Origin of the sequence: Dielma fastidiosa, assembly GCF_003475485.1 — a bacterium.
Lineage (GTDB): Bacteria > Bacillota_I > Bacilli_A > Erysipelotrichales > Erysipelotrichaceae > Dielma > Dielma fastidiosa.
Genome location: NZ_QRQL01000006.1, coordinates 1 through 115343 on the forward strand (window position 1 = coordinate 1; position 115343 = coordinate 115343).

At 40.2% G+C, this 115343-nt stretch carries 103 protein-coding genes, 1 tRNA gene, 1 pseudogene and 1 riboswitch (1 of these 106 running past the window's edge); of the genes and pseudogenes, 77 read left to right on the forward strand and 28 right to left on the reverse strand.

Going from position 1 to position 115343, the window contains the following annotated elements; all coding sequences use genetic code 11:
- Window positions 1–2121, forward strand: a pseudogene (locus tag DWZ33_RS12240) (hypothetical protein); the annotation flags it as partial.
- A 730-nt stretch (window positions 2122–2851) separates the two neighbouring features.
- A complete protein-coding gene (locus DWZ33_RS12245; RefSeq protein ID WP_118455011.1) occupies window positions 2852–5245 on the forward strand; it encodes an N-acetylmuramoyl-L-alanine amidase family protein in 2394 nt (797 codons plus the stop codon).
- 153 nt (window positions 5246–5398) lie between these two features.
- Here the strand turns inward: DWZ33_RS12245 and DWZ33_RS12250 are convergent, their stop codons facing one another.
- Window positions 5399–5884, reverse strand: a complete 486-nt coding sequence (locus DWZ33_RS12250) for a hypothetical protein (protein WP_022936474.1) — start codon at window positions 5882–5884, stop codon at window positions 5399–5401.
- A 198-nt stretch (window positions 5885–6082) separates the two neighbouring features.
- Here DWZ33_RS12250 and DWZ33_RS12255 point away from each other — a divergent pair, with 198 nt between their 5' ends.
- From DWZ33_RS12255 to DWZ33_RS12280, 6 genes are all read left to right on the forward strand, one after another.
- Window positions 6083–6364, forward strand: a complete 282-nt coding sequence (locus DWZ33_RS12255; RefSeq protein ID WP_022936475.1) for a co-chaperone GroES — start codon at window positions 6083–6085, stop codon at window positions 6362–6364.
- Window positions 6365–6385: 21 nt separating this feature from the next.
- Window positions 6386–7996 carry a chaperonin GroEL gene (groL, locus tag DWZ33_RS12260; RefSeq protein ID WP_118455012.1) on the forward strand — a complete coding sequence of 537 codons (1611 nt, stop codon included), beginning with the start codon at window positions 6386–6388 and terminating at the stop codon, window positions 7994–7996.
- 145 nt (window positions 7997–8141) lie between these two features.
- Window positions 8142–8239: riboswitch (purine riboswitch) on the forward strand.
- Window positions 8240–8301: 62 nt separating this feature from the next.
- Window positions 8302–9657 (forward strand): NCS2 family permease, encoded by a 1356-nt coding sequence (locus DWZ33_RS12265; RefSeq protein ID WP_118455013.1) that lies wholly within the window; start codon window positions 8302–8304, stop codon window positions 9655–9657.
- Window positions 9658–9936: 279 nt separating this feature from the next.
- Entirely contained in the window at window positions 9937–11409 is a 1473-nt protein-coding gene (locus DWZ33_RS12270) for an IS200/IS605 family accessory protein TnpB-related protein (protein ID WP_118455014.1), read from the forward strand.
- 345 nt (window positions 11410–11754) lie between these two features.
- A complete protein-coding gene (locus DWZ33_RS12275) occupies window positions 11755–12546 on the forward strand; it encodes a ZIP family metal transporter (RefSeq protein ID WP_022936480.1) in 792 nt (263 codons plus the stop codon).
- Between the two features lie 117 nt (window positions 12547–12663).
- The gene (locus DWZ33_RS12280) at window positions 12664–13485 is read left to right on the forward strand and encodes an alpha/beta fold hydrolase (protein WP_220452434.1); all 822 of its coding nucleotides are present in this window, start codon (window positions 12664–12666) and stop codon (window positions 13483–13485) included.
- A gap of 32 nt (window positions 13486–13517) precedes the next feature.
- On the opposite strand, the gene DWZ33_RS12285 is transcribed toward DWZ33_RS12280, so the two are convergent.
- A complete protein-coding gene (locus tag DWZ33_RS12285) occupies window positions 13518–13949 on the reverse strand; it encodes a hypothetical protein (protein ID WP_022936482.1) in 432 nt (143 codons plus the stop codon).
- Between the two features lie 292 nt (window positions 13950–14241).
- Between DWZ33_RS12285 and DWZ33_RS12290 the strand changes: the two genes are divergently transcribed.
- Window positions 14242–15570 carry a C1 family peptidase gene (locus DWZ33_RS12290; protein ID WP_220452435.1) on the forward strand — a complete coding sequence of 443 codons (1329 nt, stop codon included), beginning with the start codon at window positions 14242–14244 and terminating at the stop codon, window positions 15568–15570.
- Between the two features lie 69 nt (window positions 15571–15639).
- Here the strand turns inward: DWZ33_RS12290 and DWZ33_RS12295 are convergent, their stop codons facing one another.
- Window positions 15640–17523, reverse strand: coding sequence for a BglG family transcription antiterminator (locus tag DWZ33_RS12295; protein WP_118455015.1), 1884 nt, complete (start codon window positions 17521–17523; stop codon window positions 15640–15642).
- 143 nt (window positions 17524–17666) lie between these two features.
- Between DWZ33_RS12295 and DWZ33_RS12300 the strand changes: the two genes are divergently transcribed.
- From DWZ33_RS12300 to DWZ33_RS12315, 4 genes are read left to right on the forward strand one after another with little or no spacing between them, the layout of a single operon-like run.
- Window positions 17667–17987, forward strand: a complete 321-nt coding sequence (locus DWZ33_RS12300) for a PTS sugar transporter subunit IIB (RefSeq protein ID WP_022936485.1) — start codon at window positions 17667–17669, stop codon at window positions 17985–17987.
- On the forward strand, window positions 17984–19225 hold the full coding sequence (locus DWZ33_RS12305; protein WP_118455016.1) for a PTS sugar transporter subunit IIC: 1242 nt from the start codon (window positions 17984–17986) through the stop codon (window positions 19223–19225). The genes DWZ33_RS12300 and DWZ33_RS12305 overlap by 4 nt, the downstream gene beginning before the upstream one ends.
- A gap of 1 nt (window position 19226) precedes the next feature.
- Window positions 19227–19589: a PTS sugar transporter subunit IIA gene (locus tag DWZ33_RS12310; RefSeq protein ID WP_022936487.1), complete on the forward strand. Its 363-nt coding sequence runs from the start codon at window positions 19227–19229 to the stop codon at window positions 19587–19589.
- Complete coding sequence (locus DWZ33_RS12315; protein WP_220452436.1) at window positions 19573–21021, forward strand: glycoside hydrolase family 1 protein; 1449 nt, start codon at window positions 19573–19575, stop codon at window positions 21019–21021. Before DWZ33_RS12310 ends, DWZ33_RS12315 begins: the two co-directional genes overlap by 17 nt.
- Before the next feature lie 55 nt (window positions 21022–21076).
- Here the strand turns inward: DWZ33_RS12315 and DWZ33_RS12320 are convergent, their stop codons facing one another.
- Entirely contained in the window at window positions 21077–21865 is a 789-nt protein-coding gene (locus DWZ33_RS12320; RefSeq protein WP_022936489.1) for a PHP domain-containing protein, read from the reverse strand.
- A gap of 171 nt (window positions 21866–22036) precedes the next feature.
- Here DWZ33_RS12320 and serC point away from each other — a divergent pair, with 171 nt between their 5' ends.
- Both serC and DWZ33_RS12330 read left to right on the forward strand, forming a co-directional pair.
- A complete protein-coding gene (serC, locus tag DWZ33_RS12325; RefSeq protein WP_118455018.1) occupies window positions 22037–23122 on the forward strand; it encodes a 3-phosphoserine/phosphohydroxythreonine transaminase in 1086 nt (361 codons plus the stop codon).
- Window positions 23119–24273 carry a phosphoglycerate dehydrogenase gene (locus DWZ33_RS12330; RefSeq protein ID WP_118455019.1) on the forward strand — a complete coding sequence of 385 codons (1155 nt, stop codon included), beginning with the start codon at window positions 23119–23121 and terminating at the stop codon, window positions 24271–24273. Before serC ends, DWZ33_RS12330 begins: the two co-directional genes overlap by 4 nt.
- Window positions 24274–24317: 44 nt before the next feature.
- Here the strand turns inward: DWZ33_RS12330 and DWZ33_RS12335 are convergent, their stop codons facing one another.
- From DWZ33_RS12335 to DWZ33_RS12365, 7 genes are all read right to left on the reverse strand, one after another.
- Window positions 24318–24989, reverse strand: a complete 672-nt coding sequence (locus DWZ33_RS12335; RefSeq protein WP_182425696.1) for an HAD family hydrolase — start codon at window positions 24987–24989, stop codon at window positions 24318–24320.
- On the reverse strand, window positions 24986–25804 hold the full coding sequence (locus tag DWZ33_RS12340) for a BtpA family protein (RefSeq protein WP_118455021.1): 819 nt from the start codon (window positions 25802–25804) through the stop codon (window positions 24986–24988). The genes DWZ33_RS12335 and DWZ33_RS12340 overlap by 4 nt, the downstream gene beginning before the upstream one ends.
- A gap of 72 nt (window positions 25805–25876) precedes the next feature.
- Window positions 25877–26674 (reverse strand): BtpA family protein, encoded by a 798-nt coding sequence (locus DWZ33_RS12345; protein ID WP_118455022.1) that lies wholly within the window; start codon window positions 26672–26674, stop codon window positions 25877–25879.
- Window positions 26675–26695: 21 nt separating this feature from the next.
- A complete protein-coding gene (locus tag DWZ33_RS12350; RefSeq protein WP_022936495.1) occupies window positions 26696–27541 on the reverse strand; it encodes a PTS system mannose/fructose/sorbose family transporter subunit IID in 846 nt (281 codons plus the stop codon).
- A gap of 1 nt (window position 27542) precedes the next feature.
- Window positions 27543–28289 carry a PTS mannose/fructose/sorbose/N-acetylgalactosamine transporter subunit IIC gene (locus DWZ33_RS12355; RefSeq protein ID WP_117536550.1) on the reverse strand — a complete coding sequence of 249 codons (747 nt, stop codon included), beginning with the start codon at window positions 28287–28289 and terminating at the stop codon, window positions 27543–27545.
- Window positions 28290–28309: 20 nt separating this feature from the next.
- The gene (locus DWZ33_RS12360; protein WP_118455023.1) at window positions 28310–28774 is read right to left on the reverse strand and encodes a PTS sugar transporter subunit IIB; all 465 of its coding nucleotides are present in this window, start codon (window positions 28772–28774) and stop codon (window positions 28310–28312) included.
- A 28-nt stretch (window positions 28775–28802) separates the two neighbouring features.
- Entirely contained in the window at window positions 28803–29216 is a 414-nt protein-coding gene (locus DWZ33_RS12365; protein ID WP_029472726.1) for a PTS sugar transporter subunit IIA, read from the reverse strand.
- A 271-nt stretch (window positions 29217–29487) separates the two neighbouring features.
- On the opposite strand from DWZ33_RS12365, the gene DWZ33_RS12370 reads away from it, so the two are divergent.
- The 12 genes from DWZ33_RS12370 (at window position 29488) to DWZ33_RS12425 (ending at window position 44009) form a co-directional block, all read left to right on the forward strand.
- The gene (locus tag DWZ33_RS12370) at window positions 29488–31962 is read left to right on the forward strand and encodes a PRD domain-containing protein (RefSeq protein ID WP_118455024.1); all 2475 of its coding nucleotides are present in this window, start codon (window positions 29488–29490) and stop codon (window positions 31960–31962) included.
- Window positions 31963–32465: 503 nt separating this feature from the next.
- A complete protein-coding gene (locus DWZ33_RS12375) occupies window positions 32466–34511 on the forward strand; it encodes an N-acetylmuramoyl-L-alanine amidase family protein (RefSeq protein ID WP_118455025.1) in 2046 nt (681 codons plus the stop codon).
- A gap of 75 nt (window positions 34512–34586) precedes the next feature.
- Window positions 34587–34928 carry a hypothetical protein gene (locus tag DWZ33_RS12380; protein ID WP_118455026.1) on the forward strand — a complete coding sequence of 114 codons (342 nt, stop codon included), beginning with the start codon at window positions 34587–34589 and terminating at the stop codon, window positions 34926–34928.
- A gap of 12 nt (window positions 34929–34940) precedes the next feature.
- Window positions 34941–39374 (forward strand): Ig-like domain-containing protein, encoded by a 4434-nt coding sequence (locus DWZ33_RS12385; protein WP_118455027.1) that lies wholly within the window; start codon window positions 34941–34943, stop codon window positions 39372–39374.
- Between the two features lie 178 nt (window positions 39375–39552).
- Window positions 39553–39771, forward strand: a complete 219-nt coding sequence (locus DWZ33_RS12390; RefSeq protein WP_034456310.1) for a FeoA family protein — start codon at window positions 39553–39555, stop codon at window positions 39769–39771.
- 11 nt (window positions 39772–39782) lie between these two features.
- The gene (locus tag DWZ33_RS12395) at window positions 39783–40004 is read left to right on the forward strand and encodes a FeoA family protein (RefSeq protein ID WP_022936503.1); all 222 of its coding nucleotides are present in this window, start codon (window positions 39783–39785) and stop codon (window positions 40002–40004) included.
- Window positions 40005–40069: 65 nt separating this feature from the next.
- Complete coding sequence (gene feoB / locus DWZ33_RS12400) at window positions 40070–42088, forward strand: ferrous iron transport protein B (RefSeq protein WP_118455028.1); 2019 nt, start codon at window positions 40070–40072, stop codon at window positions 42086–42088.
- A gap of 25 nt (window positions 42089–42113) precedes the next feature.
- Window positions 42114–42305, forward strand: coding sequence for a FeoB-associated Cys-rich membrane protein (locus DWZ33_RS12405; protein WP_118455029.1), 192 nt, complete (start codon window positions 42114–42116; stop codon window positions 42303–42305).
- Window positions 42295–42504, forward strand: coding sequence for a helix-turn-helix transcriptional regulator (locus DWZ33_RS12410; RefSeq protein WP_118455030.1), 210 nt, complete (start codon window positions 42295–42297; stop codon window positions 42502–42504). The genes DWZ33_RS12405 and DWZ33_RS12410 overlap by 11 nt, the downstream gene beginning before the upstream one ends.
- Window positions 42505–42600: 96 nt before the next feature.
- On the forward strand, window positions 42601–43281 hold the full coding sequence (locus DWZ33_RS12415; protein ID WP_022936507.1) for a TIGR00266 family protein: 681 nt from the start codon (window positions 42601–42603) through the stop codon (window positions 43279–43281).
- Window positions 43281–43604: a hypothetical protein gene (locus DWZ33_RS12420; RefSeq protein WP_118455031.1), complete on the forward strand. Its 324-nt coding sequence runs from the start codon at window positions 43281–43283 to the stop codon at window positions 43602–43604. Before DWZ33_RS12415 ends, DWZ33_RS12420 begins: the two co-directional genes overlap by 1 nt.
- Window positions 43605–43700: 96 nt before the next feature.
- Complete coding sequence (locus DWZ33_RS12425; RefSeq protein WP_118455032.1) at window positions 43701–44009, forward strand: hypothetical protein; 309 nt, start codon at window positions 43701–43703, stop codon at window positions 44007–44009.
- 16 nt (window positions 44010–44025) lie between these two features.
- Here the strand turns inward: DWZ33_RS12425 and DWZ33_RS12430 are convergent, their stop codons facing one another.
- Window positions 44026–44589 (reverse strand): TetR-like C-terminal domain-containing protein, encoded by a 564-nt coding sequence (locus DWZ33_RS12430; RefSeq protein ID WP_022936510.1) that lies wholly within the window; start codon window positions 44587–44589, stop codon window positions 44026–44028.
- 157 nt (window positions 44590–44746) lie between these two features.
- Between DWZ33_RS12430 and DWZ33_RS12435 the strand changes: the two genes are divergently transcribed.
- The 3 genes from DWZ33_RS12435 to DWZ33_RS12445 all read left to right on the forward strand — a co-directional run bounded on the left by DWZ33_RS12435 (window position 44747) and on the right by DWZ33_RS12445 (window position 47160).
- Window positions 44747–45604 carry a DegV family protein gene (locus DWZ33_RS12435; RefSeq protein WP_022936511.1) on the forward strand — a complete coding sequence of 286 codons (858 nt, stop codon included), beginning with the start codon at window positions 44747–44749 and terminating at the stop codon, window positions 45602–45604.
- 116 nt (window positions 45605–45720) lie between these two features.
- The gene (locus DWZ33_RS12440) at window positions 45721–46413 is read left to right on the forward strand and encodes a hypothetical protein (protein WP_118455033.1); all 693 of its coding nucleotides are present in this window, start codon (window positions 45721–45723) and stop codon (window positions 46411–46413) included.
- A 57-nt stretch (window positions 46414–46470) separates the two neighbouring features.
- Window positions 46471–47160: an alpha/beta fold hydrolase gene (locus DWZ33_RS12445; protein ID WP_118455034.1), complete on the forward strand. Its 690-nt coding sequence runs from the start codon at window positions 46471–46473 to the stop codon at window positions 47158–47160.
- An 83-nt stretch (window positions 47161–47243) separates the two neighbouring features.
- Here the strand turns inward: DWZ33_RS12445 and DWZ33_RS12450 are convergent, their stop codons facing one another.
- The 4 genes from DWZ33_RS12450 to DWZ33_RS12465 are packed head-to-tail and all read right to left on the reverse strand — an operon-like array spanning window position 47244 to window position 50193.
- Window positions 47244–47957, reverse strand: coding sequence for a LytR/AlgR family response regulator transcription factor (locus tag DWZ33_RS12450; protein WP_118455035.1), 714 nt, complete (start codon window positions 47955–47957; stop codon window positions 47244–47246).
- A gap of 17 nt (window positions 47958–47974) precedes the next feature.
- Window positions 47975–48691 (reverse strand): SDR family oxidoreductase, encoded by a 717-nt coding sequence (locus DWZ33_RS12455; protein ID WP_118455036.1) that lies wholly within the window; start codon window positions 48689–48691, stop codon window positions 47975–47977.
- A gap of 5 nt (window positions 48692–48696) precedes the next feature.
- The gene (locus DWZ33_RS12460) at window positions 48697–49431 is read right to left on the reverse strand and encodes a DUF975 family protein (RefSeq protein WP_118455037.1); all 735 of its coding nucleotides are present in this window, start codon (window positions 49429–49431) and stop codon (window positions 48697–48699) included.
- Window positions 49432–49473: 42 nt separating this feature from the next.
- Entirely contained in the window at window positions 49474–50193 is a 720-nt protein-coding gene (locus DWZ33_RS12465) for a biosynthetic peptidoglycan transglycosylase (RefSeq protein WP_118455038.1), read from the reverse strand.
- Between the two features lie 132 nt (window positions 50194–50325).
- Between DWZ33_RS12465 and DWZ33_RS12470 the strand changes: the two genes are divergently transcribed.
- Window positions 50326–51408 (forward strand): DUF6933 domain-containing protein, encoded by a 1083-nt coding sequence (locus tag DWZ33_RS12470; protein ID WP_118455039.1) that lies wholly within the window; start codon window positions 50326–50328, stop codon window positions 51406–51408.
- Between the two features lie 51 nt (window positions 51409–51459).
- Here DWZ33_RS12470 and DWZ33_RS12475 read toward each other — a convergent pair.
- The 6 genes from DWZ33_RS12475 to DWZ33_RS12500 all read right to left on the reverse strand — a co-directional run bounded on the left by DWZ33_RS12475 (window position 51460) and on the right by DWZ33_RS12500 (window position 55992).
- A tRNA-Gln gene (locus DWZ33_RS12475) sits at window positions 51460–51533 on the reverse strand.
- Between the two features lie 226 nt (window positions 51534–51759).
- On the reverse strand, window positions 51760–52662 hold the full coding sequence (locus DWZ33_RS12480; RefSeq protein ID WP_118455040.1) for a sensor histidine kinase: 903 nt from the start codon (window positions 52660–52662) through the stop codon (window positions 51760–51762).
- Window positions 52663–52672: 10 nt separating this feature from the next.
- Window positions 52673–53443, reverse strand: coding sequence for an ABC transporter permease (locus DWZ33_RS12485; RefSeq protein WP_118455041.1), 771 nt, complete (start codon window positions 53441–53443; stop codon window positions 52673–52675).
- A complete protein-coding gene (locus DWZ33_RS12490; RefSeq protein ID WP_118455042.1) occupies window positions 53436–54359 on the reverse strand; it encodes an ABC transporter ATP-binding protein in 924 nt (307 codons plus the stop codon). Before DWZ33_RS12490 ends, DWZ33_RS12485 begins: the two co-directional genes overlap by 8 nt.
- 92 nt (window positions 54360–54451) lie before the next feature.
- Window positions 54452–55132, reverse strand: a complete 681-nt coding sequence (locus DWZ33_RS12495; protein WP_022936523.1) for a response regulator transcription factor — start codon at window positions 55130–55132, stop codon at window positions 54452–54454.
- A gap of 257 nt (window positions 55133–55389) precedes the next feature.
- Entirely contained in the window at window positions 55390–55992 is a 603-nt protein-coding gene (locus DWZ33_RS12500) for a DedA family protein (RefSeq protein WP_118455043.1), read from the reverse strand.
- Window positions 55993–56184: 192 nt separating this feature from the next.
- Between DWZ33_RS12500 and DWZ33_RS12505 the strand changes: the two genes are divergently transcribed.
- From DWZ33_RS12505 to DWZ33_RS12665, 33 genes are all read left to right on the forward strand, one after another.
- On the forward strand, window positions 56185–57021 hold the full coding sequence (locus tag DWZ33_RS12505) for a DUF368 domain-containing protein (RefSeq protein WP_022936525.1): 837 nt from the start codon (window positions 56185–56187) through the stop codon (window positions 57019–57021).
- Window positions 57022–57162: 141 nt separating this feature from the next.
- Window positions 57163–58098, forward strand: coding sequence for a Ppx/GppA phosphatase family protein (locus DWZ33_RS12510; protein WP_118455044.1), 936 nt, complete (start codon window positions 57163–57165; stop codon window positions 58096–58098).
- Window positions 58079–60232 (forward strand): polyphosphate kinase 1, encoded by a 2154-nt coding sequence (gene ppk1 / locus DWZ33_RS12515; protein ID WP_118455045.1) that lies wholly within the window; start codon window positions 58079–58081, stop codon window positions 60230–60232. Before DWZ33_RS12510 ends, ppk1 begins: the two co-directional genes overlap by 20 nt.
- A gap of 225 nt (window positions 60233–60457) precedes the next feature.
- Window positions 60458–63964, forward strand: a complete 3507-nt coding sequence (gene nifJ, locus DWZ33_RS12520; RefSeq protein ID WP_118455046.1) for a pyruvate:ferredoxin (flavodoxin) oxidoreductase — start codon at window positions 60458–60460, stop codon at window positions 63962–63964.
- Between the two features lie 314 nt (window positions 63965–64278).
- Window positions 64279–64755: a hypothetical protein gene (locus DWZ33_RS12525; RefSeq protein WP_118455047.1), complete on the forward strand. Its 477-nt coding sequence runs from the start codon at window positions 64279–64281 to the stop codon at window positions 64753–64755.
- 127 nt (window positions 64756–64882) lie between these two features.
- Window positions 64883–65407, forward strand: a complete 525-nt coding sequence (locus tag DWZ33_RS12530; protein ID WP_118455048.1) for a GNAT family N-acetyltransferase — start codon at window positions 64883–64885, stop codon at window positions 65405–65407.
- A 15-nt stretch (window positions 65408–65422) separates the two neighbouring features.
- Window positions 65423–66070, forward strand: coding sequence for an RpiB/LacA/LacB family sugar-phosphate isomerase (locus DWZ33_RS12535; RefSeq protein ID WP_118455049.1), 648 nt, complete (start codon window positions 65423–65425; stop codon window positions 66068–66070).
- Between the two features lie 72 nt (window positions 66071–66142).
- The gene (locus DWZ33_RS12540; RefSeq protein WP_118455050.1) at window positions 66143–66880 is read left to right on the forward strand and encodes a hypothetical protein; all 738 of its coding nucleotides are present in this window, start codon (window positions 66143–66145) and stop codon (window positions 66878–66880) included.
- Window positions 66877–68127, forward strand: a complete 1251-nt coding sequence (hflX, locus tag DWZ33_RS12545) for a GTPase HflX (RefSeq protein ID WP_118455051.1) — start codon at window positions 66877–66879, stop codon at window positions 68125–68127. The genes DWZ33_RS12540 and hflX overlap by 4 nt, the downstream gene beginning before the upstream one ends.
- Before the next feature lie 345 nt (window positions 68128–68472).
- Window positions 68473–68778: a PTS sugar transporter subunit IIB gene (locus tag DWZ33_RS12550; RefSeq protein ID WP_118455052.1), complete on the forward strand. Its 306-nt coding sequence runs from the start codon at window positions 68473–68475 to the stop codon at window positions 68776–68778.
- A gap of 22 nt (window positions 68779–68800) precedes the next feature.
- Window positions 68801–70105, forward strand: a complete 1305-nt coding sequence (locus tag DWZ33_RS12555; protein ID WP_022936537.1) for a PTS sugar transporter subunit IIC — start codon at window positions 68801–68803, stop codon at window positions 70103–70105.
- 53 nt (window positions 70106–70158) lie between these two features.
- Entirely contained in the window at window positions 70159–70467 is a 309-nt protein-coding gene (locus tag DWZ33_RS12560; protein WP_118455053.1) for a PTS sugar transporter subunit IIA, read from the forward strand.
- A 15-nt stretch (window positions 70468–70482) separates the two neighbouring features.
- Complete coding sequence (locus tag DWZ33_RS12565; protein ID WP_022936539.1) at window positions 70483–70704, forward strand: hypothetical protein; 222 nt, start codon at window positions 70483–70485, stop codon at window positions 70702–70704.
- A gap of 160 nt (window positions 70705–70864) precedes the next feature.
- A complete protein-coding gene (locus tag DWZ33_RS12570) occupies window positions 70865–71296 on the forward strand; it encodes a DUF3284 domain-containing protein (RefSeq protein ID WP_022936541.1) in 432 nt (143 codons plus the stop codon).
- A gap of 38 nt (window positions 71297–71334) precedes the next feature.
- The gene (locus tag DWZ33_RS12575) at window positions 71335–72429 is read left to right on the forward strand and encodes a DUF871 domain-containing protein (protein WP_118455054.1); all 1095 of its coding nucleotides are present in this window, start codon (window positions 71335–71337) and stop codon (window positions 72427–72429) included.
- A 62-nt stretch (window positions 72430–72491) separates the two neighbouring features.
- A complete protein-coding gene (locus DWZ33_RS12580; protein WP_022936543.1) occupies window positions 72492–73163 on the forward strand; it encodes a GntR family transcriptional regulator in 672 nt (223 codons plus the stop codon).
- Between the two features lie 207 nt (window positions 73164–73370).
- A complete protein-coding gene (mgtE, locus tag DWZ33_RS12585) occupies window positions 73371–74702 on the forward strand; it encodes a magnesium transporter (protein WP_022936544.1) in 1332 nt (443 codons plus the stop codon).
- Window positions 74703–75071: 369 nt separating this feature from the next.
- Window positions 75072–77711, forward strand: a complete 2640-nt coding sequence (gene adhE, locus DWZ33_RS12590; RefSeq protein ID WP_118455055.1) for a bifunctional acetaldehyde-CoA/alcohol dehydrogenase — start codon at window positions 75072–75074, stop codon at window positions 77709–77711.
- A gap of 124 nt (window positions 77712–77835) precedes the next feature.
- The gene (locus DWZ33_RS12595; RefSeq protein WP_118455056.1) at window positions 77836–78645 is read left to right on the forward strand and encodes a MerR family transcriptional regulator; all 810 of its coding nucleotides are present in this window, start codon (window positions 77836–77838) and stop codon (window positions 78643–78645) included.
- A gap of 79 nt (window positions 78646–78724) precedes the next feature.
- On the forward strand, window positions 78725–80851 hold the full coding sequence (locus DWZ33_RS12600; RefSeq protein ID WP_118455057.1) for an FMN-binding protein: 2127 nt from the start codon (window positions 78725–78727) through the stop codon (window positions 80849–80851).
- Between the two features lie 130 nt (window positions 80852–80981).
- Window positions 80982–81503, forward strand: a complete 522-nt coding sequence (locus DWZ33_RS12605; protein ID WP_118455058.1) for a dihydrofolate reductase family protein — start codon at window positions 80982–80984, stop codon at window positions 81501–81503.
- A gap of 309 nt (window positions 81504–81812) precedes the next feature.
- Window positions 81813–82643 (forward strand): transketolase, encoded by an 831-nt coding sequence (locus DWZ33_RS12610; RefSeq protein ID WP_220452437.1) that lies wholly within the window; start codon window positions 81813–81815, stop codon window positions 82641–82643.
- Window positions 82636–83565, forward strand: coding sequence for a transketolase family protein (locus DWZ33_RS12615; protein ID WP_022936550.1), 930 nt, complete (start codon window positions 82636–82638; stop codon window positions 83563–83565). The genes DWZ33_RS12610 and DWZ33_RS12615 overlap by 8 nt, the downstream gene beginning before the upstream one ends.
- Complete coding sequence (locus DWZ33_RS12620) at window positions 83562–84398, forward strand: triose-phosphate isomerase (RefSeq protein WP_118455059.1); 837 nt, start codon at window positions 83562–83564, stop codon at window positions 84396–84398. The genes DWZ33_RS12615 and DWZ33_RS12620 overlap by 4 nt, the downstream gene beginning before the upstream one ends.
- 21 nt (window positions 84399–84419) lie before the next feature.
- The gene (locus DWZ33_RS12625; protein WP_118455060.1) at window positions 84420–85871 is read left to right on the forward strand and encodes a lactate racemase domain-containing protein; all 1452 of its coding nucleotides are present in this window, start codon (window positions 84420–84422) and stop codon (window positions 85869–85871) included.
- A complete protein-coding gene (locus DWZ33_RS12630) occupies window positions 85868–86968 on the forward strand; it encodes a class I mannose-6-phosphate isomerase (RefSeq protein ID WP_118455061.1) in 1101 nt (366 codons plus the stop codon). The genes DWZ33_RS12625 and DWZ33_RS12630 overlap by 4 nt, the downstream gene beginning before the upstream one ends.
- Complete coding sequence (locus tag DWZ33_RS12635; RefSeq protein ID WP_022936554.1) at window positions 86965–87276, forward strand: PTS fructose transporter subunit IIB; 312 nt, start codon at window positions 86965–86967, stop codon at window positions 87274–87276. The genes DWZ33_RS12630 and DWZ33_RS12635 overlap by 4 nt, the downstream gene beginning before the upstream one ends.
- A 14-nt stretch (window positions 87277–87290) precedes the next feature.
- Window positions 87291–88388 (forward strand): PTS fructose transporter subunit IIC, encoded by a 1098-nt coding sequence (locus DWZ33_RS12640; RefSeq protein WP_022936555.1) that lies wholly within the window; start codon window positions 87291–87293, stop codon window positions 88386–88388.
- Window positions 88389–88409: 21 nt separating this feature from the next.
- Window positions 88410–89270, forward strand: a complete 861-nt coding sequence (locus DWZ33_RS12645; RefSeq protein ID WP_118455062.1) for a ketose-bisphosphate aldolase — start codon at window positions 88410–88412, stop codon at window positions 89268–89270.
- A gap of 47 nt (window positions 89271–89317) precedes the next feature.
- A complete protein-coding gene (locus tag DWZ33_RS12650; protein ID WP_118455063.1) occupies window positions 89318–91258 on the forward strand; it encodes a BglG family transcription antiterminator in 1941 nt (646 codons plus the stop codon).
- Between the two features lie 18 nt (window positions 91259–91276).
- The gene (locus DWZ33_RS12655) at window positions 91277–91738 is read left to right on the forward strand and encodes a PTS sugar transporter subunit IIA (RefSeq protein WP_022936558.1); all 462 of its coding nucleotides are present in this window, start codon (window positions 91277–91279) and stop codon (window positions 91736–91738) included.
- Window positions 91720–92565 carry an aldose epimerase family protein gene (locus tag DWZ33_RS12660; protein WP_147352892.1) on the forward strand — a complete coding sequence of 282 codons (846 nt, stop codon included), beginning with the start codon at window positions 91720–91722 and terminating at the stop codon, window positions 92563–92565. The genes DWZ33_RS12655 and DWZ33_RS12660 overlap by 19 nt, the downstream gene beginning before the upstream one ends.
- Window positions 92566–92630: 65 nt before the next feature.
- Entirely contained in the window at window positions 92631–93524 is an 894-nt protein-coding gene (locus tag DWZ33_RS12665; RefSeq protein ID WP_118455065.1) for a carbohydrate kinase family protein, read from the forward strand.
- 74 nt (window positions 93525–93598) lie between these two features.
- On the opposite strand, the gene DWZ33_RS12670 is transcribed toward DWZ33_RS12665, so the two are convergent.
- Entirely contained in the window at window positions 93599–93916 is a 318-nt protein-coding gene (locus DWZ33_RS12670; protein WP_118455066.1) for a TfoX/Sxy family protein, read from the reverse strand.
- Between the two features lie 83 nt (window positions 93917–93999).
- On the opposite strand from DWZ33_RS12670, the gene pap reads away from it, so the two are divergent.
- Window positions 94000–95463, forward strand: a complete 1464-nt coding sequence (gene pap / locus DWZ33_RS12675) for a polyphosphate:AMP phosphotransferase (protein ID WP_220452438.1) — start codon at window positions 94000–94002, stop codon at window positions 95461–95463.
- A 27-nt stretch (window positions 95464–95490) separates the two neighbouring features.
- Window positions 95491–95730, forward strand: a complete 240-nt coding sequence (locus DWZ33_RS12680) for a PF20097 family protein (RefSeq protein ID WP_220452439.1) — start codon at window positions 95491–95493, stop codon at window positions 95728–95730.
- 137 nt (window positions 95731–95867) lie between these two features.
- Here the strand turns inward: DWZ33_RS12680 and DWZ33_RS12685 are convergent, their stop codons facing one another.
- The gene (locus DWZ33_RS12685; RefSeq protein WP_118455068.1) at window positions 95868–96929 is read right to left on the reverse strand and encodes a helix-turn-helix domain-containing protein; all 1062 of its coding nucleotides are present in this window, start codon (window positions 96927–96929) and stop codon (window positions 95868–95870) included.
- Window positions 96930–97088: 159 nt separating this feature from the next.
- Here DWZ33_RS12685 and DWZ33_RS12690 point away from each other — a divergent pair, with 159 nt between their 5' ends.
- Complete coding sequence (locus DWZ33_RS12690) at window positions 97089–97886, forward strand: HAD family hydrolase (RefSeq protein WP_118455069.1); 798 nt, start codon at window positions 97089–97091, stop codon at window positions 97884–97886.
- 106 nt (window positions 97887–97992) lie between these two features.
- Here DWZ33_RS12690 and DWZ33_RS12695 read toward each other — a convergent pair whose 3' ends face one another.
- Window positions 97993–100080, reverse strand: coding sequence for a glutamine synthetase III family protein (locus DWZ33_RS12695; protein ID WP_118455070.1), 2088 nt, complete (start codon window positions 100078–100080; stop codon window positions 97993–97995).
- 576 nt (window positions 100081–100656) lie between these two features.
- Here DWZ33_RS12695 and DWZ33_RS12700 point away from each other — a divergent pair.
- The 8 genes from DWZ33_RS12700 (at window position 100657) to DWZ33_RS12735 (ending at window position 109830) form a co-directional block, all read left to right on the forward strand.
- Entirely contained in the window at window positions 100657–101022 is a 366-nt protein-coding gene (locus DWZ33_RS12700) for a type II toxin-antitoxin system RelE/ParE family toxin (protein WP_118455071.1), read from the forward strand.
- Window positions 101009–101296 (forward strand): helix-turn-helix domain-containing protein, encoded by a 288-nt coding sequence (locus tag DWZ33_RS12705; protein WP_118455072.1) that lies wholly within the window; start codon window positions 101009–101011, stop codon window positions 101294–101296. Before DWZ33_RS12700 ends, DWZ33_RS12705 begins: the two co-directional genes overlap by 14 nt.
- Window positions 101297–101417: 121 nt before the next feature.
- Window positions 101418–101885, forward strand: coding sequence for a low molecular weight protein-tyrosine-phosphatase (locus DWZ33_RS12710; protein ID WP_118455073.1), 468 nt, complete (start codon window positions 101418–101420; stop codon window positions 101883–101885).
- Window positions 101878–102240, forward strand: a complete 363-nt coding sequence (locus DWZ33_RS12715; RefSeq protein ID WP_118455074.1) for a hypothetical protein — start codon at window positions 101878–101880, stop codon at window positions 102238–102240. The genes DWZ33_RS12710 and DWZ33_RS12715 overlap by 8 nt, the downstream gene beginning before the upstream one ends.
- A 250-nt stretch (window positions 102241–102490) precedes the next feature.
- Window positions 102491–104293 (forward strand): glutamine--fructose-6-phosphate transaminase (isomerizing), encoded by a 1803-nt coding sequence (gene glmS, locus DWZ33_RS12720; protein WP_118455075.1) that lies wholly within the window; start codon window positions 102491–102493, stop codon window positions 104291–104293.
- A 227-nt stretch (window positions 104294–104520) separates the two neighbouring features.
- Complete coding sequence (asnB, locus tag DWZ33_RS12725; protein ID WP_118455076.1) at window positions 104521–106104, forward strand: asparagine synthase B; 1584 nt, start codon at window positions 104521–104523, stop codon at window positions 106102–106104.
- Between the two features lie 105 nt (window positions 106105–106209).
- A complete protein-coding gene (locus DWZ33_RS12730) occupies window positions 106210–108042 on the forward strand; it encodes an LCP family glycopolymer transferase (protein WP_022936578.1) in 1833 nt (610 codons plus the stop codon).
- 90 nt (window positions 108043–108132) lie between these two features.
- On the forward strand, window positions 108133–109830 hold the full coding sequence (locus DWZ33_RS12735) for an LCP family protein (protein ID WP_182425698.1): 1698 nt from the start codon (window positions 108133–108135) through the stop codon (window positions 109828–109830).
- A gap of 60 nt (window positions 109831–109890) precedes the next feature.
- Here DWZ33_RS12735 and DWZ33_RS12740 read toward each other — a convergent pair whose 3' ends face one another.
- The 3 genes from DWZ33_RS12740 to DWZ33_RS12750 all read right to left on the reverse strand — a co-directional run bounded on the left by DWZ33_RS12740 (window position 109891) and on the right by DWZ33_RS12750 (window position 113488).
- On the reverse strand, window positions 109891–111507 hold the full coding sequence (locus DWZ33_RS12740; protein WP_118455078.1) for an NAD(P)H-dependent oxidoreductase: 1617 nt from the start codon (window positions 111505–111507) through the stop codon (window positions 109891–109893).
- Window positions 111504–112055, reverse strand: coding sequence for a PadR family transcriptional regulator (locus DWZ33_RS12745; protein WP_118455079.1), 552 nt, complete (start codon window positions 112053–112055; stop codon window positions 111504–111506). The genes DWZ33_RS12740 and DWZ33_RS12745 overlap by 4 nt, the downstream gene beginning before the upstream one ends.
- 152 nt (window positions 112056–112207) lie before the next feature.
- On the reverse strand, window positions 112208–113488 hold the full coding sequence (locus DWZ33_RS12750) for an adenylosuccinate synthase (protein ID WP_118455080.1): 1281 nt from the start codon (window positions 113486–113488) through the stop codon (window positions 112208–112210).
- Between the two features lie 214 nt (window positions 113489–113702).
- Between DWZ33_RS12750 and DWZ33_RS12755 the strand changes: the two genes are divergently transcribed.
- Window positions 113703–114953 carry a glutamine synthetase family protein gene (locus tag DWZ33_RS12755; RefSeq protein ID WP_118455081.1) on the forward strand — a complete coding sequence of 417 codons (1251 nt, stop codon included), beginning with the start codon at window positions 113703–113705 and terminating at the stop codon, window positions 114951–114953.
- An 11-nt stretch (window positions 114954–114964) separates the two neighbouring features.
- On the forward strand, window positions 114965–115343 hold the 5' portion of the coding sequence (locus DWZ33_RS12760) for an ANTAR domain-containing response regulator (RefSeq protein ID WP_118455082.1). It continues 197 nt past the right edge of the window; the window shows 379 of its 576 coding nt (coding positions 1–379); its start codon is at window positions 114965–114967; its stop codon lies off the right edge, out of view.

Genomic DNA, 115343 nt, shown 5'->3' on the forward strand with positions numbered 1-115343 from the left:
AATAACTGCTGGTATGCTTTCGATGATAACGGAGCAATGCGTACCGGCTGGATCGCTTCGAATGAACATTGGTACTTCATGGGTGAATCCGGTGTCATGCAGGCAGATGCTTGGGTAGAGGATAACGGTGCCCGCTATTATATTAAAGGTACCGGTGTTATGGCGAAGGATTATGTCAAAGACGGTTATGAGTTGACTGAAGATGGCAAAGCCATTCCATTAGCTGAATCTAAATCGGTAGTATTAACAGATCCAGAAGCAATAGAAGGTGAAGTCATTGAAGGTAACCTTTATGTCGATGTGACAACAGCGAAAGCATTAGAGCTGAAAGGTGTAACTGTAAAAGGCAAATTAGTTGTTATTGGTGATAATCAAACAGCCGGGAAATTAACGATTACTGATTCAAAGATTGAAGCAATCAGTACACAGACAAGAAATACAGAAGTCGTATTAAGCGGCGAAACAGAAGTTAAGACAATTGTATTGGAAGAGACAGCAGCGGTAACACCTGATAAGAGCTTCAAGGGTGAAGTAGAGAAGATTGAAGTCCAGTCAACAACCAAAGGTGAAATCGTGATTGAAGTACCAGCACAGGAAGTAAGTACACGGACATATGCGAGTGTTGATATTCAAGCACCGGTAGAAAGTCTTGAAGTAAAGACTGATACACAAATCAAGGTAAATGCCGACGTTAAGAATGTGGTAGTAACAGAAAGTGCAAAAGATACGAAGGTAGAAGTATCAAAAGGCAGTACGGTAGGCACAATTACAGCAGATGCTCCGGTAAAAATTGAAGGAAGCGGAACAATTGAAAAAGTAGAAGCGAATGTTGACGGCGTAGAAGCTGGTAAGGATACAGTGATTAAAGATGTAGAAACAGGCAAGGATGTTGAGCAAGCACCAGAGGTAAATAAACCATCAACTGGTGGTTCTGGTGGTAGTACAGGACCTACTTATATTACTAAAACAGTAAATAATGAAAATGAATTACTTGCTGCATTAGATAATACTAGTGTTGATAAAATTATTGTTGCTGGTAATATTACCTTAACTAAAGATACAAGCTTAACGATTCCAGAAAATAGAAATGTGGAAATAACTATCAATGATGGCTTTACCTTGACGATTCAAGCTAAAGCCAGTGAAAAAGGCGCAAATTATAGTGGCTTAATTATAAATGGCACTTTGAAATTAACGGGTAACGGTACATTGAAAAACGACACATCTTATTGTACAGTTTTTGTCAATGAAGGCGGTAATTTTACAGTGGATGGAGCAACTATTCTTTCACATCATTCATATCATAATGAATCTATTAAAATACGCGGTAAAATGACATTAAACTCAGGTGTGATTGGTGATGCAACAGGTAATATAGAAAACAGTAGCATAGCTGTTAATGGCATTACTGTTGGTCAAGATGGTAAATTTGTAATGAATGGTGGTACAGTTAATGCTAGCTGGTTTGGTATCGCAACAAATGGTACTGAATCAGGACAAACTATCACAATTAACGGTGGTGAAATAAATACTGTGGGCAAAGAAACAAATATTTTCTATTTACCAAAAGCCAATACAGTAACCATAACTGGCGGTACTTTTAACGGAAATGATGGCGGTATGGAAATGCGTCAAGGAAATTTGGTTATTACTGGTGGTACATTTACTACAAAAAACTCTTCTGATAACTCAGCTGCAGATTGGGGTAGTGGTCAATCAGGTTCATTCTGGTCAACATTTGCCTTTGGCAAACCAAATAATGCTGCATATAGCGGTGATTTAACTGTTAATATCAGCGGTGCTACCATTAAATCAAATGCAGATGCAATTCTATTAGATACTAGATATTCTTCTCCAAATGCAAATAATATTCAAATAACTATATCTAAAAATACTATCTCTGGTAATGTAAAAATTGTTGTAGATGAGAGTATAGACACATGGACGGTTGACTCAGATGGAGCCTATAGCTACACATACCCATCACAAACTACTAATGAGATTGAAATCAATAATACCGATGATCAAAATCAATCAGATAACAATAATTCAGAAGATAATCAAATAGTTAATAATGATAATCTAGACAATAACACTGAGGATAATCAAGTAGAAGCATAATACCATATTAAAGAGTCTGACAATGAGACTAACGAGAAACTGAACTAACTGTAAAATTCAAATGGTAATGTAAACTAGGGTGTGGCAACAAAAATAAACACACAAAAGAAGAGGAAAGAATGAAAAAAATCTTTCCTCTTTTCAATGCCCCGGATAAATTCGGGAGGATGAAAAGCCTTGGCTAAATAAAGATAGGCGAAACTTTTCTCATTCCCAGAAATATCTAGTGTCAATTTCTAAGCCAACGCGCAGAATATTTTTAGCGTTATTAAACATATAGAATTTAAGTTCAAAAGCATAGTGTAATAAAAGTGTGATTCAGACACACATATTTATATATAAAAGTGTGAGCGGTAACTTTGTGGAAAGATTGCTGATGGATAAATTAATGCACTTAAGCAGTATAAAGGATAAGAAAGCCGAATTATGCGGAATTAATATCTGCACTGATTCGGCTTTTATTTTAGCTTATAAACTTACTTTTTTGATTATAAAAGATAAAAACACAGAGATATATGATCGTTAATAATAATCACATTATAGTGTAGTGTCTTAAAAAGTATACCTTTTGAGACACTATATTTCTCTTTCATTATAGGCATTTTTGAGTCGTTTGTAAAGGCTCGCAGGCTTTTTTATGCACTTTCACAGTTGTTTTTTGTCTCTCCTTCAGTGTGGTATAAAGTATACCTTTTAAGACATTCTTTCAATACCTGGGGAGGTGATTAAAATGAAATCAAACAAAACAAAGTCAGCGATGACTGCTTTAGTCATAGCTGCAATGCTCTGTTCAGCGGCAATGCCAATCAGAGCGGCTGAGGCTCAATGGGTCAATAACAACGGCACATGGTCTTATGTTAAGGAAGATGGCAGTATAGCCAAGGGTTGGATCAAAGACAATAACTGCTGGTATGCTTTCGATGATAACGGAGCAATGCGTACTGGCTGGATCGCTTCCAATGAGCATTGGTATTTCATGGGTGAATCCGGTGTTATGCAGGCAGATGCTTGGGTAGAGGATAACGGTGCCCGCTATTATATTAAAGGTACCGGTGTTATGGCGAAGGATTATGTCAAAGACGGTTATGAGTTGACTGAAGATGGCAAAGCCATTCCATTAGCTGAATCAAAATCAGTAGTATTAACAGATCCAGAAGCATTAGAGGGTGAAGTTATTGAAGGTAACCTCTATGTTGATGTGACAACAGCCAAAGCATTAGAATTAAAAGGTATAACTGTAAAAGGTAAATTAGTTGTCATTGGTGACAACCAAACAGCCGGTAAGTTAACGATCACTGATTCAAAGATTGAAGCAATCAGTACGCAGACAAGAAATACAGAAGTCGTATTAAGCGGCGAAACAGAAGTTAAGACGATCGTATTGGAAGAAACAGCTGCGGTAACACCGGATAAGAACTTCAAAGGGGAAGTAGAGAAGATTGAAGTCCAGTCAACAACAAAGGGAGAAGTAGTTATCGAAGTTCCTGCACAGGAAGTAAGTACACGGACATATGCAAGTGTTGATATCCAAGCACCGGTGGAAAGCCTAGAAGTAAAGACAGACACTCAAATCAAGGTAAATGCCGATGTTAAGAATGTAGTAGTAACAGAAAGTGCAAAAGATACAGCCATTGAAGTATCAAAAGGCAGTACAGTAGGCACATTGACAGCCGACGCACCAGTAAGTATTGATGGTAAAGGAACTGTCAACAAGGTAGAAGCGAATGTTGATGGCGTAGAAGCTGGCAAGGATACAGTTATCAAGGACGTAGAAACAGGCAAGGATGTTGAGAAAGCACCAGAAGTAAATAAACCATCAACAGGTGGATCTTCAAGTGGAGGAAGCGGTTCTGTAACACCAAGCTACACTACACACACAGTAACAGATGATGGCTCTTTGAAAACAGCAATTATGGATTCAAAGGATAATGATCATATTGTTCTTCAAAATGATATTACATTAACATTGACAAAAACTGGTGTTGACAGTGTTGAACTTGGGTTTTATGATCAATTGCTTTCTGATACAAGTAAGAAAGAGATCATCATCGATTTAAATGGTAAAACTTTAACACTTTCAAGTGTTCATTATATAAATAATAAAGGTAAAACTGTCTCAACTAAATTTTCATATATAAACAAGAGTATTGTCTTTAAGAATGGTAATATAACAAGTAAAAATAAAATAGATGGTTCAGATTCTGTGTTTATTGTAGGTAAGGATGGAAGTATTACATTAGATAATGTAAAGATGGATACAAATGCTTCCGCATTATCACCTCAAGGTAATGCTTCAAAAGTAATAGTAAAAAATCATTCTGAAATTAACGCTGGAACTTATGCAGTTGGAACAAATGCGGGCTCTGAAGATAATTATAATTTTGAAATTTTGATTGAAGATAGTATTTTAAAAACAACAGGAAATAATGAAACAGACACAGAAGATGCTAAAGATAACGATGATGCGACAGTATTAATAAATGTTCCAGGTAGCTTAATAATTAAAAATTCAGAATTATATGGAAATCGTCAAACATTAGTAGTTAGAGCTGGCAATGCAACAGTTACTAATACAAAAATTCATTATACTGATGCATTTGGTAAAGATAAGGATTACTTAACTGGTAATTGGGGAGGTGGCAATGAATTGCCTTGCGCTCCAATTGTAGTTGGGGATAGATTTGGTTCAGATACGTATAAGTCTGATTCTGTTTTAACTCTTGATTATGTAACAATTACTGGTGAACATACTCAGAAATTATCGGCAGATACAGAGAACATTCAATTAGTTCAAATTTATGTATATGGTAGAAATGGACATAGTGCGATTCTTAATGTTAATGATGGCTGTGATTTTGTTGCTTCTAAGGTTTTAGTTGGACCTGAGCACACAGATATCACCGGATTAACAGATTATAGCAAGATAGATACTAATAGTAAAATCATATCAGAACATGAAGAAGAGACAAATGATTCAACTAATGGTTCTCTTCCTGAAGATGTAGATAATATAGAGAATACTGATGAATCAAATACAGAAGATAATACTGTGAATGATTCAACAACTTCAAATAACGAAGAGGAGAAAGAAGAAGAAGTTCCGACTGCTCCAGCAACTGAATAATCAATAAATTCAAACAATCACAGGCTAACCCCCTGTGATTTGTTTACATAAAAAAGTGCTGAACAATCAAGTTTCAGCACTTTTCTACATATATATAAAAAGAGAGGGAATGGGGCATCATTCAAATCTGGTTCGATTCAGCCCCATAAACTTTTAATGTGATCCATTCACAATTATTGATGCAATCTTGCCAATTACAGGTACTTCATAAGCGATATAATTGTAGGCTTTAATCATCGCAATTACTTTAAAGACAAAAAATACTAAAGCAATAATGCCGGTAATTAAGCCAAATACTAATAAAATAATTCCAAAAACACTTCCGGTTAACAATGACATAATCCCTGAAAAGCTAACAAACCAACCAGTTACCATGGCAGTACCGCCAATAATAGCTGTAATCATTGAAATAATAAATGAAAGAACACCGGGAATAAATACCAGCATGACAGCCTGAACACAATGGAATTTAACCAAATCGCTGTCTTTCTCAACAAAGAAAACAACAAGTGGAATAATCCAAGCTAAAGCTGAGGCATGAAAGGCAAAGCCAACCAGCATCGGTATTAAATAAACAAATAAAGCTACAAGATTTGCATCCAGATTAGCTATTGATGATTTATGTGGTTCATAATACATAAACGAATCCTCCTTATAAGATATTCTTATTATAATTTATTCTCATGAAATTACAATCATTATGACAGCATTGTAATACTGGAATGAAATAGCAAAATATATAAAAAGTTTTAGCAGACGTATTGACAGAGTGCTAGAATTGAGTATAATATGAGTTAGCACAAAGATAGTGAGAGTGCCAAAAAGGAGGAATACTTAATGATTAAACCATTACATGATTATGTTCTGTTGGAAAAAGTAGAGGCTGAAAAGAAAACAGCAAGCGGTATCGTTTTGACTGAAGCTTCAAAAGAAAAACCTTCCTATGCGATTGTTAAAGCTGTTGGCGAGGGAAAGCTGGTGGATGGACAATTAGTAAAACCGACTGTGGCTGTTAATGATAAAGTAGTTTATAAAAAGTATTCAGGTACTGAAGTTAAAGTAGATGATGTTGAATATATCTTGGTTCCTGAAAGTGATATCTTAGGAATCATGGAATAATAAGAAAGCGAGGAAAATGATATGAGTAAGGAAGTACGTTTTTCTAAAGATGCAAGAGAGGCAATGCTGCAGGGTGTAGATATCCTTGCCGATTCAGTAAAAGTAACATTGGGTCCTAAAGGCCGTAATGTAGTTTTGGATAAGGGTTATGGCTCACCATTGATTACTAATGATGGTGTAAGTATCGCAAAAGAAATTGAATGTGCTGATAAATTTGCTAATATGGGTGCTAAATTAGTTTATGAGGTAGCAGCTAAGACAAATGATACAGCTGGTGACGGTACTACAACAGCTACCCTTTTAGCTCAGTCAATGATTCATAAAGGATTAAAGATGGTTGAAAAGGGAGCTAACCCTGTATTGATGCGTGAAGGTATCGATAAAGCCAGCAAAGAAGCAGCTAAGATTTTATTAAGCAAGGCACACAAAGTAGAAACTAACAATGATATCGCATCAGTTGCTTCAATTTCTGCAGGCAGCACTGAAATCGGCGGCTTTATTGCTGAAGCAATGGAAAAGGTTGGCAAAGACGGTGTAATCACTGTAGATGAATCTAAAGGCTTTGATACTGAATTAGAAGTTGTTGAAGGTATGCAGTTTGATAAAGGCTATGTTTCACCTTACATGGTAAGCAATCGCGAAACAATGTCAATCGAAATCGACAATGCCTTAATTATGGTTACTGATCAAAAGATTTCCACAATTCAGGAAATTCTGCCGGTACTTGAAAAAGTAGTACAATCAGGCAAACCATTATTGATGATTGCTGAAGATTATGATAACGATGTAGTATCAACATTAATTGTTAATAAACTGCGCGGTACATTCAATGTTGTAGCGGTTAAAGCACCTGGCTTTGGTGACAATCAGAAAGAAATGCTGCAGGATATCGCAATCTTAACGGGCGCTAAATTCTATGCTAAAGATCTGAATATGGATCTGAAAGAAATGGATATTACTGATTTAGGTTCTGCGGGTAAGATCTTAGTAAATAAAGATACGACGACAATTATCAACGGCGCTGGTGATAAGGCTGCTGTTGAAGCTAGAACTGACGAAATCCACAATCAGATGGATAATGCAGAAAGCGAATTTGATAAGAAGAAATTTGCTGAACGTTTAGCTAAGCTGGCTGGCGGTGTTGCTGTAATTAAAGTTGGTGCCGCTACAGAAAGTGAATTAAAAGAAAAGAAACTGCGCATCGAGGATGCATTAAATGCTACCAAGGCAGCGGTTGCTGAAGGTACGGTTATCGGCGGCGGCGCAGTATTAGTGGAAGTATACAATGAATTAAAAGATGTATTGAAATCAGAGGTTACTGATGTACAGAGAGGCTTCAGCGTAGTTCTTGATTCATTATTAATTCCGGTTTATCAGATTGCTGAGAATGCTGGTTATAATGGTGATGATATTGTCGCAATGCAGAAAGCTGCTAAACCTAATGTTGGTTTCGATGCAAAACTTGGTCAATGGGTGGATATGTTCTCAGCAGGTATCATTGATCCGGCTAAAGTTACAAAGAGCGCTTTATTGAATGCCGCAAGCATTGCTGCATTATTCCTGACAACGGAAGCAGCTGTGGCTGAATTACCGGAAAAGAAGGAACCAATCGCTCCGCCAATGGATTATTAATCTAAAGAGGGAAATTCCCTCTTTTTCTTGTTTTACAGATGACAGGGCTTACATTTTTAAAGATGTTAAATGATCATTGAAAAAGCTTAAATTTATTGATAAAAAGGCAGATTTTACAATTGAACTGTCAGTCATATTTCGATATAATAGTAAGGTATTTGTTCATCATATAAGCTTCTGATAAGGGGAAGCGTTTCTACCTGGCACCGTAAATGCCGGACTATGGTGAAAGCATCTTTTTGCTTTCATTGTGGTCAATGAAAGCTTTTTTATATGCCGAACAAAACAGAAAGAGGGATTGAACAATGTTAGAAAAGTTATTTAAACTTAAGGAAAAGCATACATCGGTTAAGACAGAAATTATTGCCGGTGTTACTACTTTTCTTACCATGGCGTACATTCTTGGGGTAAACCCGAATATGCTGTCAGCAACAGGTATGGATTTCAATTCAGTATTCCTTGCTACGGCTATTTCTTCTGGTATTGCTAGTATTTTAATGGGACTATTGGCAAATTATCCAGTTTCACTGGCTCCTGGTATGGGCGTTAATGCATTATTTACATATACTGTCTGCTTCCAGTATGGTTATACATGGCAGGAAGCATTAGCCGTTGTATTATTATCTGGTGTAATTTTCTTTATTATATCTGTAACCGGCTTAAGAAAAATGGTTGTCAATGCGATTCCAAAGCATTTAAAAGCTGCGATTGGTGCCGGTATCGGTTTCTTTATCGCTTTCATCGGCTTGAAGAATGCGGGTATCGTAGTTGCGAATGCCTCTACCTATGTAGGCCTTGGACCTTTCACTGATCCAACGGTAGCTCTGTGTCTTTTCGGCATCGTCGTTACTGTTGTATTGCTGATTCGTAAGGTAAACGCGGCTGTATTCTATGGTTTGATTATCACAGCAGTGGTTGGTGTTGTTTTGGGAATGTTGGGTGTATCCGGCATGCCTGCTATGCCAAGCGGTGTCGTTGACAGCATACCTGCAATGCCTACCTTCATGGCATTTACTGAAGGCTTCAGCACTTTATTCTCACATACTGATTTGATTTTAGTATTATTCTCTTTCCTATTTGTCGATTTCTTCGATACAGCCGGCACTTTAGTTGCCATCGCAAGCCGTATTGATCTGATCGATGAAAAAGGTGAATTGATCAATGCTGAACAAGCATTTGTGGCAGACTCTGTCGGTACTTGTGTCGGCGCTGTATTAGGTACTTCAACAGTTACATCTTTTGTTGAATCAACTTCAGGTGTTGCTGCCGGCGGCCGTACAGGTCTTACAGCTGTGGTGACAGGTGTGCTCTTCTTATTAGCAGTATTCTTTACACCATTGCTGAGCGTATTTAATTCTGTACCAGTAATGATTGGTGAAACACAGTATTTCCTTTCACCGGTTACCTCACCTGCATTAATCATTGTCGGTGTGCTGATGGTTCAGCAGCTGAGAGAAATCGATTGGACGGATCTGGCTCTGGCTGCGCCTTGCTTCATTACTGTAATCATGATGGTATGCGCGTCAAGTATTTCTGATGGTATTGCTTTAGGCTTTATTACTTATGGCATTGCTCAGATTGCAACTGGTAAGGTTAAAGAAGTCCATATTTCAATGTGGGTATTGATTTTAATCTTTATTGCTCGTTTTATCTTTATTTAATAAAATTAAATTAATATTTACAAAGCTGGCGGCTGCCGGCTTTTTTCTTTTTGTTTTATAGGAAATTTCATTTTCAAGTATCAAAGGTTAAATATCTCATTATGAAGAGGTATCAAAAAAATGATAAAAACGGATGAAATTATCGTGTGAATATGGTATACTATAAGTAACAAAAAACAATCTATTTAATCATTAAATTTCATATAAGCATCACCTAGTTTCCTTTGTATCTATCGAATCTCAGTGGATGCTTTTTTGTTCAAGGGGAGGGGAACATCAATGAAGTGTTTATCTTATTCAAATCGCTTCTATTATAAAGAGTTATCAGAAGAAGATGCGAATTGTATTAAGAAGGATTTGATCCTGTATAACTCAATGCTTCATACCGCTTATAAGAAACTCTATTTAACTTGTTTTCATGGTTTCAAAGAAACTGTCTCTTTAGAAAAACAGTTAAAAGCAAGATATGGTACGAATGATTACTTTCCTTTATCTGCAATACATGAAGCCAGAGCCCTGCTTAAAAGTAATATCGAAATCAATCAGCGATTGAAGAAAGAATGTACTAAACGGATTGAAAGAATCAAAGAGAAGGTCCGTAAGGAAAACAAAACTTTACAGAACTGGCAGAAAAAGAAAGAGCAGCTGATTCAAAAAAGCAAGGAACATGAAACTAGTGAAGCAGACTATTTGTATGAGGTACAGATCGTTAATCCGAATATCAAACAGCTAAAACATAGAATCGGGTTGCTGACCTTTAAATTAAACCGGGAAACGGATAAACTGAATCATTTGAACTTAGGTGTGAGAGCCGCTTGCTTTGGTTCAAGGAAGAAGCTGCATAAAAATCTTGAAGCTTATCGGTATGAGCGAAGAAAACGAATGCTGATAACGGGAAGACGGCAGGGAAAATACAGTAACAATCTCTTCAAATATCATCTTGAATCAGGGATCATGGTTTATCGAAGCACAGAGAAAGAAGTTCATTTACCGATCCAGTTTTATCATCATGCAGAGAAATTAGAAAGAGCAGTCAGATTACCGCATAATACCGCTGGTAAAGCTGTAGCTTATGAACTCTATGATCATGGTGAGTATTTCATCATCAAAGCAATCATTGAGGTGGAACCCAAAATGATCATGACCAAAAAGGAAGAAGGCAGTATCGGTATCGACATCAATGTTAACCATATCGCGGTTGCCCACATCGATCGGCAAGGCAATCTGTGCAGACAGCAGATTCTGCCGATGAAGCTAAAGGGAAAGACAAGGAATCAGCGAAAGCATGAGATTGCGGAAACAGCAAGTAAGATCATTCATGAATGTGTACATACCAATAAACCATTAGTGATGGAAGCCTTGGACTTTAGTGATAAAAAACAAAAGCAGCGTTATCAGCCAAAAGGACTGAATCGAATGCTGAGTGAGTTTGCTTATTCACAGATCAGTGAAGCCATCGAGCGAAAAGCAGCTTATGAAGGAATAGAAGTAATCAAAGTCGATCCAGCTTACACGTCACTGATAGGTAAATTGAAGTATGTACGGGATAAGGGAATGAGTGTGCATCAGGCAGCGAGTTATGTGATCGCAAGAAAAGGGATCGGATATAAAGAGAAGATCTTGAGAGAATATCGAGTATTCGTAAAAGAAAAGCAAACACAAACAGAGAAGTGGGCAGCGATTGGTAAGAATATAGGAAAAGCGAGTATTAAAGAATGTCAGCTAACCGCCATATTAGCATTATTCAGATAACATAAAAATCAGTTCAATGAATCAAGTTGAATAGACCCAAACTAGAAGAAAAGGCTGTTTACTTGATGGAAATCATTGAACTGATAAAAAGAGTTCCTGTAAGGATTTGCTCGGGTGCGACTCCAATACCGGTAGGTAGAAAGAGAGAGACATTGAAATACAGGAAGGAACAGCGTTGCGAGAAAGGCAGCTGGGTGTCATCTTTAATGGCATGATTTCCTGAAGGATTGAAGGAAATCATTTTCTTGTTGTGTTTCATTTGCCAAAAGTTGCCTGTCAGCCTATAATTAGATTAAGTTAACAATACACTATGAAAGTACATAGTAATATAGATGGAGGTAATTTATGGAATCAATTTTATGGGCAGCCGGCGGAACTGGCTTTACCTTTCTTATGACAACCTTGGGTGCTGCTATTGTATTCTTGTTTAAAAAGCAGAATACCGGCAACACGCAGAAAATATTTTTAGGTTTTGCGGCTGGGGTAATGATTGCCGCTTCGGTTTGGAGTCTTTTGATTCCGGCGATTGAAGAAGCTGAATCATTAGGTCAGATTGGCTGGGTTCCGGCAGCGGGCGGTTTTATTTTAGGGGTTGGTTTTTTACTTTTATTGGATACACTGCTTCCGCATCTGCACCCTGGTTCTGATGAACCGGAAGGTTTGAAGAGTTCAATGAAAAGAACTACGATGCTGATCTTTGCTGTTACATTGCACAATATTCCAGAGGGTATGGCTGTAGGACTCTCTTTCGCGCTAGCGGCTCAGCATGGCGGTGATCCGGCATTGTACGCGGCTGCTATGGCATTGGCAATCGGTATTGGCATACAGAATTTTCCTGAGGGAGCCGCTGTTTCACTGCCATTGCGACAGGAGGGATTGAGCCGGACAAAAGCCTTTATCTGCGGCAGTCTGTCTGGCTTGGTAGAACCGGTATTTGGTATTTTGACGGTATTAATCGCTGGTGTGATCGCGCCTTATATGCCATGGCTGTTATCATTTGCGGCTGGTGCGATGATTTATGTAGTTGTAGAGGAATTGATCCCAGAGGCACATTTAGGCGAACATTCCAATCTGGGTACGATGGGAGTTATGGCTGGGTTTCTGATTATGATGATTCTCGATGTCGCATTGGGATAAAAAACGGTAATAAAGTTACAATAAATAATTATTTGAATCTAAGTAAAGCACAGGCAGCTGTGCTTTTAATTTAAACTTTGCTATAATAAAGAGCATAAAGTCGTGAGGTGATTGGCTATGTTTAAGGCAAGAAATGGATGTGTTAAGCTGCCCGATATGGAAATGGATTTTATTAGTTTTGGCAGCGGCAATAAGAATTTAATCATGATTCCGGGTCTTGGTGACGGCTTAAAAACGGTAAAAGGATTAGCTTTGCCTTTTGCGTTTATGTACAGGTGTTATGCTTCAAAATATAAGGTATATGTATTCAGCCGTAAAAATAATATGTCTGCTGATGAATCAACACGCAGCATGGCGGCGGATTTGAAAGCGGCCATGGATTATTTAAATATTGATAAGGCCGATGTTGTAGGTATTTCGCAGGGAGGGATGATTGCTCAATATTTAGCCATTGATGCTGCTGAAAAAGTCAATAGGCTTGTTTTAGCTGTTACCGCGGCGAAACCTAATGAAACAATGCAGCCGGTGATACATGAATGGATAAGACTGGCAGAGACTGATGATTACCGCACTATTTTTATTGATACTGCAGAAAAATCATATACTGAAAAATATCTTAAGGCGTACCGCTTTGCCTATCCGATTCTATCGAGAATAGGCAAGCCAAAAGATTTTAACCGTTACATAATTCAGGCGCGCGCTTGTCTCACTCATAACTGTGAAGCTGAATTAAATCAAATTCATTGCCCGGTGTTTATCATCGGCGGTGATCAGGATAAAATTGTTGGCAGCAAAGCCTCGAGCGAATTGGCTGATAAGATTTCAGGCAGCAAACTTCTTCTTTATAAAGGCTTGGGCCATGGCTTATATGATGAAGCTGCTGATTTTAATGAACAGATACTAGCCTTTTTAAATCAAAATGACATAGAAAAGCCGTGAGTTTATATCCCACGGCTTATTTTTAATCATTTTTACTCTGTCGCAGCTGCTTTTGCTTCATCGTAAGCTTTTTGAACTTCAGGCAGTTTTGCTTCAAGTTCAGCTTTGAAATCTTTGATATCCTCAGCAAATTCACCGCTGTAATCATCAGCAATCGTATCCAATTCGTTTGTAAATGCATCCATCTGATTATCAATACTATCAGTATTAATCAATGAATCATATTGGAAACGTGCTTGGGCATAAGTGTGAATAGCCTCAGAATCCTTGTAGTCTCGCAGATCTTCCTTATTAAAGTTATAAGTTTTCAGCGCTTCTGAGAAATTACCTTCTTCTACATAAGTAATCATTTGCTCATAAAGCTCATCTGCTTTTGTGTTGCCGCTTGGCTGTGACTGACATCCGTATAAAGCCAGTGTTAATACCATGGCAGCTGCCACTTTTTTAAATATGTTTTTATTCATAATGTACTTTCCCTCTCTTTGCACACGATACTTATTATAGCGCTTTTCATTGACGATGAAAAGGTTAAAATTAGGAAATTAATTAAACGCAGAGTAATGATTGGAATTGTAAAAGGCGGCTGATTTTGATAAGATGTCATAAACAGATATACTTTTATTAAGCGGTTGGCTTATCGGCCATAAAATTGGTTTATTCGGCTGCTTTTGCCGCATAATAATGGTTGTCTGTGATTCATGTGTCAGCGTTGCTGTCACAGACTGATTGATAAAAGCGACGCAGAAAGAAGGGTTTATGAAAAAAGCCAGAATGATTGATAAGGAATTATTGGACAAGTGTAAAAAAATGACTGCTGAAGATTCAATGATGCGTTCTTTGGGCTGTGCTCTTTCAAAAACGGATTTGATGGACGCAGCTTATGACGCAAATGCCGGCCGTAAGCTGACAATGGATTTTTCCATTGATTTGTGCAGCTCTAAGGTTACAAATCAGAAGTCAAGCGGCCGCTGCTGGATTTTTGCCGCTATGAATGTCTTAAGAGAGGCAGCTGCGAAAAACTGCGGAATGGAAAGCATGGAGCTGTCACAGAATTATATTGCCTTTTGGGATAAATTTGAGAAGATCAATTACTTCCTTGAAGCTATTCTTGACAGTGCGGAACTGCCGGTTGGCAATCGGACGCTGGATTGGCTGCTGCAGGGATTGAATGACGGCGGTCAATGGGATATGATTGCCGATTTGGTAAAGAAGTATGGTGTTGTGCCTAAGACCGCGATGCCGGAAACTTATCAGTCATCGAACACAGCGGCGATGAATCAAATGCTGAATACGAAGCTGCGTGAAGATGCGGCTGAATTAAGAGCGTTGGTTCATGAGGGAAAACCGACGGAAGCGCGAAAAGAAGAAATGCTTTGTGAAATGTATCGGGCGCTCTGTATCTGTTTCGGCAATCCGCCTGAAAGCTTTGATTTTGATTATCGGGATAAGGATAAGAACTATCATTCTCAGCATCTGACGCCCCAAGAATTCTATAAGCAATACGTTAAGCTAGATTTAAGCGATTATGTCAGTGTTATTAACGCACCGACTGAGGATAAGCCGTTTGGTCATTGCTACACGGTTAAATATCTTGGCAATCTCGTTGAGGGAAGCGTTCGATATCTAAATGTTGAAATGAATGAATTAAAAGATTTAGTTATTAAACAGATGAAGGATGGCGAGCTGGTATGGTTTGGCAGTGACTGTTCAAAATATGCGGATCGTACTTTTGGCATCTGGGATCAGGATTCTTTTGCCTTAGGTGAGATGCTGGGCGGCTTAAGCTTCCAAATGAGTAAGGCACAGCGTCTTGATTACCGTGACAGCGCGATGAATCACGCAATGGTGCTTACCGGTGTCAATTTAGACGCGTCAGGAAAACCGAACCGCTGGAAGATTGAGAACAGCTGGGGTGAGGATAAAGGGGTAAAGGGTTACTTTGTTGCCAGTGATAATTGGTTTAATGAATTTACCTATCAGGTTGTAATCAACAAGAAATACCTGAATGAAGCACAGCTGGCAGCATTGTCGCAAGAGCCTAAAGAATTAGAGCCTTGGGACCCGATGGGCAGTCTGGCATTTTAAAAAAGAGCTGTAACATTTAGTAATTACTCATATCAGAGTATCTAAATGATTGCAGCTCTTTTTATTTTATTAATCTAAGCAGCTCAAGAATGCTGCTTTAAACTCTTCAAAATTATTGGCATTTAAGATGTTTTGAATGTTTAATTCACCATTTATATAATAAGATATAAATTCAAAAATCGGTTTAAACATCGGCAAATCTTTTTTTTCGATAGCAAGCATTAGCACTAATCGGATTTTTTTATGATTGTGCCAGACGATTTGCTTTTTCGCAATCGCTATACTGATTATGCTTTGTTTGGCATTTAAGGTGATTGGGTGAGGAATAGCAATCGTATTGTAAGCAGTAGGTGAAATAACTTCTCGGCTGAGACAATCGTTTGTGAAGCTTTCCTCGACATATCCGCTGCTGAATAATTTATCTCCCATAAGATGAATGATTTCCTCTTGATTAAGTCCATTATCAATGATGAAAAAGTGTTCTTTTGACAACAGTTTTGAAATATTGTACTTTAAACGTGCAGCATTTTTCTTTTTTAATGTCTGATGAATACATGTATCAAGCTCAAGACTCATTTCACGGGTTAATATATAATCAATTTTGATACTATTTTGTGTTGTTTCTAAAGGCAGGGTTATAGTTGATATAATCAGGTCACAGGGTTTGTATTTTAATAATTTACTATCGGTTAAAATATCTGTAATCACAATTTCTTCACTGTAGCGTGATTTCAAGGTTGATAACAATTTCTTGCTTAAAGCATAGAATTCAGGACAGATTAGGATACAATTCAGTTTTGTCGTCAAAGATTTGATTGAATCAACTTGCGATCCAATATGCAGGGCAATATAGGTGATTTCATCTTCATTCAGAGAAATGGTATAAACCTCTTGCAGACGATTAGTTATCATAACCGAAACTTCATAGAGTAATGGATAATTTGCTTTGATTGAACCAGTAATGGGATTTTTAATAACAATGCCGTGACTGCTTCTAAATAATAGATTTTTAATATGTAAAGCAAAATTATCCAAAAAGTTTAGATCATGTTTTCTTAAATCAATCCCATATATTTGATCAATTTCATTGATGATATTACCTAATGTATCATAAATATCGGCGGGTATTAAGTTATCTTCTTTAATATCTATTTCCTGATGATTTTTTTGAATATAAGAATAAATCAGCCAGCTTAAGTCTTTTCTTTCCTCAGCATCAAAATAAATATGATATAAATCTTCAATAGCGCTGCATATATGATCAGACATTTCTTCAAAGACATTCGAAGCTTCCCAATATCTTATTTCAGTTTCATCAGTTAAGCAGTAGAGCTTGATGATTAAGTGCAGCAATAGATTATCCAGATAATATTCATCAATATAAAATTGCTTACTTGTAAATTCTTGAGTAATAATTTTTTTAATTGCTTCGACATCAAAATCAGGAAAATAATTCTGCACTAAATGCATATCGATAAAATTCTCATTCATCTCCGCATATAAATTCTCTTTAATTAATTGTCTTCGGCTTTTATCTTCTGCTTCTACATAAATATTATCAGCGTTTATGTTAACCGTGATGCCAAATGGTTTCACATGCTGCTTAATTTCAATTATATCTTTTCGCATTGTAGAGGTGGAGACAAAGAATTCATCACAGAGATCCTCAATGTTTAAACAATCATGGCTGCGTATTAATTTAACCATAATCTGCTGGATCCTTTTGGATCGTGAATAATCAATTTGACTCTCCTGCAGCTTTTTATATTGTTCCTGATTGATACTATAAAACGCATTATCAGTTCTTATCAAATCTTTGTAGGTTTCATTCCATTCATGAATATACCGCTGTACTGAGCGCAGTGATATATCCAGCTTATCGGAAATTGTTTTCGCCTTTGCCGGACCATATTGATATAGATATTCGAGAATTTGATTTTTCTTATCTTTCATATAATCCTCCTATTTAATCCTATTATACAAATTTTTGATAAGCATCGTAAAGTTAACTTTGGCGCGGCCGCTGTGCCAATTTTGATTTGCTTTTCAAATCCATTATAAGCGAAAATAAGGGTATCAGAAAGGGGATGGAATTTATGAATGTATTATTAATTTGCGCAGCGGGGATGTCCAGCACATGTCTGGCTCAGAATATGAAAAAAGCAGCTAAAGAGCTTCAGCGCACAGATATTAAAATCAGCGCACATAGTGAGTATGAGATTGAAAGCTATCTGGAGGAAGCAGATGTCTGCCTTTTAGGACCGCATTTAAAAACAATGGAAGAAAGTATAAAAGAAATGGCCAGAGAAGATTATGATGTGCCGGTTCAATGTATACCGAGTGAAATTTACGGTGCGTTAGATGGTCTTGGTGCACTTCAATTGGCACTTAATATGGCTGAGGAGGAAAAAAGATGAACCGTTTAATTAACTGGATGAATGAAAGCTTTGCGCCAAAGGTCAATAAATTTGCCCAGAATGTATGGGTGAAAGCCTTGCAGCGAACAATGATTGCGACATTGCCGATTATTTTGGTTGGCTCAATCGTTAATATTATTACGACATGTAAGATGTATTTTCCGATTTTGCCGGATTTATCGACGATTTACTATTATACCTTTTATCTGTTAGGACTCTTTGTGGCTATAATGATTCCTTATTATGTCGCTGAAGGTAAAAGAAAAAAGAAAATTCAATTGATAAGTATCATCACGTCTGTAGGAGTTTTCCTGATGCTGCAGAAATGGAATCTGAATCCTTGGGGAGAAACTGGAATTATGTTTACCAATTTAGGCCCGCAAGGAATTGTATTAGCGATAATCGGCGGTTACTTTGTATCATATATCATGTGCAGGCTTGCTGATTTCTCTTTCTTTGGTGAAAACAGTGTATTGCCAGATTTTGTTACTAGTTGGTTTAATCAGATGCTGCCGATAGCCATCTGCTTCGCGATTCCTTTTGTAATTGTATATCTGCTTGATTTTAATATATTAAATGCGATTACAGAAATTTTCGCTCCGATTCAAAATATATCGAATACGTTAGGTGGTTTCGTATTAATTAACTTCTTATATGTTTTCTTCTATTCGATTGGCGCCAGCGGCTGGATTCTGTCAGGAGCCTTTTATCCAATCTTAATTGGCAATATTGCGTTAAATGGCGCGGCTGTTGCGGCAGGCAATCCAGTAGTCGGGGTAGCAACAAACGAGGTAATCTATTCAGGCTGGTGTGCCATCGGTGGTTTAGGCTGTACGCTGCCGCTTGTCCTCTATATGCTGAAATCAAAGAGTAAAAAACTTAAAGGAATCGCGAAGGGGGCCTTTATCCCAACGCTTTGTAATATTAATGAGCCAATCGTTTATGGCGCACCAATCATTTTAAATCCCATTTTAATGATTCCAATGTGGATTAACAGTATTGTTATTCCGATTATTGTTTACTTTGCACTGACTTTAGGTTTTGTAACGATTCCTTCCCAAGCGCTGAATCTTGGCTTTATTCCAACCTTCATTTCATGCTTTCTTGTTAATTATGATTTAAGAAGCTATCTTCTGCTTGCGGTTGCATTTGCTGTTGCCTGTGTGGTATGGCTTCCGTTCTTTAAGGTATATGAAACTCAGGTATTAAAAGATGAAAATAATGGAGAGGGGAAATAAAATGGATTTGGAATTGCAATTAAAAACAGCGATGAAAATGATATCTCTGTCAGGTGATGGCCGATGTCAGATTCAGACAGCGTTAAATTATATGATGGAAGGCAAAATAGATGCTGCTGCTGATGAATTAAATAAAGCCAATGAACTAATAAAAGAGGCGCATATAATTCAGACACAAGTGATTCAAAAGGCAATGGCAAAGGAGAATAAGGAAAGCGCGGAATTGCTTTTTGCACATGCTCAGGATACGCTGATGACGATTAATTCAGAATATAATACAGCGGTGCAGATGATGGCAATGTATCAATTATTAAATGCGCGGTTATGCCGATTGGAGGATGCACTATTTGAAAAAGATAAATAATCATTTTCCTGAAAATTTTATGTTTGGCGCTGGGATGTGTGCGGCGCAGGCTGAAGGTGGATTTAATGAAGGCGGCAAGGGGATAAGCATCCCAGATTTGCATAAGGCTGTATCACCAGACAAAAGGAAAGAGCATTGTCAGTTAAATGAAAGAGATATTGAAGCTTATATGCAAGATAAAAATCATGATTTATATCCCAAACGCAAAGCCATTGACTTTTATCACACATATCCTGAGGACTTAAAATTGATGGCGGAAATGGGTCTGCAATGCCTGAGAATTTCAATTGCGTGGACACGGATATTTCCAAAAGGTGATGAAACAAAGCCGAATGAAGCAGGACTCGCTTATTATGATCGATTAATTGATGAGATTATTAAAAACGGCATGCAGCCGATTATTACTATTTTTCATTATGACATGCCGATTTATCTTGTAAATCAATACGGCGGCTGGCAGAACCCTAAACTGGTTGATTTTTATGTAAATTATGCGAAAGTTCTTATCGAGCGATATCATCATAAGGTTAAGTATTGGATCTGTATTAATCAAATTAATCTATTATTTTTTGAAATGTTTCCATCACTTGGTGTATTCAAAGAAAATTGTGATAATTATCAGCAGGTATGTTATCAGTCCATCCATTATCAATTCCTTGCCTGTGCTAAAGTGAAGCAATTTGCGAAATCTTTACACGATTCTGATCTAATGATTGGAACGATGCTGGCAGATTGTCTTGCTTATCCATATTCATATCGGGAGAAGGATATTTTATTGGCCGATCAAAGGAATCAGCTTCAGCTTTTTTACAGTGATGTCCAATTAAGAGGAAGTTATCCTGCATATATCTTAAATTATTTTGAGGAACAGGGAATTAAGATTGTGACAAGTGAAGCTGAATTACGATTAATTAAAGAAAATACGATGGATTTTTTGGCACTGAGCTATTATTATACATTTGCGGTGAATGCTGATAAAGATACACTTGACCCTAAGACGTTTACAATTAATCCTGAAAATAAGGTAAATGAATGGGGCTGGCCTGCTGACGGTAAGCTGATGATTCATAACTTGAGAACGTATTATGAGCGTTATCAGTGTCCGCTCATCATTGCGGAATGCGGTATTGGCGAGCTTGAACAGCTTGATGAGCAGCAGCATGTTCATGATCCAAGGCGAATTGATTATTATAAGGAATGTCTGATGTCATTAAATTACGCGTTAAAGGAAGGCATTGATGTGAAAGCTTTCTGCGCTTGGTCACCAATTGATCTTGTATCAAGCGGCAGCGGTGAGATGAGCAAACGATATGGTTTTATCTATGTGGATCTTGATGATCATTTGCAGGGCAGCGGCAAGCGGTATAAAAAGGATAGTTTTAATTGGTATAAAGAAGTGATTCGAACCCATGGTGATTCATTAACCGATTGAGTTCTATATAAAAATAAGATCAATGAATGCAGGTGAGCTTCATTGATCTTTTTGCTTAATCATATAAAGTTTTATCTTTAATTTCATCCAGGTGGATACCGACAAACTTTGGATTGTGCGCATCAGTTGCACAGTAAAGCTTGACATGGTGATCCTTGAAAATCTGCAGAATCTTATCATTGAGCCCCATTTCCTCATGGTTATAGCGATAGTAACAGCCAACATTGTTTTCTGTATACATTTGATGCTTAACCAGTAAGTCGGCAATGCGGTTCCAATTAGCGGTTGTATCAAATTCAGGCATTCGATGGAACATTTTTAATGTATCCGGATGGGCGGTTCCATCAAATAAATCACTCTTGATCAAAGCTTCCATCAATTCGAAATAACGCTTCCAGATCCAGTCAGTATCATAACGATCCCACAGCGTCGCTTCACTGATGCCTTTCAAATCATAGGCCATGTTGTCAATGAAATGAATGCTGCCAACCACAAAGTCATAATTAAATTCCGCAAGCATGTCACGGATAAACTGCTCATGCTGAGGGAAGTAACAAACCTCAAGGCCGAAATGAACAGTAATCGGAAATGTTTTTTTACGCATATCACGGATGAAATTTGTATAAGATGATAGAGGCAGCAGGTGTTTGTCTTCAATCCACTTTCGCTGCAGATCGTTGACTTCTTTCACTTGCTGATAAAGCGGTGCAAATTCGAAAAAGCGATGTGTATGTTCCAACACCCAGATTTCATTGATTCCTCGGCTCTGGGCTGTATTTATAAACTCCATCAGCCAGTCAACCGTATAACTGCCTTGTTCTAGGTGCATATGTGCGTCAATCATTGAATCCCCTCCTCTTTGTAGTTTATTATAGACTATGCGATTCATAGAATCAAGAAACATTTTACATTTATGATGAAAATTATACATTATTCGCTGAAAGTATCTTTACATCACTTGTGAAGCGATGTATAATCACTGTAAGGTTAACACCTTTGAAAAGGAGGTCATATTATGACACGAGTGTTTAATTTTTCCGCAGGTCCTTCTATGCTGCCAGAATGGGTACTGAAAAAAGCGTCCGCCGAGATGCTGGAATATGGCTCCAGTGGCCAGTCAGTGATGGAGATGAGTCATCGTTCGTGTGATTTTATGACGATCATACAGACATGTGAACAGCGTTTACGCAGGGTTATGAACATTCCTGATAACTATAAAGTATTGTTTCTGCAAGGCGGAGCTTCTTTACAATTTTCTATGATACCGATGAATTTATTGGTTAAAGGAAAAGCAGATGTCATCAATACGGGCTTATGGAGTAAGAAAGCCATGAAGGAATTGAAGAAATTAGGAACCTGCAATCTGATCGCATCCAGTGAAGAGGCAGGTTTTTCATATATTCCTAAAACCACAAAAGATCAATTTGATCCAGAGGCGGATTATGTCTATATCTGCGAAAATAATACGATTTATGGTACTAAGTATCATCAGCTGCCGGATACTGGGGCAGTGCCGTTAATTGCCGATTTATCCAGCTGTATTCTCAGTGAGCCGATTGATGTAACGCAGTATGGTTTAATCTTTGCGGGTGCCCAGAAAAACATGGGGCCGGCTGGCTTAACCGTTGTAATCATTCGTGAAGACCTGATTGGCAAGGCGGATGAGAAAACACCGAGTATGCTTGATTATAAGACTTATGCAGATAATGATTCAATATTTAATACACCGCCGACCTATGCGATTTATATCTGCGGGCTTGTACTGCAATGGCTGGAAGAAGAAATCGGCGGTCTTGATCAAATGAAGACAATCAATGAAAAGAAAGCGGCTTTGCTTTATGAAACGCTGGATCAGTCAAAGCTGTTTAAGGCACCGGTCGCAAAGGAAGACCGCTCAATGATGAATATTACTTTTGTAACCGGTGATGCTGAATTGGATAAGAAATTTGTGAAAGAGGCAGAAGCCGCGGGACTGGTTAATCTGAAAGGACACCGCAGTGTCGGCGGTATGCGGGCTTCAATTTACAATGCAATGCCGATCGAAGGTGTTGAAAAGCTAACCGCGTTTATGCGTCAATTTGAAAGTGAGAACTTAAAATGAAAATAAAAACATACAATAAAATATCTAAAAAAGGCTTAAACTTATTTCCTGTAAATTATGAAGTTGGTGATGCTTTAGAGGCTGCCGACGCGATTCTTGTCCGTTCTGCCACACTTCATGATATTCCGTTTGATCCTGAATTAAAAGCGATTGCCAGAGCCGGTGCAGGCACTAACAACGTTCCTATTGACCGCTGCAATGAAGCGGGTATCGTTGTGTTTAATACACCGGGAGCTAACGCTAACGCTGTCAAGGAATTGGTAACTGCCGCGCTGATCATGAGTGCCAGACCGATCTATCCGGCAATTGAGTGGCTTCAGTCATTAAATGAAACGGCAGATTTCAATAAGGTTGTAGAAAAGGGTAAGAGTAATTTCATCGGTCCGGAGATTGCGGGCAAACGCTTAGGCGTCATCGGTTTAGGTGCGATAGGTATTAAAGTGGCGAATCTGGCAGTACATCTGGGCATGGAAGTTTATGGCTATGACCCATACCTTTCTGTGGATAACGCATGGAGCTTGTCCACACGGGTCATTCACGCAAAGAAATTGGAAGAAATTTATAAGAAGTGTGACTTTATAACGCTGCATGTTCCGGAAACTAAAGATACAAAGGGAATGATAAATACAGAAACGCTGCAGATGATGAAAAATGGTACGCGTTTATTAAATTTTGCCCGCGGCGGATTGGTTGAAGCAAATGATGTTATCGCGGCGGTAGAAAAAGGCAAGCTTGCGGCTTATGTGACAGACTTTGCGACACCGGCCATGCTTGGCAGAAAGAACATCTATCCATTGCCGCATCTTGGCGCCAGTACACCGGAATCTGAGGAAAACTGTGCGGTGATGGCAGTGAATCAGCTGACTGATTATTTAGAAAACGGCAATATCGTCAATTCTGTCAATCTGCCTAATGTGAGCATGGAGCGCAGTGGTCATGCCCGGGTTGTCTGTGTGCATCGCAATGTGCCAAATATGATTGCGCAAATTACCAATGTCTTATCCGCCGCTGGAATTAATATCGCCAATCTGCTGAATAAATCAAAAGGGGAGATGGCAGTAACACTGGTGGATATAGAAACCACGGCAGCCAATATCAAAGGGGAGCTTGAAGCGATTGATCAAGTATTAAAGGTTAGAATCATCGAATAAGCAATATTAATAATATAAAAGCTAAGGTTTATCGCCTTAGCTTTTTACTGCAGCTGCTTGATCAGAGAATCAAACTGCTTGATTAATTCATGATAATCACTGACCTGATAATCAGCTTTAGAAGTATCCTGATCAATAATGCTGCCCTTATAACCAATCGTAGTTAAGCCAGCCGCTTTGCCAGCCTGAATGCCGGCCGGACTGTCTTCAATAACCAACAATGAATCGGCTGGCAGAGCCATTTGCTGCTGGGCAAGCAGATATATATCCGGACTTGGTTTGCCATGTTCAATCATCTGACCGCTGATCAGCAGATCAAAATAATCTTGAATCTTCAGCCGTTTAACGACATCTTCAATATAGCTTAAATCACTGGAAGATACAATTGCCAGACGGTACCCTTTTTGACGGCATAAATTGAGAAAATCAACAAGGCCATTCATAGGCTGCAGCTGCATCGCATTAAACTGGGCTCTGAATATTGCCCGCTGACCGTCAATCAGCTGCTGATCGCTTAGTGCTTGGGGTATGTTGAAATGAGTACGCAAATCAGCAACGATACGTTTCATCGGTTTGCCTAATACAAAGGTTACTTCTTCAATGGTTGTCGGATAATTGATGGATGCCAAATATTGAACCAACGCGTTCAGATAGATGGCTTCGCTGTCCAGCAAAACGCCGTCGCAGTCAAATAAGATGCCTTTTATCGTTTTCATGACCGCCATGCTTTCAGCTTATCCATAAAGCGTTTGACCCGCTCTTCATCCACAGGATTTTCAAAGATGCCGTCTACCTTAAAGGTGGTGGCAATAAAGGCTGCGTCAGCCACTGAATAAATTTCCTCAATCGTTTCATATTTAACGCCGGTTGTTGCAAATAATACGACGTCCGCTCTTGCTTCCCGAAGCTCTTTCATAAATGGCAGATCGATACTTTTTCCCGCACTGGCGCCGCAGATACCAAGGGCATCCGGAAGGTTGCCGAATAATGCGCTGTCCGCAATCACATGCTTATCTCTGCCGCCGATTTCACTGCTGCTTTCCGGTGATATATAATGCACCATTTTAAGCTTTTTATCTAATCCTAAATTATGCCGATGTCTTAAAAACTCACCAGGCTGCGCGTTGATTAGACCCATATCCCCAGACCAAGCGCCAGCAAATGTTCCCCGCATCAAACAGCCGCCGACTGCCGCGTTTAAGGCAATTGAATCATGGGTATTGCTGATGACATTACAGCCAAACGGCACAGTGATATCCTTTTTTAATTCACCGATAACATAAGCCATACCAGCCACTACCTCAAGGGCAGGCTCGGGTTCATAAGGAAATGAAAATTCATTTGAGAATAAGACAGCATCAATGCCGCCATTCTGCAAAGCTAACAAATCCTTTCGCGCCGCATCCACAATCGCTTCAAGTCCACCCTCTGCATCATACAAGGGATCAGAAGGAAAGGCTTTAAAATGCACGACACCAATTGCTGCCTTCTCTGTTCCAATTACATCACTTAACCATGTTTTCCGTTCCAATTTTAACTGCCTCCTCAAATTTTGGTAATAGAAAAGAAGATATCATTTAAATCCTATCTTCTTTTCTTTTCTTTAACGTACTTTTTCAGCGTTAGCCATTAACTGCTTAACCCGCGTAACATCCACCTGATTATAGAATTCACCATCGACTTTAATGCCGGTTGCGACAATACAGCCATCACAGACAGACAGGATTTCCTCTACGGTTTCCACCTTAACGCCATTGCTGGCGAATACCGGCGTATTTGATACCGCCTTGATTTCCTTAACCTGTTCAATATCAATTACTGAACCCGGATTGCTTGAATAAACCAATAACGTATCAGGATTCAGATTAAAGGTCAATGTTTTGACAACCTCTTTTAAGGGTCTTTCGGCTAACTGCGCGCATCCTTCAGGAATCACCGCCGTCATCGTCTTAATCTTACCGCAGCCGACCTCATAACGATGCCGTTCAACATCACCCGGTGAAACATTATTAATACCATAGACACCGGCAAAGGCACCATGCAGCACCTCTCTGATAAAATCAGCACCTACCGCCGCCGCTAAATCAAAACCCTTCATTGGATCAGAAGCGACACAAACACCAAAGGGAACCTTGATTAATGGCTTTAATTCACCGATGATTCTAGCCATGCAGGCTACCGTAACCGTCTTAACATTGTGTGTATAAGGAATACTGAATTCATTACAGAAAAGCACACCGTCAATGCCGCCTTCCTGAAGGGCCAGCAAATCAAATCTCGCAGCTTCTAAAACGCCCTCTACACCACTTTGCGGATCATACTTGGGGTCGGTTGGCAGCGCGTGTAAATGCACTAACCCAATGACTGGCTTATCCGTCTTAAATAGCTCTTTCATCCACATAATAATTTTTCATCCTCCCGCTTACAGTATGCCGATCAAACTGCATGCAACAGCGATTATAAACATTGCAATCATAATCTTAAATACGGAAGTACCTTTCTTTAAGAAGGCAAAGACACCGCCGACTGCGACAACACTCAGCATGCTCGGCATGATGGCATTCAACAGATCCTGGAAGATAACCGTTGAATCCGCAAACGTTAAAACTAATGGGGTAGAGATGCTGACATTATTGGCAACCATGGCACCGGCAATGGTTAAACCGATGATTGACAATAAATCAGTAATCTTATTCATAATCTTTTTATCAGTAATCTTATTCAATACACTGCGGCCTACTTTATATCCTTGATTAAAGGTAAAGATACCCATTAACAGCAGATATAAAGTATAAAGGAATACGAAGATCCAAGGCCCAATCGCACTGCCTTTTAATGTCATATCAACAGCGATCGCTAAGGTAACCGTCTTTACTAAGCCCTGAGTAACTGTATCACCGATACCGGCTAATGGCCCCATCAGACCTACCTTAATGTTTTTAATCATATCTTCAGAAACATTGCCGCCATTCGCATAATCCTCTTCCATCGAAGCAACTAAGCCGGGGATAAACGCACCCCAGTTATTCTCAGTGTTAAAGAATAACATATGTCTTCTTAATGCTTTAACACGTTCTTCCTTATCATCACTGTATAAACGATTGATGACCGGTGTCATCGCATGACAGAATCCTAATGACATCAAACGTTCATAAGATAAACAGGTTTCTGTCATTGTTTCCCATAATATAAAAGTTTTAATTAAATCCTTCTTAGTAAGATGCTTTTCATTGTTTGGTGTATTTACCATTTCTGCATTATTAGTCATCTTATTCACCCTCCGTTAACTTGTCTAAACCTAATGTCCAATATAATAGAGCGGCAGCTCCGCCAACTAGTGTACATGCGATAATATCTAAGTGCAGATAAGCAATCAAAACGAAACCAATAATCGCAAAGGCAAGGAATTTCTGCTTATAAACCGCTTTAAACATCATACCGATTCCAAGTGCCGGCAGAATAGAACCAACAACGGTTAAGGCATTGGAAATAAAGGCAGGCAGTGATGCCATGAATGATTCAAAGGCACCGGCGCCAAAGTAACAAACAAAGAACGCAGGCAAGCCATAAACTACACCGGCAAATAAATTAGGCAGCAGCCAGTTATAAATCCATAAACGTTTTGTTTCACCGGTTTCGATATATTTATCAGCCATATGAACAAAGACTGCATTGACTGTCATCGTAAGGTTGCTGGCTAATAAACCAATCGTACCTAAGGTAACGGCAATTGTTACACCAACTTCCGGTGTTTGATGAGAGAGCATCGTTACCGCCGTCGCGATTACACCGGCATAACATTTATCAAAGGATGAGATACCGCCGACCGTAATCTGTCCCATATAGATCAGCTGAATCGTAGCGCCAATCGTAGCCCCTGTCATCCAATCTCCTAATATCAAACCAACTAATGCGCCTTCGATGATTGGGTTTCTCATTACCCAAACCCAGAGTTCTAGGAATACACTGCCACATAAGGTAGCTAATACTCCAATTAATAAAGCTTGTACAAACATTATTTTATCCTCCTTTATCTTTATTTGTATTCCGTTCGTTTTTCATCTGGTGTTACCTGAAAATAAACATTGACACCAGAATCTTGTATTTCTTTTAATGTATCCTTTTCAGCCTGACTGGCACTGATATTTTTAAACAGCTTCTTACGTTCAGCACTAGCCCCCATACCGCCGATATTCAGCTCTTTAAGTTTTACACCTGCCTTGAATATTTCCTGAGCAACATAAGGAAACTTAACTAAAATTAAGACATTGTCACCCTCACCATCCAGCTTTTCCAGCAAGGCAGGTACTTCCGCAACACTGCTGATAATCAGCTCTCTGTCACTTGGCGCCACCATCTGCATTACACCTTTAATAAAATCATCCTTCGCAACGCCGTCATCTACGATCCAAATTTTACCGGCATTGATATTTTTAGCCCATGCGGTTACAATCTGACCATGAATTAAACGGTCATCAATACGAATCATTTTAATACTCATAAATTTCAAACTCCTTTCTTACTCTGACTTAAGCATTTAATTTTGCTTTGAAATCGACAATGCCGTTAATACCGGCATTCAGCGCGATTTCTTTCAGCTCATTTAATGATCGGCTTTGAGAAATTGCATTGACCAGCTCCACCACCATTGGTAAGTTCATACCGCTGATAATTTCAATTGGAACTGTGTCATGATATTTATCAAATGTTTTTACAGATATCATAAATGGACTGCCGCCAAATAAATCTGTAAGGATCAGTATGCCCTCATCCTTTGCTTTCTCCACATGAGCTTCGATTTCTGCCTGATAAGCCTGCAGATCCTGCCCATAGGGAAGCGTAATATAGGATACTGAATCACTTGGTTTCCCCATTATCAATTTCACAGTTTCGTAGATTGATTCTGCTAACTGTGAATGGCTCAATAAAAGCAAATTGGCCATTACCTATCCACCTCCTTGTTCATGACTAGATAATAACATCAAAAAAATAAAACACAAAATTTGGTAAAAAAGCTACACACTTGATACGTGTGTTATGCAGAATAAACACATTTATTTGATCGATATGGGTGGATAAATCGATAATTTGACATTATAATTTCATCTGTGTTAAGATTTGAATGATAATTACACACATGATGTCAATGTTTACAACCTGTGCAGTCACTTATACACACATTAATTTTAATTAAACACAAAAAAGGGGATTTCTATGAACTCACAACGGCTTGATAAAATCAAAAAGTATTTAAAGGTGAAAACGGCGGAGCTGATTGAAACGGATCAGCTGAATCAGAATGGTGTAGATGCCCTAAATTGTTCATTGGATCTGCAGCTGGACAGAGCGAATGTATCAAGAGATTTAAATACACTTTGGAAGAATGGAGATGCCATCAAGATTCAGGGAAAGCCGGTTTATTATTTAGATTATGCAATGCTTACTCAGCATTATCCGGATTGCTTTTTCCCATCTGTAGTTGGTAAGGATGAAAATTTTAATAATTATCTGTCACAGAAAGCAGCTGTCCAGTCTGCAAATGATGATGAAGAAATATTAGATAGTCTTGATGAGATCATCGGGGCGACGGGTTCTTTAAGTGAAGCGGTATTAAACGCGAAGAGTGCGGTAAGTTATCCGCCTTATGGGATTCCATGTCTGATTCATGGCCCCAATGGTGTAGGTAAAACTAGTTTTTCTTATCATATGGTCAATTATGCCCGCAAGAAGCGCAATGATCCTAAAATGCCGGTGATGACGGTGTATTGCCAGAATTATCAGGATGATCCTTCTTTATTTATGCAGGCGTTGAATGGCTCTGAAAAAAAGGCTGGTTTAAAAGGGAATGACAGTATCTTTAAGCTTTGTGAAAATGGTGTTGTGATTCTTGAACAGATTCAGTTTTTACCCTTTTCATGTCAAAATGCGCTGGCTTCTATCATCAATGCCGCGTCCTTTCACAATATCCTGCAGTCAGCCGCCACACCGTTAACCACGATGATAATCGCTACAACTGATTGTGATGAACAGGATGAGCGGATCAGTCCGTTAAGCACATCCTTCCCAATTCATTTACAGATTAAAGATATTGAGTCACGGGGAATTTATGAGAAAATAGAATTGATTTTAGACTTGTTTCGTTTAGAGGCAAAACATATTCATACCGATATTGCCGTGCATAAGGATATTATCGCGTTGCTGGCAGCAAAGAAATTTCCGGGTAACTTAAATCAGATGCGCAATGAAATTCAAATTTGCTGTTCAAAGGCTTATTTGGAAAACCCGGGCAATAAGCTTCGCAAGGTATATGTCACATATCAGGCATTATCGATTGATTTGTTATCACAGAGTGAAGCGAACAGTAAAGTAAACAGTATCGCAATCTCACTGCTGTCCTGCATCGAGTCCGATTATGCGCAGTTTAACGCTGATGGAACGAGCCAAAGCGCGGCGATTTTCAAAAACGCGCCTAATAAATTTAATGAGCATCGTCTGAATCAATTTGTTAATGAATTGAATATCGATGTTGGGGAATTGGATAACATGGAGAATTATGTCAGGGAGAATATCAGCGTTCTGAAGGATTGTCCGCCGCCTCAGCTTGATGCGATAAAAAAGAGTATCAATCCTTATGTGTATCAGTTAACGCTGGCTAAGCTCAGTCAAAGACCATTTTTTTCTAAATTAAAGAAGAATGTACAGCTGTTGTATGGGATTTTGCTGCATATATCTAATTATTTAAAACGCGCGCATGAGGAAACATCGTCAGCCAGCCAGCCGCAGTCAATTACATCACAGTTTTATCCAAATGAATATTTACTCGCGAAAGATATTTATCAGTCATTGGCACAGGTGTATAATTTTGAGGTTGTTGAGCGTGAGATTGATTTTCTTTGTTCATATTTAGTAATTGCTACACAATGGGTTGATCATGTTAATATTGCGATTTTATTAATCTGTCATGGTGACAGTGTGGCTTCACAGTATGTTGATTATATCAAAAGGACAATTGAGGGAAACTATATTCTGGACTGCATCGACTATAACGAAACAATGCAGCTCAATGACTGTCTTGAATTGGCAAGTATAAAAGCCAATCAAATAAATCAGGGGGCCGGAGTGCTGGTCTTGACAGATATTGAGCCGCTGACTTCAATTGGATCATATATTCAGAAGAACCTGCACATCCCTTGCCGGACAATTAGCAATGTGTCTTTGAATATGCTGATACATTTTGTGGAAGCATCAATGAGTGCCTATAATAATTTAGATACAGTAAGCAATGAAATAAAAATGCCGGAGCCTTCATCGAATCCAACCGGTAAGCATATTAATAATTTTATTGATCAGATTAAGGATAAGGTGATATCAAAGACAGTGGCGTTTATTGATGTGGATAAAGCCGTTTCTGTACTTGATATCTGTTTCAGAAAAACATTGCAGGATCTGCATATACCATATACGGATGTATTAGCTGTTAAATATCTATGTCATTGCACGAATATGCTGGAACGGGTGATTCGTAATGAAACTTGGGGATTCCAGAAGATTAATACATTTTCTAATGAAAATTATAATTTGATGCATATTGTGGAGCATCGTTTGGAATATGCCGCGGATACGTTTGGTGTAAAGATACCTTCCAATGAGATTGCTTATGTGGTACAGATATTTTTGTTAGAGAAGTGATGGCTTTTTGGCTTATCATGCAGGCGGCTAGGATTGATATTCTTTATTCTTGAATTAAAGTCAGATAAATTCTATAAATAAAAATCCAGTTGTATCAGGCTTTTTTGACCTTTAACTGGATTTTTGTTTTAATAGCGGAAAGCTTATGATTTTCCTTTTATCTATGGGCATCAATGTAATTTCAGATGTTTCTTATTTTACGTTTAATCTTTTTTTCAATGCATACTTCTTATTTAGTTTTCTTGATTCATAAATATTTTTGATTAAGTGCATAGTAATATACCTAAATTATGATAGAGACTATTTAACAGAATGAAAAAGTGTCTTAAAAAGTATACTTTTTGAGACACTCTATTTCTCTTTCATTATAGGCATTTTTGAGTCATTTGTAAAGGCTCACAGACTTTTTTATGCACTTTCACAGTTGTTTTTTGTCTCTCCTTCAGTGTGGTATAAAGTATACCTTTTAAGACATTCTTTCAATACCTGGGGAGGTAATTAAAATGAAATCAAACAAAACAAAGTCAGCGATGACTGCTTTAGTCATAGCTGCAATGCTCTGTTCAGCAGCAATGCCAATCAGAGCGGCTGAAGCTCAATGGGTCAATAACAATGGCACATGGTCTTATGTTAAGGAAGATGGCAGTAAAGCTAAGGGTTGGATCAAAGATAATAACTGCTGGTATGCTTTCGATGATAACGGAGCAATGCGTACCGGTTGGATCGCTTCCAATGAGCATTGGTATTTCATGGGTGAATCCGGTGTCATGCAGGCAGATGCTTGGGTAGAGGATAACGGCGCCCGCTATTATATTAAAGGTACCGGTGTTATGGCGAAGGATTATGTCAAAGACGGTTATGAATTGACTGAAGATGGCAAAGCTATTCCATTAGCTGAATCAAAATCGGTAGTATTAACAGATCCAGAAGCAATAGAAGGCGAAGTCATTGAAGGTAACCTGTATGTTGATGTGACAACAGCGAAAGCGTTAGAATTAAAAGGTGTAACTGTAAAAGGTAAATTGGTTGTTATTGGTGACAACCAAACAGCCGGTAAGTTAACGATCACTGATTCAAAGATTGAAGCAATCAGTACACAGACAAGAAATACAGAAGTCGTATTAAGCGGCGAAACAGAAGTTAAGACGATCGTATTGGAAGAAACAGCAGCGGTAACACCGGACAAGAACTTCAAAGGTGAAGTAGAGAAGATTGAAGTACAGTCAACAACCAAAGGTGAAATCGTGATTGAAGTTCCTGCACAGGAAGTAAGTACACGGACATATGCGAGTGTGGATATTCAGGCACCGGTAGAAAGTCTTGAAGTAAAGACCGATACGCAAATCAAGGTAAATGCCGATGTTAAGAATGTGGTGGTAACAGAAAGTGCAAAAGATACGAAGGTAGAAGTATCAAAAGGCAGTACAGTAGGTACTATTACAGCAGATGCTCCGGTAAAAATTGAAGGAAGCGGAACGATTAACAAAGTTGAAGCAAATGTTGACGGCGTAGAAGCAGGCAAGGATACAGTAATCAAAGATGTAGAAACAGGCAAGGATGTTGAGCAAGCACCTGAAGTAAATAAACCTTCAACTGGCGGCTCAACAGGTGGTTCTGGCGGAGGCGGAGGATCAATAACACCAACAAAGTCAGAAACCGAAAAGTTCAAAGAAGCATTTGATAAAGAATTAAACGGTGACTTTAAAGCAAATGCTGAAAATAATGGTGTGACTTTTACCGTTGAGAACGATCCTGTTCATGATTGTATTGTAATCAATGGTACAGTCAAAGATACATCTAAGAATCTTTGGAATTTTACAAAAGAGACGATTTTAGATTCGATAGTAAGAGTTGATTTAGCTTATACGAATATCCAATCAGTCAGAATAAGTTTTAATGGCAATACTACTGGTGATATATTGATGACAGATTTACGTACAATTTCTCCAGAAAATCTTGAAAAATGGGGGAAAGACTTATTTAAAAAGGATAGTAAAGAAGAATTGCTTAAGCTAACACTTGCCGATATTGTCGATAGTTCTTCTTTCGCGGTACAATTTACAATTGCAAATAAAGAAGTTGTTAATTATGTAATACCATTGCATGAAGAGAATCTAGAAAAAGAAGCTATCGAAAATTTGAAAAAGAAAGTCGCGGAAGCTGTTGGAAATGTAAAAACAAATGATTTGGCTACTATAACAATGCCAGACTCAGTGAAAATTCATACGGAATTTTTGAGTGGTGAAACGACTATATCACAAATTACTGGTACAGGTATTTTCTCAATTTTAACAACCTTAACCGACGAAGGTGTAACAGGTTATACATTTAATGATAGCAGCACAACAAATATTACTGGTACACCGACTTATGAAGGTTTACTAACATTATTAACTAATTATCTTGGCGAAGACGCTTTGAATCAAAAGGTTAGTGCGTTGGTTAATAAAAATATAGTAGTCACTGTTGCTTATAAAGATGCTAATGGTGCTGAAGTAAATGTTGAGTACACCTTTACTTTTGCAGTTTCTGAAAATATCGAAGATTAATTGATAATTACAAGCAGGAGTATAGACCTGTATCTGAATGATAGATACAGGTCTTTCTTAAAAGGAGATTAACTTATGAAAAATAAGAAAATAAAAGTAAGTGTACTGCTGTCAGCTTCATTAGTTATGAATTATCTGCCAGTGATTGCTGAAGGAAATTCTGGCTGGATCAATAACAACGGCACATGGTCTTATGTTAAGGAAGATGGCAGTAAAGCTAAGGGTTGGATCAAAGACAATAACTGCTGGTATGCTTTCGATGATAACGGTGCAATGCGTACTGGCTGGATCGCTTCCAATGAACATTGGTACTTCATGGGTGAATCCGGTGTCATGCAGGCAGATGCTTGGGGAGAGGATAACGGTGCCCGCTATTATATTAAAGGTACCGGTGTTATGGCGAAGGATTATGTCTAAGACGGTTATGAGTTGACTGAAGATGGCAAAGCTATTCCATTAGCTGAATCAAAATCCGTAGTATTAACAGATCCAGAAGCAATAGAAGGTGAAGTTATTGAAGGTAACCTGTATGTCGATGTGACAACCGCCAAAGCGTTAGAATTAAAAGGTGTAACTGTAAAAGGTAAATTGGTTGTTATCGGTGATAACCAAACGGCCGGTAAGTTAACGATTACTGATTCAAAGATTGAATCAATCAGCACACAGACAAGAAATACAGAAGTCGTATTAAGCGGCGAAACAGAAGTTAAGACAATCGTATTGGAAGAAACAGCAGCGGTAACACCAGATAAGAACTTCAAGGGTGAGGTAGAGAAGATTGAAGTCCAGTCAACAACTAAAGGTGAAATCGTGATTGAAGTCCCGGCACAGGAAGTAAGTACACGGACATATGCAAGTGTGGATATTCAGGCACCGGTAGAAAGTCTTGAAGTAAAAACTGATACGCAAATCAAGGTAAATGCCGATGTTAAGAATGTGGTGGTAACAGAAAGTGCAAAAGATACGAAGGTAGAAGTATCAAAAGGCAATACAGTAGGCACAATCATAGCTGATGCTCCGGTAAAAATTGAAGGAAGCGGAACAATTGAAAAAGTAGAAGCCAATGTTGATGGCGTAGAAGCTGGCAAGGATACAGTAATTAAAGATGTAGAAACAGGCAAAGATGTTGAGCAAGCACCAGAAGTAAATAAACCTTCAGCTAGCGGCTCAGCAGGTGGCTCTGGAGGTGGAGGCAGCACACCGATTACTTACGAACTATCGATTCAAGAGACTGATCAAGTGCTCGAAGTATCTGATACAATTCAATTGCATGCAACTGTAAAACCTTCAACAGCAAGTCAAAAGGTAACATGGAATTCATCTAATGATGCAGTCGCAACAGTTGATGAAAATGGTTTTGTTACAGTAATGGGCTTAGGTACCTGTACGATTACGGCTAGTGACACTTACGGTAATAAAGCAAATATCACTATAACCGCAGATACATCAAAAATGACGTCACTGACACCTTATATAGACAGCAATACCGTCGTGGCAGGTGCAGTTATAGATATTATTTATTATGATTATTGTCCGTCTGATGCTACAAATATATGGTTGGAATGGTCATCAGATAATCCAGAAGTAGCTGATTTTGAGGATTATTATTTGGTTGCGAAAAATCCCGGCACTGCTGTTATTACGGGATTAGCGCAGGATGGCAGTGGTTTATCAGCTGTTTATACACTGAATGTTATATCACCTGATAGTGCAATTGATGTATCTAGCATGTTTATTGATGAACATTTTACCGATATCAATAATACGGGTAATCCTTTCGCACTCAATCATGTATTAGATAGAGATTGGCTGAAAAGTACCAATGAAGGAATTAATGGGAGTGTATCTGAAATTGAATTTAGTGTGCAGGGAAAAGGATATTTGCTTTTTGATTATCTACTCTCGAGTGAAAAAAACGAGAATTATCTTTCTGTAACAATTAATGAAAAAGAGATGATAATTCAAGAACCACATTTAGTCAATGGCTCTGTGTTTACTTCTTTTGAAGAAATTGATCCTTCAACTAGACAATTTGAATTACCTTTAGAAGTCAATACTGTTAAGATTTCTTATATAAAAGGTAAATCATTTGCTGCTGGTCTTGATGCACTGTGGCTATCTAATTTTCGATTTATAGATGAAAATAGTCAAGTTAAACAAAAATTAAAAATAAATTACGATTCTGAGAAAGGAAAAGTAAATATTAAATCTAATTCTCAATCAGGAGATATTGTAAGTGGGCAAGAGTATGAATTACCATTGTCTGAATCACTTACTTTAAATGCAGAGATACTTGACCATCGCGAATTTATGGGCTGGTACGAGAATGGTGAACTGTATAGTGAAAATAGCAGCATTTCCTTTGATTTATTATCTGATCGTGAATTAGAAGCTCGTTTTTATGATTATGCTAAGTTACCAGAAACGCTGACTGTCTTACGCACTGGATCAGTAACAACACAATATGATGCTATCGCAAAGGATATAACGATTGAGCAAAATGCGATTAGTGAAACCGATAATGAGTATCGTATTATAATGGGAGCACTTGAAGAAGAAACGACAATTGCTGTTGAGGTAAATGGAAAACCTGTGGAATATCAGGGTAATTCCTTTATCATATCACAGCCGAAAGATAATGTTGTCATAACACTGACCGCTAATCGTGAAAATCATGCATCCGTAAAGCGAGTCATAACAATTAATGTTGATGTGGCAATAAATAATATTGTATCCGAAGGTTCTGTTCTTGCAGAATGCGTATCGCAGAAAAATAATACAGGTTATGCGTGGAAATTTTCAAATGTGATTTATGATAAAGAAGGTTTTCTGGCCTTTAGTCCTAATGAAATTGGTAATGGTGCCAAATATGAAAACCTTCATTTAACAACCACAGGGCCGGGAATCCTTCAATTTGATTACAAGACTGATTTCACTTATTCAAGCAGTTATCTGGCGCTGGACAATGCACAAATAAAATCATTTTCAAGCCAAACAAAAGTAAAGTTACCATCCAGTAGTGAATGGACGACCTATACATTACCTATTGAAGTTAATGCAGATGCTGTTAAAGATACTTATTTAGCTTATTATCACACAAAAAAAGAGACTGGTTCACCGGCTGTTAAGAATGTTCGCTTCCTGCAAGGGGATGTAAAAATCGAGTTTACTTCATCTGATGATTCATTAGGTTCTGTTTCAGCTTCATATACAAAAGGTAATGCACTTGATAGCGGAACCATGAGTTCTATTGGCAGAAGTGTAAGTTTTACGGCTTCACCAAAAGCAGATGTTTTATTCATGGGTTGGTATAATGAAGCAAACGAACTGCTGACTCATTCAGAAACATATGAAATTACTGTTACTGATAATGTAAATATTCATGCATTATTTGCGGAAGCGGGTACTTATGTAGCAAGAATTGGTGATCAGATATTCACTAGTCTAGAGGAAGCTTTTGCAAGTGAATTAACTGATAATATAATCTTGATGGAGGATTTAACGTTAGATCAGAATCTAATTATTCCAGAGGGTAGAACATTAGTCGTACCATGTATAAGCGGTGATGAGGGTTATGATGCACGAATTGAAAGTAAAGCACAATACAACCCTGATGGTACAGTTGCAGATCGTAATGATCATAAACAGCTATATCAAAGCCTTACCGTTCCAGAAAATATCACTTTAGAGGTAAAGGGAACGTTGATTATTAATGCGGTCACTGGACGTGCGAAAGCCGGTCATTTTGATATGGATAATACAGGCGGCTATGGTCAGCTGAATCTAAATGGTACACTGATAATCAGTGGTAATGGTCTGGTTGATTCAGCAGGCTTTGTAAAGGGTTCAGGTAAAGTTATTGTAAAAGAAAATGGAACTTTAAGAGATTTATATGTAGTTAAGAATTGGCGCGGCGGCTCACAAGCATCCGAGGTTGTTTTGGATCATAACGTGTATCCGATGAATGAAGCGGACTGTCAGAATGTTGAAGTGCCAATTACCATTATGGATAATGGCAGCTACACAGGAATAGTAAAAATGTATGCGGCAGGGTCTTATAATAAAACAAGATTTCCATTAGTTGATCGCTATAATGGATTGATTCGTTTGACAGATAATGCTGAATTGCTAATCACTCGAAATAGTGATTTGTCGAGAACTAGTTTTTTAATAAATGGAGGTGCGGCAGCGTCAAGCAGCACATTAAACATTGTAGGTCTTGATTTATCGACAGGTACTTTTATTTATCCAGTTGACGGAGACACAACCTATATCTTAAGCAACGGCATTTATACATTTGAAAATGATTTTAAATTCCTTACTGGGTCAGAGTTATATGTGAAAGAGGGTGCTGAACTTATCCTTAAGGAAGGAAACACACTGGTTTTCTATGATAAGTTTGATGATGTGGTAAATGAGAGTACAACTAAATATCCAGACCGCCCTGCAGCATTTATCCATATGGAAAAAGGCACCTCCTTTAAGATCAATGGCAGTTTTGCCGGTAATATCATAATTGACGAAGCTTCTGACAGTACACATCCAATTATTATTGATGCTGGATCAAGCGCGAAATTTGCGGTTATAACACAGGAAGCCAATGGTTATATTAACGGTGTTTGTGATTTAACCTTTAACGCAACAATTAATGGTAAATCATTTGATTTTGAACCTGATACCACTTATACCTTCTATTATGAAGACAGTGTTCTGAAAGTTTTAGTTAATGGTATTGAACCCACTCTGTTTAATGAGACGGATGCTGACATAATTGAACCAGAAAATGAAATCATTCAGCCAACCGACTCACTTCCTGAAGAAATTCAGCAAACAACAGTCGCTGAGGACAGTATTGAGGAATAATTTATTTTATTCGTTAGGATCTCTTCCAATTATAGAAGAGATCTTTTCTTATTCCCTGAATCTGGGAATGCATTTCATTTGAAAAAATTATATTTATATGCTATCAGCCTATTGACAAATAATGTTATCCGAGGTAAACTCATGGTGTGAGTTAGATTAAACTAACCAAGGAGGTAGCATGATGCCGCTCTTATTAGGTAGAATTGGTGAACGCATGAAGGTTATTGAAATTCGTGGCAAAGAAGATGTTTGCACACATCTGAAAAATCTGGGATTTGTACCCGGTGCCGATGTATATATTACTGCCCGCAATGCTGGAAATATGATTATAAATATCAAGGACAGCCGAATTGCTATTGATGAGAAGCTGGCCGGTAAAATCCAGGTAGAAGTCTAAGGAGGATGGGTATGAGACAATTAAGTCAGGCGTCAATCGGTGAAACTGTCACTGTCAGTAAAATTGATGGTGAAAAGGGACTGAAACGCAGAATTATGGATATGGGAATTACTAAAGGTGTGGAAGTATATATTCGTAAAGTTGCACCATTAGGTGATCCCATGGAAGTAAAAGTAAGAGGATATGAATTAAGTATTCGTAAAGCGGATGCGGAGAAAATCGAAATTTTATAAGCAGAGGTCACTCTGTTTAATTTTTGAATCATCAGTTAACTTAAGTAAACTATTGGAGGGAAACTATGAGCTTGAGAATCGCACTTGCAGGTAATCCAAACTGCGGTAAGACAACATTATTTAACGCGCTGACTGGCAGCAGTCAATATGTCGGCAACTGGCCAGGGGTTACGGTTGAAAAAAAAGAAGGTAAATTGAAGGGACATAAAGATGTTACTGTTATCGATTTACCAGGCATCTATTCATTATCGCCTTATACTTTGGAAGAGGTAGTCGCAAGAAACTTTCTGATGCAGGAAAAACCAGATGTCATCATTAATTTGGTTGATGCTACTAATCTTGAAAGAAATCTATATCTGACTACCCAGTTACTTGAAACAGGGATACCGACAGTCATTGCATTAAATATGATTGATATCATCGAAGAACGCAAAGATGTGCTGCATGCTGATGAATTATCGAAAAGTCTAGGCTGCCCGGTTTGTGAAATATCCGCGTTAAAGTCAAATGGCATTGATGGGATGATTGAAAAGGCGCTTTCATTGGCTGAACATGCTTCAGCCTATCAGCCGGTTGAAATTTATACCGGTTTGCTTAAAGAAAAGGTGCTTGAGTGTGAAAAGCTATTAAGTGATAAGGCTGATAAAACATCCTCACGCTGGTATGCTGTTAAGCTGTTAGAGGATGATCAGGAAAGTCTTAAGGATATAACGTTGAGTGAAAATGATAAAGCATCTGTAAAAAAAGCCCGTGAAGTAATCGAACAGGAATACGATGATGACGCGGAAAGTATTGTAACCAATGCGCGCTATGAGTATATTGCTAAAATCCGTGATCAAATCATGATTCGTCATGACCATGAGGCACTGACCATATCGGATAAAATTGACCGTGTCCTTACCAATCGCTGGCTGGCCCTGCCTATTTTTGCTTTAGTAATGTGGGCGGTATATTATATTGCTATGAGTACGATCGGTACGATGGGTACCGATTGGGTCAACGATGTATTGTTTGGTGAAATAATCCCCAATGCGGCTGATTCACTGCTGACATCATTAAATGTCGCGCCATGGCTAACCAGTCTGATTCAAGATGGCATCATTGCCGGTGTCGGCGCTGTACTCGGCTTTGTCCCTCAAATCATGGTACTGTTTTTCCTGCTTTCAATTCTTGAAGACTGCGGTTATATGGCCCGTGTTGCCTTCATCATGGATCGAATTTTCCGCAAATTTGGGTTATCTGGAAAAAGCTTTATTCCAATGCTGATTTCAACAGGCTGCGGGGTGCCGGGAATCATGGCAAGCCGTACAATAGAGGATGAAAAGGACCGCAAAATGACAATTATGCTGACAACCTTTATTCCTTGTTCAGCAAAGCTGCCAATCTTTGGACTCTTTGCCGGTGCCTTATTTAACGATGCTGCCTGGGTATCTGCAAGTATGTATTTTATCGGTCTGGCATCAGTAATAGTCTGCGGGATTCTGTTAAAGAAAACTAAATATTTCGGCGGTGATCCAGCGCCATTTGTCATGGAGCTGCCGGCCTATCACTGGCCTAGTGTCAAGGGCTTGTTTATCCATATGTGGGATCGTGCTAAAGCCTTTATTAAAAAAGCAGGTACGATTATCCTGCTGGCAACTATTCTCGTATGGTTTATGTCGAGCTTCAGCTGGTCATTTGAAATGGTTGATGCAAATGAAAGTATTTTGGCATCAATTGGTAATGTGATTGCTCCATTGTTTGCGCCGCTTGGCTGGGGTGACTGGCGGGCAGCTGTCGCAACCTTTACTGGTTTGATAGCGAAAGAAAATATTGTCGGTACCTTTGGTGTCCTGTATGGCTTAGAGGAAGTGGCTGAAAATGGTACTGAAATATGGACACAGATTTCGCAGCTTTTTACACCGGTATCCGCCTATTCATTTATGGTATTTAATCTGTTATGCGCGCCATGCTTTGCTGCTATCGGTGCTATTCGCAGAGAAATGGGCAGTGCTAAGTGGACATGGATTACCATTGCTTTCCAATGTGGTGTCGCTTATATTGCCGCATTATTGATTAATCTGATTGGTAATATGATTTTCTAATCTGAAAGGATAGAGAGGTGAACTTATGGGTACACTCGTTGTAGGTCTCATACTTCTGGCGGCTTGTATCATGGCAATTCGCTCATTGATTAAAGACCATGGCAGCTGCGGCGGCGGTTGTTCAGGCTGCAGCGGCAGCTGTGGAAAATGCCATCCTGCCACTGCAAAGGGAATCGATAAGCTGGTTAAGGAGAGCAAGGCTCGTCATGCAGGCTGATAAATGGTTCTCAAATTTAAAAAGAATACGTAAAGAGGCGCATCTGACACAGGAAGAACTGGCAAAATGTGTCGGTGTAAGGCGTGAAACAATATCACAGCTAGAAGCGGGCAAGGGCAATCCTTCATTGCTCACTGTTCTTAAGATTGCTAAATTTCTTGAGACACCCGTTGATGAATTATTCAAACTGGCTGATTAACTCCTTTTAATTTCATAAAGAGGTAGCATGACAGAAATGTCAGCTATCTTTTTATTTTTATCGTATATAATATAAGAAACGACAGGAGGAATTAAAATGAAATATGAAATAATCGGCAATCAGCTGCCAGCTGTGGAATTGACTCTCGGTAAGGATGAAAGTGTATATACTGAGTCCGGCGGCATGAGCTGGATGGATGACTGCTTTGAGATGAACAGCAATACCCGCGGCGGCCTGATGAAAGGATTGGCACGGGCATTCAGCGGTGAATCGATATTTATGACAACCTATACATGTCTTAAGGAAGGCGGTAAGATTACCTTTGGCTCCAGTTTCCCGGGAAATATCTTACCTGTTCAGCTAAGTGAAGGTGAATCATTAATCATACAAAAAACAGCGTTTTTAGCTGCCGAGGAGAGCGTCATCCTGGAAGTGTTTGTTAACAAACGGGCGGGTGCTGGTTTCTTTGGCGGAGAAGGATTTATCTTACAGAAAATCAGCGGCCCTGGTACAGCTTTTCTGGAAATCGATGGTGAAGTGATGGAAAAAACATTAAAACCTGGTGAAAAGCTGAAGGTGGATCAAGGTTATATCGCAGCCTACGAACCAAGCGTTGATTTCAGTGTTGAAACAGTTAAAGGGGTCAAGAATGTCCTGTTTTCAGGCGAAGGATTATTTTTGGCAACCTTGACAGGCCCAGGTAAAGTTTGGCTGCAGACAATGCCATTTAATGTTTTGGCTGGCCGTATTGCTGCCTGTATGCCAACTAAGAAATAATGCTGTGGCTGATTTATATCGGATCAGTGCTGCTGATGATTGTTCTGGGTATCAGGATTTCACATTGTTCATATCCAGTTCAATATATGGCAAATGCTGAGGAGCTGCCAAAGGTAGAAGACATCTGCGGTTATAATCATGCATTGGGCAGGAATTTCATTTTATTCGGCATGCTGCTGCTGATTGTTTTGCTGCCGATGCTGCTGCCTATGCCCTATGCGATGCTCATGCTGTTCTGCATTCCTTTCTGGGCCATCGGGTTTATGCTTCGCTGTATGCAGATACAAACCCGCTATGAAGCTCAATCAAACAAGAAAAACTAGACAAATAGAGTATTCTGTCTGTTTATCGGACATGAAATAATGGCTGTCTATGGCAGAAGCTATGAATTTGCTTATGATTAAATTGGAAGTGATAATGTGGATAAGGATTATGATCTGGTGTTTGAGACACCGCGGGGGAAGCGGAGCGGCTATCTGATTTTCATGATTGAGAAACAGGCATTGAATGGTGTGCTGAATATCGGCAGCGCAAATGCTTCCTTTTTTGGCGGCACTTTTGATGAGCGTCAATTTAGTTTTAAAGGAAGTATTTACTTTCATTATTTACATTTGAATTATCAGGTAAAGGGACAATGGCTCTCAGATATGATTCAGGGAAATTTGTATATTCGGCACATGAAGTTTAATTTTAAGGGATACCCGCACATAAAAAAGCATCAGCCTTAGACTGATGCTTTTATGCTTATTGGTTTCTAAGATTGTCAATCGCGTTAGTAAAGCTTCCCTGCAGCATCGTTGATAAGGTAGCCGCCAACTCTTCACTGCTGTCACGGCAGCCGCGGGTCAGCCATTGAATAATTAAACCAGAGAATGCAATCGCATAAAAATTAACAATAAAATTAAGTCTGTCCGGATCAATATTCACATCATGAGCAAATTGACGGATACCGTTCTCTACCATCGCAAATGAGGTTTCTGAAAGAAACATCTCCAAATGATCGCGGCCTAATGAATTAAATGTATTCAGACAGAATACCTTATTCTGTTCAATATATTTCAAGATTTTCAAAAAGTGATCCGGCCATTGTTCTAAAGAATCAAATTCCGGAAGCTTTTCGATAACTTCACTTTGATAGATATAACCAAGGCATTCGTAAATATCCTGAAAGTGATAATAAAAGGTCTGACGGTTCAAATCGCATTTTTCGCATACCATGGCGACGGTGATTTTATTCATGGGCATGAGGTTCATCAATTCTTTTAAAGCATGACCCAATTCTTTTTTTGTTAATGCTGAACTGCTCATAATCTCACCTCTATGCAGACATTGTACCATAAAATTAAGTGATTTAGAAGACGAACAAGCCCTCTTAATAAAATGACTAAATAATTAATAAAGTCAAAAAAATGATTGACTTCTTGATTGACCATGTTATAATGAATTCACTTAACGGAGGAAATTTATGTCTAAATTCTTGATAGTTACAGATACTACATCCACACTGATTCCTCAGGATTCAGAGAAATACGGAATTGAAATTGTACCGCTCAGCGTACTGAATAAAGGGATTGAATATGCAGATGGTATTGATATTAATGCCGAGCAGTTTGCCGATTTGCTGCGTAATGGTGAGATGCCGACAACTTCTCAGCCTAACATCGGCAGAGTAGAAGAATTAATGAAGAAATGGAAGGCTGCTGATTATGATGCGATCCTAATTATAACGATTAGTTCTTATCTGTCAGGCACTTATCAGGGCTTCTTGATGACCGCCAAAAATCTGGATATGAAAAATGTACATGTGATTGATTCGCTGACTGTTGGCGCGCCAATGCTGGATATGGCATTGACTGCGAAGCGTTATGCGGATGCGGGACGTTCACTGGATGATATTTTGACAATGCTTAAGGCAAAAATCAAAGATACTTATTCAATGCTTTATCCGAAGAATTTGGAGCAGCTGAAAAAAGGCGGCCGCATTTCACCGGTTGCTGCCGGTATGGCTTCATTACTTAAAATTAAGCCGCTGCTTTATTTAAAGGAAGATGGTACTTGCGTTGAAAAATATGGAATGGCCAGAACAGATTCCAAGATTTATGATATGATCATTGAAGAATTTAAAAAGCGTAACGTAAATGCTGAAACCCATGAATTTTATATCATGGAGGCTGAGGGCATGGAGAATGTTGAAGCCTTTCTCAGTAAGGCCAAAGAAGCGTTTGGCACTGATATGAGTTTTAAAATTATACAATTACCTGCCGTACTTACATGTCATGCCGGCTTGGGCAGCTTTGCGGTACAATCTTGTTTAAAAAACTAATGAGCGAAAGCTCATTTTTCTTTGCAAGTTATTGTGCAATCAATGCAACTTAAGAATGGAAGCTGGCAAAACATGGCATTCAGTGACATAATAAAGTAAAGAAGGAGGGTCTGCTTATGAAAATTATCTGTGCAATGCTCTTAATGCTGTTATGCGGCTGCAGCAGTCTTGTCCGCCCTGATGCTATTGATCATTATCAGTATGAGGGCAAAATTGTGGAAATAAAAGATGATCAGATGATGATCCTGGGAAAGGATGGCTTAGTACACGTTGGCGGTGAATTTGATACTCAATCATTAAAGGAAGGAATGCAGGTATTAATCGACACGAATGGAACCGTGAATGAAACATATCCTATGTCAATTCAATGTATTGGATCAATTCAGGTGGTCAAAGAAGAAGATGACCTGATTGGCTTCTATCTGGATGTGATACAGGATTTATTTGATACTGATCCAGGCTTGAATGATAAGATTGAGATGATTGCTTTTGATTTAAGCAAGGCTGACAATCTGGATGAAGCAGAAAAAGATGCGTTAATCTGGATGGCCGGCAGTATGCTGGGCACTGATACCCGGGCCGCAACATATGATGAGCTTGTAGAAGAAGGGCTTATTGATGATGAAAATCTATATTTTGAGAAAGGACTGCTGTTTAATCTTGAAGCTAAGACTGTCGATGAGAACCATTTTACTTTCACAATACAGAAATGGCGCAGTGGTTTAGGCGCTTATTGGTTTGCTGATTGCAAGGCGGTTAAAACGGATAATGAATGGCATTATGAAATCGGCGCTCAAATGATATCCTGATGAAATTTAGATAAAAATGAGTGATTCAATGAATGGCTTTGATGTATAATAATAAGCATGGAAACCATTATTTATGTAAATCAATGCAGACTGTATCTGGAAATTGAAGGCGAGGGTGAGCCCTTGCTTTTTCTCCATGGCAATGGTGAAGACAGTCATTATTTTCAGCGTCAGCAGTCATTATTCACAAAATATTATCAATGTATTTTTATGGACAGCCGTGCTCACGGTAAAAGTGATGTAGGTACAGCGCCGCTTTCTTTAACGCTGATGGCTGATGATGTCATAAAGACCATTGAGGCATTAAATCTGCCGCCGGTGAATGTGCTGGGCTTCAGTGATGGAGCTAATATTGCTTTACTGGCCGCGTTGAAACAGCCGCAATTATTTAAACGCATTATTTTAAATGGGGCCAATATTATGCCAAGCGGTCTGAAAACTAGTGTATATCTGTCAATTTTGCGTGAATATGCTTTCGCTAAAGGGCTTAATCGGCAGCTGCTCGCACTGATGGTCAAGGAACCTAAGCTGTCATTTAAAGATTTGACACGCGTTCAATGTCCGGCACTAGTCATTGCGGGTGAGCATGATATGATTAAAAAGGCACATACACAAAAAATTGCCGCTTCACTGCCTGATGCAAAGCTGGCAATCATCCCTAAGGCAGATCATTTCTGCGCGTTTAAACAGGATCAGATATTTAATCAGATCGTTCTTGAATTCTTGGCTGGCAACTTAATCCCTTAAGCTAAATACTTAAGGGATTTTATTTTACTTGTATAAAAAAAGAATGACATCCCTTGATTGTCATTCTCAGTAATTCAAAATTTTTAATTCTCAATATAATCAGCATATTGTTTTTTAATACTATTTAAAGATTCTTTTGGGATCGGTATCGTGATATTACTGATTAAAGTAAAATGCCGATTTTCCAGCTTATTAATATAATTCATACTGACTAAATAGCTTTTATGACATCGCAGAAATCTTCGATCATCTAATTGCTTCTCGATATTATCCAGCTTATCATTAATTGATATGACACTGCCATCCTTGCAGTGGAAGAATACCTGCCGTTTTAAGCTTTCCACATAGACGATATCCTTGTGTTTGATTCGATAATAACCAAACTTAGAATTCAGCGTGATGTAGCGGGCATCTATTTTTTGGAAAATATGACATAATTCATCAGCCAGCGCTTTAACTTCTTGCGCATTATACGGCTGAAGAATATAATTAAAGGCACGTATTCCATAAGAAGCATAGGCATAGTCCTTAACCGCTGAAGTTATCACAATCTTGCAATGACTGTCATAGGTGCGGATATAACGTGCCAGCTTCATTCCTTCACTGTCCTCACCGTCAACGGCGATAAAGATAATATCATAGACAACATGGTTGTCACAATGATTCAGCGCCTCTTTGTAGTTATCATATTTGGTAATTAGAAAGGGTGTTTTATTAGCTGTGAGAGCATCGAATAACATTGTATAGAGTGTTTCTAAATTTTCTTTATTGCTGTCACATATTGAAAATTTTAACATGTTGAGCCTCCTAAAAATTAAAAATTGTTTTCAACAAAAGGCCGCAGCACAAGTTCATGAACAACCGCATCATCCTCACATTCTAATACGGCAAGGATAGCGTTGGCAACTGTTTTAGGATGCATGTAATCTTCACGGACATTTGTACGGAAATTTGTGTTAATTCCACCAGGATATATACCAGTAACCTTGATATGACTTTCTCGGACTTCTTTTAATAAGATCTGATGCAGGATATCCATCGCGTGTTTACTGGCAGAATAAGCGCCGCTGTTTTCAATGGAATGCTTGCATACTGAAGAAAGAATATTTATGATATGTCCATCACCGACTTCCTTCATATGGGGAAGTACACCTTGAATAAAGATCAGCGGTGATACACAGTTCAGATTAAGCATATATCTTAAATCATTCAAATCAATATTTTCTACTAAATCTTTTTTTATATTAGCACCGGCATTATTAATTAGTATATCAATATCGCCAAGCGCTTCCTGAGCGTTGCGGATGAAGGCATAACAGCATTCATCATCAGTAACATCGAAGCAGGCCGCAAATACCTTGACACATGGGTTTACGGTATGGACTGCACGTACAGTTTCCTTTAGCTTAGCTTCATTTCTGCCGCAGATTGCTAATGAGCAGCTATATTTGCTGGCAATCGCCAGCGTCAATGCTTTACCAAGACCATCACTGGCACCGGTAATCATGACCTTAGATTGATTGCTGATCATAAGCGTTACCTGTAAAAGCCTGAGAATTCATCAAAACCGGCATATCCGGCATCAATGTATTCATCACGCAGGGTAATATATAGCTCAGCATAGGTAGCTTCCATATAAGGCATTACAGCAACACCGACAATGCCGCAGGTGAAGGAAGACAGAATCATCCAGCCAATGAAAGATAAGTATAATACGAAAATATCCCATTTATTACCCATTGTCATTTCCCGTGTCATTTGAAATACCCGATGGGAATTAAGTCCTGGATTTTCAGCAAGAATATATGAAATTTGACTGTACTCAATGCTTTTAATAATACCCGGTATAATAAACAGCAGGGTCCATAGGAAGATATACAGATTGCACATAAACATAATCGCCACAATGTTGAAGTAATCCTTTTGTCTGAATGTAAACAGCAGGGCTTCCATGGATGAAGGCTCTTCACGGTTTTCCAAGAAGTAACGGGCCTTACCGACATTTAATGGATTAATAATAAAAATGCTGTAAATAATGCCAAGGATTCCCAGCAAAGAAGCTGAGAATAAAGAAAGAAAAAGCAGGGGCCGATTATAGTAGGAAGTCATTGAACCTAAATTCAATGTGAATTCCTGATAATCGAGGTTATATTCGACGGATATGAAATTGCCGGCCAGTACCGCGATGACGATACAAACGAGCAGGCACTGCCAGTAATTCGCTTTAATTGAAGCTTTGGCGCGTGCTTTTAATTCGGAACGTGTCCACATAAAATCACCTCACTATTATTATACGCTAATCAATCAACTATTTTAAGTGTTTATTTCAGAAGTGTCACTCTGATACCTGATTATATCGGCCTGTTCTTGAGTGATTAATGCTTGCTTAAGCATTGCGTCAAGAACCTCAAGCTGACGCTTTCTGGCGGCCTCATAACCATCAGACAGCTGCAGCACTGCCGGAGCTTGCGGAAGACCGGCCAGCAATGTTGCCTCATCTAGTGTTAATTCATCGGCGTTTTTATGAAAATAGCCCTGCGCCGCGTCTTGAATGCCGTAATAGCCGTCTCCGAAATAAATGATATTCAAATAAAGCGTCAGAATTTCATCCTTGGTCAATGCACTCTCCAGATCGCGTGCAAAGAACAATTCTGCTACTTTTCGAGATAAATTCTTATCCTGATCAAGAAATAGGTTTTTAGCCAGCTGCTGGGTTATTGTAGAGCCGCCCATGACATAATTCAGATGGATTATATCGGTAATTACGGCCTCAACTATTTTAGCGATACGAATGCCTTTATGAGTGTAAAAATGCGGGTCTTCAACAGCCAGAATCGCATTGATAAAATCTTTGCTGATTGCATTAAGCGGTGTATAGGAGGCGTCATCCTGTATAGCTTGGATGGTAAGCGTCATGGATTCATTACTGCGAATTGACACATAACGACGATAACCAACACAAAAAGTCGCTGATAAAAAGAGCAATGCGGTCAGCAGCAGACAGGTTATACAGCGTTTGAGATGCTTTTTCATGGCTTACCTCCTAAGAACGTGATTTACTATATCATTTTTGTGTGAAATTGAAAAGCGGCGTTGTTTGTTTTATACTATATTTTATACCGGCAGCCGCTATTTAGACGTTATTGGCTGCGGAAAGGATCGGCGATGCTTCTACAATGTACAAAGACAATGCAGAATAAACTGAAAATCAATGATGGTGATCTTGAGCACCATCAGGGACATGAAATTGATTTTTATGCATGGCACGTTCATATGATTACCATTGACCGCCGCCGTATTTTTGTTTTAATGAATAATGTTACACGTTATCCAGTATTAATTTATCGACCGTCAGATGCTGATATGCGGCACCCAAAACAGCTCTTTTTAACGGCAATCAAGGCCGCCTTGCTGGAAGAGGGAATTGATTTACAAATCGTTGAACGATATATCGAGGGTAAAATCAGCTATGCGGCATGCAGCGGCATGAGCTTGGTTTCTAAACTCAATGCGTTATGTCAGGATATTCGTAATCATTATTGTAAATGCTTTGAACCTAATATGGTTTGTCAGCCGAGATTATCAGTGCTGCTCTCTCATCAGCCGCAGACCTATGGCAAAGTGATTGACATGCCTTATAAGCGAATGCTTCGGCAATTAAACAGAGTCTATGATTTAAACCAGACAAATCTAATTAATACGCGTACTTATCAGCTTCGTGTCAGCCTTGATTTAAACCAGACCACCGTGATGCGCCGCTTTACCATTCCGGCTCATTTTACCTTTCATCTGCTTCATGAGGTCATCAAAATCTTGTTTCAGTGGCCGTCGGCGATGAAGTATGAATTTCAGGTAGATGAGCAGCGGCTGCAGGATGGCAGTGTGATCGCTAGTGAAAACGGGGATACTCACCGATGTCTGTCAGCGCTGATTGAGAGCTGTAAAGACTGTGTTTATCAAAATACATGGCGGCATACTATTGTGTTAGAGGGAATTATTGAAGAGGGCCATCGATCAGGTCCATATTTAATAGAACGTGAAGGCATCCGGCCGCCTTTAAATGTCCGTACTGAAAAAAGCTATCTTGAGTATCTGAAAATCATCAGCAATCCCAAAAGCAAAAGACGCCGTCAGTTAATGGCCGGTAATTTTGGTGACCGCTATGAGAAAGCCTGCAGTGATGAACGGCTGAACCAACTGTTGAATAAATGGCCGCAGGCATGCCGGTCGAATCATGATCATCATTAAATGAATTATAAAAAAGAACAAGCTCTGCTGAACTTGTTCGTATTTTTTAATTGGCAGGAGGAGAAGGGATCGAACCCTCGATTACAGAGCCAGAATCTGTCGTCTTACCACTTGACCATCCTCCTAAAGATGGGGTGAAAACAATGAATGATTCATCATTTTCTGCTTGGGATAATGAGCACACAAAATCCCTGCTAATAGTATATAAGATTTCAAATAAAAATGCAAGATGAAATTTTAAAAGTTTTTCACCTTCAGGAACGAAATCAAAATGATTCCTGTTGTTGAGGAAAATTCATTCCTTGAGCTCCTGGATTATCCAAAGGCACACTAGATAGGATGCCATAATTTTTATTTATCATCCACCCACTCTAGAAATTCAATTTGTATTTCCAGCATTGCATTTTCAAGACTGGCAATCGCTCGGCCACCCATTTTCGTAATCAGCAGATTCACAACCGTTAAGCCTAAACCAGAAGCTTTTCCCCGCGACTTATCAGTGGTATAGAATCTGTCAAAGATATGCTGCACATTCAAGTCAATATCTTTTTGCACAGGGTTTTTAACTGACAGTATTACAACATTCCCAATATTTTTTAATTCTATTTCGATATCGCCCACAGAATGAGTAATACAATTTTGTATCAGATTCTGTAAGATTCTTGTCGTATAGTTCTCATCAGCACGTACAAATAGAGGCTTATCGTGTTTATATGTTACGGATAAACCCTTATTTTCTAATTGTGAAACATAATTTGCCAGATTTTCAGCCGTTAAGTTTGCCAGATTTATTCGTTTCAGAGGTATATCTTGTTGGCATAATGAAAAATAGGAATATTCCCAAAAGTGCTCTGTAAGCAATGCCATTTCATCAACGTGTTTTTTGATGATTACAAGTTTTTCCATCTGCCCGTCCGTCAAATTATCCTGTTCAAGCAATTGCAGATACCCCTTGATCGCGGTGAGCGGTGTGCGTAAATCATGAGAGATACTTGCAATTGTTTCTCTAAGTGTGTTTTCCTTTTGGATACTGTTTGATACAGCTTGCTGTCCTATTTCTAAACACTGATTAATATTCGCTGCCAGCAAGGATAATTCAGTATTTAATAATTCTAAAGAAATCGGCTGATTTGTGTTTTTATCCCGGCGCTCGGCTAGCTGCCGCTGTATTCTGCGTATTTGTTTGGAAAGTATAAATACATACAGCAATGATATCAGCAGCAGTAAGACCAGCAATACAATAAGGCTATTCATCGCCGCACACTCATTTTAATTCGGCTTTTCGGAAGAAAATATGTGTCACTGCAATTACGGCAATAATACATAGTACACTGACGAAAGCCGATTGTAATAAATTTATAGAAGCATATCCGCACAGGGCCAGTTCCTTAAATGCTCCTAGTGGTGTTTTCGCGAGCAAGCGGCCTATTTCATAATTGGCAGCACCAATTGACATCAGCGCATTGCCGCCAAGCACAATCAGTACAAAACTTACACCCATAACAATCATTGGTTTTCGCACAATAAATGCTAAAAAGAGTGTCAAGCCATTGATCGCCATCGCGTTAAGTATGATTGTTAAAAATACCACAAGCATTTTGAAAATCACATCTGCTGTTATGGATGTACCAAATTGTATAAAGATTCCTTGAAAAACAGCGCGTCCTAATGGATATGGCAAAAATACTAAGCAATAGGCAATCCCAAAGGCGAGGATTTTGCTGAACATGATGGCAGTTCGGCTATGTCCAGCTGCAATTTCAGTTTGAATTGTACGATTTTCAAAATCATTGCATATCAATATGCCGACTATAAGAATGCCGATTACTGTAATTGTCGGCATGTCACGCAATGATGAAAAAAAAGCATCAAAGCCTGTTAAGGCAATTTCTAATTCTTCGGCATGTTCAGAGCCAACATAGTTAAAACTTGAAATAGAAGATACAAAGGAAAGTGCAGCCATCAGCAAGAACATGATTTTGATTGGCAGCGATTTGCTTAGTTTTATCATTTCACATCGAATTAGATTAAACATTTCTGCTCCTTTCCACTAAATTTATATAATAGTTTTCTAATGTATTACCCTCAATTGATAAGTTAGTAATAAGTATATTTTCGCGTTGAAATAATGCGGCAAGCGTCTCCATACGATCTGTAAAATCAAATAAACGTATGGATTTATCCGGCATTACAAGATAATTTTGAGTATGTAACTCTTTTTCCAATGTGCTGACCAATAATTCTGGCTGATTGGTGCGTAACAGCACATACTGTTTGCATTGTTCCTCAAGCTCTGACAGGGTGATCGTTTCAATAATTTTGCCGTGATCGATGATGATATAATCGGTAGCGACTTGATAAAGCTGTGACAGATTATGACTGGACAGCAATATAGTGATGTTTTTCTCAGCGCATAGGGTTTGTAAGAGATTGCGCATATCTACGATGCCGACTGGATCAAGTCCATTGATCGGCTCATCTAAAATCAATAGCTCCGGGCTTCCAATCAATGAAAGAGCGATACCTAATCGCTGTTTCATGCCTAAAGAAAAGTTTCGGGCTTTTTTCTTGCCGGTATTTTGCAGACCGACTAATGCAAGCAATTCCTGTTCTAATTCCTCATTGGGTATTCCTTTTATGATGCGATGCAGATGTACATTTTCTTTTGCACTCATTGATGTATTAATTGCAGGTGCTTCTATCATAAAACCGATTCTTTGCCGAGCATGCTGCAAATGTTTGGCTTGTGTATAGCCAAACAAATTTATTTCGCCGCTGGTTGGAAAGGTCAAGCCAGCGATAAGGCGCATAAAGGTTGTTTTTCCCGCCCCATTATGCCCGATGAGTCCATAAATCCTGCCGGGCTTCAATGTGATAGTTACATTATCCAAGGCAACAGTATTGCGGTAGGTTTTTGTCAGTGATCTGGTTTTTAAAACATATTCATCCATTCAACGGCCTCCTTGTTTTCTGTATGGGTACAGAATAAAGGATAATGGTTTAGAAAAGGTTAAGATTTTAAGAAAGTATAAATAATTATCAATCAGCCTTTATATAACCGATATCCTAAGCCCCAAACGGTTTCAATATATTCCTCATGAGGATTTGCCGATTTAAGCTTGCTGCGAATATTGCTGATGTGTGCTTTGACAGCGTTATCGTCACCAAGATAATCTTCTCCCCAAATAGATTCATATAAATTTGCTTTTGTGAACACTTTGCCGTTATGTGTTAAAAGTAATTCTAAGATTGAATATTCTTTAGCAGTCAAATCTATTTCAATCTCATTAATTGCTGTACGCTTTGTTTCAGTATTAAGAGTCAGATCTTTATACTTTAGCAAACGGACATCATATGTATTTTGAGAACGGCGGATGTTTGTTTCCACCCTTGCGATTAATTCATCAAGATCAAAGGGTTTCGTTACATAATCATCTGCCCCTAATTTAAGTAAGTCGATTTTTATGCTGACTGCATCTTTTGCGGATATGATGATGACCGGACATGTTGAAAAAGTCCTTAGTTCTTTTAAAAGCTCATCACCGTTTTTGTCAGGAAGCATTATATCAAGCAGAATCAAGTCATATTGGGTATGCTGCAGTTTATTCAATCCATCAATGCCGGTATAAGCGGCATGTGCCTGATAGTCAGCATTAGACAGGGCATTTATTAACATCGTATTAATATCTGTATTATCTTCAATGACTAAAATCCGCTTGCTCATCTTGTGTTACCTTCTTCCGGTTGTTTTTAAAATCTACATTGACTGTGCCGTATGTGCAATTCACAATGCCGGTGGGCTGTATCCAGTAACTTATATAAAAAGTAAATCCTCATTCTTACAATTTATTTCGATTGGATAGCCCCAGACATAGTATTTTATTTCATTATATTTCCTTTAATCAAAATATACAATGATAAGTAAGGGTAGCTCATTGTGAGCTGCTGAATTATTTGAAGGAATTTTTTCAACTGCACTCTTTAATCTTTTTTTCGTATCCAGCGGATAATTACCGCCAAGAGTCCGACAAAAAGCAGTCCATAGGTGATCCAAGAATAAGTATCCATGATCGTTAAGATATCTGCCCAATGTTCACCAAGCATCGCTCCGGCAAAGACTAAAACTGAATTCCAGATCAGACTGCCCAGCGTAGTTAACAAGATAAATGCGGATATTGACATCTTAGCCATGCCGGCGGGAATGGAGATCAAAGAGCGAATCAATGGTACCATACGGCAGAAAAAAACGGTTTTGCCTTCATAGCGGGAATACCATTTTAATGCTTTCTGCACATCCTCATAGCTTAAATGAATGATACTGCCATATTGATCAAGCAAAGGCTTAAGCCGTTCACTGCCTAAAAGATATCCCAATGCATAAAGCAGCAGCGCACCCAAAAGGGAGCCTAAGGTCGCAAAAATTATCACAGAAGCTACGCTCATTGATGTTGAGGCAGTCATAAAGCCGCCGAAGGTCAGAATCAGCTCTGAGGGAATAGGCGGAAAAACATTTTCAATAAAGATCAGCAGAAAAACGCCAAGGTTGCCAAATTGACTCATGAACTGTTGAATCCAGATTTCCATACGATCACTCCTATCAATACAAAGATATAGATAATATATGCTGGGATTTGCTGATTAGTCTAACACATGTTGAATGAAAAAAACGTTTTTTAACCGAAATTTAACAATTCTCTCATAAATCGAATTGCAATTTGATTATCAGTTCGTTATCATAGTTAGAGAATTCGGTAATTGAATGTCTGGAGGAACAGTATGATAAAAAATATAATTGGCGGTATCGCCGTAGGTATAGCAAATGTAATTCCCGGTGTCAGCGGCGGCACGATGATGGTTATCTTAGGCATCTTTGATCATATGATGTCCGCCATCAGCGGCGTCTTTAAGGTGCATAATCCCGACCGCAAGGCAGATATTCTGTTTCTGCTTCAGGTGCTGATCGGCGCTGCTATCGGCCTGGTTGGTTTTGCGAAGGTCATTTCCTTTCTATTTGACTATTTTCAAGTTCAGACAATGTTTTGGTTTGTCGGCCTGGTTGGTTTCAGTATTCCTGTTTTCTGGAAAAGTGAAAGCAAGAATGAAAAGGTACAATGGCTGCCGTTAGTCATCGGCATGGCCATTATATTCCTTATTAAGTTTTTAGCACCGGATGCTGCCGCCGAAATAAATCCTGAATTTCCGGCATTGTCAGTTTTCTACTGCCTGAAGCTGATACTCATCGGTATGATCAGCGGTGCGGCAATGCTGCTGCCGGGAATCAGCGGTTCAATGGTTCTGCTGATAATTGGCGAATATTATCTGTTTAAATCACTCTTAGCCAATGTGTTATCTTTTCAGCTGATTGTATTAGTACCCTTGGCATTTATTGGATTGGGTGTCTTATTGGGTATCATTCTGTCTGCTAAAGCAACCAAGTTTCTGCTTGAAAAATATCATTCCACAACGATTTCATTGCTGCTGGGTCTGATTATCGCATCAACACTCATATTGATTCCATTGGAGGCGGCCTATGATCTGCCGCTGATTCTCTCTTCATGTTTTGCCTGTCTGTTTGGCGGCTGTATCGTGTGGCTGATTGAACGCTTTGTATAATTGAATGCGCCATCTGGGTAACCAGATGGTTTTTTCTTGCTTTAAACAGCGTTATTCAATATTTTGGTGTATACTAAACTTAACAGAGAATTAACATATTTTATCAGCAGGTCTGATAGAATAAATAGGGAGGAAACACTTATGATTACAGGTATCATTGATTTAGGAAGTAATACGATTCGATTATCTATTTATAAATGTGAGGATGGCAAGTTCCGTTTGCTGACGAATAAAAAAACGATGGCGGGCATTATTTCATATATTAAAGACGGCGCGTTATCTAATAAGGGGATCGATAAGATCTGTGAAATTTTAAATGCTTATCGGGAACTGCTGAATAATTTTGAGATTACAGACTGTCACTGCTTTTCAACGGCATCTCTGCGATTGATTTCCAATAAGAATGAAGTGCTGGAAGAAATTGAACGCCGAACTGGTATTTTTGTAGATTTAATCAGCGGTTTAGAGGAAGCCAAGCTCGATTTTATCGGTGCTACTTTATTCACTGATCTTGATGAGGGTGTATTAATCGATATCGGCGGCGGTTCGACGGAGCTGGTGTCTTTTCAGGACGGTGAGATGCTTGAATCCTTCAGTATGCCGATTGGTTCTTTAAATACATACAACCGCTTTGTAAAGAAAATTCTGCCGGGTAAGGGTGAAAAGACAGAAATCCGCAATGAGGTGATTTTGAATCTTGAACGCAGCAAAACCTCAGCAATTGCGAAGAAGCGTTATCAAAAGGCAATTGGTGTCGGAGGTACAGCCCGTGCGGTATTAGCCTTATATAATGATATTTTCGGCTATCCGAAAAATAACCGTCAGTTTGAAACCGCGCAGGTGAAGAAAATGCTGCAGCTGCTTAAGGATAATGGTAAATCAACCGTTCAGAAGATTCTGCAGATTGCGCCTGACCGCATTCATACATTGATTCCCGGCATGGTTGTTTTATATACGGTATTGAAAAACTTTGGCATTGAAAGTGTTATTGTTTCAACAAGCGGTGTCAGAGAAGGCTATTTATATCATAAGGTAATGAAAAATGAGGGATGCGGGTATGAGCCAGATTGTCTATGACAGCAGCTATACACAGAATCGGGAATTATCTTGGCTGAAATTCAATCAGCGGGTGCTGGAAGAGGCTGAGGATGAATGTGTCCCGTTAATGGAACGCATGAAGTTTATCTCGATTGCGACCAGTAATCTTGATGAATTTTTCATGATTCGTGTCGGCAGTATTACCGATCTGTCGATGCTGAAAGATAAGCATACAGAAAATAAAAAGAATATGCTGCCAAATGAAGAGCTTGCCGCTATTTATGCCGCCAGCGCAGGCTTGCTGCATCGCCGGGATAAGGCTTTTGTTAAAGCGGAGGAAGGGCTGAAGCAATACGGCATTCAGCGGCTTAATCTAAAAGAATTGGATAAGGCGGAAAAGAAGTTTGTCGATCATTATTTCAACACTTATATCGAACCTGTACTCTCACCGCAGATTATTGATCCCCACCATCCTTTTCCGCATTTGATCAATAAGCTGCTTTATGTGGCGGTACTGCTGAAAGATAAGCTTACTAATACAACAACCTATGGCATCATTCCAGTGCCGACAACGGTAAACCGAATCTTGCTGCTGCCGCAGGAGGGCAGCCGTTATTGCTTATTGGAAAAGGTGATTGCGGAATATGCCGCTAAGATATTTAAACAATACACCGTGCTGGGCAAAACGGTAATCTCGGTTACCCGCAATGCTGATTTAGTGATTGATGGATCAGGCTTTGACGCGGATGAAGATTTCAGTCTCTATATGAAGAAAATCTTAAAGAAAAGGACAAGGCTGGCGCCGGTACGGCTTGAAGTACAGAATGATATTAATCAGCAGCTGCTTGATTTTTTAATGGACAAGCTGCATTTAACAAAAGAGAAAGTATTCAAATGCAAAGCGCCATTAGATTGTTCCTATGTATTTAGCTTTAAGGATCTGTTTGCCGCAGCGCTGCCTGATGAATTATATTATGCGCCTTTTACGCCGCAGATTTCACAGAATGTCGATCCGAACCGGCCGATGATTGAACAGGTGCTGGATCATGATCTGCTGCTTTCTTACCCTTATGAATCCATGGATGATTATATCCGTATGATTAAGGAAGCGGCCAATGATCCGTGTGTGGTTTCAATTAAAATTACGATTTATCGGCTGGCTAAAAAGGCGAAGCTGATTAAATATCTTTGCGATGCTGCCGAAAATGGCAAGGAAGTCAGTGTTTTGATGGAACTGCGGGCACGTTTTGATGAGGAAAATAATATTAACTGGGCAGAGAGTCTTGAAGAAAGCGGCTGCCGTGTGATGTATGGCTTTGAGGATTATAAGGTACATTCTAAGATTACCTGTATTACCCGCATGAGCGAGGGCTCTTTGCAGACAATTACGCAGATTGGCACCGGCAATTATAATGAGAATACCGCTAAGATGTATACTGATTTCTCATTGATTACGGCTGATGAGCGGATAGGCCGGGATGCATTGCATTTCTTCAATAACATGGCAATGTCAGATCTCAATGGCAATTATGAAGAATTGCTGGTCGCTCCTAATGGGTTAAAAAATCAGATATTAGAAAAAATCGACTTGGAAATCATGAAAGTTCAAATGGGGCAGCCCGGTATGATTACGATGAAGTTTAATTCATTAACCGACCGTGAGATCATCGATAAATTCGCTCAGGCATCAGCGGCGGGAGTGAAGATTCGGCTGATTATCCGCGGCATCTGCTGTATCCTGCCAAACATTGCTAAGAAGACTGAGAATATCCTCGTTACCAGCATCGTCGGTCGGTTTTTGGAACACAGCCGTATTTATGCGTTTGGTGAGGGTGATGACGCGCAGGTATATATCGCCAGTGCCGATATGATGACCCGCAATACTGAAAAACGAGTGGAGATTGCCGCGCCGATCAAGGATGTAAGACTGAAACGGCAGATATGGGAATATCTCAATCTGCAGCTGCAGGATAATGTGAAGGCACGCGTCGTTGATCAAAATGGTGATTTGAAGAAAAAGGTAGTGGCGGAAGGCGCGCAGCGGCTGGATTCTCAGCAGCGAATGATGGAACTGGCTGTTGAACGGGCACCGGAAAAGCTTGAAATCGCACAGGATCATGCGAAAAAGAATAAATTTATGGAAATGATCAAACACTTTCTGAAGCAGGCTTAGGTCTGCTTTTTCCTTATTCTTATCAACTGAAACTTATGAATGTTAATGAATTCCTTTTCAAAAGTTTAATTTGTTTCAGAAACAATGACGACATTTTTCAACACTAAATCATTTGTGAATTTTTATGAATTATTAAGTAAAAAAAACCGATAAAGTCGTTCAAAAACCTTTCAAAATGCGAATAAAAGTTCTATAATGAAATAGAAATTAACAAGGAGGAAATTTATGACTAAGAAATTCATGTCAATGGATGGTAATACTGCTGCGGCTCATTGCGCCTATGCGTTTACTGAAGTAGCTGGAATCTATCCGATAACCCCATCTTCACCAATGGCTGAAGTTGTTGATGCTTGGGCATCACAGGGGCGTAGAAATATTCTGGACTCAATTGTAAAAGTTACAGAAATGCAGTCTGAAGGCGGCGCAGCCGGTGCAGTACACGGTGCTTTACAGGGCGGTACATTGGCGACGACTTTCACAGCTTCACAAGGTTTATTATTAATGGTTCCAAACATCTACAAGATGGTTGGTGAATGTCTGCCGGGTGTTATCCATGTTGCAGCTCGTGCTATCGCAAGCCGCGCATTAAACATCTTTGGTGATCATGAAGATATCTATGCATGCCGTCAGACTGGCGTATGCATGATCGCATCTCACTCTGTACAGGAAGCAATGGATCTGGCTGGTGTTGCTCACTTGTCAGCAATCAAAGGTCATGTACCTTTTATCCATTTCTTTGATGGTTTCCGTACTTCTCATGAAATTCAGAAAGTAGAAGTAATGGATTATGAAGTATTTGATCGTTTATTAGACCGCAAAGCGCTTGAAGAATTCCGCGCAAGAGCATTAAATCCGCATACAAATCCGGTAACTCGCGGCGGTGCTGAAAATGATGATATCTTCTTCCAGGGAAGAGAAGCTCAGAATGAGCACTATAACAAAATACCTGATATCGTAGCTGAATATATGGCTGAAATTTCTAAGGTTACAGGTCGTGAATATGCTCCATTTACATATTATGGCGCACCTGATGCAGAACGCATCATCATCGCTATGGGTTCAGTTACTGAAACTGCCAAAGAAACGATTGATGCATTAACTGCTAAGGGTGAAAAAGTAGGTATGATCAAGGTTCACCTGTATCGTCCATTCTCAGTTAAATACTTAACAGCTGTATTACCTGCATCTGTTAAGAAAGTAGCTGTATTAGACCGTACAAAAGAATTAGGCGGACGTGATCCACTGTATCTTGATGTTGTTGAAGCATTAAAAGATAAGAATCTTACAATCATCGGCGGCCGTTACGGTATGGGTTCTAAAGATACTCAGCCTAACCAAATCAAAGCTGTATTTGATGAATTAACTAAAGAAGCACCTAAATCTGAATTCACGATCGGTATCGTTGATGATGTTACCCATCTGTCATTAGAAGTTGATCCTGATTTCCATACTGACGGTGACTATACTTCTTGCTTATTCTATGGTTTAGGTTCTGATGGTACAGTTTCTGCCAATAAGAATGCTATCAAAATCATCGGTGATAACACGGATCAATACGCTCAGGCTTATTTTGCTTATGACTCTAAGAAAGCCGGCGGTGTAACACGTTCTCACTTACGTTTTGGTAAATCACCAATTCACTCAACTTACTATATCAATAACGCAGACTTTATTTCATGCTCATTAGATGCTTATGTATTCAAATATGACATGGCTGCTAATTTGAAAAAAGGCGGTATTTTCTTATTAAATACTACATTTACTGCTGAAGAGCTTGAAGAGCATCTGCCAAACCGCATGTTAGCTACATTAGCTAAGAAAAATGCTAAGTTCTATATTATTGACGCAACTAAGATTGCTCAGGAAATCGGCATGGGCAGAAGAACAAATACTATTCTGCAATCTGCATTCTTCGCATTGAATGAACAAATCATGCCATATGCTGAAGCTGTTGAATACATGAAGGGCGCTGCTAAGAAATCTTACTCTAAGAAGGGTGATGAAATCGTACAGCTGAACTACAAGGCTATCGATTCAGGTAAAGATGGTTTAGTTGAAATTGCTGTTAAACCTGAATGGGCTGACTTGACTTATGATTCAACCCGCGCATTAACTGGCGATAAGTATTTTGATGAACACGTGGCTCCAATCAATGGTCTTGAAGGCTATGATCTGCCAGTTTCTGCATTCACTAAGTTCAACTTACTTGATGGTTCAATCAGAAACAATGTTTCTTATCTTGAAAAACGTACAATTGCTGTACAGGTACCTACTTGGGATCCTGAAAGCTGTATCCAATGCGGATTCTGTTCATATGTATGTCCGCATGCTACAATTCGTCCGTTCCTGCTGACTGAAGAAGAAATCAAGAACGCACCAATGGAATTTAAGACAATCAAAGCTATGGGTAAGGGTGTAGAAAATCTGCAATACCGTATCCAGGTTTCTCCGGATAACTGCGTAGGCTGTGGTCTGTGTGTTGTTGAATGTCCAGGTAAGGGCGGCAACAAGGCATTGAAGATGGTTGATATCAATGCTAAGCTTGATCAGGCTCCGCTTGCTGATTATCTGTATAAGGGTACTGAATATAAGACTGAATACTTCCCGGTTGATACAGTTAAGGGTTCACAGTTCGCAATGCCTTACTTTGAAATTTCAGGCGCTTGCCCAGGCTGTGGTGAAACACCTTACTACAAGCTGGTTTCTCAATTATTCGGTAAGGATATGATGGTTGCTAATGCGACTGGATGTTCAATGATTTACTGTTCATCTACACCTTCAACGCCATTTGTTAATGATAAGGATGGCAATGGTGTTGCTTGGGCTAACTCATTATTTGAAGATAATGCTGAATATGGTTATGGTATGGCTGTTGCTCAGACATACAAAGAAGGCAGAATCCTTGAAATCATGGAAAAGAACATGGATGCTGTTGAACCAGAATTAAAAGAATTATTCAATAAATATATTGAAGCAAATAATGACCGTGATGCACAGCGTGCAATTAAAGATGCTTTAGTTGCTGCACTTAAGGCTTCTAAGGTTGATGCAGTGAAGGAATTATTAGATTACGAACGTGATTTAGTATCTAAATCAATCTGGATCGTCGGCGGCGACGGCTGGGCATATGATATCGGATACGGCGGTTTAGACCATGTATTAGCAAACGATATGAACGTTAACGTTCTGGTTCTTGATACTGAGGTTTACTCTAATACTGGCGGTCAGTCTTCAAAATCTTCTCAGGCTTCTTCTATCGCTAAGTTCGCAGCTGGCGGTAAAGCAACTGCTAAGAAGGATTTAGGTCAGATTGCAATGGCTTATGGCCATGTTTATGTAGCTCAGATTTCTATGGGTGCTAATAAGAACCAAACACTTAAAGCAATCAAGGAAGCTGAAAGCTATGACGGACCATCTTTAATCATCGCTTATGCACCATGTGTTGAACACGGTATTAAGGGCGGCTTGTCTAATCACCAGAAGACTCAGGCTAAAGCTGTTGAATGCGGTTATGTAACTCTGTACCGTTTCGACCCACGCAAGGAACAGCCATTGACAATCGATTCTAAGGAACCTGATTTCGATAAGTTCTTTGAATTCATCCTGTCAGAAACTCGTTACAACCAGCTGCCTAAGCTGAAGGGCGAAGAAACTGCTCATGCGATGTTTGAAAAGACTAAGGCTGATGCACAAAGACGTTATAACCGTCTGGTTAAATTAGCTAAGGACTAATTGAGAAGTTAAAGGATAGCTGAAAAGCTGTCCTTTTCTTTTTTGGTATAAAACAATAGGGATTTGTGTAAAAAATGGATCACTAAATGCTTGCTGTTACAAAGGTTGTTACTTGTACTGAATTATAGAATTAGATATAATAATAAAAAGAGGGTATAGCGTGAAAAGAGTAAATAAAATATTTATTACATTATACAATGGGTCACGGAAGTAATCGCTATCAAGGATCCCTGGAAAATATTTATAAATAATATCATAGATCTATATGATTAAAGAATGTTTAAGAGTATAGTATTAGTAAAGGAGGGTGACAAATGTTGAGAAGAAATTTTTTGTACACGATCATGGTTATTTCTTTTTTGCTTTGTGCTTGTTCCAATATACAGGATGAAGTAAAAGTAACTCCAACAATACTATTTGAGAAAGTGGATGGTGTGGAACAAGAGGATATTTATGCTTTACTTGTCAGCATAGCAACGAATGATATTCAGACGGATTTAACCTTTCATGAATTTCGGGCAAGTTATTCGGATATATTTGATGCTTTTGATTCAACAGGGGATGATAGCTTGAATCAGGATAAGTGTACTGAATTATTTGATAGAGTTTCTAATGAATTAGGAGGAAAGCAGAGAACATCAACTTGCAAATATGTGAAGTATACGAAAGAGGGAGAAGAAAAGGCTCAGAAAGCTAAAATTACCCTAAAATTTTATAGTTATGAAGGTGAATTATTGTTAGAATATGAAGGTAAATTATTTGATGATTTTGAATTTATCAAAAATAATTAAATATGATTCCATTTCGTTGGTTTAGATCATATATTAGCGAACGATATGAACGGATAGCTGAAAAGCTGTCCTTTTCTTTTACCCAATAGGTAGGATATAATAGTATTTAGAAAAGCGAGGATTTTGTATGTTAATTGAAAAGGCAGTAATGAGTGATTTAGAAGCAATGAGTGATTTTTATTATCAGGTAACAACGTATCTGGAAGCAACAATTAATTATCCGGGATGGATCAGCAATGTTTATCCGGCAAAAATTGACGCGCTGAATAGTATTGAAAACAATACCTTATATGTTGTGCGCGATGAAAATAGGATTGCTGCATCCTTTATCTTAAACCATGCAGCTGAAGCGGGATATAACGAGGGAAACTGGCATATAGAGGTTTCTTCTGATGAAATGCTGGTGGTTCATACTTTATGTGTGCATCCTGATTATTTAAGAAGAGGGCTGGCTTCCATGATGGTTGAAAAGGCGATTGAAGAGGCAAAGCGGCAGGGTGTGAAAACGGTCAGACTTGATGTTTATGAGGATAATGAACCAGCCATGCGTTTGTATGAACGTTATGGCTTTAAGGAATGCGGTAAGGCGGATATGCGGATAGGGAATAATGGCCCTGAATGGTGTATCTTATATGAATTAGTTTTGATTTAAAGGAGGCGGGCATCGATGAAGATTGCGGTGATTCAGGGAAGCTCTCAAAAAGTGAAAAATAATTTATTATATGAATGCTGTGTAAAAGCAGTGACGGATCAGGGTCATGAGGTTATTAATTTTGGTGTATATGAAGATGAAGAGATTGAATTGAGTTATGTAGAGACTGCTTTGTTGATCAGCATGCTGCTGGTAAGTAAAACGGTAGATTTTGTAATTACAGGATGTTCATCAGGACAGGGGATGATGCTTGCCTGCAATAGTCTGCCCGGTGTGATGTGCGGTTATGTAGAAAATCCATCTGACGCATATTTGTTTGGCAGAATTAATGACGGCAACGCTATTGCTTATCCATTAGGACTTAATTTTGGCTGGGCAGGGGAGATTAATCTGCAGAATACATTGAATAATTTATTTAGTGAACCTTTTGGTATTGGTTATCCGCCGAAAGCAGCAGCCAGAAAGCGCCGTGACAGTGAAATTCTGAAACAGATATATGCCGTATCAAAGCTTGATCTGCCAGCACTATGGCCGCTTTTGGATGATGAACTGAAGGCTCATGCGCTGAGCCGGCATTTGGTAGTTGATGCAATTTTGGAAAATGGCAGTGCAGAATTTAAAGAAATGCTGAAGGGCTGGCTTAAAGATGCTGATCAAAAATGATATCTTGATTGGCTTCTTTGCATGCGATGCTGAAGCATGATATACTTGTAAACATCTAAAGGAAGTGAACGTATGGAATATATATTGATAATTATACTTGGCGCCGCAGTTGTATTTGCGGTTATGAAAGTTAAAAAACAGCGTCAGCAAAAGAGTCGGCAGAAGATGCTGAGCGATGAACTGGCACGCTTGAAACAGATGAATGTTGATTTGGATGTGGAAGGCTATATCCGTGAGGAAAAGCGGGCGATGGCTTATCCTGAAAATCGTGAAATTCTGACGACTATGCAGATGAATCTGGTAGCTGCTTATATTAATAATGCTCAGGCTGAGGAAGCGGTCAGCTGTTTAAAGCAGATGGACCCAAGTGTTTTGCCGCTTGATTTTCAGATTCTTTATCATCATAATATGCTGTTTGCTAAATGGATGCAGGATGAACATGCTTTTGGTGAACAATTAGCGGAAAGCTGGCCGCTGCTTGAAAAGCATGTTGATGAGGCACAGTGGAAACCGATTCTTAAAATTATCCAGGTACTGAATGATCTGTATACAAAGAATTACGATGCTGCTCAGCAGCATATTCGTCAGCTGAGCGCACCGAACAGCAATCATGCGGCTTCACTGCAGGATATGCTCTGGGCTGAAATTAATATTCAGACCGGGCAAAAGGGAAAGGCTTTGGCATTGCTTGATAAAATGGCTCAGCGTCAGAATTTCCCAGTCATCACAGTATGGATCAAGCAGAAGCGTATAGAATTAAAGAATAAGGGTGTTAAAGGCGAAGAAACTAAGAGCGAGGTGAGTGAATGAATAAGTATTGTATAATCGCTGGTCTGCAATTTGAAAATCAGACTGATTTTAAGGAAAGCTTTGAAGAGACATGTTCGCTTGCAGAAGCCTGCGGTTATGAGGTGATTGAGACAATGGTTCAGCCAAGGCGAAGCGCTCATCCGTCTACCTTATTTGGCAGCGGCAAGCTGGCTGAACTGCAGACACTGATTCATGAAACAAAGATTGATACATTAATTATCAGCTGTGATATTACGCCGTCACAGATGCGTACATTAAAGGATTTATTCAAAATCCGCATTTTAGACCGCACGGATTTGATTTTGGAGATCTTCGCGTCAAGAGCGCGGACAAAGGAGGCTCGGCTGCAGGTAGAACTGGCAACCTTGAAGCATCAGCTGCCTTATTTGATCCGGACGGTGCAGGAGTTCTCGCGACAGGGCGGTGTCGGCGGTGCCCGCAATAAAGGTGAGGGTGAGAAGCAGCTTGAACTTGACCGCCGTAAGCTGGAAACACGGATTCAGGCATGCAAGCGTGAACTGGACAGCGTTGTTAATAATCGTGATACGATGCGCCGGCGCCGTAAGAAAGCTGGCGTGCCGATGGCCGCTCTGGCTGGTTATACCAACGCCGGCAAATCAACGTTAATGAACGCGCTGCTTGAGCTTTGCGAATCAGATCAAGACAAGCAGGTATTTGTGAAGGATATGGTCTTCGCAACCTTAGATACGACAGTGCGTTCGCTGAATTGGCAGCATCATGAGTTTTTACTCTCTGATACCGTAGGCTTTGTAAGCAATCTGCCTCATGAATTAATCAAGGCATTCCAGTCAACGCTTGAAGAAGTTGTGGAAGCGGATGTAATCCTGCATGTAATCGATGAGTCAAGTCCTCAGCGTGAGGCACAAAAGCAGGTAACGGACAGTACCCTTGAAAAATTAAAAGCTGGTGATAAGCCTATTATTTATGTTCATAATAAATGCGATCTCTGTGAGTTTAAAGCAAATTATGATAATCATATCTATATTAGTGCTGCTAAGGCGCAGGGACTGAATGAATTAATGGATAAGATCAATGAAATTTGTTATGCAGATCATCGCCAGCTAACCGTGCGGATTCCTTATGACAATCAGGAAATGATTCGTCTGATACAGAATAAGCTAACGATATTATCTTGTAAGCAGATGGAAGATGGTTTTCATTATGTGATTGAAACAGTACCGGGTTTTGTGGAATTATTGAAGCCCTATTTAATTGAAGGCAGCTAAGCTGTCTTTTTCTTATTTATGAGCTAAATGTCTACAAAATGCGTCCTGCGGCACTTTGGTATAGTGGTATAGGTGTGGTATAGGTTGGTTTATACCATGTATTTTTAATGGTTTATACCATAAAAAAGATTATATATAAGGAATAAGAAGATATAGAATGTTAAAAAAGTCTATAAAAAGTTAATAAATTGCTTATTTTATAGGGATTTAAAAGAAAAATAGAAAAAATGAAGTTTTTTAATGAAACCCCTTGCATTTTAAAAATAGTGTGTTATTATAAGAGTGTCAACAGGTGGTATATACCAAGTAAAACTAATGGGCTATACCAAGAAAGGAGGAGACAGCATGGTAAATATACTTCTGGTATGTTCGGCTGGCATGTCAACCAGCGCACTGGTTAAGAAAATGGATGAGGCCGCTCAATCCAAAGGAGTTGAAGCCAAGATTTGGGCGGTGGGAGATGCCCAGTCTAAAGAAGATGCCGCCAAGGCTGATATCGTATTGCTTGGCCCGCAGGTTCGTTATCTTGAGAAGAAAATGAATGAGCGTGTCAATCATGAAAAACCGGTAATGGTTATCGATATGGCTGCTTATGGAATGATGAATGGAGCTAAAGTGCTCGATGATGCACTTGCATTATTAAACAAATAAAAAATAAAAGGGAGAAAGAACTATGTTTACATCTTGGATGGAAGAAAAGTTTGTTCCTGTAGCTGCGAAAATCGGCTCACAGAAACACCTCGTCGCTATACGTGACGCATTTATTAGTATCATGCCGATTACAATGGCTGGTTCAATCGCTGTTTTGCTGAATGCAATCGTCAGAGATCTGCCTGCCAAATTTGAATTAAACGGCATTACAGAAGCTTTCCAATGGCTGATTGGTATTAACGGCAATGTTTGGTGGGGAACGCTTGCTACATTGTCAATGGTATTCGCATTCGCTATCGGTTATCAGTTATCAAAGGCTTATGATACAAACCCATTAGCCGGTGGTCTGATTTCATTTGCATCATTTATTATCGCTACTCCTCAGTCAACCGTTGTGGCTTTGGAAGACGGTACGACAATCGGCGCTTGGGGTAACTTAGCTGTTGGTTATCTGGATGCGAAAGGTCTGTTTACCGCATTGATCGTTGGTTTCATCGCTACGATTATCTACGCTAAGATGATGAAGAAAAACATCACTATTAAGCTGCCTGAACAAGTTCCGCCAGCTGTCAGCAAGGCATTTGCTGCAATCATCCCAGGTGTTACGGCAATGTACGCTATCGGTTTGATTACATGGGCATTAGATAAATTTGCTGGAACTTCATTATATGCATTAATTCTTGAATATGTTCAAATGCCATTCCTGTCAATGTCTCAGGGTCTTGGTTCAGTTATTATCATTACCGCTTGTGTTTCTATCTTCTGGTTCTTCGGTCTGCATGGCTCAAACGTGCTGGCACCGGTATTAGATGGTATCTACAAGACAGCATTAGCTGAAAACACAAACATTTACAACGCTACACAGTCTATTTCTGAATTAAAATATATCTGGACTAGAGGTTCATTTGACGCTTATGCATGGATGGGCGGCGCTGGCTGTACAATTGCTTTAATTATCGCAATCTTCATTTTCTCTAAACGTGAAGAAACAAGAGCGGTTGCTAAATTAAGTGCTCCGATGGGTCTGTTTAATATCAACGAACCGGTTGTCTTCGGTCTGCCAATCGTTTTAAATCCAGTTTATCTGATTCCTTGGGTATTAGTACCAACGGTATTGGTTATCATTGCCTATGTTGCAACATCAATCGGCTTAGTGCCGCCGGTATTCTTAGAAGTACCTTGGGTTATGCCGCCAGTATTATATGCTTGGTTCGCTACTGGCTTCAGCTTCTCAGCGGCTCTGCTCGCATTATTCAATCTGGCTGTAGGTATTGCTATCTGGTCTGTCTTTGTAATCATTGCTAACCGGGTTGAAATTAAAGAATAATAATTAAGCAGTGGGGAAGGATTCCTTCCCCCATGCTTTTGGAGGAAAAGGTCATGGAAGGTTTGGAATTAATTTGTTTTCAGATTATCTCTAATGTCGGCGGTGCCCGCAGCTGCTTCATCAACGCTATTCAGGAAGCTAAAGAAGGCCGTTTTGATGAAGCTGAAAAGATGATGGGTGAAGGCGATCAGTTATTTCTTGAGGGACATCACGCGCATGCTAAACTGATTCAGCAGGAAGCCGGCGGCGAAAAAATTGATTTTGCTTTGCTGCTGCTGCATGCTGAGGATCAGCTGATGAGCGCTGAGGGTTTTAAAATCTTGGCTGCTGAATTTATCGACGTATATAAACGTTTGAAATAGAGAGGGGTGAATAAGATGATTTGTGTTTCATGCCCAATTAAACAAGATTTTATTATTGAACAGCTGGAAAAATATGAGGGTGAGGACTGTCAGTTTAAATTTGTAGAAAAAAAGGGGATTAAAATGAAGTTTTCTGTTAATATAGAAGATAAGGAAAAGGCGATTGCTGCTGCGAAACGCATTATTAAGGCAACGGAAATCGGTTCTGTTTTATATTTTCAAGTAACAGAGGAATAGGGTGATACAATGAAGAACTGGACAATCTTTTTATTAAGTCTTGGCTTTTTGCTGATTGCGTTATCACCAACTGTAGAATTTTCTGCTTCACTTATGACAAGCGGAATAGTTCTGGTAGTTGGTTCAGCTTATATGCTTTATAGGAAAAGAGGGAAGTAAGATGGAAGTCAAACGAATCGTACATGGAGATATTAAAGCCTATTTCAAGGTTTTGACAGACTCTTTGCTAAGTGATTATAATGCTGCCATGCAGGCAGAGTATACCAGCGATGTATTGAAGAGCGGTCTTACTTATCAGAAAAAGCTGCGCAACAGTTTTGGCAATGAGGGAACGGTGAGTGTCAGTATTGACCGGTTTGAAGAGAATCATTATGCCGCCAGCTTTAAAAGTGCCCAGGGAATCAATCAATTATCTTATGATTTAGAGCCTTTAGATAATCAGCAATTTGAGGTGACGTATAAGGAAGATTTTTTCTCAGAATCAAAGAGTAAAAGTCTGAATTATTCAATTATGTCAAAATTATATAAACGTTCCAGTAAAAAGAAAATGAATCTCATGCTGGATGCGATTGAAAAAATGATACAGGAATGAGAATGGGAGCATTCTCATTTTTACTAGGAGGAACAACTATGGCAAGATTAGGAATTTCAGTTTATCCTGAACATTCATCAATGGAAGAAATTCAAGAGTATATCAGTTTGGCAGCCCGCTACGGCTTTAAACGCATTTTCAGCTGTCTGCTTAGTGTGGGGGAACGCAGCCGTGAAGAGATTATTGAAGAATATTCAAAAATGATCGCTGCTGCTCATGAACATGGTATGGAAGTTATTTTAGATGTAGCGCCGTTTGTCTTTGAACGCTTGGGTATTACTTATAAAGATTTATCGTTTTTCACAGCATTAAATGTAGATGGTATCCGTCTTGATGAGGGCTTTGATGGTTTAAAGGAAAGCTTGATGAGCTATAATAAAGAGCGGTTGAAGATAGAAATCAATGCCAGCTTTGGTAATGGTTATATTGCTAATATTATGAGTCATTATCCGAATAAAGATGGTTTAATTACATGTCACAATTTTTATCCGCAGAAGTATACCGGACTATCGCTGAAACATTTCAATCACTGCAATGAAGATATTAAGAAGCAGGGATTGAAAATTGCGGCTTTTGTTTCTTCACAGAAGCGTGATACGTTTGGCCCTTGGCCGGTAAATGAAGGCTTATGTACTTTGGAAATGCATCGTGAGCTGCCGATTGATGTGCAGGTACGGCATCTGTTTGCGACGCGTCAGGTGGATGATGTAATCATTGCCAACGCTTTTGCCAGTGAAGAGGAGCTGCGTATTTGTTCAATGATTGATCCAGCCCTGCTGACCTTCAGTATCGACTTTGAAAAGAAATTGAATCCGACCGAATATAAGGTTATTTATGAACATGAGCATTTTGTCCGCGGTGATATGAGTGAATATATGGCACGTTCTACAATGCCAAGAGTTACTTATGCGGCGGAAAGTGTGCCAGCGGCTAATACCCGTGATTTAAAACGCGGTGATGTAATTGTCATTAATGATAACTATTCACGGTATAAAGGTGAACTGCAGATTATCTTAAAAGATATGCCAAATGACGGACGCCGCAATGTGGTGGGCAGAATTCCTGATAATGAGTCAATGCTGCTGGATTATATTCAGCCATGGATTCCTTTCGCATTCATGAAAAAAGATTAGAGTCTTGTTTTTTTGTGGACTATACCATATAATTATGGGAGAAAGCAAAAGGAGTGATACTTGTGGCAGCACCCATTTATCTGCAGATAAAAGATCAGATGATTGAAGAGATACAGCAGCTTAGCGCCAATGCGCCAATTCTCAGTGAACGCGATCTTGCAGTTAAATATAACGCGAGCCGCATGACCGTACGCAAGGCTGTAAATGAATTGGTTGATGAGGGTTATTTGTACCGGGATTCCAATAAAGGCACCTTTGTAGCGGATGAAAGACTGCATAAGCGCAATACTTCAGTAGACCCTTTTGCGGAAGAGCGGCCGATCAAGTATAAGATTCTATATTTTGATATCAAGGCGACCTCTTCCAAAGATGTCCAGGATCGTTTATTTATCTCATCAGAGGAATCGGTTTTAAGAATTGTTCGGGTGGCAATGTTTGAGGAACGTCCTCAATCGATTGAGGAAATCTATTTTCCGCGTTTAAGCATTCCTGATGAGGATCTGGGTAATTTTAAAAAGCTGCTTGATTTTAATTCATACATTGCGCATGGCAGCTTGTCACAGACCTTTGTGCCGATCATTGTACCGCCGCAGTATGCGCATCTTCTTAAGCTTAAAATTAATACGCCGATTATTCTTGTGGAGAACGTGATTACCAGCAAGAACGGCAAGCCCTTATTATATATGAAGGTATTCAATAACCCTAATGAAAAGGTTATTGAAATGACATTATAACGATAACTTAAGACAGTCAGACATCTGGCTGTTTTTTCATTCAAGGCTGCCTTTGTGTGGTATAATTAAATAGGATTTAAAGTTGTGTCAGAAATGATTTGATGACAATTTATTCTCTGAAAGGTGGTGGTTTTATGAGTCCGGATAGTCAAAACGATGGTTATGAGCGAGTCAGGAACATGATTCCACGATTGGAAGGAGAAGATTATGGAAGAAATCAAAAAATTATTAGAAGCAAAGCAGTTTAAACAGTTGAGAAAATATCTCTCGGAGATGAATATAGCCGATATTGCGGAAATCTTGGATGAGCTTGAAGATGAGGAAATGCTGAAGCTGTTTCGCATTTTGCCTAAAGATGCGGCCGCCGATGTATTTTCATATTTAGAGGTAGCCAGTCAGCAGTTTATTATTACATCCTTAAGTGACCGTGAAGCGGCAACGATTATCGATAATCTGATGGCTGATGATGCCACTGATTTTTTGGAGGAAATGCCGGCAAATATCGTGAAAAAGCTGCTGACCAATGCCAGTGCGGAAACGCGAAGGGATATTAATCATTTATTGCGTTATCCTGAATATTCGGCAGGCAGTATCATGACCGTTGAATATATTGATCTGAAGGAGAGTCTGACGGTCGCGCAGGCTATTGAGCGTATCCGCCGCAAGGGATTGGACAGTGAAACAATCAATATTTGTTATGTGCTGGATCATGAACGCAAGCTTTTAGGCACAGCGGCTTTGCGCTACCTCTTATTGAGCCGTCCAGATCAGACAATCGGTGATATTATGCATGAGAACGTTATTGCCATTCATACGCTGATGGATCAGGAAGAGGTTGCCGCGCAATTTAAAAAGTATGACTTTACCGCAATGCCGGTAGTTGATAATGAAAATCGGATGGTTGGGATTATCACAGTCGATGATATCGTTGATATTATTGATGAAGAAACGACAGAGGATATTGAAAAGATGGCTGCCATCATGCCGTCTGATAAACCTTATATGTATACTGGCATTTTTGAAACTTATAAAAAACGTATCCCATGGCTGTTGCTGCTGATGGTGTCGGCAACCTTTACCGGTCAGGTAATCAAAAGCTTTGAAGACGCGCTCAGTGTCTGTACAGTGCTGACCTTATTTATACCGATGCTGATGGATACGGGCGGCAATGCCGGCGGACAAGCCAGTGTTACTGTAATCCGTGGATTATCGTTAGGTGAAATTGAATACAGTGATGTGTTTGGCATCATCTGGAAGGAACTGCGAGTGGCGCTTTTATGCGGCGGCACACTGGCTGCGGCTAACTTTGTCAAGCTGATGCTGATCGATCAGGTAGGCATGAGTGTTGCGTTAGTTGTATGCCTGACTTTAGTGATTACCGTAATCATGGCGAAGCTCATCGGCTGTACCTTGCCGATCTTGGCTAAAAAAGTAGGTTTTGACCCTGCCGTTATGGCCAGCCCATTCATTACGACAATCGTTGATGCATTGTCCTTGATCGTGTATTTCCAGATTGCCACCCATTTATTGGGGTTGTAGAAATTAAAACCAAGTTATGCATGCCGCATAGCTTTTTTTATGAAGTTTGTGAAAAAGATCGGTTTCATAACGTTGAATTAGTTTATGATAACACTTACATTTTGACTTTTAAGACGCGCTTTTCCACTAGGGGCTGAAAGCAAGGCAAAGCAATGAAAAAGCTTCACAAACAGCTGCGTAATTTTTTCACAAAATCCTCTCGAACATTAAGAAAAGGCTTTCATATCAGGCTTTTTGATGAATTGTAAAATTGATAACGGTTACATTAAAATAAATGTGAATTTGTTAACAAAAGTGCTTGCAAACGTCATTTTCTTGTGTTAACCTATGTGTGTGAAAGAAATCACAATAAGGTTTGGAGGAAAAAATATGGCAAACGAAAAACAAAAAGAAGTAGAAAATGTTCAAGCTGTCAGCCCGGCAGTTGCTGAAGTAAATCGTTTAGTAGAGAACGGTTTGAAGGCACTCGATGAATTCATGCTGCTGGATCAAGATCAAGTTGATTATATCGTAGCGAAGGCATCAGTTGCTGCACTGGATCAGCATGGTGTGCTGGCATTGGCCGCAATCGAAGAAACCGGCCGTGGTGTGTTTGAAGATAAGGCAACAAAGAATTTATTCGCCTGTGAGCATGTTGTCAACAATATGCGTCATACCAAAACAGTAGGCATCATTTCTGAAAATGATGTTACCGGCATTACTGAAGTAGCGGAACCGGTAGGTGTTGTCTGCGGTATCGTACCGACAACCAACCCAACCTCAACAGCAATCTTCAAAAGCTTAATCTGTTTGAAGACAAGAAATCCAATCGTGTTCAGCTTCCACCCATCTGCTGTTAAATGTTCAATTCAAGCAGCAAAGGTTGTCTATGATGCAGCTGTTGCGGCGGGTGCTCCTAAGAACTGCATTCAGTGGATTGAAAAACCTTCAATGGAAGGTACAAACGCTTTAATGAATCATCCAGGTATTTCTACAATCTTGGCAACTGGCGGCAACGCAATGGTTAAAGCTGCTTACTCATGCGGTAAACCAGCATTAGGTGTTGGTGCCGGCAACGTACCTGCTTATGTAGAAAAATCATGTAATATCCGTCAGGCTGCTAATGATATCGTGTTATCAAAGGCCTTTGACAATGGTATGATCTGTGCTTCTGAATCGGCTGCCATAATCGATAAAGAAATCTATGATGAATTCCTGAAGGAAATGAAAACTTTCGGAGTTTACATGGCTAATAAGAAAGAAAAAGAATTGCTTGAAAAATATATCTTCGGTGTAACAGCTTATTCAGCAGATGTTGATAAAGCTAAAATGAATCCGAATCAGGTTGGTAAATCTGCAAAATGGATTGCGGAACAAGCGGGCTTCAAGGTTCCTGAAAATACCGTCATTATCTTAGCAGAATGTAAAGAAGTAGGTCCTAATGAACCGCTGACTCGTGAGAAGTTATCACCGGTATTAGCAGTATTGAAATCAACAACTACTGAAGAAGGTATGAAGATGGCTGAGCAGATGGTTGAGTTTAACGGTCTGGGACATTCAGCTGCAATCCATACATCTGATGATGCGATTGCGAAAGAATTCGGCAAACGTATGAAAGCAATCCGTATTATCTGGAATTCACCGTCTACTTTCGGCGGTATCGGTAATGTATACAACGCCTTCCTCCCATCATTAACACTTGGCTGCGGATCTTATGGACATAACTCGGTTGGCAACAACGTAAGTGCCATTAACCTGATCAATATCAAGAAACTGGGGAGACGTAAAAACAATATGCAATGGTTCAAAGTACCTTCTAAGATTTATTTCGAAAGAGATTCAATTGAGTATTTGAGACAAATGAGAGAAATGGAACGTGTCTATATTGTTACTGACCGTTCAATGGTTGATTTAGGTTATGTAAATAAGGTCACTGATCAGCTGAACCTGCGCCGTAATAAAGTTCAATATCAATTATTCTGCGATGTTGAGCCAGATCCATCAATCGCAACAGTACAGCGCGGTGTTGAAATCATGAGAGCCTTCCAGCCGGATACGATTATCGCATTAGGCGGCGGTTCATGTATGGATGCTGCTAAGGGTATGTGGCTGTTCTATGAAAATCCTGAAGTTAACTTCGATGATCTGAAACAAAAATTCATCGATATCCGTAAACGTGCCTTCCGTTATCCGGAATTAGGCAAGAAATCAAAACTGGTTTGTATCCCAACAACCTCTGGTACAGGTTCAGAAGTAACACCATTTGCGGTTATCTCTGATAAGATTGCCAACAAGAAATATCCGCTGGCTGATTACTCACTGACACCAACAATCGCGATTGTTGACCCAGCTCTGACAATGAATCTGCCGCGTTCAATTACGGCAGATACCGGTATGGACGTATTAACTCATGCTACTGAGGCTTATGTTTCTACATTGGCTAATGATTATACAGATGGTTTATGCTTACAGGCAATTAAGATCGTGTTCAAATATCTGCTGCGCGCAGTAAATAATGGGGCTAATGATCCAGAAGCACGTGAAAAGATGCATAATGCTTCTTGTATCGCAGGTATGGCATTCGCCAACGCATTCCTGGGTGTTAACCACTCCATCGCTCATAAGATCGGTGCCGAATTCCATGTTCCGCATGGCCGTGCCAATGCGATTCTGCTGCCGCATGTAATCCGCTACAATGGTACAAAACCGCAGAAAAACAGCTTATGGCCGAAGTACAATTACTATCGTGCTGATGAAAGATATGCAGAAATCGCTCAAATGCTCGGTCTGCCTGCATCCACTGTTGAAGAGGGTGTCGCATCTTATGCGAAAGCTTGCGCAGATTTAGGTAAAGCATGCGGTATCAAGATGAACTTTGCTGAACAGGGTATTGATGAAAAAGATTGGAAAGACAGAGAAAGAAGAATTGCTCTGCTTGCTTATGAAGATCAGTGCTCACCGGCAAATCCGCGTCTGCCAATGATCGAGGATATGATTGATATTCTTGAAAAAGCATATAAAGGCAACTAATTTAGTAAATGATGATAAAACACAGGATGCTTCTTCCTGTGTTTTTCTTTATCCTAAATGGCGTATTCAATTATTTTAGTATTGATTAAAGATTTGTTATAATAAGGTAAATGGAGGATCAGCTATGAAACGATATACGGTAGGACAGATGGCTAAGGCAATGGGCGTTTCACCGCAGACACTGCGTCACTATGAGGAGATGGGATTGGTAGAAGCGCAGCGGAATGAACAGAATCAGTATCGTGAATTTTCGATGCGTGATAATAAAATATTAATGCAGACGGCATTATACCGCTCAATGGGCTTTTCTTTAAAAGAGATTCGCTCTTTATTTAAGGAATATCAAGATGAAGCGGTACAGGCAGCTTTTGATCGGCGCATCGATGAGGTTGATCAGCAGATTGCTCAGCTCCAGCTGTTAAAGGTTGAACTAAAGGAGTATGCGGATTCGATAGAGACGGCGCTGAAACACACAGGGGAATGTTGGATTGATGAGCAGGATAAGGAGTTTTATGGAGTCTTGAAAAAGGGCAGCGGTCTGGGGCTTGAGTCAGAGGATGGCGATGAATTGCTTGAATTTCAGAAAAAGGCACCGCATATCCGTCAAGGCTTTAAGATATCATTAAAGCGTGTTCTTGAACCCACTCATGCTTTTGATTTTCAATATGGCGTTTTTCTCAAAAAGGAATGGGCAGAAACACATTGTCCAATTCATGAAATCGAAAATCACAAGATCACACTGAAAGCACCGCTGGCCCATCAGATATTGGAGACATCAACCTTTTCATCAACAGTGTTTCAGCCTTTGCTGGCCTATGCTGATGAACATGGATATGAGGCAGCCGGTGATTTTTATGGCATTGCTCTGTATATGAACTATGTTGAAGAAGATAAGAATTATTTTGAACTTTTCTTGCCGCTGAAAAAGAAGTAAATGCTAATACATTAACAATCACTCTTGACCTTAAAACAGTTGTAAGGTTTATCCTTAAATGGTAACAGGAGGATTAAGGATGAAAAAAGTTTTATGTCTGCTCATGTCGGCAATGATGGCATTGTCACTGAGCGCGTGTACAAAGGAAAATGCCGAGGGTATTTATACACCGGGAACTTATACCGGCGAAGCACAGGGGTTCGGCGGAACGGTAAGTGTTACGGTTACAACAGATGCTGATAGTATTACCGAGGTAACGATTGAAGGCAGTGATGAAACACCAAACATCGGCGGTGCTGCTTTGGAAACTCTGATTGAACAAATCAAGACAGCACAGAATAGTGAGATTGATGGTGTGTCTGGCGCAACGATGACTAGCAATGCGGTAAAGGCGGCTTTAAAACAAGCCTTGGATCAGGCAATGGGTGTTGTCAGTGAACAAACAGCGTTGAATGATGGTACATATTCAGTGAAGAGTACGGGTTACAGCTGGACTGGCATGATCAGTGCTGATGTGACAATCAAGGATAATAAGATCAGTGCGATTACGATTACTGAGGAGCATGAATCAGAGACTGGTGAAATTGCCCAGACTGCTTTTGATCTTATGATTGATCGTCTGATTGAAAATCAAAGTCTGGCAACTGATACAATCAGCGGTGCTACCACGACATCCAATGCGATCCGTGATTTAGTATCCCAGGCAATCGTGTTAGCTGGCGGTGATCCTGCCCAATGGCAGAAGGCTGTGGAAAAGAAAAGTGATACAGTTAAGCTGGAAGGCTATGACGTTATTGTTGTCGGTCTTGGCGGTTCCGGTATTTTATCTTATTGTGCGGCTGCAGATACGGGTGCGAATGTATTCGGTATTGAAAAAGCAGCAAAACTGGGCGGTCAGTCAGCAACTACTACTGGGCCGATGGTTATTAATTCAAAATCAGCGGTTTATGAGGATGTAACTTTCGCTAATCCAGACGATGTTTATAACACATGGATCGACTATGTTGAAAGTGACGCGAAAGCGGATATTATTCATGAAGCTGTTTATAACAGCGGTACTTATCTTGATTATTATATGGAGAACTTTGGCTTTGAATTTGCCGGTATGATCATGAGCTTTGCGAAACCGGAATGGTCACAGTTCTGGACACGTTATGTTGGTGAGGATGGCAAAGCCAATATCTTTGGTCCGCAAAAGACCAATCAATTTGACCGGGCCATGGAAAAAGCCGCGGCATTGAACGATAAAAATGGTTATCAGCTTGAAACAACGGCAGAAGAATTGCTTTATGACGGTGATAAGATTGTCGGTGTAAAAGCTGTTGGTTATGACGGTACGACTTATGAAATCTATGGTGATTCTGTAATTCTGGCAACCGGCGGTTATATCGGTGATGCAAAGATGGTTGAGGAAAACTGGGGCACGATGCCTAATACGGTTGCGGCTACGATCAATGACGGTGCTGGTATTAAGATGGGGCAGGCTGCCGGCGGTACAACTTACATGATGGCAGTAGCACCGATGATTCATATTCTTCAAGTGCCGAATATGATTAAGAATGATGATTTAAGTGCTGATCAGAAGGCTGTATTATCTGCTTTAGCTTTAGTGAAAGGTGAAAAAGCCGTAACCATTCATGGTGAGGACTTAGATCCAACCTTAACGGAAGCGATGATTCCAGGCTATAAATATTATAATGTTTATACTGAAGATCAAATCAATGAGTTTAAAACTGTAGGCTTCAGCGAAAATTTTGCAAGTGCTACATCGATGTTTATGGGACAGGGCGGCAGCTTTACCGTAGGTACGCCGATTGCTGATCTGGATACAATACTTGAAGTTGGCATGCAGTACAACAATGTGCTGAAGGCATCATCAATCAGTGATTTAGCGGCGCAGATCGGTTGTGATGAAGCCGTTTTATCAGCGACCTTAGGCGGTAATGAAACAACATATTATGCCGTAATTTGTTCCGGCTATACCTATGGTACGGTTGGCGGACTTGATGTGGATGTCAACATGAATGTTCTTCGTGCTGACGGTACACCGATTGAAAATCTGTTTGCGGTAGGTACAGATTCAATGGGTGTTGAAAATATCGAAGGTAAACCATATACTCCTTGGGGTGGACAGGCTCAGTCTTGGACCTTTGTTTCTGGTTATCTTGGCGGTCACGCGGCTGCGGAATACGGTTTAACTAAATAACTCAATAATTAACAAATGCTGCAAGTGTTCAGTGAATCTGGATGCCTGCGGCTTTTTGTTATATTTGTGACGGTCATGTATATCGAAACCTTATTTTGTTATACTATCGATAATGAATAGGAGTGATTATATGGAAGGCAAAATCAGCTTAAATTTGGCAATGAGCTTAGATGGTTATATCTGTGATGAAAATGGCGGTTATCAATGGATTCATGGGGACGGCACTCATGAGCTTAAATCAGCGTCAAAGTGGTCACATGAAGAGTATCTGAAAGAAATTGATCTGGTGGTTATGGGACGGCGCTGTTATGAACAGGGAATGCATCTGGAATTCAACGATAAAGAGGTTTGGATTGCGACCTCAAAACCGTTACCTGCAAGTGAAGGATTGCATGCAGCAGGTAAAGAGCTGTGCAGCCAGGTGCTTGATGAGAAGCAAAAAGGCCGCAATATATATTTGTATGGCGGCGGTGTAACAATTGATCCTTTTATCAAACAAGATTTAATTGATGAATATATCATCGGCATTATTCCGGTGATTCTTGGCTGCGGCAAACCACTTTTCCTGGGTAATAATTTCACCATTGAATTGAGGTTAAAAGATTGTATCTATGAAGAAGGAATCGTAATCCTTCGTTATGTACGTCATTAAAGAGGATTAACAATTAAAAGTTATGAATTCTATTTTATTCAATCATCACCGATTCGGTTAGAACCGAATAAAAACGTGTAAAATAAAACATGATCAACATTCGGCTGATAAAAACAAGCAGGTCAGCGGCTGAATATAATCATCTGTTAATGATATGCAGAAGCTTTGATGCCAATAACTCTGACATCAAGGCTTTTTTGCGTAAATGAATGTATAAATTAGTTTTGAACACATTAATAAAACTTTTTGTTAACTTTTCCTTGCCAAGCTTTAATTTATAATAAAAGTATCAAAAAAGGATGGTAACAAATGGAACCCTATAAAATGCTGAATGAAAAAGCGGCACAGATCAGAAGATTAGCATTGGAATCAATTTATCTGGCGCAAAGCGGTCATCCGGGCGGTTCACTTTCAATCGCGGAACTGCTTTCGGTACTCTATTTTGATGTGATGGCAATCGATCCTTTAAAACCGGATTGGGCTGAGCGTGATCGTTTTGTCTTATCGAAAGGGCATTGTGCCCCCGCTTATTATGCGGCTTTAGCCCTTCGCGGTTATTTTGAGGCAGAAGCGCTGAAGCAGCTGCGCAAAGGCAGGGATACACTTCAGGGGCATCCGTCAATGACTAAGACCCGCGGTGTCGATGCTACAACTGGTTCACTGGGACAGGGCTTATCGATCGCAAACGGAATGGCTCTTTATGCAAAACGCAGTCAAATGAAGCAGCGAATCTATTGCTTATGCGGTGACGGCGAGATTCAGGAAGGTCAAATTTGGGAAGCGGCCATGACCAGCGCGCATTATGAGCTGAATAATCTGGTGTTGTTTGTGGATGCGAATGGTTTGCAGATTGACGGTTTAGTGAGTGAAGTGATGAATGACGCACCGATTGGAGAAAAGTTTAAGGCTTTTAATTGGCAGACCTATGAGATTAACGGCCATGATGTAAAGGCCATAAGCTCCTTGCTTAAAGATTTAAAAGAAGAACAGATAAAGCCTGTCTGCATCGTATTAAATACCGTTAAGGGAAAGGGTGTGTCCTTTATGGAAAATCAGGCTGCTTGGCATGGCGGCGCGCCGAATCGTGAACAGTATGAACAAGCATGCAAAGAACTTGCGGTTGGAGGTACTTATGAATAAATGCGCGAATCGTATAACCTATGGGAAGACCTTGGTACAACTGGCGGCAGATAATGAGTTCTATGTGATGGATGCCGATTTATCAAAGGCAACAGGAACCAAGGCATTCGCGAATGCTTATCCTCAGCGTTTTATCAATATGGGAATTGCGGAACAGGATCTGATGGCAACGGCTGCCGGCATCGCAAGCTGCGGTGTACCGGTATTCGCGTCAACCTTCGCCATGTTTGGCGCTGGCCGAGCCTATGAACAGATTCGCAACAGTATTGCTTATCCGCGTGCCAATGTGAAAATTGTCTGTTCTCATGCCGGTGTGCTGATCGGCGAGGATGGTGCTTCCCATCAGTGCATTGAAGATCTTTCACTGATGCGTACACTTCCCGGCATGACGGTTCTTGCGCCATGCGACAGTGCCGAAACAGCCAAGGCATTAGCCGCCGCATTGAAATTGAATGGCCCATGTTACATACGCTTCGGCCGTCAGGAAGTAGATCAAATCTATGATGATACTTTAGATTATCAAATTGGCAAATCTTTCCTGCTGAGAAAAGGCGGCGATGTCAGTATCATTGCATGTGGAGAGCTTGTCCAAAACGCCCTGCAGGCAGCGTCATTATTAAGTGAAAAAGGCATCGAAGCCGCGGTTATCGATATGCATACCATTAAACCGCTGGATGAAGCACAGATCAATGAATGCATTGATCAGGGCAGTCTGCTTGTCGGCGTAGAAGATCACAGTGTTATCGGCGGCTTATCGAGTGCGATTGCGGAAGTCATTGCCCAGCGCGGTAAAGGCCGTCTGTTACGAATTGGCATTCAGGATGAATTTGGCTGTTCAGGCAATGCTGACTATCTTGCCAAGCTTTATCGCTTAACCCCCGAAGCGATTGCGGAAACGATTCAAAAGGAGCTGAAAGTATGAAACATATCATTGTCAATCTAAAACGTTTTGATATTCCTAAAGCCTATCATGGTGTTTCAGAGTGTGAACCGTCAGCCTATATTGATACGATTCTTTTACCATTAGTTGAACCATTAAAAAAATATCCAGATCTGTCTTTTACCATTTATCCCCCGGAAGCTTATTTGATCCGTGCCTGTGAATTAGTTAAAGAGAGTCCTAACATCCGTATCGGCTGTCAAGCCAATCATTATGAGGATGTCAGCAAGGAGGGGAATTTCGGTGCATTTACCAGTTTAAGACCCGCCAGCGCGATGAAGGCAATCGGTGCGCAAAGCAGCCTGATCGGCCATTTTGAGGAACGCAGGCATCTGAATACTTTATATCAGCTGGCAGGTGTGAATGATCCAATCATCGTAAATCAAGTATTAAATAAAGAAATTCAGCTGGCTCAAAAACAGGGCATGGATGTCTGTTACTGCATCGGTGAAGCGGCAGAGCAGCTTGCGCAGTGGGATGAAGTATTGCTTCAGCAGCTGTCAATCGGCTTGGCAGGCGTTGAACATCAGCACGTCATAATCGGTTATGAACCGCTGTGGAGTATTGGCCCGGGCAAACAGCCTGCGGATCAGGCTTATATCGAAAAGGTGATCCGGCTTGTCAAAACCTTTGATCCTGAATTAAGGGTTATCTATGGCGGCGGTGTAAAATTGGCCAACGCAGCGATGCTTGCCGGTATTGAAAGCATGGACGGCGGTTTGATAGGCCTGACTAATTTTCAAGATCACCTCGGTTTTCATCCTGATGAATTTCTGGCCATCATCGAACGTTATCATCAGCATTTGAAGCAATAATTATTGCAGGGAGGCATTATTATGAAGCTTGATTTTGAATATGGACAGGGCACTGTGAGCGCTGAGCTTCCAGAGGATACTGAGGTTTTTATTCCAGGTATTACAGTTAAAGATCCCGCTTGTATACCCGAGGATCAGATTGCTGAGGAGACGTTAAAAAGTATCCGCAATCCTATCGGCATGGAGCCATTATCTAAACTGGCTCATAAGGGAAGCAAGTGTGTGATCGTGTTTCCTGACCGCGTAAAAGGCGGTGAACAGCCAACCGCGCACCGCAAGGTAAGCATCCGGCTGATTCTTGACGAACTATATGCCGCTGGTGTTGAGAAAAAAGATATCCTGCTGATTTGTTCCAACGGTCTGCACCGTAAGAATACAGAACAGGAAATCCGCGGTGTTTTAGGCGATGCATTATATAATGAATTTAATCCAACAAATCAGATCATGAATCATGATTCTGAAGATGATGAACATCTGATCGATTTGGGCTTTGATGAAGCCGGTGATCATGTAATCATGAACAAGTATGTTTTTGAAGCGGATGTAGCGATTCTGATCGGTCATGTCCAAGCCAATCCTTACGGCGGATATTCCGGCGGCTACAAGCATTGTGCGACAGGCATTACTCATTGGCGCTGCATCGCTGCCCATCATGTACCTAAGGTTATGCACCGTGATGACTTTACACCGGTCAGCTCTCACAGCCTGATGCGCCAGAAATTTAATCAGATTGGTATGTATATGGAAGAAAAGATGGGCAAGAAGTTCTTCTGCTGCGATGCTGTGCTGGATACACTCAGCCGTCAAATAGCAATCTTCAGCGGCTATGCAAAGGAAATGATGCCGCTTAGCTGGCAAATAGCGGATCAGCGCACTTATGTGCCGTTCGCGGAAAAGAAGTATGATGTGCTGATCTTTGGCGCTCCGCAGTTTTTCCATTACGGTGATGGCATGGGAACAAATCCAATCATGCTGATGCAGGCGATATCAGCGCAGGTAATTCGTTTAAAACGGGTGATGTCAGATCATTGTGTGATTATCTGCGCAGCGCTATGCAACGGCTATTTCCATGATGAATTGTGGCCGTATAACCGTAAGATGTATGAAATGTTTCAAAAAGACGGCATGAATACGCTGGTCGATATGAATCGATACAGTGAATATTTCGCGACAAATGAAGAATGGATCAGACAATATCGTTATTGCAACGCGTTCCATCCCTTCCATGGCTTTTCGATGATCTCATGCGCGCATATCGCGGAAATGAATACTTCCGCAATCTACATCTGCGGCGCCCAGGAACCAGGTTATGCAAGAGGCATGGGAATGAAGACCCGAGCAACGATTGAGGAAGCACTGGCTGACGCAAAGAAAAAATATGTCGGTGAGCATCCGCATATTCTGGCACTGCCTTTAACGTTTAAGAAATGTGCTGTCCATTTAATGATGAAAGATGAGGTGTATACAGGATGATTGATCAAGCGCTGACCCAAATGCCGCTACTGTTTCAGGATAACCGCATCACGCGCTTTTATATCGGCGGTAAGCTGATGCATGAATGGCGTAAAATGCCGCCCTGTGAGGATTCACATCAGTGTGAGGAGCTGCTGGTTACCTCCATTGGTGCAATCAGCAAGGGGCAGCCGAAAGGCTATGCCATCAGCAAAACGATAGATGAGCAGGGAGGTATTTTGCTGAGTGATTTAATTAAGGCTTATCCCAATGAAATCTTAGGCGAACGTTTTCAGAAGTACAACCCTGATCAGCTGACGATGCTGGCAAGAGTCGGTGATACAACGGTGCGTTTAGTGATGCAGTGTCATCCTAACCGTGAAGATGCGAAACGTTATTTTCATATGCCGATGGGCAAGACTGAGGCGTGGTACATAGCGGGAACACGCGAGGTAGAAGGTAAAGAAACCTGTGTCTATGCCGGCTTTAAACCGCATGTGACAAAAGCGCTCTGGCGCCAGCTTTATGAAAAACAGGATATTGACGCGATGGTTGACTGTCTGCATCAGATTCCTGTCAAGCAGGGACAGATGATTTTAATCCCAGCCGGTATGCCGCATTGTGTCGGGCCGGGCTGTCTGTTTCTTGAATATCATGAATGCAATGATGTGACGATCCGTGTCGAACGCAGCATCAACGGCATGATTATCAGCGACGAGGAAATGTTCTATGGTCTTGGCGCGGATGCCTGTTTCGATATGTTTGATTATACAACCTATGATGATGCCCAAATTCTTGAACGCTCACTGATGAAGGAGCGCTGTCTTGAACAAAATGAGCAGTACACGCTGAGCGCTCTGATCGAACCTGAACAGAACGATTCATTCAGCGTACAGCTGGTGACGATCACCGGCGAATATCCAATGCCTGAGTTTGACGGACACCGGGTGCTGTGTGCGGTTGAAGGCGATGTGAAGCTATGCTGGTCAGATCATTCAATACCCCTGATCCAAGGTCACGCCGCTTTAATTCCGGCAGCCTGCAAAGGCGTACGCGTAGTTGGTGAAGGCAAGCTCACCATTGGCATTCCAACCATTAACGAGGAGGTAGGAAAATGAAAATTGTAGCCGTAGCCGCATGTACGACCGGCATCGCTCACACTTACATCGCGAAAGAAAAGCTGATTAAAAGTGCTGAGCTGCGCGGTCACACGATTTCCTGTGAGACACAGGGAAGTATTGGCATTGAGGATGAACTTGATCCCAAGGATATCCAGGATGCTGATGTAGTCATTTTGGCAATTGATGTTGCCATTGATAAGATGGATCGCTTTACGGGGAAAAAAGTGATTAAGGTTGATACTTCAACCGTTGTTAAGAATCCGATTGGTTTAATTCAGAAGGTTGAGAAAGTAATCCAAAAATAAGGAGATGGAAACATATGAATGACATTATCAACATTAAGGAATTGAAACAGCATATTCTCACAGGTATTTCCTATTTTATTCCATTAGTTGTCGGTGCTGGTCTTACAATGGCGATCGGCCGTGCGATGGCCGGTTCATCAGTCGCCAATCTCGGTGACAGCGGTATTGGCTATTGGCTCTATCAAACTGGTTCCTTAGGTATGCAGCTGATGGTACCGATGCTTTGCGCCTACATTGCTTTTTCCATGGGCAGCAAGCCGGCACTGGCACCTGGCTTTATCATCGGCTGGGTTGCTCAGAATATCAATACTGGTTTTATCGGCGGTATGGTCGGCGGTATCTTAGTGGGTATCGTTGTAAATCTATGCAAGAAATATATTCATCTGCCAAAGGTAATTGAATCCTTAAAAGGCATGCTGGTCATCCCGTTTCTCGCAACTGCAATATCCGGCTTATTGATGTACGCGGTCATTCAGGGACCGATCATTTGGCTCATGGCACAGCTGACAGGCTTCCTGCAGTCATTATCTTCAGGCTCTAAATTTATTTACGGCGGCGTACTCGGCGCGATGGCTACCTTTGACTTTGGCGGGCCGGTCAACAAGACGGCGACAGCCTTTGTGAATGCCTTATATGCCGAGGGAATCAGAGATGCTAAAACAGTACAAATCATCGCCTCAATGATACAGCCGTTCGGCATCGCAATTGCCTGTCTGCTGGCAAGAAATAAATTCACCCGCGCTGAAAAGGAAACATTAAAGGCAGCTGTACCGATGGGCTGCTTCATGATCTCTGAGGGTGTTATTCCGATCGCTGCCCGCGACTTAGCAAGAGTTGTATTTGCCTGTGTCTGCGGCTCCTTTGTAGCTGGTGGTTTATCCATGGTATGGGGTAATTCCTCAGAACTGTTAAACGGCGGCTTTATAGCCTTCCCATTCTTTACATCACCGATGCAGGGATTGATCTGTCTGGCCATCGGCTCGGCTGTGACGGGTATCGTATTGGCACTCATTAAGAAAAAGGTGACTGATGAGGATGAAAAACAAGAGGTTGAATTGGGTAAAGAGTTATCCGATGAAGATCTCGACAACATTGAAATTGAAATCATGTAAGAAGAAAGCAGGTACCCAATTATGTTGCTTAATTTAAAAGGAATACTAAGTGTCGCTAAAGAGAATCATTTTGCCATCGGTGCTTTTAACACCTCGGATCTGGCACTCGTAAGAGCCGTGGTGGAACAGGCTGAAGCATCCAATACACCAGCCATTCTCCAATTTGCTCCAGGTGAATTCAAGTATGCCACCCCTTACTTTTTCCGTTATGTCACAGAGCGCTTAAAAGCGAGTAAGGTTCCTTTTGCCTTACATTTGGATCATGGAAAATCGATTGAGGAATGTGCCGCCGCAATCCAAGCGGGCTTTACCTCGGTGATGTTTGACGGATCCTTGCTGCCCTTGGCTGAAAATATTAATCAAACCCGTCAAATCGTTGAATTTGCCCATCGTTTTAATGTTTCCGTGGAAGCTGAAATCGGTACGATTGGCTCGATGAGTAATTCCGATGAGGGCGGTGTTGAAAACATCACTTACACTAAAGCGGAAGAGGTTGTAGATTTTGTGGAAGCAACCGGCTGTGACGCGCTGGCCATCGCTATCGGGACAGCCCACGGCATCTATCCAAAGGGTTTCCGTCCTAAGCTTCAGTTAGAATTATTAACGGAAATCAACAAGGTAGCAACCGTACCGCTGGTGCTGCATGGCGGCAGTGATAATCCTGATGATGAAATTGCCAAGGCTTGTCAGATCGGCATCCAAAAGGTAAACATTTCCAGTGACATCAAGCAGGTATTCTTTAAAAAAGTGAATGAGATTTATACTGAAACCGGCAATTTCATGCCGCCGCAGGTTTTTAATCCATCTATTTTAGAAGTACGCAAGACGGTTCAGGAAAAAATGGAACTGTTTGGCAGCAGCGGCAAGGCCACTTATTATTAAACACAGAGAGGCAAGGCTTAATGCCTTGCCTGATTAGGAGTTGAACAATGAAGTCAGTGAAACAAAACGCTTTAATGCACAATCTTTTACTGCTGCTTTGTGAAAATGAAACCATTTCCGTATCCAGAATCGCTGCGATTTTGGATACCAGTGAAAGCACGATCCGCAGAAAGATTGATATACTCAATGATGCACTGAAGGAAACGGGATATGGCTATATTGATAAATCCCCGCGCAGGGGCCTGCATCTGGTGGTGGAAGACAGAGCGGCAATCAATAAACTTTTCGCTAATTATGAATTAAAGAACATCATGACCGGTGAGCGGCAGATTTATAAATATCTGATACTAATCCTATCTGGGAAAAACAACAAAATCACCTTGAATGAACTAAGCGAGCGGGTTTATGATTCCATCCCTGTGGTCAGAAAAAATCTGACGGTCTGTGAGGAATGGCTGAGCTTATTTGAACTTCATTTGTCAATCAAGAAAAATGTCGGCATAACCTTAAAGGGCAGTGAAGAAAGCATACGACTGGCAATAAAACATATAGTTATCAATAATGATTTATATAGTATTGATGAAAGTATCCGTATCTTTGCCCAGGGTATAGATTTAGAATTGCTTAAGCAATGTATCTTTGCCATTGAAAGTGAATGGAATTTTAAATTTACTGAGGAATCTTTTCACTCCATGCTTGTCTATGCGGCATTGGCAATCAGCCGCTTTTCGCACACGGTACTGACTATTTCTGATACTGAGCGTAAGACGGTATTAAAGTACAACGAATACAGCTGGTCAAAAAGTCTGTTTAAGATGATTGAGGAAAAGTTCAGCGTAGAGATTGGCGAGGATGAGATCATCTTCTTCGCGGTTCAGCTGTTATGTTCTTATTTGATTCACAGTGAAAATTTCGAGGAGAACAATGCTTACAAATATGATGAAAAGCTGAAAACGTTTATAACCCGTATTATATCTGTCGTCAGCGATGTGATAAATGTTGATCTGACACAAGATAAAGAGTTATACTACGGGCTTTTAAATCATATTCGGCCGGCTATTTTCAGAATGCGTTTTGAAAAGCACAGTACACAGACTTTAACAAATTTTATCAAAGAGGAATATAAGCAGACGTACAGAGTTTCATGGGCTTTGTCGATCTTGTTTGAGGAATATTATGGAATCAATATATCCTCTACGGAACTAAGCTACATTACGCTGTATATTCAATCTTCATTAGACCGTATGTCACAGCCGATAAAAATGGCACTGGTTACTGAGCTTGGCATGGGATTGAATCAGCTGTTCTGTAATAAAATTAAGATTTCAGTGCCTAAGGTTGAGAAAATCGCGATTATTTCACTGCATGATTTTAATGTGAAAATGCTGGATCAGTATGATTTGATTGTTACGACCTCCAGTTTAAAAATCAGCAGTGATAAGGTTATTCAGCTCAGCTCCCTGCTGAGTGATAATGGAATTGGCTTGATTAAGCAAAAGATTGAAATGCTGAAAAGCCGACAGTTAGAGACGAAGAAGAAATTTGATGTATCATGCCATACATTATTTGATCCAAAGCTTATTTTTACCCATCTTAAGGTGAAGGATAAGGAAGCGCTGCTGAGTCTGCTTTCCAAGCATTTAGTCAGTCTTGGTTATGTCAGCAGTAAATATCATGCGTCAATCTTAAAACGGGAGAAAACTGTATCAACCTATATCGGCAACAGTGTGGCTATTCCGCATGGTAATTCAGGCTTAGTTAATGAATCAAAGGTAGCGATTGCGATTTTGGATGAGGCTATTCAATGGGATATGGAGAATGAAGTTGATACAGTATTTTTATTGGTATTTCGAATCAGCAGTCATGAGGATTCAAAACGAGTTCAATTATTTTATAAAGGCTTTTTAGAATTAATAGAAACAGATGAGAAACTGAAATATCTGCGCAGCCTGCCTGAGGATGAGCTGTACAAATATTTGGTTCAATAAAAGGTGCAGAGGTGGATTATGGAATTAAAAGATGTTTTAGATAAGCGGATTATCCGCATTGGTCTTGAGGGCAGGGATAAAGATGATGTCCTGAATAAGATGTCAAAGCTGCTGTTTGACAGCGGTTATATTGATGATGTTGAAGCGTTTGTAAAGGATATCTACCTGCGTGAAGCTCAGGGGGTGACAGGAATCGGTAATGGTATCGCGATTCCGCATGGCAAAAGTGCAAGTGCAAAGCAGCCGGGTATCGCCATTGCTACACTGAGTCATCCAATTGAATGGGAGACGCTGGATGAAAAGGATGTTGATACAGTTTTCCTGTTTTGTGTGAGCAGTGATAAAAATTTTGAACGTAATCATATGCTGCTTTTATCTAAGGTAGCGGCAAAGCTTGCCGATGATGAACTGCTTGCAAAGATCCGCAGGGTAGACAGCAGTGAGGAAATGGTGGCCTATCTGTGCGGAGAAAAAATATGAGCGCTTTGATTCATGATGGAGTGTCAAGGCTGGCTGAATTAGACAACGGAATTTTAAAGCTGCAGCTGGCGCTTGACCGCGGCAATATTTTTAAATCATTGATGTTTAAGGGACAGGAATTAATATTGATCAAGCCTGAGAATTATGCTTCGGACGAGCGGCCGACCTGCGGCTGTCCAATCCTGTTTCCTTATTCAGGGAATAATCAAGAGGGCTTGCTGCATCTAGGTGATGAATGCTATCAAAGCGGCATTCATGGTATCGCTCATTCATTAGTCTGGGAAATATGTGCGTTTGCTGATTCATCGATCACGCTGAGTACACATGCTACTCAAAAGACAAAGGAAACCTACCCTTTCGACTTTTGTCTTCAATCGAAGCTCTCTTTAGATGAGAATCGGCTGCGATATGAGCTGACTGCCAGAAATGAATCAGAGCGTGTCATGCCGTGTGATTTGGGTCTGCATCCTTTCTTTTTGAATCCTGATTTAAATAGGACCATTTTTACTGGTAAATTTATGGATGGCAGAATGCTGACCAATGAGGATCTTGATTTTGATCAGGTTTGTAAAAGCGGCTATCTGTGCGGGCAGCTGCGTGAATTGAGCTGTATCCTGCCTAATGGCCTGCGGCTGACTTTTAATAGCCTTGAAGGCTTTGTGAATACCTTGATTTGGAGCGGTGATCCTCATCGTTTTATGGTTATCGAGCCATTGAGCGGTACGGTTAACGCCATTAATGAACATCGGAATCGATTCAATGTACAGCCTGGTGAAACATGCAAGGCTGTGCTTGAAATCAAGATAAGTGATAGACAGGATACATAAATGCTGTCATTGATTGTGAAAATCAAACAGAAGTATGGTAAACTAAAAGCAAATGAGGTGATGACATGGGTGTACTAGCTATTGGTGTCGCCTGTATCGATACAACCATTGAAATTGATCAGCCCTTAATGGAGAATCGTAAATACAGCTGCACAGGCACTACCTTATCCGGTGGTGGCCCGGCTTTTAATGCGGCCTGTTTATGCGCGCTTTGGCAGGCTGACGCTTATTTGCTCAGCCGGATTGGAACTGATGAAAATGGCAGGCATATTGAAGCAATTGCAAAACAATCCAAATTGAAACTGCTGGGCTGTGTAGATGAACGCTTTAGTACCGCGCATTCCTATATTGTCAGCTGTAATGTTAATGGCAGCCGTACAGTATTGAATTATCCGTGCCATCAAACCTTGAATGATTTCACCTTTCAGCCGCTGCCCATTAAAGTGATTTTATCCGATGGTCACTTGCCGGCGCTGACTTTGAAAGCGCAGAAATATTATGTTGACGCACAGCTGATTGTAGACGCTGATATCTGCAATGAAAATACCATTCAGGCTGCGAAAGCGGCTGACTTTATTATCTGCAGTGAGGAGTTCGCGTCAGATTATTTAGGCGAAGCTTTAGCGCTGCATGATAGGACTACATTGAATCAGCAGTTTGAAACGATCCGCGAGCTGAATCATCGGCAGTTAATTATAACAATTGGTGATCGGGGGGCAATTTATAAAATAGGTGATCAGCCGGAAATTTTCCCTGCCTATCCAGTTAAGGCCGTTGATTCCTGCGGAGCAGGCGATATTTTTCACGGAGCCTTCGCATGGTGTGTGGATCAGCAAGCTTCAATGCTTGATGCACTGAAAATTGCCAGTCTTACCGCCAGTATATCAGTAACTCGCAAAGGCTCACAAACTTCCATTCCTTCATACGATGAAGTTATGGCAAAGTTCAGACAATCATAAAATAAAAAAGCTCTCCAATAGCGAAAGCTTTAGTACGCTGTGTCATTATTGATGCAGCGTTTTATTATGTTCAGTTATTTCTTTTTTTTAGGTTTAGGCAGCAGCAGCTCAGGATAAGAGGCTTCGATAATATCTCTTAACAGTTCTTTATTTTCAATATCGGCAACAAACATTTTCTTGGCGCCGGCATAGGGAAAATCTTCAACCACCGGATCAAGCAAAGCTTTGCCTGCCTTTGTTTCCTTGATAAACAGCTGACCATCACAGATCAGCCCGATAACTTTATCCCGATAATAAACAACATATTCACCCATCATCCCCCGGGTGCGCAGCTCCTCTAAAAGACTTAACTGATCAAGGATATAGGCTAGCATATCTTTACTTGTTGACATTATGATTTCCTCATTTCTTGGTGATGCTTCTATTATACTTTAGTTCATCATTTAGTGGTATACTAAAAACAAAGGTGGTGCTTATGGAAAAATCAGAAAAGAAAAGCATGAAGCGGAGTATTAAAGAATTGGAAAGCCGTTTTGCAATGCTTCAGCAGCAATTAAAAACCGCAAAGGTACCGGTAATTATAACATTTGATGGCTGGGGTGCCAGCGGCAAGGGTACATTGATTGGGAAAATGATCTTAAACCTTGATCCGCGCGGTTTTGAAGTATGTGCGATGGATGAAGCGGACGCGGCTGAAAAGCGTTATCCATTCTTATATCGTTATTGGCTGAAACTGCCGGCAAAGGGTGAAATTACGATTTTTGACCGCAGCTGGAATCAGGAAATCTCGGTTTTCCGCGTAGACCGTGAAAAGAAGCATAAGTGCTTTAAGGAACAGCTGGAAAGTGTTCTGCGCTTTGAGCGTCAGCTTTGTGATGATGGTGCTGTGCTCTTGAAATTCTTCTTGAATATCTCAAAGAAGGAGCAGGCCAAACGATTTGAAAAACTGCTTGCCGATAAGACAACCGCTTGGCGGGTAACGGATTTGGATATTTACCGCAATGAGCATTATGATGAATATGCGAAGGCTTTTGATGAGATGATTGAGAAAACAGAAACTGACCATGCACCATGGCATTTGATTGATGCTTGTGATAAGGATGAAGCCTATTATAAGATTCTGGAATGCTGTGTAGAGACTATTGAAACAAAAATGAAGGAAAATCTTCAGCATGACGGCATTCGGGCTGATCAGATGAAAATGCCGCTGCTGAGTATGCCGTTGCTGCAGGACGTTGATTTATCTTTAACGATCGATGATGAGACTTATAAAGAAGAATTAAAAAAAGCCCAGAAAAAACTGCGCGTGTTGTCGAATGAATTATATTTAAAAAAGATACCGTTGATATTATGCTATGAGGGATGGGATGCGGCAGGTAAGGGCGGCAATATTAAACGGTTAGCTGCCTGCTTTGATCCGCGTGGTTATAATGTGAATCCCACCTCAGCCCCTAATGCTTATGAAGCAAGCCATCACTATCTCTGGCGTTTTTGGCGGCATCTGCCCAAGAGCGGACATATTGCTGTTTTTGATCGTACATGGTACGGCCGGGTTATGGTTGAGCGGATTGAGGGCTTTTGTAATGAACAGCAGTGGCGGCGGGCTTATAATGAAATTAATGAATTTGAACAGGATCTGAGCCGCTGGGGAGCTATTATTTTAAAGTTCTGGCTGCAAATTGATAAGGATGAGCAGCTGAAACGTTTTGAAGAACGGCAGAATACACCAGAGAAGCAGTGGAAGATCACCGATGAAGACTGGCGGAACCGTGAAAAATGGGATCAATATGAACCGGCAGTTAATGAAATGCTGAGACTGACCTCGACAACCTTTGCCCCATGGATGATTATTGAATCCAATTCTAAGGAATATGCCCGCTTAAAAACAATTCATTTGGTCATCGAAGCGATTGAAAATCGGCTTAATCAAAAAGGGTGAAGCTTTTAGAAAACAGAGGCAGGAGGTATGAGTATAATGAAATGTCCGTATTGTCAAAATGAAATGCAGTCTGGGTTTATCCCTAATGGCGGACAGCCGGTTCAATGGATTCCCAATGATGAAAAGCCATCAATATTTAATTTTACAGTAGCTGATCATGGCATTCCTTTATTGAATCAATTTAAGCCGTTAAAAGCGAATGGATATATCGCAGAGGCTAATTACTGTCCGACATGTAAATTGGTGATTGCGCCAACTAAAGAATGATTGAATGAAATTGGTTTGAATGATGCAATGATTTTACTTATCAAGATTATAACGATTAAAAGGGGTGAAGGCTCACCTCTTTTATATTTGCCGGTTTTACGTTATAAGATGTTAAAGCTGTCATAATCAATTCTTACTCACACATTATTATCAATGGCGGTTTTAATCAGCTGAATGGCTTCATCATAATCAGAATAGCCGCTCATGACTTCATATTTCTCATCTTTTAGTAATGATTCCAGCAGGTGTTTTCTTACTGAGCGCTGATTTTCTTCATTCACCTCTAAGCGGATGCCTTTAAAGATTGGATGCTTATCGTAATTGTAGCTGCTGATGCATGTTCTTTCTATATAGGTCTTAAAGTAATGGGCAGCTTCTGAGTAATTTTGTTTGCTGAGACAGTAGTGACAAAGTAATAGCTGACTGCTGCCTTGCGGGATTTGAAACAGCTCCTCCAGCTGACTGGACAACACAAGCAGCGGCATTTGTTCCTTATCCTCGCTGAGCCGGGCAAGCACTGAAAGGGTACTGATACATTTGTTTATTTCTTGCAGCAGCAGCCCCTGACATGCATGCCTAGCCTCTTCAAAACGTTCCTGTTTCTCATAAAGGCTTAAAATGATGGCGGAAGCGTCAATAGTTTGTTCCTGCAAGCTTTTTAACAGCTTTTCACATTCCTCATATGCCTGCAGACTTAACAGACAGTAGGCTTTGGAAAACATAGCGCTGTTTGTAAGTTTAGGATCTTGCTGGTCAATGACAGCTTGTAAATAGCTGGCCGCTTTTTGATATTGCTCATTGATAAAGGCCTCATCAGCATTTTCGGCAAGTGGTGCGTACATCATAATCAGCGTTCCCGCACTAAGCAGCAAGCTGCCGTTGGCAGGGTATTGGCGCAAATAGTGATTCAGCAGGCGGAGGCCATCCGCATAGCTTTCCTGAAGCATACAAGTTCTGACTTCATCCTTTATGTCCTTAATTGCTTGGGGAGTCAGCTGAATTTGAAAATCAAACAGTTCATCTAAAGTAATATGAAGGGCTCTGGCTAATGGCGGCAGTAAGCTGATATCCGGAGCCGTGCTGCCATTTTCCCATTTGCTTACCGCCCCTGCCGATATTCCCAGCTGATTGGCTAACTGTTCCTGTGTCAGACCCAGCTTGCGGCGGTTTTCCGCAATTCTTAGTTTTAATTGTGTCATAACATTCTCCTTCTATCCTCATTATAATCGATGTTTAATCGCTTCACAAGCGAGCGGTTCGCCACTTTAAGAGCTATAAAGTTGAGCGGCGCTCAAGTTGTGAGTTGACATTGAAATAATAAAAGAAGTAAACTTTAATCAATAAAAGGATGGTCACTTATGGAACGACAAAATATTTTCTTTGATGTAGACGGCACACTTCTTGATTCAGCAACGCATGAGTTCCCTCAATCAGCGAAAGCGGCAATACAATCTCTAAAACAGGCTGGACATCGCGTATTCATTGCTACGGGGCGTTGCTATGCTTCATTAAAGCGCTGCGGTTTAATGGATGCGGTTGAATGGGATGGTTATGTATTAAGCAATGGTCAGGTTGTTATGCTGAAGGATCAGACCTTACTTCATGAAGAGTGCATAGATTTTAGGGCGGTTAAACAATGCATTGACATAGCAGCAAAGCATCAAATCGCACTTTCTTTAATTAGCAGCGATGATTGGTTTATGATGGATGATGGTAATGATTATGTAAAGATTGCACATCAATTTTTAAATGAAGTGCTGCCTCATCAACGTCCTTATGAAGGTGAGCCAATCATTACGATGCTGGCCTATGATTCAAGAAATGCTGATTATCATGAATTTAGAAAGATTGAGGGACTCAAGGTGATTCCAGCTGAATCAACCTATGCGGATTTGATCGTTGAGGGTGTCAGCAAGGCAGACGGCATTAAAAGGTTATGCGCCTATTTCAAACATGAAGATTATATCGCGTTTGGTGACAGCTTAAATGATTGGGAAATGATGGAACATGCCGCGCTTTCTATTGCCATGGGCCAAGGAAATGAAAAGCTGAAGGCGCAGGCTGATTTTGTAACCCGCTCAGTCAATGAGGATGGTATTGCCTATGCTGTGAATGCATTAGGGTTACTTAACGAAAATAAGGATAATATAAGATAATATCGATAAAATTAAACAGCCTGTGCGCTGTTTTTTTAATAAAAGAACCCGTCAATTTGAGGGATGTTGACGGGGTAAGGGGCAGGAATATCGGGCTGCTTCGTGTTTAATCGTGAAATAACAGAGCTGTGTAACTGGGAATCGGCCACGCTTTGTCTGAGCATAATGATTCGAGGGCATCTGCATCAGCGCGCAGGGTTTCCATCATTTTTAGAATCGCAGTGGAAAAGAGCTTTCCTTGTTCATGCATCGAATCAAGGGCAGTTGTTTTGATGCATGCTTTTTCCAGCTTTTGGCAGTCAAAGTAGAGGGCTTTATAATGTTCATCAACCTGATGAAGGTGATCCATTTCGGCGGCACAATCAAAGGCGGGTGAGACTGCTTTTTTGTTAAGAATGGTTTCGGTTAATGATTTTGTGACCTTTTCAACGGCAGGCAGGATTTGTTTTTGAACCATGTCAACCATTGTCAGGGCTTCGATATTGATTGTTTTACAATAATTTTCAAGAAGGATCTCACCGCGTGAGCGCATCTCATGTTCAGTGAAGATTTTGTGTTTTGTGAAAAGCTTGATATTTTTTTCAGATGTGTAATAAGGCAGGGCATCAATCGTTGTTTTAAGATTCAGCAGACCTCTTTTTTCTGCTTCTTTTACCCATTCATCAGTATAACCATTGCCTGAGAAAAGAATCCGTTTGTGCTCTCTGATGGTTTTCTTGATTAAGGCTGCCAGTGCTGGTTTCAGCTCTTCAGCTTTTTCCAACTCATCGGCAAACAGACTTAATTCTTCCGCGACAATGGTATTCAGCATAATGTTAGGGCATGCGATTGAGAGACTTGAACCAAGCATTCTGAATTCAAATTTATTGCCGGTAAAGGCAAAAGGAGAAGTTCGGTTTCTATCGGTCGTATCCTTTGGAAAGGCAGGGAGGATATCGACGCCGATTTCCATTTTTTTGTCATAGATTTTATCATAAACCGTATTTTCTTCGATACATTCGAGAATTGAAGTGAGTTCATCTCCCAAATGAACGGATATTATAGCCGGTGGTGCTTCGTTGGCACCAAGGCGGTGGTCGTTGCTAGGGGTAGCAACAGAAACACGAAGTAAATCCTGATACTCATCTGCCCCTTTGATTACAGCGCAGAGAAACAATAGAAACTGAGCGTTGGTTGCCGGTGTTTCGCCGGGTTCTAACAGATTGACACCTGTATTGGTGGAAATCGACCAGTTGTTATGTTTTCCGCTGCCATTGATCCCCTCGAAGGGCTTTTCATGAAGCAAACAGGCAAAGCCATGCTTGTCGGCGATTTTTTTCATTAATTCCATCGTCAGCTGATTGTGATCGGTAGCAATATTTGTGGTGGAAAAGATAGGAGCTAATTCAAACTGACGGGGAGCTACTTCTTTATGCTCTGTTTTGGCAAGGATGCCCAGCTTCCACAATTCTTCATCCAGCTCTTGCATAAAAGCCAAAACACGATTATCCAGCATACCGAAGTAATGATCTTCCATTTCCTGACCTTTGGGCGGTAATTTACCGAAAAGTGTTCGGCCGCATAATAAAAGGTCTTCTCTTTGGGCGAATAATTCTTTATCAATCAGGAAGTATTCTTGTTCACAGCCGACGGTTGTTGAAACATGGGTTGCATCGCTGCCAAATAATTTCAGGATTCTCAATGCCTGCTCATTCAGCACTGCCATGGAACGCAGCAGCGGTGTTTTCTTATCAAGTGAGCTGCCGTCAAAGGAACAGAAAATCGTTGGAATACAGAGTGTATTGTCTTTAATAAAGGCATAGGAGGTTGGGTCCCAGGTCGTATAACCGCGGGCTTCAAAGGTTGCGCGCAGACCGCCGTTAGGAAAGCTTGATGCGTCAGGCTCACCTTTAATCAGTTCCTTGCCTGAAAATTCGAGAATGACACCGTCATGATCATCCGGGGCGATAAAGCTTTCATGTTTTTCAGCGGTAATGCCGGTCATCGGCTGAAACCAATGGGTATAGTGGGTGACACCTTTTTCTACCGCCCAATCCTTCATTGCGTTGGCAACTGTATTAGCTACATTGGCATCCAGCGTTTTTCCTTCGCGGATGGTCGCTTTAAGCTTTTTGAATACATCTTTAGGCAGCTTTTCTTTCATGACAGCTTCATTAAATACCATACTGCCAAATGCATCAGTGATTGGTTTCATACACATTCCTCCTAGATTAATTAAATAAAAAAGGCGCTGAAAACAATTTCTGTTTCAGCACCTTTGCTTATTTATGCCGCTATTATATGCTTAGTAGATTGACAATGTCAACATATTTTTGAATAAATTTTGCTTTGACTTGAAAGTTAAAAGGTATAATGTAGAGCAAAGAGAACCCGCAAAAATTTTCATTAAAAATTGTAAAATCAACAAGGATAAGCAAATATAAACATTATAGGAGAAATTTCGTTTATGTTTAAGTTATTATTCAACTTCCATGGAAACTTTTCGAATGGGAAGGGCAGTTACTACACCAGCTTTTTTGGTATATGCAAAGAATAATGGAAAAAATGAGTTTAGCATTATTGAAGATTTTTGAGGGATATTTTGTTATGGCATGAACTTTTTACCCAATTTGTGTTAGGATCGGTAGGAATCAGCCATCCACAGTCGCTTAGAATTTGAAAGAAAGTCATATTTGTAACTTACCAAATATCAGAATAAGGATAAAAAGATAATATTGACAATATGGCATATATGCCATATAATGATATTAGAAAACGTAAAGGAAGAAATATGGATAGATTTACAATCGAGTTTTATGAAAAAGAAAATGGAGACATTCCGGTAGAAGAATTTTTGCTTAGTTTAAATGTCAAAATGCGAGCAAAATTGGTCGGTATTATGAAAATACTTCAAGAGAAAGGAAATTCGTTGAGGGAACTATATAGCAAATACTTAGATGATGGAATATTTGAATTGCGTGGAAAAGTTGGAAGTGATATTTCAAGAGTGTTATATTTCTTCTACTATGATGGTAAAATAATATTGACAAATGGTTTTGTAAAAAAGACGCAGAAAACCCCTAAAGTAGAGATAGAACGTGCGAAGACATATCGAGATGATTATATAGAAAGGTGTGATAAGAATGAAAAAATTTGATGACTTTTTAGAAGAACAGATGCAGAATCAGGAATTTAAAAAGGAGTATGATGATTTACAGCCGGAATTTGATGTGATAAGAGCAATTGTTGATGCTAGGACTTCTCAGAACCTTACACAGAAGCAACTTGCAGAAAAAACGGGCATTAATCAGGCAGATATCAGCAAACTGGAAAATGGCACAAGAAATCCGTCCATAAATCTGTTAAAAAGACTGGCAGAAGGTATGGGGATGATGCTGAAAATTGAGTTTGTTCCAAAACAAAAAGTATAGATAAATACTTTATTAGTCAAGAATTCTAAAGTGATAGGCGTACTATTGAATGGAGTGGTACGCTTGTTTAGGTTAGAGAAAACAATAAGTGAAAACCAAAAAAATTAAGGAGTTTGAGAACATGATAAAAATACTATTCATTTGCCATGGCAATATCTGCCGTTCACCGATGGCTGAATTTGTTATGAAGGATATGGTAAAGAAACACGGTCTTGCTGATGAGTTTATCATTGATTCCGCCGCTGTCAGCCGGGAGGAGTTAGGCAATGGGATTCATTATGGAACACGCGATAAGCTGAAACAGATGGGCATCCCATGCTCAACACATCGTGCCGTTCAGGTAACACGGTATGATTATGATACCTATGATTTGCTGATTGCCATGGATCAGTCTAATATTAATGGTCTACATCGTCTCTTAGGCAATGATGACCAGCATAAAATAACCAAACTGCTCAGCTATGCCGGTCTTGAGCGAGACATTGCCGATCCGTGGTATAGCGGCAACTTTGACGAAACTTATGATGATATACAGAAAGGATGTACAGCTTTATTAAAGAAACTGCATCCGGAGGTGAATGATGATTGAACAATTTCTAAATAATTTTTATGACTGTCTGCATTTCTCGCAAACCGAAGCTTTTCCGGCCGAACGCTTTGCCAGCTTGTTTGCTGAGCACGCTGTCTTGATTGAACATCAGCCCCATGGCTTTCAAACTTTGAGCATAGCCGAATTCATCGCATCAATGAATGCTTATCAGGCAGAAATGATTGGTACTTTCCATGAAAGACAGACAAATTTTCAAGTCAGCGAGGAAGCCGGTGTTCTGATTGTTGACAGTGATTATGAAAAGCAGATTAACGATCAACATTTCACTGGCACGAATCATATGATTCTGACTGAGATCCAGGGTCAGCTCAAAATCATCAGTATTGTTTTTTAGAGTGAGAAAAATCACTCTCTTTTTTTTGCTTCTTGAATATGTTATAGTTGTAAACAGATTGATTCATCTGAAAGGGTGAAGCACGGTTGGATCAATTGAGCGCCTGGACTAAGGAAAGTCGACGAGGACAGCAGTTATCGAAAGATTCGGCGGGTACTGCTGCGGTGAACAGTGAATCGTAAGAATGGGGACAAAAGCAGAGGACTGCCACAAAGCCGCCATTCAGCACTGATAACTGGAGGAATAATTTATGTGTGGAATCATTGGCTATGCAGGCACTAAAAATGCGCATGGTGTTTTAATTGACGGCTTAAAGGCTCTGGAATACAGGGGCTATGACTCAAGCGGACTGGCCGTATTTACGCAAGGGAGAATCAATACTGTAAAGGCTCAGGGAAAGATTAAAAACCTTGAAGCATTGCTGAAGGAGGATACTGGTACTTGCGGTATCGCCCATACCCGTTGGGCAACTCATGGTGAAGCAAATGTGGTGAATGCTCATCCGCATACGATTGGCATGGTTACATTAGTGCATAACGGCATCATTGAAAATGCCGATGAATTACGAAAAACTTATCAACAAAAGGGTATCGTGTTTGCTTCGGATACCGATACGGAAACCATCGCTGCCCTGATTAATGATTTTGTGAATCAGGGTATGTGCAAAATTGACGCGTGTCTGCGCGCAGGCAAATATTTAAAAGGCAGTTACGCGCTGGCCATTCTTTTTGCGGATGAGCCGGATACGATCTATGCGATGCGCAAGGATTCACCCTTGATTCTTGGCTTAAGTGATGACGGCAATTATGTGGCAAGTGATGCCAGTGCCTTTTTAAAAGCTACGAATAAAATTCTTGAACTAGAGGAACATGAGGTTGTATGGCTTACTCGCTCACAGGTAGAAATCTTTAATCAGCAGGGCAAGGTAGAACGTAATTGGCACACCAGCTGCCGTGAGCTGTCAGGCTTAGATAAAAATGGCTTTGATTCATATTTGCTTAAGGAAATTCATGAACAGCCACTGGCATTAAGTAAAACCATTGCTGCTTATATGAATAACGATTTTAATGGTTTAGAAAAAGTCATGCCTGATTTAACCGCTGTTGATTTTATTTATTTTGTGGCCTGCGGTTCTGCCTGTCATGCCGGTATGCTTGCTAAGCATTGGGTTGAAAAGCTGGCTCATATTCGCTGTGCCTGTGAATGCGCCAGTGAATTCAGATATGGCAATCCATTCTTTGATCAAAATACGCTTGTCGTATTAATCTCACAATCAGGTGAAACCGCTGATACGCTGGCAGCATTGCGCATGTGCCGCAAAAGGGGTATAAAAACGGTTGCCATTGTGAATGTGGAAGGCTCCAGCATTGCGAAAGAGGCGGATGTATATTTGCCTACATCAGCGGGCATTGAGGTATCGGTGGCTACGACTAAGGCTTATACATGTCAAGTGGCTGTACTTGCTTTATTCTGTATTCATGCGGCAATACAGCGTCACCAGCTCTCAATCAAGGATCAAAAACAGCTACTTGCTGATTTAAACCGGCTGCCTGCATTGATGGCTGATTTGATACGCAATGATACGATTAGTCAGTTTGCTGATCAAATTGGGAATGCTTATGATGTATTCTTTATCGGCCGCGGCTTAGACTACGCACAATCACTGGAAGGCTCCTTAAAGCTGAAGGAAATTTCTTATATTCATTCTGAAGCCTATGCCGCTGGTGAATTAAAGCATGGCACTATCTCCTTGATCGAGGCAGGTACACCCGTTCTGGCGCTGATCAGTGATGCGGCTTTAGCGGCTAAAACTTACTCCAATATGGCTGAAGTTAAAGCCAGAGGTGCAAAACTGCTTTTGGTTATTCGTGAAGATCTCTATCAGCATCAATCAGGAATTGATACTTATCTAAAACTACCCAAGGTTCATCCACTCCTGCAAGGCATAATTTCAATCATTCCCTATCAGCTGCTGGCATATCATCTTGCGAAGCGGCGCGGCTGTAATCTGGATCAGCCAAGGAATCTAGCGAAGAGTGTAACAGTTGAATGAAAATAATGTAAATAAATGAAAGAAAATATTGACATTTGCAATTCATGGCAGTAAACTAGAACCACGAACAAAGACGTTCTATAAAAGTACGATGTGTACAATTATAGGCGTCTTTTCTTTTTAAGGAGGCTGGAGAAAATGCTTAAAGAGGGACAAGTAAGAATTCCATCAGGCAGCTGAACCGGCATTTTTCTACTATATAAAAAATTAGGAAGGGAGTCATTAATATGTGTGGTTTAATGTTTATCAGCAATCCATCAAAAATTATGGAATTTACGCATGGATTTAAAAAAATCGCCCGCCGCGGCCCCGATATGGAACGGGTTGAAATCATGGATCAGGGAATCCTGGGCTTTCACCGACTGGCGATCATGGGGGTTGAGCCTTCAGGCATGCAGCCGATGCATCAGCTTGGCAACGCGGTAATCTGTAATGGTGAAATCTATAATTTTCGCGCTATAAAAAAGGAATTAATAGAGGCCGGAGTTGAATTTCATTCCGGCAGTGACTGCGAGATCCTGCTTCCCCTATATGAAAAAATGGGATGTCAGCTATTTAATATCCTTGATGCGGAATTTGCCTGTGTAATTGTCGATGCGAGCCGCAAAAAAATCATCGCTGCCCGTGATCCGCTCGGTATCCGGCCATTATTTTATGGTTATCTGTCTGATGGTTCAATCTGCTTTGCCTCAGAAGCTAAAGCATTGACGGACTGCTGTGATAGAGTGAAGCCTTTTCCTTGCGGCACTTATTATGAGAATGGTCAATTTATTACATATCATGATAACTGTACGCAAAGCCAGCCAGGGTTTGATACCTTGACCTCAGCTTTAGAGGTCATTCATGATGATTTAGAAAAAGCGGTCATTAAGCGTTTGGACGCGGATGTTGAGCTAGGCTTTCTTTTGAGCGGCGGTTTGGATTCCAGCCTTGTATGCGCCATCGCTCAAAGGCATCTGAAGAAACCCATCAAAACCTATGCGATTGGTATGGCAGCGGATGCCATTGATTTGAAGTACGCGAGGGAAGCAGCGGCCTATATTGGTTCACAGCATTCAGAATTCTTAATGAGCCGTGAAGATGTATTATCGGCGCTGGATGAAGTAATCATGACACTTGAAACATATGACATCACAACGATTCGGGCAAGTCTTGGCATGTATTTATTATGCAGGCAGATTCATGCTAAGACAAACACCAAGGTATTGCTGAGCGGCGAGGTATCTGATGAATTATTTGGCTATAAGTATACGGATTATGCCCCTGATGCACAGGCCTTTCAGGAAGAGAGTGAAAAACGTATTCGTGAATTATATATGTATGATGTACTGAGGGCAGATCGCTGTATCTCCGCTCATGCGCTGGAAGCCCGTGTTCCTTTTGGGGATCTGCGCTTCTTATCGGATGTTTTGGCAATTGATCCTCAATTGAAAATGAATAGATATGGAAAAGGAAAGTATCTGCTGCGCAAGGCTTTTGAAAAAGATAAGCTGCTGCCTGATTCAATTCTCATGCGTGAAAAAGCAGCTTTCTCTGATGCGGTAGGCCATTCCATGGTGGATGAACTGAAAGCTTATGCCCAAACCTTATACAGCGATGAAGAATTTACCAAGCGCTGTCAATTGTATGCCTATCATGCCATTCCTTATACGAAAGAGAGTCTGATGTACCGGGAAATCTTTGAAAAATACTATCCCGGCCGGGCGGCTTGGATTAAAGATTATTGGCTGCCTAATCAATCTTGGAAGGGCTGTCATGTATCCGACCCCAGTGCCCGAGTTCTTGATAATTATGGAGAAAGTGGAAAATAACCGGTCAGCACCGGTTTTTCTATGCAAATTCACACGGTTTTCACATTGCTTAGGTAGAATTAAGTGATATAATAACGTTGCACTTTTTAGACTGGGAGAATACTTATGAAAAAAAGAAATGTAAAAAATGATGGGAAAACGATCGATTTGATCTTTCTGATCTTGTTCGCCGGTTCAGCCTTATATTTTCTTGTTGAAACGATGATCGGGCATCTGCTTCCTACCAAATATATTCTGATTGCATCAGTTGTACTGCTGATCGTTGTCGGCTTGTTATATCTAAGCATCCGCTTATCAAAACACGGCTCATGGCCGCGCTGTCTTTTAAGTCTAGTATTGGCTGGCGCGCTCTTATTCGGCGGCGTTTATCAGATGCGTATCCGTAAGGCATTCGGCAGTATTGATGATGGTTCAGTGAATATCAATGCGATTTCTTTGGTTGTCCTGGAATCCTCAGCCATTCAATCGGTGGCTGACTTAAGCAATCAGAAGGTCGGTTTGATCGGATCAGCAGAGAACGCGCTGAACGCATCAGCAATCAATGAAATCAATGATGTTACAATTACATATATTGAAAGTCAGGACTCAATGATGCTGGCGAATGAATTAGTCACGCAAAATGTTGACGCGGCATTAATGGCAAATTCACAGCTTACGATGATTGAAAAGAATAATGAAGATTTGTATCAGCGTCTGCGGGTTATTAAAACGTATGAAATGAAGGTTGATAATACAGAAATAGCCAGTGATAAGGATATTACCAAAGAACCCTTTACTGTCTATATTTCTGGATTAGACAGCTTGGGAATTCCGAATTACAATGGCCTCAGTGATGTGAATATGCTGCTGATGATCGATCCGCTTACCCATCATATTGAGATGGTTTCAATTCCAAGAGATGCGTATATCCCTAACAAGGCTTATAATAATTATCCGGATAAGTTAACGCATACCGGTAATGACGGTATTGATAATGTCGTACAGTCAATGGAAAATGTATTTGGTTTTGATATTGATTATTATGCTAAGGTTAGTTTTTCATCGCTGATTGAAATTGTGAATACTTTAGGCGGGATTGATGTGGATGTTCAGCTTGAATTCTATGAACAGGATGAAAACCGTGATTTCTCAAATCAGATTCATCTTTATCCCGGCTTGCAGACATTGGACGGACGCAGTGCCTTGGCTTATGCCAGACATCGGCATACCGAAGGCTGGGGCGATCTGGGACGCAATTATGCTCAGCAGCAAATCATTCAGGCGATTATTAATAAACTGCTGACCGCGGAGGGTATCAACAAAGTTCCTGATGTGCTGCAGGTAGGTGCTGAATATGTTTCTACCAATATGCCGATCAGTACGGTAAAACGCTTTATCAACCATGAAATCAGCAATCCGCGCTCATGGTCGTTCTCATCAACATCACTGGCGGGTGCTTTAAGTGAAAACCAGTTATGCGTGAGCGCGACGGAATATGGACCGCTGTTTGTCTTTATTTTAGATCAGAATGAATTAAACAATGTTTATGCGAAATATCTGGAAATGTTTGAACCATCAAAACTGTCCGATTTCAAATTCACTTTAGATGATTTGAATAAATATCAGGTGACGATGCCATATAATGAGTATTTGCTGACAATTGATAATTATCAGTCAAAGATGAATACCCAATTCCCATCTCTGCATTATGTAGCGCCGCCAGTACAGCCGGAGGTGGATGAACCTGATCAAAACACGGGTGAGAATACGGAGGAACCGCCGCTTGATGAACCGGCGACAGATACGGATGTGCCAGCTGAGCCTGAGCAGGGCGGGGAGTCCGAGTATTTGCCTTCCGACAGTGAGAATAATGAAACTGATAATTCAACGGATTTTGAAGAAAATCCAATTTCAGACGAACCTGAAGGCAATGACTTGCCGCTTGATCCAGGCGTATAAACAAAGACAGGCTTGCGCTTGTCTTTCTTTCATTTAAGAGAATTGACAAGCTGATCGTAAAACCGGATAATGAATATAAAGGAGCTGACTATGAAAGATAAAAAGAATAATTCAATCATTGATTTGATCTTGCTGCTGATTTATCTGATCTGCGCTCTTTATTTCATGGCTGAACTCTATCTTGGTTCGCTGCTTTCTTTCCGCTTTATGCTGCTGCTTGGAATTGGCTTGCTGTTAATATTGATTCTGTTATTTCTCAGTATCAGTAAAAATGCTAAAAGTCTGCTGCGGCGTTTAATTACCATTTTGCTTTGTCTGCTTCTGCTGGCGCTTTCAATTGTTCAGATGGGGATACGCACCGCCTTTTATGAACTGGATAATGTGCCTAAAACAACCTATCATTTATCCTTGATTGTCAGTGATGAAGATGTTATGGATATCAAAGATATCAAAGGCGGTGAAATTGGTCTGCTGGCGGATCAGGCAAACAGCAACACATTTGCACTGAATGAATTAAAGAAAGCTAAGGCATCCTTTACTTATGTTGAATATATTGATTACTCTAAACTGATTCTTGATCTGATGAATGGTCGTCTTGATGGCATTTTAGTTAATGACGCGCTGTATCAGAAGATGTGTGATTTATATACGGATGTAGCGGCTAATACCCATACAATCAAGGATTTTAACCATGTTGTGAAGATCAATTTCAATCAGCGGGATAAGGATCTCAACAGTGAACCCTTTACGGTTTTTGTTTCCGGCATGGATCAAAACGGTGATGTATCACTGGCCGCTAAAACCGATGTCAATATGCTTTTAATGGTAGATCCCAGCCGTCATCATGTAGAGATAATCTCCTTGCTCAGAGATACCTATGTACCCAATCCGGCTTACGATTATTATCCGGATAAGCTGACGCATACTTCCTATAACGGGATAGATAATACGGTTGAATCAATAGAAAGTGTTTTTGGATTTCCTATTGATTATTATGTCCGGGTTAATTTTTCAACCTTGATTAATATTGTCGATACATTGGATGGCATTGATGTTGATGTAGCTCTATCCTTTTGTGAGCAAGATTCCAACCGCAGTTTTGATACACCGATCTGTGTTGATGAAGGCTGGCAGCGTTTGAATGGAGAAGAGGCATTGGCTTATGCCCGTCACCGTACTTCCTATTCAGATGTGGAACGGACAAAGGCTCAGCAGCAAATCGTTGAAGCCTTGGCACAGCGTCTGTTTTCAACCGATAGTATTCCTAAGATCAGTGATGTTTTAAAAACCGCCAGTGAGAATATTTTAACGAATGTTGATATGGCTTCAGTAAAAGCATTTATGCGTAATGAAATCGATACACCAAGAATGTGGACCTTTAATGCTGTCTCATTAACCGCTGGTACAACTGCCATGCTGCCATGCATCAGCTGGGATTCATCATGGCCATTATCCGTGTATCTGTTAAGCGATAACGATTTATCGATGGTTTATAGTAAATACTTGGAAATGTTTGATGTGCTGGATTTCTCCTTGTTTAATTTTAATTTGAATAATGAATTAAGTGAGGAAATCATGCCGCCTTATAATTCTTATTTGATCACTGCTGAAAATGTGAATTATAAACTGGACGAAGTGTTTGCTTTACTGCCTGCTGATCCAATTGAAATTTATGAAACACTTGAACCCGGAACGGTGGAAGAAAATGAACAGTCTGTTTTTGATCCCATGGCTCAGATTCAGACCAGCAAGCTGGCAAGAGCGCGTGAAGAGTCAAATAGTGAATAATATGTATAAAACAAAAAACAGCTTCTACTTTAAAAGTGATGCTGTTTTTATCTGTTGTATTTATTTATTATTGCCCCGTGCAATTTTATATGGATACCATTTTTGAAACCACAGGGTAAAAATACCGAGCAAGAGCGGACATATCGAGCTGATGATCCAAAGCACAGCTGTGGAATTGCAGCGGATGATGAAATAGGAACCAATCGCTGCGATTAAGTAAAAAAGGCCCCATGCTGTTGTTAGTATACGATTTGTTTTAATGAAGAGCGGATTGCGTAAAGCCTTGTCACCGCCATAATCATTCATCGAATATTCTGCACTCAGCGGTATCTTTAAACAAGCAGAGATACTCCACATCATGCCGAATATCAGGTATGAGAGGGGAAGCACAACCGCGATCGAGCTATTAATTAAAAGCATTGAAAGCAGGCTTACCGAACTACATGATAAAACATCATAGACAGTTCTTTTATTTTTATAAAAGAGCAAGGGCAAAACAGCACATACCAGCAGGCTGATCATCGCACCCCAGAAGGCATGGAAATTCACAGCTGTCCAAAATACGATCCACGGTGTTAAAACATAACGCATATCAGTTTTTGCATTTGTTACTGGTGTGTTTTTTACTGTGTCAGTGCCTTGCTGTTTACCGAAATACTCATCCCATTTCAATAATAAATCAAAATCACCTTCAATGAAATACAGCTGTTTCATTAGGGCTTCACTGCCGCTGATTTCACCAGCTGCGATCGATTTCCATACACTGAATGGGGTATGGATAATGGTAGTTGGTTTTCCGATGAATGATTCAAGAACACAGCTTTCCTTTTCTTTTAGAATGATACGATAACACTTGCCAATGTCGGTGTAATCAATATCAAAAATTATATCTGTGCCTTTATATGCAGCTGGATTATAGAGCGCTGCCATCTGTTTAGTGAAGATAAGTGAAATATCCTCTTTTTCACCGGTCGAAGAGATGCCCCAGCTGGCATCTGCCATCCGTTCAAAAACATCTCTTGGAAATAACAACTCTTTTAATTTTGTGTTTGTTTCCTCACGGATAGAACCATTGTAATATTCCTTACCGGCTTGGCGAACTACACTGAGCGCTGCCTCTGTGCGCTTTGATAATTCCGGTACTTGGAATAGCTCTCCCTGACCGCAAAACAACGTCGTATAATTCTGTTTACCGCACAGCTTATCAAATTGTGCCGTTATGCTGTCATAATTTGATTCAGCGGTATAAAATCCGCAAGTTGAAATCAAGACTGTCTTTTTCTTACTCATATCATATCGTGAGGGATGTCCGCCGCTTTTTGTATCTGAGCGCATAAAAGGAAGCGTTAAAGGCAGCTGCCGATCCATTAATGCCTTTAGCTGAGACGGTAAACTATAATAATATAAAGGAAAGCTCCAGATGGTAATGTCAGCCCACAGCATTTTTTCAATAACCATCTGCATATCATCATTGATACAGCATTTACCAGGGGTGTTTTTCCAGCAAGTGAAACAGCCAAGACAAGGATTAATCTTTAATTTAGCAACACTCAGCGTTTCCACATTCAGCGATTGCTTTTCATCAGCATCACGGTATCCAGCTAAAAAGGCATTGGTAAGCTTAAGGGTATTGCTGCGCTCATCTTTGGGGCTGCCATTTATGACGAGGATATTCATTTTTCATCCTCCAGCTTTTCTAAGCGCTGGATACAATCTTCTGTCCAATCAATTTGCAGCTGCATCATTCGCTTGCCAAAATCAGAAGTCATCTGCCAAAACAGCGCGTTCTTTTTATCAGGGATCATTTCTTGATATGTGCTGATAGAAGCATTGGTTTGCTGAAGGTTCTCTAACATTGCCTGATATTCTTCATTAAGCTGTTTAAAGAATTTTATGCTCTCAAAAATTGGTAATTCACCCATAAAAAACGTTTTCATTAAAACAGCAGAATGCATATCCATATCGATCTTTGATGTTGCCAGCCAGTGCTGTAATTCTTGCCGTCCATCATCGGTAATCGAACAGATATTTTTATTTGGTTTGCCATCTTGTTCAATCGTTTGTTTCACAATCCAGCCATTTTTCTCTAAAACACCCAGTTCCCGATAAATCTGACTCGTTTGCGCGGTCCAAAAATAATTCAAAGAATCCTTAAAGACTTCACGGATTTCATAACCGCTCATATCACCGTAATTTAATAATCCAAGTATTCCGTGTTTCAGCATAATAAAATACTCCTTTCAACGCTTTATATTCCACTTGTAGAATAAATATATTATATTCAACTTGTGGAATATTGTCAATCAACGCTCAGGAGAAATAAAAGAAAATAAAAAGCATAGCCTTACGACTATGCCTATTAAATAACTAGCTTTAATTAAATTTCGTGAATCAGGATATTATTTTCACGGTCAGGGCCGACTGATACAAGTGAAATGCGGGTGTTTGTAAATTCTTCAATGCGTTTTAAATAAGCGCGGCAGTTTTCCGGCAGCTCTTCAAATGTACGGATTTGAGTAATGTCTGACTGCCAGCCTGGGAAAATCTCATAGATTGGTTTAGCGGCGGCAATCATTTCTACAGAAGCGGGAATTGTATCATAGCGCTGTCCGTCAATTTCATAACCGACACATACCTTGATTTCATCAAAGGCTGAAAGTACATCAATCTTAGTGATAACCAGATCCGTTAAGCCATTGATGCGGGCGGCATGTTTGACTACATTTAGATCCAGCCATCCGCAGCGGCGCGGACGTCCGGTGGTTGCTCCGTATTCATGGCCGATAGCCCGCAGCTTTTCGCCCTCTTCATTCAGCAGCTCACTAACAAAAGGGCCTTCACCGACACGGGTTGAATAAGCCTTGACAACCCCGATGATTTTATCCAGCTTCATCGGTGAAACACCAGCACCTGCACAGACACCGGCAGAAGTAGGTGAAGAAGAAGTTACATAAGGATAAGTGCCATAATTAATATCCAGCATGGCTGCCTGAGCCCCTTCAAATAAAACCATTTTATCTTGATCCAGCGCTTCATTGACAACGCTTAATGAATCCATCATTCTAGGCATCAGTTTTTCACGGATCATGCTGAACTGGACAACCATTGCATCATAATCAAATGGTTCTTCATTATAAAGCTTAGTAATCTGATCATTTTTAATGGAAAGCGTTGATTTTAATTTGCGTTTAAAGGCTTCAAAATCAATTAAATCACCAACTCTTAAACCGATGCGGGTATATTTATCTGCATAACAAGGACCAATGCCGCGCTTGGTTGTGCCAATCTTGTTGCCAGCCAGCCGTTCTTCCTGAAGCTCATCCAGCTTGATATGATACGGCATGATCAGATGCGCGCGGTCACTGACGAAAATATGGCTGCTTGGCAGACCTTTCTTTTCCAGTACATCGATTTCTTCAAGCAATACGAAGGGATCGACTACTACACCCGGTCCGATAATGCATACCGCATTTTTGTGAAGTACACCTGAAGGAAGCAGATGGAGAATACTTTTCTCACCATTGACAACAACAGTATGTCCAGCATTATTGCCTCCCTGAAACCGAACGACATAATCAGCTTTTTCACCGAGAACATCGACGATTTTACCTTTTCCTTCATCGCCCCATTGGGCGCCAACTATTACATAACCTGCCATAATTGCATTTCTCCTTTACAGTTTTTCGTTATTTTCAAAAAACACTTTAATATTCTATCACTATTTATCGGTTGGGCATAGATTTTTCTTTAAAAAATATTGACTTTTCGCATTCATCCCCTTATTATAGACACAGAACAAAGGCGTTCAGTGAATTCAGGGTAGTATTTACCCTTTATTTATTGACGCCTTTTCAATTTTTAGGAGGCAATCTATGAATAATACACAGCGGGAAGTAATCCAATTTATAAATGAAAATGATGTGAAGTTTATCCGTCTTGCTTTCTGTGATATCTTTGGTATCCAGAAGAATATTTCAATTATGCCTGATGAACTGGAACGGGCATTTCGTGAAGGTATTTCTTTTGATGCTTCAGCGATTGCCGGTTTTTTAAATGTGGAAGCCAGTGATCTGTTTCTCTATCCGGATCCCGCAACCTTATCATTATTGCCTTGGCGTCCGCAAAATGGCAGGGTCGTGCGTTTTTTCTGTGAAATCAAAGATGCAGAGGGAAATGTTTTTGAATCTGATGCGCGTCATTTATTAAAAGAAGTGTGTACTGAAGCGTCAGCGGCTGGTTTGACGATTATGGCGGGATTGGAATGCGAATTTTATCTGTTTAAGCGGGATGAATGGGGAAATCCTACTCATATCCCCCTTGATCGGGCTTCTTATTTTGATATAGCGCCGCTTGATGCGGGTGAAAATGTGCGCCGAGAAATATGTCTTACGTTAGAGAAGATGGGGATTCAGCCAGAAAGCAGTCATCATGAGCATGGCCCCGGTCAAAATGAGATTGATTTCCGTTATGATGATGCTTTTACCACCTGTGATAATCTGATTACATTTAAGTCCGTTGTGGAAACGATTGCGGCGCTGAATGGTCTGCATGCGTCATTTAATCCTAAGCCATTGGCCGATGAAGCTGGAAATGGTTTGCATATCAATTTATCAGTATATGATGAAACAAGCAATTTGTTCGCGGATCAGAAAAGTGAATGCATGGCGGCTTTTACGGCAGGGATTTTACGCCGTATCAGGGAAATTAGTGTTTTCTTAAATCCAATGGCATGCAGTTATCAGCGGCTGGGACATTTTGAAGCGCCTAAATATATCAGCTGGAGTCATCAAAACCGGTCACAGCTGATTCGTATTCCGGCTGCCCAAGGTGAATACCGGCGGATTGAGGTGCGTTCTGCTGATCCGATGTGCAATCCTTATTTAGCCTTAAGCTTATTGCTGAGTGCCGGCTTGGAAGGCATTCACGATCAGCTGAAGCTGCCGGCGGCGGTTAATGAAAATCTGTATCAGCGCGATCATGATGAATTAGAAAAGCTGCCGGAGAATTTGCAGGAAGCGATTGAATTAGCCCGCGGCAGTGAATTTGTGCAAAAAGTTTTGCCGCAGCATTTGATTGATAAATATTTAGCGGTTAAGACTTTAGAGTTTCAGCATAACCGATAGGAGGGAAGAATATGGAGCGGTGTTTGTTAGTATCCAGTATGCATCATAAACAAGATTCATTGGCATCCTTTTTAAACACCGCTTTTCCTTCGATAATGAAGATAGACAATGCGGCAGAAACCAGAGTGACCTTATTGGATCAAGATTTTGACAGCATTGTAATCGATACACCCTTAAAAGATGAATTCGGTCATATGCTTGCCATCTATGCTGCCCGCAATCCTTTAACCTCAGTAATTTTAATGGTACAAAATGAACGGGTTGATGAAATGTGCAAAAAGGTGCAGGAATATGGCGTTATGGTACTTGCGAAACCGATTGATGAGCAGCTTTTTACGCAAACCTTAAATCTGATGAAGGCGGCTCGTTACCGTATGGCGGTATTAAAAA

Excerpts from the sequence above, each read along its gene's own strand:
- DWZ33_RS12245 (WP_118455011.1), top strand. The coding sequence starts at position 2,852 with ATGAAATCAAACAAAACAAAGTCAGCGATGACTGCTTTAGTCATAGCT.
- DWZ33_RS12250 (WP_022936474.1), bottom strand. The coding sequence starts at position 5,884 with ATGTATTATGAACCACATAAATCATCAATAGCTAATCTGGATGCAAAT.
- DWZ33_RS12255 (WP_022936475.1), top strand. The coding sequence starts at position 6,083 with ATGATTAAACCATTACATGATTATGTTCTGTTGGAAAAAGTAGAGGCT.
- groL (WP_118455012.1), top strand. The coding sequence starts at position 6,386 with ATGAGTAAGGAAGTACGTTTTTCTAAAGATGCAAGAGAGGCAATGCTG.
- DWZ33_RS12265 (WP_118455013.1), top strand. The coding sequence starts at position 8,302 with ATGTTAGAAAAGTTATTTAAACTTAAGGAAAAGCATACATCGGTTAAG.
- DWZ33_RS12270 (WP_118455014.1), top strand. The coding sequence starts at position 9,937 with ATGAAGTGTTTATCTTATTCAAATCGCTTCTATTATAAAGAGTTATCA.
- DWZ33_RS12275 (WP_022936480.1), top strand. The coding sequence starts at position 11,755 with ATGGAATCAATTTTATGGGCAGCCGGCGGAACTGGCTTTACCTTTCTT.
- DWZ33_RS12280 (WP_220452434.1), top strand. The coding sequence starts at position 12,664 with ATGTTTAAGGCAAGAAATGGATGTGTTAAGCTGCCCGATATGGAAATG.
- DWZ33_RS12285 (WP_022936482.1), bottom strand. The coding sequence starts at position 13,949 with ATGAATAAAAACATATTTAAAAAAGTGGCAGCTGCCATGGTATTAACA.
- DWZ33_RS12290 (WP_220452435.1), top strand. The coding sequence starts at position 14,242 with ATGAAAAAAGCCAGAATGATTGATAAGGAATTATTGGACAAGTGTAAA.
- DWZ33_RS12295 (WP_118455015.1), bottom strand. The coding sequence starts at position 17,523 with ATGAAAGATAAGAAAAATCAAATTCTCGAATATCTATATCAATATGGT.
- DWZ33_RS12300 (WP_022936485.1), top strand. The coding sequence starts at position 17,667 with ATGAATGTATTATTAATTTGCGCAGCGGGGATGTCCAGCACATGTCTG.
- DWZ33_RS12305 (WP_118455016.1), top strand. The coding sequence starts at position 17,984 with ATGAACCGTTTAATTAACTGGATGAATGAAAGCTTTGCGCCAAAGGTC.
- DWZ33_RS12310 (WP_022936487.1), top strand. The coding sequence starts at position 19,227 with ATGGATTTGGAATTGCAATTAAAAACAGCGATGAAAATGATATCTCTG.
- DWZ33_RS12320 (WP_022936489.1), bottom strand. The coding sequence starts at position 21,865 with ATGATTGACGCACATATGCACCTAGAACAAGGCAGTTATACGGTTGAC.
- serC (WP_118455018.1), top strand. The coding sequence starts at position 22,037 with ATGACACGAGTGTTTAATTTTTCCGCAGGTCCTTCTATGCTGCCAGAA.
- DWZ33_RS12330 (WP_118455019.1), top strand. The coding sequence starts at position 23,119 with ATGAAAATAAAAACATACAATAAAATATCTAAAAAAGGCTTAAACTTA.
- DWZ33_RS12335 (WP_182425696.1), bottom strand. The coding sequence starts at position 24,989 with ATGAAAACGATAAAAGGCATCTTATTTGACTGCGACGGCGTTTTGCTG.
- DWZ33_RS12345 (WP_118455022.1), bottom strand. The coding sequence starts at position 26,674 with ATGTGGATGAAAGAGCTATTTAAGACGGATAAGCCAGTCATTGGGTTA.
- DWZ33_RS12350 (WP_022936495.1), bottom strand. The coding sequence starts at position 27,541 with ATGACTAATAATGCAGAAATGGTAAATACACCAAACAATGAAAAGCAT.
- DWZ33_RS12355 (WP_117536550.1), bottom strand. The coding sequence starts at position 28,289 with ATGTTTGTACAAGCTTTATTAATTGGAGTATTAGCTACCTTATGTGGC.
- DWZ33_RS12360 (WP_118455023.1), bottom strand. The coding sequence starts at position 28,774 with ATGAGTATTAAAATGATTCGTATTGATGACCGTTTAATTCATGGTCAG.
- DWZ33_RS12365 (WP_029472726.1), bottom strand. The coding sequence starts at position 29,216 with ATGGCCAATTTGCTTTTATTGAGCCATTCACAGTTAGCAGAATCAATC.
- DWZ33_RS12370 (WP_118455024.1), top strand. The coding sequence starts at position 29,488 with ATGAACTCACAACGGCTTGATAAAATCAAAAAGTATTTAAAGGTGAAA.
- DWZ33_RS12375 (WP_118455025.1), top strand. The coding sequence starts at position 32,466 with ATGAAATCAAACAAAACAAAGTCAGCGATGACTGCTTTAGTCATAGCT.
- DWZ33_RS12380 (WP_118455026.1), top strand. The coding sequence starts at position 34,587 with ATGAAAAATAAGAAAATAAAAGTAAGTGTACTGCTGTCAGCTTCATTA.
- DWZ33_RS12390 (WP_034456310.1), top strand. The coding sequence starts at position 39,553 with ATGATGCCGCTCTTATTAGGTAGAATTGGTGAACGCATGAAGGTTATT.
- DWZ33_RS12395 (WP_022936503.1), top strand. The coding sequence starts at position 39,783 with ATGAGACAATTAAGTCAGGCGTCAATCGGTGAAACTGTCACTGTCAGT.
- feoB (WP_118455028.1), top strand. The coding sequence starts at position 40,070 with ATGAGCTTGAGAATCGCACTTGCAGGTAATCCAAACTGCGGTAAGACA.
- DWZ33_RS12405 (WP_118455029.1), top strand. The coding sequence starts at position 42,114 with ATGGGTACACTCGTTGTAGGTCTCATACTTCTGGCGGCTTGTATCATG.
- DWZ33_RS12410 (WP_118455030.1), top strand. The coding sequence starts at position 42,295 with ATGCAGGCTGATAAATGGTTCTCAAATTTAAAAAGAATACGTAAAGAG.
- DWZ33_RS12415 (WP_022936507.1), top strand. The coding sequence starts at position 42,601 with ATGAAATATGAAATAATCGGCAATCAGCTGCCAGCTGTGGAATTGACT.
- DWZ33_RS12420 (WP_118455031.1), top strand. The coding sequence starts at position 43,281 with ATGCTGTGGCTGATTTATATCGGATCAGTGCTGCTGATGATTGTTCTG.
- DWZ33_RS12430 (WP_022936510.1), bottom strand. The coding sequence starts at position 44,589 with ATGAGCAGTTCAGCATTAACAAAAAAAGAATTGGGTCATGCTTTAAAA.
- DWZ33_RS12435 (WP_022936511.1), top strand. The coding sequence starts at position 44,747 with ATGTCTAAATTCTTGATAGTTACAGATACTACATCCACACTGATTCCT.
- DWZ33_RS12440 (WP_118455033.1), top strand. The coding sequence starts at position 45,721 with ATGAAAATTATCTGTGCAATGCTCTTAATGCTGTTATGCGGCTGCAGC.
- DWZ33_RS12445 (WP_118455034.1), top strand. The coding sequence starts at position 46,471 with ATGGAAACCATTATTTATGTAAATCAATGCAGACTGTATCTGGAAATT.
- DWZ33_RS12450 (WP_118455035.1), bottom strand. The coding sequence starts at position 47,957 with ATGTTAAAATTTTCAATATGTGACAGCAATAAAGAAAATTTAGAAACA.
- DWZ33_RS12455 (WP_118455036.1), bottom strand. The coding sequence starts at position 48,691 with ATGATCAGCAATCAATCTAAGGTCATGATTACCGGTGCCAGTGATGGT.
- DWZ33_RS12460 (WP_118455037.1), bottom strand. The coding sequence starts at position 49,431 with ATGTGGACACGTTCCGAATTAAAAGCACGCGCCAAAGCTTCAATTAAA.
- DWZ33_RS12465 (WP_118455038.1), bottom strand. The coding sequence starts at position 50,193 with ATGAAAAAGCATCTCAAACGCTGTATAACCTGTCTGCTGCTGACCGCA.
- DWZ33_RS12470 (WP_118455039.1), top strand. The coding sequence starts at position 50,326 with ATGCTTCTACAATGTACAAAGACAATGCAGAATAAACTGAAAATCAAT.
- DWZ33_RS12480 (WP_118455040.1), bottom strand. The coding sequence starts at position 52,662 with ATGAATAGCCTTATTGTATTGCTGGTCTTACTGCTGCTGATATCATTG.
- DWZ33_RS12485 (WP_118455041.1), bottom strand. The coding sequence starts at position 53,443 with ATGTTTAATCTAATTCGATGTGAAATGATAAAACTAAGCAAATCGCTG.
- DWZ33_RS12490 (WP_118455042.1), bottom strand. The coding sequence starts at position 54,359 with ATGGATGAATATGTTTTAAAAACCAGATCACTGACAAAAACCTACCGC.
- DWZ33_RS12495 (WP_022936523.1), bottom strand. The coding sequence starts at position 55,132 with ATGAGCAAGCGGATTTTAGTCATTGAAGATAATACAGATATTAATACG.
- DWZ33_RS12500 (WP_118455043.1), bottom strand. The coding sequence starts at position 55,992 with ATGGAAATCTGGATTCAACAGTTCATGAGTCAATTTGGCAACCTTGGC.
- DWZ33_RS12505 (WP_022936525.1), top strand. The coding sequence starts at position 56,185 with ATGATAAAAAATATAATTGGCGGTATCGCCGTAGGTATAGCAAATGTA.
- DWZ33_RS12510 (WP_118455044.1), top strand. The coding sequence starts at position 57,163 with ATGATTACAGGTATCATTGATTTAGGAAGTAATACGATTCGATTATCT.
- ppk1 (WP_118455045.1), top strand. The coding sequence starts at position 58,079 with ATGAGCCAGATTGTCTATGACAGCAGCTATACACAGAATCGGGAATTA.
- nifJ (WP_118455046.1), top strand. The coding sequence starts at position 60,458 with ATGACTAAGAAATTCATGTCAATGGATGGTAATACTGCTGCGGCTCAT.
- DWZ33_RS12525 (WP_118455047.1), top strand. The coding sequence starts at position 64,279 with ATGTTGAGAAGAAATTTTTTGTACACGATCATGGTTATTTCTTTTTTG.
- DWZ33_RS12530 (WP_118455048.1), top strand. The coding sequence starts at position 64,883 with ATGTTAATTGAAAAGGCAGTAATGAGTGATTTAGAAGCAATGAGTGAT.
- DWZ33_RS12535 (WP_118455049.1), top strand. The coding sequence starts at position 65,423 with ATGAAGATTGCGGTGATTCAGGGAAGCTCTCAAAAAGTGAAAAATAAT.
- DWZ33_RS12540 (WP_118455050.1), top strand. The coding sequence starts at position 66,143 with ATGGAATATATATTGATAATTATACTTGGCGCCGCAGTTGTATTTGCG.
- hflX (WP_118455051.1), top strand. The coding sequence starts at position 66,877 with ATGAATAAGTATTGTATAATCGCTGGTCTGCAATTTGAAAATCAGACT.
- DWZ33_RS12550 (WP_118455052.1), top strand. The coding sequence starts at position 68,473 with ATGGTAAATATACTTCTGGTATGTTCGGCTGGCATGTCAACCAGCGCA.
- DWZ33_RS12555 (WP_022936537.1), top strand. The coding sequence starts at position 68,801 with ATGTTTACATCTTGGATGGAAGAAAAGTTTGTTCCTGTAGCTGCGAAA.
- DWZ33_RS12560 (WP_118455053.1), top strand. The coding sequence starts at position 70,159 with ATGGAAGGTTTGGAATTAATTTGTTTTCAGATTATCTCTAATGTCGGC.
- DWZ33_RS12565 (WP_022936539.1), top strand. The coding sequence starts at position 70,483 with ATGATTTGTGTTTCATGCCCAATTAAACAAGATTTTATTATTGAACAG.
- DWZ33_RS12570 (WP_022936541.1), top strand. The coding sequence starts at position 70,865 with ATGGAAGTCAAACGAATCGTACATGGAGATATTAAAGCCTATTTCAAG.
- DWZ33_RS12575 (WP_118455054.1), top strand. The coding sequence starts at position 71,335 with ATGGCAAGATTAGGAATTTCAGTTTATCCTGAACATTCATCAATGGAA.
- mgtE (WP_022936544.1), top strand. The coding sequence starts at position 73,371 with ATGGAAGAAATCAAAAAATTATTAGAAGCAAAGCAGTTTAAACAGTTG.
- adhE (WP_118455055.1), top strand. The coding sequence starts at position 75,072 with ATGGCAAACGAAAAACAAAAAGAAGTAGAAAATGTTCAAGCTGTCAGC.
- DWZ33_RS12595 (WP_118455056.1), top strand. The coding sequence starts at position 77,836 with ATGAAACGATATACGGTAGGACAGATGGCTAAGGCAATGGGCGTTTCA.
- DWZ33_RS12600 (WP_118455057.1), top strand. The coding sequence starts at position 78,725 with ATGAAAAAAGTTTTATGTCTGCTCATGTCGGCAATGATGGCATTGTCA.
- DWZ33_RS12605 (WP_118455058.1), top strand. The coding sequence starts at position 80,982 with ATGGAAGGCAAAATCAGCTTAAATTTGGCAATGAGCTTAGATGGTTAT.
- DWZ33_RS12610 (WP_220452437.1), top strand. The coding sequence starts at position 81,813 with ATGGAACCCTATAAAATGCTGAATGAAAAAGCGGCACAGATCAGAAGA.
- DWZ33_RS12615 (WP_022936550.1), top strand. The coding sequence starts at position 82,636 with ATGAATAAATGCGCGAATCGTATAACCTATGGGAAGACCTTGGTACAA.
- DWZ33_RS12620 (WP_118455059.1), top strand. The coding sequence starts at position 83,562 with ATGAAACATATCATTGTCAATCTAAAACGTTTTGATATTCCTAAAGCC.
- DWZ33_RS12625 (WP_118455060.1), top strand. The coding sequence starts at position 84,420 with ATGAAGCTTGATTTTGAATATGGACAGGGCACTGTGAGCGCTGAGCTT.
- DWZ33_RS12630 (WP_118455061.1), top strand. The coding sequence starts at position 85,868 with ATGATTGATCAAGCGCTGACCCAAATGCCGCTACTGTTTCAGGATAAC.
- DWZ33_RS12635 (WP_022936554.1), top strand. The coding sequence starts at position 86,965 with ATGAAAATTGTAGCCGTAGCCGCATGTACGACCGGCATCGCTCACACT.
- DWZ33_RS12640 (WP_022936555.1), top strand. The coding sequence starts at position 87,291 with ATGAATGACATTATCAACATTAAGGAATTGAAACAGCATATTCTCACA.
- DWZ33_RS12645 (WP_118455062.1), top strand. The coding sequence starts at position 88,410 with ATGTTGCTTAATTTAAAAGGAATACTAAGTGTCGCTAAAGAGAATCAT.
- DWZ33_RS12650 (WP_118455063.1), top strand. The coding sequence starts at position 89,318 with ATGAAGTCAGTGAAACAAAACGCTTTAATGCACAATCTTTTACTGCTG.
- DWZ33_RS12655 (WP_022936558.1), top strand. The coding sequence starts at position 91,277 with ATGGAATTAAAAGATGTTTTAGATAAGCGGATTATCCGCATTGGTCTT.
- DWZ33_RS12665 (WP_118455065.1), top strand. The coding sequence starts at position 92,631 with ATGGGTGTACTAGCTATTGGTGTCGCCTGTATCGATACAACCATTGAA.
- DWZ33_RS12670 (WP_118455066.1), bottom strand. The coding sequence starts at position 93,916 with ATGTCAACAAGTAAAGATATGCTAGCCTATATCCTTGATCAGTTAAGT.
- pap (WP_220452438.1), top strand. The coding sequence starts at position 94,000 with ATGGAAAAATCAGAAAAGAAAAGCATGAAGCGGAGTATTAAAGAATTG.
- DWZ33_RS12680 (WP_220452439.1), top strand. The coding sequence starts at position 95,491 with ATGAGTATAATGAAATGTCCGTATTGTCAAAATGAAATGCAGTCTGGG.
- DWZ33_RS12685 (WP_118455068.1), bottom strand. The coding sequence starts at position 96,929 with ATGACACAATTAAAACTAAGAATTGCGGAAAACCGCCGCAAGCTGGGT.
- DWZ33_RS12690 (WP_118455069.1), top strand. The coding sequence starts at position 97,089 with ATGGAACGACAAAATATTTTCTTTGATGTAGACGGCACACTTCTTGAT.
- DWZ33_RS12695 (WP_118455070.1), bottom strand. The coding sequence starts at position 100,080 with ATGAAACCAATCACTGATGCATTTGGCAGTATGGTATTTAATGAAGCT.
- DWZ33_RS12700 (WP_118455071.1), top strand. The coding sequence starts at position 100,657 with ATGGATAGATTTACAATCGAGTTTTATGAAAAAGAAAATGGAGACATT.
- DWZ33_RS12705 (WP_118455072.1), top strand. The coding sequence starts at position 101,009 with ATGAAAAAATTTGATGACTTTTTAGAAGAACAGATGCAGAATCAGGAA.
- DWZ33_RS12710 (WP_118455073.1), top strand. The coding sequence starts at position 101,418 with ATGATAAAAATACTATTCATTTGCCATGGCAATATCTGCCGTTCACCG.
- DWZ33_RS12715 (WP_118455074.1), top strand. The coding sequence starts at position 101,878 with ATGATTGAACAATTTCTAAATAATTTTTATGACTGTCTGCATTTCTCG.
- glmS (WP_118455075.1), top strand. The coding sequence starts at position 102,491 with ATGTGTGGAATCATTGGCTATGCAGGCACTAAAAATGCGCATGGTGTT.
- asnB (WP_118455076.1), top strand. The coding sequence starts at position 104,521 with ATGTGTGGTTTAATGTTTATCAGCAATCCATCAAAAATTATGGAATTT.
- DWZ33_RS12730 (WP_022936578.1), top strand. The coding sequence starts at position 106,210 with ATGAAAAAAAGAAATGTAAAAAATGATGGGAAAACGATCGATTTGATC.
- DWZ33_RS12735 (WP_182425698.1), top strand. The coding sequence starts at position 108,133 with ATGAAAGATAAAAAGAATAATTCAATCATTGATTTGATCTTGCTGCTG.
- DWZ33_RS12740 (WP_118455078.1), bottom strand. The coding sequence starts at position 111,507 with ATGAATATCCTCGTCATAAATGGCAGCCCCAAAGATGAGCGCAGCAAT.
- DWZ33_RS12745 (WP_118455079.1), bottom strand. The coding sequence starts at position 112,055 with ATGCTGAAACACGGAATACTTGGATTATTAAATTACGGTGATATGAGC.
- DWZ33_RS12750 (WP_118455080.1), bottom strand. The coding sequence starts at position 113,488 with ATGGCAGGTTATGTAATAGTTGGCGCCCAATGGGGCGATGAAGGAAAA.
- DWZ33_RS12755 (WP_118455081.1), top strand. The coding sequence starts at position 113,703 with ATGAATAATACACAGCGGGAAGTAATCCAATTTATAAATGAAAATGAT.